This is a genomic window from Synechococcus sp. CS-603, from assembly GCF_977929215.1.
Map to the genome: position 1 here is coordinate 1,157,706 of NZ_OZ376778.1, position 111,954 is coordinate 1,269,659.

Annotated in this window: 106 protein-coding genes, 3 tRNA genes, 3 rRNA genes and 1 pseudogene (2 of these 113 running past the window's edge); 57 read left to right on the top strand and 56 right to left on the bottom strand. The window is 63.8% G+C overall.

Annotated elements, in window-relative coordinates; genetic code table 11:
* Window positions 1–1,021, bottom strand: partial view of a carboxyl-terminal processing protease CtpZ gene (gene ctpZ, locus ACXMDM_RS06100; RefSeq protein WP_071802166.1) — the 5' portion only. 158 nt of this gene lie to the left of the window's left edge; 1,021 of the gene's 1,179 nt are visible here — the first part of the coding sequence; the start codon lies at window positions 1,019–1,021; its stop codon lies off the left edge, out of view.
* A gap of 99 nt (window positions 1,022–1,120) precedes the next feature.
* On the opposite strand from ctpZ, the gene petB reads away from it, so the two are divergent.
* Together petB and petD are read left to right on the top strand one after the other, a co-directional pair.
* Window positions 1,121–1,795, top strand: coding sequence for a cytochrome b6 (gene petB, locus ACXMDM_RS06105; RefSeq protein WP_071801018.1), 675 nt, complete (start codon window positions 1,121–1,123; stop codon window positions 1,793–1,795).
* A 74-nt stretch (window positions 1,796–1,869) separates the two neighbouring features.
* Window positions 1,870–2,352: a cytochrome b6-f complex subunit IV gene (gene petD / locus ACXMDM_RS06110; RefSeq protein WP_071801019.1), complete on the top strand. Its 483-nt coding sequence runs from the start codon at window positions 1,870–1,872 to the stop codon at window positions 2,350–2,352.
* Between the two features lie 110 nt (window positions 2,353–2,462).
* Here petD and ACXMDM_RS06115 read toward each other — a convergent pair whose 3' ends face one another.
* The gene (locus ACXMDM_RS06115) at window positions 2,463–3,923 is read right to left on the bottom strand and encodes a glycoside hydrolase 100 family protein (protein WP_071801020.1); all 1,461 of its coding nucleotides are present in this window, start codon (window positions 3,921–3,923) and stop codon (window positions 2,463–2,465) included.
* 716 nt (window positions 3,924–4,639) lie between these two features.
* Here ACXMDM_RS06115 and ACXMDM_RS06120 point away from each other — a divergent pair.
* The 7 genes from ACXMDM_RS06120 (at window position 4,640) to ACXMDM_RS06150 (ending at window position 11,813) form a co-directional block, all read left to right on the top strand.
* A 16S ribosomal RNA gene (locus tag ACXMDM_RS06120) occupies window positions 4,640–6,125 on the top strand.
* A 206-nt stretch (window positions 6,126–6,331) separates the two neighbouring features.
* Window positions 6,332–6,405, top strand: a tRNA-Ile gene (locus ACXMDM_RS06125).
* A 9-nt stretch (window positions 6,406–6,414) separates the two neighbouring features.
* Window positions 6,415–6,487: transfer RNA gene (locus ACXMDM_RS06130), tRNA-Ala, on the top strand.
* Window positions 6,488–7,049: 562 nt separating this feature from the next.
* Window positions 7,050–9,937 (top strand): 23S ribosomal RNA (locus tag ACXMDM_RS06135).
* Window positions 9,938–10,074: 137 nt separating this feature from the next.
* A 5S ribosomal RNA gene (gene rrf, locus ACXMDM_RS06140) occupies window positions 10,075–10,191 on the top strand.
* The 16S, 23S and 5S rRNA genes sit together here with 2 tRNA genes alongside, the layout of an rRNA operon.
* A 483-nt stretch (window positions 10,192–10,674) precedes the next feature.
* On the top strand, window positions 10,675–11,556 hold the full coding sequence (locus ACXMDM_RS06145; protein ID WP_255448134.1) for a YihY/virulence factor BrkB family protein: 882 nt from the start codon (window positions 10,675–10,677) through the stop codon (window positions 11,554–11,556).
* A gap of 41 nt (window positions 11,557–11,597) precedes the next feature.
* Entirely contained in the window at window positions 11,598–11,813 is a 216-nt protein-coding gene (locus tag ACXMDM_RS06150; RefSeq protein ID WP_233830607.1) for a glypican, read from the top strand.
* Window positions 11,814–12,373: 560 nt separating this feature from the next.
* Here ACXMDM_RS06150 and ACXMDM_RS06155 read toward each other — a convergent pair.
* The 8 genes from ACXMDM_RS06155 to ACXMDM_RS06190 all read right to left on the bottom strand — a co-directional run bounded on the left by ACXMDM_RS06155 (window position 12,374) and on the right by ACXMDM_RS06190 (window position 18,500).
* Entirely contained in the window at window positions 12,374–12,763 is a 390-nt protein-coding gene (locus ACXMDM_RS06155) for a DUF2834 domain-containing protein (protein ID WP_071801023.1), read from the bottom strand.
* Window positions 12,760–13,065: an exodeoxyribonuclease VII small subunit gene (gene xseB / locus ACXMDM_RS06160; protein ID WP_083544499.1), complete on the bottom strand. Its 306-nt coding sequence runs from the start codon at window positions 13,063–13,065 to the stop codon at window positions 12,760–12,762. The genes ACXMDM_RS06155 and xseB overlap by 4 nt, the downstream gene beginning before the upstream one ends.
* A 142-nt stretch (window positions 13,066–13,207) precedes the next feature.
* A complete protein-coding gene (xseA, locus tag ACXMDM_RS06165) occupies window positions 13,208–14,389 on the bottom strand; it encodes an exodeoxyribonuclease VII large subunit (RefSeq protein ID WP_071801024.1) in 1,182 nt (393 codons plus the stop codon).
* A complete protein-coding gene (locus ACXMDM_RS06170) occupies window positions 14,379–14,555 on the bottom strand; it encodes a hypothetical protein (RefSeq protein WP_162922866.1) in 177 nt (58 codons plus the stop codon). The genes xseA and ACXMDM_RS06170 overlap by 11 nt, the downstream gene beginning before the upstream one ends.
* A 74-nt stretch (window positions 14,556–14,629) precedes the next feature.
* Window positions 14,630–14,779: a CAB/ELIP/HLIP family chlorophyll-binding protein gene (locus ACXMDM_RS06175; RefSeq protein ID WP_071801025.1), complete on the bottom strand. Its 150-nt coding sequence runs from the start codon at window positions 14,777–14,779 to the stop codon at window positions 14,630–14,632.
* Between the two features lie 133 nt (window positions 14,780–14,912).
* Window positions 14,913–17,522: an ATP-dependent helicase HrpB gene (gene hrpB, locus ACXMDM_RS06180; protein WP_233830610.1), complete on the bottom strand. Its 2,610-nt coding sequence runs from the start codon at window positions 17,520–17,522 to the stop codon at window positions 14,913–14,915.
* Window positions 17,523–17,729: 207 nt separating this feature from the next.
* Window positions 17,730–18,113 (bottom strand): DUF8663 family protein, encoded by a 384-nt coding sequence (locus tag ACXMDM_RS06185; protein WP_071801026.1) that lies wholly within the window; start codon window positions 18,111–18,113, stop codon window positions 17,730–17,732.
* A gap of 102 nt (window positions 18,114–18,215) precedes the next feature.
* Complete coding sequence (locus ACXMDM_RS06190) at window positions 18,216–18,500, bottom strand: DUF2973 domain-containing protein (RefSeq protein WP_233830613.1); 285 nt, start codon at window positions 18,498–18,500, stop codon at window positions 18,216–18,218.
* A gap of 366 nt (window positions 18,501–18,866) precedes the next feature.
* Here ACXMDM_RS06190 and ACXMDM_RS06195 point away from each other — a divergent pair, with 366 nt between their 5' ends.
* Entirely contained in the window at window positions 18,867–20,009 is a 1,143-nt protein-coding gene (locus ACXMDM_RS06195; protein ID WP_370454135.1) for a trypsin-like peptidase domain-containing protein, read from the top strand.
* A gap of 476 nt (window positions 20,010–20,485) precedes the next feature.
* On the opposite strand, the gene ACXMDM_RS06200 is transcribed toward ACXMDM_RS06195, so the two are convergent.
* The 4 genes from ACXMDM_RS06200 to ACXMDM_RS06215 form a co-directional block, all read right to left on the bottom strand.
* Window positions 20,486–20,662 carry a DUF8642 family protein gene (locus ACXMDM_RS06200; RefSeq protein ID WP_162922867.1) on the bottom strand — a complete coding sequence of 59 codons (177 nt, stop codon included), beginning with the start codon at window positions 20,660–20,662 and terminating at the stop codon, window positions 20,486–20,488.
* A gap of 108 nt (window positions 20,663–20,770) precedes the next feature.
* Window positions 20,771–22,495 carry a ribosomal protection-like ABC-F family protein gene (gene abc-f / locus ACXMDM_RS06205; RefSeq protein ID WP_071801029.1) on the bottom strand — a complete coding sequence of 575 codons (1,725 nt, stop codon included), beginning with the start codon at window positions 22,493–22,495 and terminating at the stop codon, window positions 20,771–20,773.
* A gap of 320 nt (window positions 22,496–22,815) precedes the next feature.
* Window positions 22,816–23,046, bottom strand: a complete 231-nt coding sequence (locus ACXMDM_RS06210) for a DUF8665 family protein (protein WP_071801031.1) — start codon at window positions 23,044–23,046, stop codon at window positions 22,816–22,818.
* Window positions 23,047–23,185: 139 nt separating this feature from the next.
* Window positions 23,186–23,719 (bottom strand): DUF8682 family protein, encoded by a 534-nt coding sequence (locus ACXMDM_RS06215; protein WP_370454131.1) that lies wholly within the window; start codon window positions 23,717–23,719, stop codon window positions 23,186–23,188.
* Window positions 23,720–23,835: 116 nt separating this feature from the next.
* Here ACXMDM_RS06215 and ACXMDM_RS06220 point away from each other — a divergent pair, with 116 nt between their 5' ends.
* Window positions 23,836–24,174: a ribbon-helix-helix domain-containing protein gene (locus ACXMDM_RS06220; protein ID WP_071802171.1), complete on the top strand. Its 339-nt coding sequence runs from the start codon at window positions 23,836–23,838 to the stop codon at window positions 24,172–24,174.
* Here the strand turns inward: ACXMDM_RS06220 and ACXMDM_RS06225 are convergent.
* The 7 genes from ACXMDM_RS06225 to ACXMDM_RS06255 all read right to left on the bottom strand — a co-directional run bounded on the left by ACXMDM_RS06225 (window position 24,111) and on the right by ACXMDM_RS06255 (window position 33,023).
* Window positions 24,111–25,313: an anhydro-N-acetylmuramic acid kinase gene (locus ACXMDM_RS06225; protein ID WP_083544650.1), complete on the bottom strand. Its 1,203-nt coding sequence runs from the start codon at window positions 25,311–25,313 to the stop codon at window positions 24,111–24,113. The genes ACXMDM_RS06220 and ACXMDM_RS06225 overlap by 64 nt on opposite strands.
* Before the next feature lie 23 nt (window positions 25,314–25,336).
* Window positions 25,337–26,041, bottom strand: a complete 705-nt coding sequence (locus ACXMDM_RS06230; protein WP_071801033.1) for a potassium channel family protein — start codon at window positions 26,039–26,041, stop codon at window positions 25,337–25,339.
* Between the two features lie 96 nt (window positions 26,042–26,137).
* A complete protein-coding gene (locus tag ACXMDM_RS06235; RefSeq protein WP_071801034.1) occupies window positions 26,138–26,773 on the bottom strand; it encodes a peroxiredoxin in 636 nt (211 codons plus the stop codon).
* A 98-nt stretch (window positions 26,774–26,871) separates the two neighbouring features.
* Window positions 26,872–28,611, bottom strand: coding sequence for an SLC13 family permease (locus ACXMDM_RS06240; protein ID WP_233831316.1), 1,740 nt, complete (start codon window positions 28,609–28,611; stop codon window positions 26,872–26,874).
* Between the two features lie 868 nt (window positions 28,612–29,479).
* Complete coding sequence (hflX, locus tag ACXMDM_RS06245) at window positions 29,480–31,129, bottom strand: GTPase HflX (RefSeq protein WP_071801036.1); 1,650 nt, start codon at window positions 31,127–31,129, stop codon at window positions 29,480–29,482.
* Entirely contained in the window at window positions 31,126–31,779 is a 654-nt protein-coding gene (locus ACXMDM_RS06250; RefSeq protein WP_499570279.1) for an HAD-IA family hydrolase, read from the bottom strand. The genes hflX and ACXMDM_RS06250 overlap by 4 nt, the downstream gene beginning before the upstream one ends.
* A gap of 8 nt (window positions 31,780–31,787) precedes the next feature.
* Complete coding sequence (locus ACXMDM_RS06255; protein WP_071801037.1) at window positions 31,788–33,023, bottom strand: NAD(P)/FAD-dependent oxidoreductase; 1,236 nt, start codon at window positions 33,021–33,023, stop codon at window positions 31,788–31,790.
* 78 nt (window positions 33,024–33,101) lie between these two features.
* Here ACXMDM_RS06255 and ACXMDM_RS06260 point away from each other — a divergent pair, with 78 nt between their 5' ends.
* Both ACXMDM_RS06260 and ACXMDM_RS06265 read left to right on the top strand, forming a co-directional pair.
* Window positions 33,102–33,884 carry a phosphoadenylyl-sulfate reductase gene (locus ACXMDM_RS06260; protein ID WP_071802173.1) on the top strand — a complete coding sequence of 261 codons (783 nt, stop codon included), beginning with the start codon at window positions 33,102–33,104 and terminating at the stop codon, window positions 33,882–33,884.
* Window position 33,885: 1 nt separating this feature from the next.
* Window positions 33,886–34,632 (top strand): type III pantothenate kinase, encoded by a 747-nt coding sequence (locus tag ACXMDM_RS06265; RefSeq protein ID WP_071801038.1) that lies wholly within the window; start codon window positions 33,886–33,888, stop codon window positions 34,630–34,632.
* Here the strand turns inward: ACXMDM_RS06265 and bcp are convergent.
* On the bottom strand, window positions 34,610–35,077 hold the full coding sequence (gene bcp / locus ACXMDM_RS06270; RefSeq protein WP_071801039.1) for a thioredoxin-dependent thiol peroxidase: 468 nt from the start codon (window positions 35,075–35,077) through the stop codon (window positions 34,610–34,612). The two genes, ACXMDM_RS06265 and bcp, sit on opposite strands and share 23 nt — an antisense overlap.
* Before the next feature lie 63 nt (window positions 35,078–35,140).
* Between bcp and ACXMDM_RS06275 the strand changes: the two genes are divergently transcribed.
* On the top strand, window positions 35,141–35,647 hold the full coding sequence (locus ACXMDM_RS06275) for a hypothetical protein (protein WP_071801040.1): 507 nt from the start codon (window positions 35,141–35,143) through the stop codon (window positions 35,645–35,647).
* Window positions 35,648–35,762: 115 nt separating this feature from the next.
* On the top strand, window positions 35,763–36,443 hold the full coding sequence (locus tag ACXMDM_RS06280; protein ID WP_370454132.1) for an alpha/beta hydrolase: 681 nt from the start codon (window positions 35,763–35,765) through the stop codon (window positions 36,441–36,443).
* Window positions 36,444–36,479: 36 nt separating this feature from the next.
* Here the strand turns inward: ACXMDM_RS06280 and ACXMDM_RS06285 are convergent, their stop codons facing one another.
* A complete protein-coding gene (locus ACXMDM_RS06285; RefSeq protein WP_071801042.1) occupies window positions 36,480–38,747 on the bottom strand; it encodes an AAA family ATPase in 2,268 nt (755 codons plus the stop codon).
* Window positions 38,748–38,870: 123 nt separating this feature from the next.
* Between ACXMDM_RS06285 and ACXMDM_RS06290 the strand changes: the two genes are divergently transcribed.
* From ACXMDM_RS06290 to ACXMDM_RS06310, 5 genes are all read left to right on the top strand, one after another.
* Window positions 38,871–39,974: an efflux RND transporter periplasmic adaptor subunit gene (locus tag ACXMDM_RS06290; RefSeq protein WP_233830619.1), complete on the top strand. Its 1,104-nt coding sequence runs from the start codon at window positions 38,871–38,873 to the stop codon at window positions 39,972–39,974.
* A 12-nt stretch (window positions 39,975–39,986) separates the two neighbouring features.
* Window positions 39,987–43,400, top strand: a complete 3,414-nt coding sequence (locus ACXMDM_RS06295; RefSeq protein ID WP_145536912.1) for an efflux RND transporter permease subunit — start codon at window positions 39,987–39,989, stop codon at window positions 43,398–43,400.
* Window positions 43,401–43,437: 37 nt separating this feature from the next.
* Window positions 43,438–43,683 carry a hypothetical protein gene (locus ACXMDM_RS06300; protein ID WP_499570286.1) on the top strand — a complete coding sequence of 82 codons (246 nt, stop codon included), beginning with the start codon at window positions 43,438–43,440 and terminating at the stop codon, window positions 43,681–43,683.
* Between the two features lie 246 nt (window positions 43,684–43,929).
* Window positions 43,930–45,081 carry an efflux RND transporter periplasmic adaptor subunit gene (locus ACXMDM_RS06305; RefSeq protein ID WP_311134192.1) on the top strand — a complete coding sequence of 384 codons (1,152 nt, stop codon included), beginning with the start codon at window positions 43,930–43,932 and terminating at the stop codon, window positions 45,079–45,081.
* 6 nt (window positions 45,082–45,087) lie between these two features.
* Window positions 45,088–48,354, top strand: coding sequence for an efflux RND transporter permease subunit (locus ACXMDM_RS06310; RefSeq protein WP_071801045.1), 3,267 nt, complete (start codon window positions 45,088–45,090; stop codon window positions 48,352–48,354).
* Here ACXMDM_RS06310 and ACXMDM_RS06315 read toward each other — a convergent pair whose 3' ends face one another.
* Window positions 48,355–50,040, bottom strand: coding sequence for an alpha-D-glucose phosphate-specific phosphoglucomutase (locus tag ACXMDM_RS06315; RefSeq protein WP_071801046.1), 1,686 nt, complete (start codon window positions 50,038–50,040; stop codon window positions 48,355–48,357). It lies immediately after the preceding gene.
* A gap of 187 nt (window positions 50,041–50,227) precedes the next feature.
* Here ACXMDM_RS06315 and ACXMDM_RS06320 point away from each other — a divergent pair, with 187 nt between their 5' ends.
* Together ACXMDM_RS06320 and ACXMDM_RS06325 are read left to right on the top strand one after the other, a co-directional pair.
* Window positions 50,228–50,473, top strand: coding sequence for a hypothetical protein (locus ACXMDM_RS06320; RefSeq protein WP_120352779.1), 246 nt, complete (start codon window positions 50,228–50,230; stop codon window positions 50,471–50,473).
* Window positions 50,474–50,507: 34 nt separating this feature from the next.
* On the top strand, window positions 50,508–50,750 hold the full coding sequence (locus tag ACXMDM_RS06325; RefSeq protein WP_071801048.1) for a hypothetical protein: 243 nt from the start codon (window positions 50,508–50,510) through the stop codon (window positions 50,748–50,750).
* Here ACXMDM_RS06325 and ACXMDM_RS06330 read toward each other — a convergent pair.
* The 7 genes from ACXMDM_RS06330 to ACXMDM_RS06360 all read right to left on the bottom strand — a co-directional run bounded on the left by ACXMDM_RS06330 (window position 50,731) and on the right by ACXMDM_RS06360 (window position 56,979).
* Window positions 50,731–51,192 carry a hypothetical protein gene (locus ACXMDM_RS06330; RefSeq protein WP_120352780.1) on the bottom strand — a complete coding sequence of 154 codons (462 nt, stop codon included), beginning with the start codon at window positions 51,190–51,192 and terminating at the stop codon, window positions 50,731–50,733. The two genes, ACXMDM_RS06325 and ACXMDM_RS06330, sit on opposite strands and share 20 nt — an antisense overlap.
* Before the next feature lie 37 nt (window positions 51,193–51,229).
* On the bottom strand, window positions 51,230–52,432 hold the full coding sequence (locus tag ACXMDM_RS06335; protein WP_205526861.1) for an FAD-dependent monooxygenase: 1,203 nt from the start codon (window positions 52,430–52,432) through the stop codon (window positions 51,230–51,232).
* Window positions 52,433–52,460: 28 nt separating this feature from the next.
* On the bottom strand, window positions 52,461–53,957 hold the full coding sequence (locus ACXMDM_RS06340; RefSeq protein WP_370454133.1) for a phospholipase D-like domain-containing protein: 1,497 nt from the start codon (window positions 53,955–53,957) through the stop codon (window positions 52,461–52,463).
* A gap of 54 nt (window positions 53,958–54,011) precedes the next feature.
* A complete protein-coding gene (locus ACXMDM_RS06345) occupies window positions 54,012–54,194 on the bottom strand; it encodes a DUF8677 family protein (protein WP_071801049.1) in 183 nt (60 codons plus the stop codon).
* A gap of 1 nt (window position 54,195) precedes the next feature.
* Entirely contained in the window at window positions 54,196–55,305 is a 1,110-nt protein-coding gene (locus ACXMDM_RS06350) for a DUF4912 domain-containing protein (protein ID WP_259722757.1), read from the bottom strand.
* A gap of 205 nt (window positions 55,306–55,510) precedes the next feature.
* Window positions 55,511–56,272 carry a phycobilisome rod-core linker polypeptide gene (locus tag ACXMDM_RS06355; RefSeq protein ID WP_071801051.1) on the bottom strand — a complete coding sequence of 254 codons (762 nt, stop codon included), beginning with the start codon at window positions 56,270–56,272 and terminating at the stop codon, window positions 55,511–55,513.
* Between the two features lie 95 nt (window positions 56,273–56,367).
* Window positions 56,368–56,979, bottom strand: a complete 612-nt coding sequence (locus tag ACXMDM_RS06360) for a phycobiliprotein lyase (RefSeq protein WP_071801052.1) — start codon at window positions 56,977–56,979, stop codon at window positions 56,368–56,370.
* 53 nt (window positions 56,980–57,032) lie between these two features.
* On the opposite strand from ACXMDM_RS06360, the gene ACXMDM_RS06365 reads away from it, so the two are divergent.
* Window positions 57,033–57,935 (top strand): EamA family transporter, encoded by a 903-nt coding sequence (locus ACXMDM_RS06365; protein ID WP_071801053.1) that lies wholly within the window; start codon window positions 57,033–57,035, stop codon window positions 57,933–57,935.
* Here ACXMDM_RS06365 and ACXMDM_RS06370 read toward each other — a convergent pair.
* Both ACXMDM_RS06370 and sufR read right to left on the bottom strand, forming a co-directional pair.
* The gene (locus tag ACXMDM_RS06370) at window positions 57,892–58,284 is read right to left on the bottom strand and encodes an NDH complex assembly factor CRR9 (RefSeq protein WP_071801054.1); all 393 of its coding nucleotides are present in this window, start codon (window positions 58,282–58,284) and stop codon (window positions 57,892–57,894) included. The two genes, ACXMDM_RS06365 and ACXMDM_RS06370, sit on opposite strands and share 44 nt — an antisense overlap.
* A 35-nt stretch (window positions 58,285–58,319) precedes the next feature.
* On the bottom strand, window positions 58,320–58,988 hold the full coding sequence (sufR, locus tag ACXMDM_RS06375) for an iron-sulfur cluster biosynthesis transcriptional regulator SufR (RefSeq protein WP_071801055.1): 669 nt from the start codon (window positions 58,986–58,988) through the stop codon (window positions 58,320–58,322).
* 366 nt (window positions 58,989–59,354) lie between these two features.
* Between sufR and ACXMDM_RS06380 the strand changes: the two genes are divergently transcribed.
* The 6 genes from ACXMDM_RS06380 (at window position 59,355) to ACXMDM_RS06405 (ending at window position 65,137) form a co-directional block, all read left to right on the top strand.
* On the top strand, window positions 59,355–59,726 hold the full coding sequence (locus ACXMDM_RS06380) for a ferredoxin-thioredoxin reductase catalytic domain-containing protein (protein ID WP_071802179.1): 372 nt from the start codon (window positions 59,355–59,357) through the stop codon (window positions 59,724–59,726).
* 5 nt (window positions 59,727–59,731) lie between these two features.
* The gene (gene sufB / locus ACXMDM_RS06385) at window positions 59,732–61,174 is read left to right on the top strand and encodes a Fe-S cluster assembly protein SufB (RefSeq protein WP_071801056.1); all 1,443 of its coding nucleotides are present in this window, start codon (window positions 59,732–59,734) and stop codon (window positions 61,172–61,174) included.
* Between the two features lie 91 nt (window positions 61,175–61,265).
* Entirely contained in the window at window positions 61,266–62,054 is a 789-nt protein-coding gene (gene sufC / locus ACXMDM_RS06390; RefSeq protein WP_259722758.1) for a Fe-S cluster assembly ATPase SufC, read from the top strand.
* On the top strand, window positions 62,054–63,364 hold the full coding sequence (sufD, locus tag ACXMDM_RS06395) for a Fe-S cluster assembly protein SufD (protein WP_083544501.1): 1,311 nt from the start codon (window positions 62,054–62,056) through the stop codon (window positions 63,362–63,364). The genes sufC and sufD overlap by 1 nt, the downstream gene beginning before the upstream one ends.
* A 6-nt stretch (window positions 63,365–63,370) precedes the next feature.
* Complete coding sequence (locus ACXMDM_RS06400) at window positions 63,371–64,726, top strand: SufS family cysteine desulfurase (protein ID WP_083544502.1); 1,356 nt, start codon at window positions 63,371–63,373, stop codon at window positions 64,724–64,726.
* A gap of 15 nt (window positions 64,727–64,741) precedes the next feature.
* Window positions 64,742–65,137 (top strand): L,D-transpeptidase, encoded by a 396-nt coding sequence (locus ACXMDM_RS06405; protein ID WP_071801058.1) that lies wholly within the window; start codon window positions 64,742–64,744, stop codon window positions 65,135–65,137.
* Window positions 65,138–65,142: 5 nt separating this feature from the next.
* On the opposite strand, the gene ACXMDM_RS06410 is transcribed toward ACXMDM_RS06405, so the two are convergent.
* Window positions 65,143–65,550, bottom strand: a complete 408-nt coding sequence (locus ACXMDM_RS06410; RefSeq protein ID WP_071801059.1) for a hypothetical protein — start codon at window positions 65,548–65,550, stop codon at window positions 65,143–65,145.
* Window positions 65,551–65,654: 104 nt separating this feature from the next.
* Here ACXMDM_RS06410 and ACXMDM_RS06415 point away from each other — a divergent pair, with 104 nt between their 5' ends.
* The 6 genes from ACXMDM_RS06415 (at window position 65,655) to ACXMDM_RS06440 (ending at window position 70,483) form a co-directional block, all read left to right on the top strand.
* Window positions 65,655–65,750 carry a hypothetical protein gene (locus tag ACXMDM_RS06415; RefSeq protein WP_499570294.1) on the top strand — a complete coding sequence of 32 codons (96 nt, stop codon included), beginning with the start codon at window positions 65,655–65,657 and terminating at the stop codon, window positions 65,748–65,750.
* 247 nt (window positions 65,751–65,997) lie between these two features.
* Window positions 65,998–66,213: a type II toxin-antitoxin system HicB family antitoxin gene (locus ACXMDM_RS06420; RefSeq protein ID WP_071801060.1), complete on the top strand. Its 216-nt coding sequence runs from the start codon at window positions 65,998–66,000 to the stop codon at window positions 66,211–66,213.
* 45 nt (window positions 66,214–66,258) lie between these two features.
* The gene (locus tag ACXMDM_RS06425; protein WP_071802182.1) at window positions 66,259–66,378 is read left to right on the top strand and encodes a type II toxin-antitoxin system HicA family toxin; all 120 of its coding nucleotides are present in this window, start codon (window positions 66,259–66,261) and stop codon (window positions 66,376–66,378) included.
* A gap of 413 nt (window positions 66,379–66,791) precedes the next feature.
* Complete coding sequence (locus ACXMDM_RS06430) at window positions 66,792–67,079, top strand: TehB family protein (RefSeq protein ID WP_071801061.1); 288 nt, start codon at window positions 66,792–66,794, stop codon at window positions 67,077–67,079.
* Window positions 67,080–67,177: 98 nt separating this feature from the next.
* A complete protein-coding gene (gene mtnA, locus ACXMDM_RS06435; RefSeq protein WP_071801062.1) occupies window positions 67,178–68,323 on the top strand; it encodes an S-methyl-5-thioribose-1-phosphate isomerase in 1,146 nt (381 codons plus the stop codon).
* A 30-nt stretch (window positions 68,324–68,353) separates the two neighbouring features.
* Window positions 68,354–70,483: a bifunctional aldolase/short-chain dehydrogenase gene (locus ACXMDM_RS06440; protein ID WP_071801063.1), complete on the top strand. Its 2,130-nt coding sequence runs from the start codon at window positions 68,354–68,356 to the stop codon at window positions 70,481–70,483.
* Window positions 70,484–70,505: 22 nt separating this feature from the next.
* Here ACXMDM_RS06440 and ACXMDM_RS06445 read toward each other — a convergent pair whose 3' ends face one another.
* Together ACXMDM_RS06445 and ACXMDM_RS06450 are read right to left on the bottom strand one after the other, a co-directional pair.
* Entirely contained in the window at window positions 70,506–71,924 is a 1,419-nt protein-coding gene (locus ACXMDM_RS06445) for a sodium/glutamate symporter (RefSeq protein ID WP_071801064.1), read from the bottom strand.
* Window positions 71,921–73,867, bottom strand: a complete 1,947-nt coding sequence (locus ACXMDM_RS06450) for a S9 family peptidase (protein ID WP_233830625.1) — start codon at window positions 73,865–73,867, stop codon at window positions 71,921–71,923. The genes ACXMDM_RS06445 and ACXMDM_RS06450 overlap by 4 nt, the downstream gene beginning before the upstream one ends.
* Before the next feature lie 54 nt (window positions 73,868–73,921).
* Between ACXMDM_RS06450 and def the strand changes: the two genes are divergently transcribed.
* The 4 genes from def to rpsU all read left to right on the top strand — a co-directional run bounded on the left by def (window position 73,922) and on the right by rpsU (window position 75,777).
* Window positions 73,922–74,527 carry a peptide deformylase gene (def, locus tag ACXMDM_RS06455; protein WP_145536921.1) on the top strand — a complete coding sequence of 202 codons (606 nt, stop codon included), beginning with the start codon at window positions 73,922–73,924 and terminating at the stop codon, window positions 74,525–74,527.
* A gap of 10 nt (window positions 74,528–74,537) precedes the next feature.
* Entirely contained in the window at window positions 74,538–74,726 is a 189-nt protein-coding gene (locus ACXMDM_RS06460) for a hypothetical protein (protein WP_071801066.1), read from the top strand.
* Between the two features lie 70 nt (window positions 74,727–74,796).
* Complete coding sequence (locus ACXMDM_RS06465; RefSeq protein ID WP_071802184.1) at window positions 74,797–75,546, top strand: DUF3747 domain-containing protein; 750 nt, start codon at window positions 74,797–74,799, stop codon at window positions 75,544–75,546.
* 60 nt (window positions 75,547–75,606) lie between these two features.
* The gene (rpsU, locus tag ACXMDM_RS06470) at window positions 75,607–75,777 is read left to right on the top strand and encodes a 30S ribosomal protein S21 (RefSeq protein ID WP_010304532.1); all 171 of its coding nucleotides are present in this window, start codon (window positions 75,607–75,609) and stop codon (window positions 75,775–75,777) included.
* A 230-nt stretch (window positions 75,778–76,007) separates the two neighbouring features.
* Here rpsU and ACXMDM_RS06475 read toward each other — a convergent pair whose 3' ends face one another.
* Complete coding sequence (locus tag ACXMDM_RS06475) at window positions 76,008–77,564, bottom strand: YifB family Mg chelatase-like AAA ATPase (RefSeq protein ID WP_071801067.1); 1,557 nt, start codon at window positions 77,562–77,564, stop codon at window positions 76,008–76,010.
* Window positions 77,565–77,629: 65 nt separating this feature from the next.
* On the opposite strand from ACXMDM_RS06475, the gene ACXMDM_RS06480 reads away from it, so the two are divergent.
* Genes ACXMDM_RS06480 through ACXMDM_RS06490 form a run of 3 tightly spaced genes read left to right on the top strand, consistent with a single transcriptional unit; the run spans window position 77,630 to window position 80,261 of the window.
* Window positions 77,630–78,004 (top strand): histidine triad nucleotide-binding protein, encoded by a 375-nt coding sequence (locus ACXMDM_RS06480; protein ID WP_071801068.1) that lies wholly within the window; start codon window positions 77,630–77,632, stop codon window positions 78,002–78,004.
* A gap of 58 nt (window positions 78,005–78,062) precedes the next feature.
* Window positions 78,063–80,048 (top strand): ABC transporter ATP-binding protein/permease, encoded by a 1,986-nt coding sequence (locus ACXMDM_RS06485; RefSeq protein WP_071801069.1) that lies wholly within the window; start codon window positions 78,063–78,065, stop codon window positions 80,046–80,048.
* A 3-nt stretch (window positions 80,049–80,051) separates the two neighbouring features.
* A complete protein-coding gene (locus ACXMDM_RS06490) occupies window positions 80,052–80,261 on the top strand; it encodes a CAB/ELIP/HLIP family chlorophyll-binding protein (RefSeq protein WP_083544504.1) in 210 nt (69 codons plus the stop codon).
* A 21-nt stretch (window positions 80,262–80,282) separates the two neighbouring features.
* On the opposite strand, the gene ACXMDM_RS06495 is transcribed toward ACXMDM_RS06490, so the two are convergent.
* Both ACXMDM_RS06495 and psbX read right to left on the bottom strand, forming a co-directional pair.
* Window positions 80,283–81,239: a Ycf66 family protein gene (locus tag ACXMDM_RS06495; protein ID WP_071801070.1), complete on the bottom strand. Its 957-nt coding sequence runs from the start codon at window positions 81,237–81,239 to the stop codon at window positions 80,283–80,285.
* A gap of 108 nt (window positions 81,240–81,347) precedes the next feature.
* Window positions 81,348–81,470, bottom strand: a complete 123-nt coding sequence (psbX, locus tag ACXMDM_RS06500; RefSeq protein ID WP_071801071.1) for a photosystem II reaction center X protein — start codon at window positions 81,468–81,470, stop codon at window positions 81,348–81,350.
* A 77-nt stretch (window positions 81,471–81,547) separates the two neighbouring features.
* Here psbX and ACXMDM_RS06505 point away from each other — a divergent pair, with 77 nt between their 5' ends.
* Complete coding sequence (locus ACXMDM_RS06505; RefSeq protein WP_071801072.1) at window positions 81,548–81,874, top strand: YggT family protein; 327 nt, start codon at window positions 81,548–81,550, stop codon at window positions 81,872–81,874.
* Window positions 81,875–81,898: 24 nt separating this feature from the next.
* Here the strand turns inward: ACXMDM_RS06505 and accC are convergent, their stop codons facing one another.
* The gene (gene accC / locus ACXMDM_RS06510) at window positions 81,899–83,248 is read right to left on the bottom strand and encodes an acetyl-CoA carboxylase biotin carboxylase subunit (RefSeq protein WP_071801073.1); all 1,350 of its coding nucleotides are present in this window, start codon (window positions 83,246–83,248) and stop codon (window positions 81,899–81,901) included.
* A gap of 120 nt (window positions 83,249–83,368) precedes the next feature.
* Between accC and ACXMDM_RS06515 the strand changes: the two genes are divergently transcribed.
* From ACXMDM_RS06515 to msrB, 3 genes are all read left to right on the top strand, one after another.
* Window positions 83,369–83,450: transfer RNA gene (locus ACXMDM_RS06515), tRNA-Leu, on the top strand.
* A gap of 159 nt (window positions 83,451–83,609) precedes the next feature.
* The gene (locus ACXMDM_RS06520) at window positions 83,610–84,821 is read left to right on the top strand and encodes a glycosyltransferase family protein (protein WP_233830629.1); all 1,212 of its coding nucleotides are present in this window, start codon (window positions 83,610–83,612) and stop codon (window positions 84,819–84,821) included.
* Between the two features lie 31 nt (window positions 84,822–84,852).
* On the top strand, window positions 84,853–85,272 hold the full coding sequence (msrB, locus tag ACXMDM_RS06525; protein WP_071801074.1) for a peptide-methionine (R)-S-oxide reductase MsrB: 420 nt from the start codon (window positions 84,853–84,855) through the stop codon (window positions 85,270–85,272).
* Window positions 85,273–85,903: 631 nt separating this feature from the next.
* Here msrB and ACXMDM_RS06530 read toward each other — a convergent pair.
* A pseudogene (locus tag ACXMDM_RS06530) lies at window positions 85,904–86,716 on the bottom strand (PRC-barrel domain-containing protein); the annotation flags it as partial.
* A 62-nt stretch (window positions 86,717–86,778) separates the two neighbouring features.
* A complete protein-coding gene (gene smc / locus ACXMDM_RS06535) occupies window positions 86,779–90,408 on the bottom strand; it encodes a chromosome segregation protein SMC (protein ID WP_071801075.1) in 3,630 nt (1,209 codons plus the stop codon).
* A 97-nt stretch (window positions 90,409–90,505) separates the two neighbouring features.
* Between smc and ACXMDM_RS06540 the strand changes: the two genes are divergently transcribed.
* Both ACXMDM_RS06540 and ACXMDM_RS06545 read left to right on the top strand, forming a co-directional pair.
* Window positions 90,506–90,922: an ElaB/YgaM/YqjD family protein gene (locus tag ACXMDM_RS06540; RefSeq protein ID WP_071801076.1), complete on the top strand. Its 417-nt coding sequence runs from the start codon at window positions 90,506–90,508 to the stop codon at window positions 90,920–90,922.
* Window positions 90,919–91,332 (top strand): phage holin family protein, encoded by a 414-nt coding sequence (locus ACXMDM_RS06545; RefSeq protein ID WP_071801077.1) that lies wholly within the window; start codon window positions 90,919–90,921, stop codon window positions 91,330–91,332. The genes ACXMDM_RS06540 and ACXMDM_RS06545 overlap by 4 nt, the downstream gene beginning before the upstream one ends.
* Window positions 91,333–91,367: 35 nt before the next feature.
* On the opposite strand, the gene ACXMDM_RS06550 is transcribed toward ACXMDM_RS06545, so the two are convergent.
* From ACXMDM_RS06550 to ACXMDM_RS06560, 3 genes are all read right to left on the bottom strand, one after another.
* On the bottom strand, window positions 91,368–92,519 hold the full coding sequence (locus ACXMDM_RS06550) for a THUMP domain-containing class I SAM-dependent RNA methyltransferase (protein WP_071801078.1): 1,152 nt from the start codon (window positions 92,517–92,519) through the stop codon (window positions 91,368–91,370).
* Between the two features lie 421 nt (window positions 92,520–92,940).
* Window positions 92,941–93,354 (bottom strand): hypothetical protein, encoded by a 414-nt coding sequence (locus ACXMDM_RS06555; protein WP_071801079.1) that lies wholly within the window; start codon window positions 93,352–93,354, stop codon window positions 92,941–92,943.
* 178 nt (window positions 93,355–93,532) lie between these two features.
* Window positions 93,533–93,781: a hypothetical protein gene (locus tag ACXMDM_RS06560; protein WP_071801080.1), complete on the bottom strand. Its 249-nt coding sequence runs from the start codon at window positions 93,779–93,781 to the stop codon at window positions 93,533–93,535.
* A gap of 142 nt (window positions 93,782–93,923) precedes the next feature.
* Here ACXMDM_RS06560 and ACXMDM_RS06565 point away from each other — a divergent pair, with 142 nt between their 5' ends.
* A complete protein-coding gene (locus ACXMDM_RS06565; RefSeq protein WP_071802187.1) occupies window positions 93,924–94,541 on the top strand; it encodes a Coq4 family protein in 618 nt (205 codons plus the stop codon).
* Here ACXMDM_RS06565 and ACXMDM_RS06570 read toward each other — a convergent pair.
* Window positions 94,531–94,998 (bottom strand): hypothetical protein, encoded by a 468-nt coding sequence (locus ACXMDM_RS06570; protein WP_071801081.1) that lies wholly within the window; start codon window positions 94,996–94,998, stop codon window positions 94,531–94,533. The two genes, ACXMDM_RS06565 and ACXMDM_RS06570, sit on opposite strands and share 11 nt — an antisense overlap.
* Window positions 94,999–95,135: 137 nt before the next feature.
* Here ACXMDM_RS06570 and ACXMDM_RS06575 point away from each other — a divergent pair, with 137 nt between their 5' ends.
* The 4 genes from ACXMDM_RS06575 to ACXMDM_RS06590 all read left to right on the top strand — a co-directional run bounded on the left by ACXMDM_RS06575 (window position 95,136) and on the right by ACXMDM_RS06590 (window position 100,238).
* Window positions 95,136–96,131: a DnaJ C-terminal domain-containing protein gene (locus ACXMDM_RS06575; RefSeq protein ID WP_071801082.1), complete on the top strand. Its 996-nt coding sequence runs from the start codon at window positions 95,136–95,138 to the stop codon at window positions 96,129–96,131.
* A gap of 200 nt (window positions 96,132–96,331) precedes the next feature.
* The gene (gene hemB, locus ACXMDM_RS06580) at window positions 96,332–97,333 is read left to right on the top strand and encodes a porphobilinogen synthase (protein WP_071801083.1); all 1,002 of its coding nucleotides are present in this window, start codon (window positions 96,332–96,334) and stop codon (window positions 97,331–97,333) included.
* Between the two features lie 65 nt (window positions 97,334–97,398).
* Window positions 97,399–97,830, top strand: a complete 432-nt coding sequence (locus ACXMDM_RS06585; protein WP_071802188.1) for a VOC family protein — start codon at window positions 97,399–97,401, stop codon at window positions 97,828–97,830.
* A complete protein-coding gene (locus tag ACXMDM_RS06590; RefSeq protein ID WP_259722759.1) occupies window positions 97,827–100,238 on the top strand; it encodes an endonuclease MutS2 in 2,412 nt (803 codons plus the stop codon). The genes ACXMDM_RS06585 and ACXMDM_RS06590 overlap by 4 nt, the downstream gene beginning before the upstream one ends.
* On the opposite strand, the gene ACXMDM_RS06595 is transcribed toward ACXMDM_RS06590, so the two are convergent.
* The gene (locus ACXMDM_RS06595; protein ID WP_071801087.1) at window positions 100,235–101,491 is read right to left on the bottom strand and encodes an ABC transporter ATP-binding protein; all 1,257 of its coding nucleotides are present in this window, start codon (window positions 101,489–101,491) and stop codon (window positions 100,235–100,237) included. The genes ACXMDM_RS06590 and ACXMDM_RS06595 overlap by 4 nt on opposite strands.
* Before the next feature lie 66 nt (window positions 101,492–101,557).
* On the opposite strand from ACXMDM_RS06595, the gene cgtA reads away from it, so the two are divergent.
* The gene (cgtA, locus tag ACXMDM_RS06600) at window positions 101,558–102,562 is read left to right on the top strand and encodes an Obg family GTPase CgtA (RefSeq protein ID WP_071801089.1); all 1,005 of its coding nucleotides are present in this window, start codon (window positions 101,558–101,560) and stop codon (window positions 102,560–102,562) included.
* Here the strand turns inward: cgtA and ACXMDM_RS06605 are convergent.
* From ACXMDM_RS06605 to ACXMDM_RS06620, 4 genes are all read right to left on the bottom strand, one after another.
* Window positions 102,550–102,768, bottom strand: a complete 219-nt coding sequence (locus ACXMDM_RS06605; protein ID WP_071802189.1) for a Calvin cycle protein CP12 — start codon at window positions 102,766–102,768, stop codon at window positions 102,550–102,552. The two genes, cgtA and ACXMDM_RS06605, sit on opposite strands and share 13 nt — an antisense overlap.
* A 90-nt stretch (window positions 102,769–102,858) precedes the next feature.
* On the bottom strand, window positions 102,859–104,841 hold the full coding sequence (locus ACXMDM_RS06610) for an ABC-F family ATP-binding cassette domain-containing protein (protein WP_071801091.1): 1,983 nt from the start codon (window positions 104,839–104,841) through the stop codon (window positions 102,859–102,861).
* Window positions 104,838–105,521, bottom strand: coding sequence for a DUF2301 domain-containing membrane protein (locus ACXMDM_RS06615; RefSeq protein ID WP_071801093.1), 684 nt, complete (start codon window positions 105,519–105,521; stop codon window positions 104,838–104,840). The genes ACXMDM_RS06610 and ACXMDM_RS06615 overlap by 4 nt, the downstream gene beginning before the upstream one ends.
* Window positions 105,518–106,489 carry a glutathione S-transferase C-terminal domain-containing protein gene (locus ACXMDM_RS06620; RefSeq protein WP_071801094.1) on the bottom strand — a complete coding sequence of 324 codons (972 nt, stop codon included), beginning with the start codon at window positions 106,487–106,489 and terminating at the stop codon, window positions 105,518–105,520. The genes ACXMDM_RS06615 and ACXMDM_RS06620 overlap by 4 nt, the downstream gene beginning before the upstream one ends.
* 101 nt (window positions 106,490–106,590) lie before the next feature.
* Between ACXMDM_RS06620 and ACXMDM_RS06625 the strand changes: the two genes are divergently transcribed.
* A complete protein-coding gene (locus ACXMDM_RS06625) occupies window positions 106,591–107,538 on the top strand; it encodes an aspartoacylase (RefSeq protein WP_071802190.1) in 948 nt (315 codons plus the stop codon).
* On the opposite strand, the gene ACXMDM_RS06630 is transcribed toward ACXMDM_RS06625, so the two are convergent.
* Genes ACXMDM_RS06630 through ACXMDM_RS06640 form a run of 3 tightly spaced genes read right to left on the bottom strand, consistent with a single transcriptional unit; the run spans window position 107,528 to window position 108,476 of the window.
* Complete coding sequence (locus ACXMDM_RS06630; RefSeq protein WP_071801095.1) at window positions 107,528–107,914, bottom strand: hypothetical protein; 387 nt, start codon at window positions 107,912–107,914, stop codon at window positions 107,528–107,530. The two genes, ACXMDM_RS06625 and ACXMDM_RS06630, sit on opposite strands and share 11 nt — an antisense overlap.
* Window positions 107,915–107,964: 50 nt before the next feature.
* On the bottom strand, window positions 107,965–108,294 hold the full coding sequence (locus tag ACXMDM_RS06635) for a hypothetical protein (RefSeq protein ID WP_071801096.1): 330 nt from the start codon (window positions 108,292–108,294) through the stop codon (window positions 107,965–107,967).
* A gap of 44 nt (window positions 108,295–108,338) precedes the next feature.
* Window positions 108,339–108,476 carry a YWSERL motif small protein gene (locus ACXMDM_RS06640; protein WP_499570309.1) on the bottom strand — a complete coding sequence of 46 codons (138 nt, stop codon included), beginning with the start codon at window positions 108,474–108,476 and terminating at the stop codon, window positions 108,339–108,341.
* 333 nt (window positions 108,477–108,809) lie between these two features.
* Between ACXMDM_RS06640 and psbA the strand changes: the two genes are divergently transcribed.
* Window positions 108,810–109,889 (top strand): photosystem II q(b) protein, encoded by a 1,080-nt coding sequence (psbA, locus tag ACXMDM_RS06645; protein ID WP_071800883.1) that lies wholly within the window; start codon window positions 108,810–108,812, stop codon window positions 109,887–109,889.
* 161 nt (window positions 109,890–110,050) lie between these two features.
* On the top strand, window positions 110,051–110,722 hold the full coding sequence (locus ACXMDM_RS06650; protein WP_071801097.1) for a class I SAM-dependent methyltransferase: 672 nt from the start codon (window positions 110,051–110,053) through the stop codon (window positions 110,720–110,722).
* 14 nt (window positions 110,723–110,736) lie between these two features.
* Here the strand turns inward: ACXMDM_RS06650 and ACXMDM_RS06655 are convergent, their stop codons facing one another.
* The gene (locus ACXMDM_RS06655; protein WP_311134223.1) at window positions 110,737–111,306 is read right to left on the bottom strand and encodes a phosphate-starvation-inducible PsiE family protein; all 570 of its coding nucleotides are present in this window, start codon (window positions 111,304–111,306) and stop codon (window positions 110,737–110,739) included.
* Between the two features lie 247 nt (window positions 111,307–111,553).
* On the bottom strand, window positions 111,554–111,954 hold the 3' portion of the coding sequence (locus tag ACXMDM_RS06660; RefSeq protein WP_071801100.1) for a DUF1643 domain-containing protein. Its footprint extends 106 nt past the window's final position; only the last 401 of its 507 coding nucleotides appear in the window; its start codon lies off the right edge, out of view; it ends in the stop codon at window positions 111,554–111,556.

A 111,954-nucleotide genomic window follows, 5' to 3' on the forward strand; every position in this document is an offset into this window, starting at 1 on the left:
GCGCCACGGTAACGGCAAGCCCGCTGCCGTCACCCAGGCCGATCAAGGTCTGGATCAGACCTTTGCCGAAGGTACGGCTGCCCAGCAACAGGGAGCGGCCATCGTCTTGAAGGGCCCCAGCCAGGATCTCGCTGGCGCTGGCGGTTCCGCCATTCACCAGGGTGACCATCGGTCCGGCGAACCACAGGCCCGGGGAGGTGCGGATCTGTTCCCTGAGCCCCTGGCGATCCATGGTTTCCACCACCGGCTCCCCGTCGAGCAAGCCATCGGCCACGGCCAGCCCCGACTCGACCAGCCCACCGGAATCGTTGCGTAGATCCAGGATCAGCCCTTCGATTCCAGCGGCGGACCAGCGCGTCAATGCTTCTTTGACCTGCCCTGGCACCGGTTCACTGAACTGGTTGATGCGTAGGTAGCCAAGGCGGTGGCCCTGCCACTCCAGTTCCCGACTGCGCACCGGTTGCAGGTCCAGCTCACGGCGCTCCAGCACCAAAGCCTGCTGGCTGCCCTCTGGAGTGAGCAGTAGAAGTTCCACTTTGGTTCCGGCGGCCCCGCGCAGCCGGCCGGCTGTGGCCTCGAGCCCCAGGGCAGCTGCTGACTGCCCTTCGACCTCAAGGATCTGGCTGCCCGTCACGATGCCCGCCAGCGCGGCCGGCGACCCTTCTATTGGTGTGATTGCCAGGATCCTCTCCCCGTCTGGGCTGAGGCCGAGCTGGAGGCCAATGCCGCTGAGGCTGCCTTCGGTGCTGGAGCGCAGCACCTGGTAATCGACCGGCCGCAACAGCCGGGTGTAGGGATCGCCAAGCGGCGCGAGCATGGAGGCGATGGCGTCGTAGGCGGCGGCACTGGTCTCGATCGGTTGCTCCAGTGCTTTCTGCCGCAGTTGGCGCCAGCGAATCGCCTCGAAGCGATCGGGGTCCACGTAGCTCTGATTGACCAGCCTCCAGGCTTCCACCACCAGTTGCTGGGTGTCGCTCAGGGCGAGGGCTGGGCCCGCTGGAACCCAGATGGCCACGGCCATGAGCAGGGCCAGAGCCCGTGGCAACCAACCTCGCCGCAGGATCACGGGCGTCGCACGCGCATCGGTAGACTCTGCCAACCCACCGCCTCCATCCATTGCATGGCGAATTCGTCTCCTGCCGGCCAATCTTCTCCGGTTTATGACTGGTTCGAGGAACGCCTGGAGCTCCAGGCGATCGCAGACGATATCTCGTCCAAGTATGTGCCGCCCCACGTCAATATCTTTTATTGTCTTGGCGGCATCACGTTGGTTTGTTTCCTGATCCAGTTCTCCACTGGATTTGCGATGACATTTTACTACAAGCCCACCGTCGCCGAGGCCTACACCTCCGTTCAGTATTTGATGACGGACGTGAGTTTCGGTTGGTTGATCCGTTCGGTTCACCGTTGGAGCGCCAGCATGATGGTGCTGATGCTGATCCTGCACGTGTTTCGCGTGTATCTCACCGGCGGCTTCAAGCGTCCCCGTGAGCTCACCTGGATCACCGGTGTGGTTATGGCTGTGATCACGGTGGCTTTCGGAGTCACTGGTTATTCACTTCCTTGGGATCAGGTCGGTTACTGGGCCGTCAAGATCGTCTCGGGAGTTCCAGCTGCCGTTCCAGTGGTTGGCGATTTCATGGTGGAGTTGCTTCGCGGCGGTGAAAGTGTTGGTCAGTCCACCCTCACGCGCTTCTACAGCCTTCACACCTTTGTGATGCCCTGGCTCTTGGCCGTGTTCATGCTTCTGCACTTCCTGATGATCCGCAAGCAGGGTATTTCAGGTCCGTTGTGATTCCATTCGCTTCTGGTCTGACCCATTAGCCTCTGCTTCAACCGTCGTCCCCTTCCACCGCCCTGGGTTCTGTCATGCACATTCTCAAGAAGCCCGACCTCAGCGACCCCAGCCTGCGCGCCAAGCTCGCCAAGGGCATGGGGCACAACTACTACGGGGAGCCAGCCTGGCCGAACGACCTCCTCTATATCTTCCCTGTCGTGATCCTCGGCACGATCGCCTGTGTGGTCGGTCTGGCCGTTCTGGATCCCGCCATGCTGGGTGATCAGGCCGATCCCTTTGCCACCCCGTTGGAGATTCTCCCCGAGTGGTACCTCTACCCGGTATTCCAGATCCTGCGGGTGGTTCCCAACAAGTTGCTTGGCATCGCCCTGCAAACAATGGTTCCTCTTGGCTTGATGTTGATCCCCTTCATTGAGAGCTTCAACAAGTTCCAGAATCCGTTCCGCCGCCCCGTGGCCATGGCCGCTTTCCTGTTTGGAACGGTCTTCACGATCTATCTCGGCATCGGTGCTGCCATGCCGATCGACAAATCGCTGACCCTGGGCCTGTTCTGAGACCGGGTGGCCTGATCAACTCGGACCAACCATTGGCCCTGATCAAAACTGCGGCGGTAGCCGCAGTTTTTTTTTGTGTGTCACTCAAGCGCTCGTCTGCTCACCCAGCCTCAGCTGAGGTCAGGGGGAGCATCAATGTTGAGGGCCGTCACGTCCTGGGGCTTGACCCGCAGCAGGTGATGCAACAGCAGGAAGCCAACAATCGTCCAGGTCTGGTAGGTGCGCGACTGTTGGCCCACCCAGGTGCCGGTGGGGCCATCAAAGTACTCGGCCCATTGCTGCCTGGGCAATTGGTTCAGGTGTGACCAGTAACACTCTTCCAGCATGGCCTTGGTCTGCCCCATCAGCAGGACGTCGGCCTCGGGGTAGAGCTGTTCATGCAGAAGGATCGCGCTGCCGTAGAACCAGAGCAGACTGGGCCAGTGGCCCCCGTTGTGGTAACTCCACGGCCAGTTCTTGGGGTCGGAGCCGGTCTTGTTCGCCCAATCCGCAGCATCCATGGGGGGATGACAGATCCGCATCGGCATCTGGGCCATCAATTCAGAGCGGTTGTGACTGACCAACCGGAACAGGGCCCTCTGCTGGGGGGAGGTCAGCAGGCCGAACAGGCAGGCGAGTGAATTGCCCAGGCTGTAGAAGCGGAAATCGGGTCGTCCGGTGCGCATATTGCCGATCAGGTAGCCACCCCGGTTCTCCAGCCAGTCCTGCAGCCAATCCGGGATCACCTGGGGTTGAACGTTGAACTCGTTTTGGTGCTGCTGATCGCCGTACTGCTCGGTGGGCCTGCGCCGCAGTACCTGCATGGTCTTGCTGGTGACCCAGTAGTGCTTGAGCAGGAAGGAGCGCAGGTTGTGGATCCACTGGCGCGTCAGGCCCAGCCGTTGCTCAAGCAGCCGGCTTCTGTTGTTCTTCTGCCCCAGTTCCATCAGCTGGCAACAGCTCTTGAGGCAGCCGTAGAGCAGCACCTCCACTTCCAGCGGCGCTCCCCAGACATCCATCGGCCGATCAATCATGAAGGCGCAGTCGGGCACGAAGAGCACAGGTGTGCCTTCAAAGCTTGGATGCAGCACCAGATCAAGCAGCAGCTGAACACCTCGCTGCACCTTCTGGCTGGCCGCGAAGTCCCAGTCCTTGCTGCGTCGCACGTAGAGCCAGCAGAGGATGGGCCACCAGAGACTGGCATCCACAGAGGTGATCCTGCCGATCGACCGCTGGCCGTAGTCAGCAATCAGGCTGCCGTCCTGTTCGGTGAAACTGGTGGGGAACACCCCACGGGTCTGGTAGGTGCTGCTCTGCAGATCCAGGCAGACGCTGAGAAAGTGACGAACGATGTCAAAGCGTCTTTGCAGGATCAGATACACCATCACCGGAACGTTGTCCCGCAGGAAAACTTCGCCGTAGTTGAGGGCGATGCTGCTGCGTGGATGCTCCAGTGCCGCCACCGATCCCACCAACTGGCCTTGCACCGTCACAAGGGTGCGTTCGAACTGTTGGCGGGCCTTGTTGACGACGGCCTCTTCCTTGGAGCTTGGCCTGACCCGGAGGCGTTCCTGGCTGAAGTTGATCGGCAACCTGAGCTCCCCTGACGCCTGGTTTGAAACGCCTCAATCCTAGGAAGGGCAGGCCTGGTGACCACCAATGGAGTGGCAGAGAAAAGGCTTGGCAGAACCTGTGCTACATTTTTGGACTGCGCAGGAGCCGCGAGGCGAGTGCTGCAGAACCGAACAGAGGAGAAGGCGCAAGCCAACGATGCTGTAGGTTTCAAAAGCGGTTGAGAGACCGCCGAGTCGTGAGCCTGAGAGGGCGGAGCGACGCACCTGGACAAAAGAAAAGTTTAGGAACCGACGCTTTTGCTGCGTTGAGGTCTTGGCTTGTGAGCGTGAGTGAGCGAAGCGAAAGCGACGTGAATTTACGGTTAGCAGGCTGGGGTTTTAACGAACGAGCAGCAAAGGTGTGAGGTCCCGTCAAAAAGAAACAAGCAGCTTGTTTGTTGGGATGTTGCCAGTAGCGCTTTCACGGGTGTTGCAGGCGATGAAAAGTTCCAATAGAGAAGACTGCGACCGGATCTGAGTGATTTGGAAAGTCATTGATGCGCTGGTTGTTGCTGCAAGGTGATGACGAAGTGGTTGATGCACTCTCGAACCCTTCTTGCGAGAAGGAGGCCCTGGGTAAAGCGATTATCGTAAGGTAAGGCGATTTGTTCAGTGGCGGCACTGGTTGCGATTGGTGAGATTAGTTTAAGACGAAAGTTTTAGGTTAGTTGAGCTGGTTTACAGGACGAGTGACTACAACGGAGAGTTTGATCCTGGCTCAGGATGAACGCTGGCGGCGTGCTTAACACATGCAAGTCGAACGGGCCTTCGGGCTAGTGGCGGACGGGTGAGTAACGCGTGAGAATCTGCCCTCAGGAGGGGGATAACAGCTGGAAACGGCTGCTAATACCCCATATGCCGAGAGGTGAAACGAATTTCGCCTGAGGATGAGCTCGCGTCTGATTAGCTTGTTGGTGAGGTAATGGCTCACCAAGGCATCGATCAGTAGCTGGTCTGAGAGGATGATCAGCCACACTGGGACTGAGACACGGCCCAGACTCCTACGGGAGGCAGCAGTGGGGAATTTTCCGCAATGGGCGCAAGCCTGACGGAGCAACGCCGCGTGAGGGACGAAGGCCTCTGGGCTGTAAACCTCTTTTCTCAAGGAAGAAGACATGACGGTACTTGAGGAATAAGCCACGGCTAATTCCGTGCCAGCAGCCGCGGTAATACGGGAGTGGCAAGCGTTATCCGGAATTATTGGGCGTAAAGCGTCCGCAGGCGGCCCAGAAAGTCTGTTGTTAAAAAGTGGAGCTCAACTCCATCCAGGCAATGGAAACTACTGGGCTAGAGTGTGGTAGGGGCAGAGGGAATTCCCGGTGTAGCGGTGAAATGCGTAGATATCGGGAAGAACACCAGTGGCGAAGGCGCTCTGCTGGGCCATAACTGACGCTCATGGACGAAAGCTAGGGGAGCGAAAGGGATTAGATACCCCTGTAGTCCTAGCCGTAAACGATGAACACTAGGTGTCGGGAGAATTATCCCTCTCGGTGTCGTAGCCAACGCGTTAAGTGTTCCGCCTGGGGAGTACGCACGCAAGTGTGAAACTCAAAGGAATTGACGGGGGCCCGCACAAGCGGTGGAGTATGTGGTTTAATTCGATGCAACGCGAAGAACCTTACCAGGGCTTGACATCCTGCGAACCCCTGAGAGATCGGGGGGTGCCTTCGGGAACGCAGTGACAGGTGGTGCATGGCTGTCGTCAGCTCGTGTCGTGAGATGTTGGGTTAAGTCCCGCAACGAGCGCAACCCACGTCTTTAGTTGCCAGCATTTAGTTGGGCACTCTAGAGAGACCGCCGGTGATAAACCGGAGGAAGGTGTGGATGACGTCAAGTCATCATGCCCCTTACGTCCTGGGCTACACACGTACTACAATGCTACGGACAAAGGGCAGCGAACTCGCGAGAGCTAGCAAATCCCATAAACCGTGGCTCAGTTCAGATCGTAGGCTGCAACTCGCCTACGTGAAGGAGGAATCGCTAGTAATCGCAGGTCAGCATACTGCGGTGAATACGTTCCCGGGCCTTGTACACACCGCCCGTCACACCATGGAAGTTGGCCATGCCCGAAGTCGTTACTCCAACCCGTAAGGGAGGAGGACGCCGAAGGTGGGGCTGATGACTGGGGTGAAGTCGTAACAAGGTAGCCGTACCGGAAGGTGCGGCTGGATCACCTCCTAACAGGGAGACAAAACTGACTTTGATGTCTGACCCAATTTGTGGTGAGGCCAAAGTCCTGTCATCTCGATGGATAATCGGTACCTCGATGACTTAGGTGGCATGAGCTGTGATGGTAGCCAGCAATGGTAATCATGATGTTTTCGTGTTGCTCTAAGTTTATTCTGTTCCTAAACTTTGTCTAGGTCACACCCCACAAGGGTTCCCCTGGGCCATTAGCTCAGGTGGTTAGAGCGCACCCCTGATAAGGGTGAGGTCCCTGGTTCAAGTCCAGGATGGCCCATTCGTGTTTGGGGGTTTAGCTCAGTTGGTAGAGCGCCTGCTTTGCAAGCAGGATGTCAGCGGTTCGAGTCCGCTAACCTCCACTGACCAAACCTTCCTTTAGCGAAAGCAACAGGAGAAACTTTGATGGTGAGACTAGATTTTTTTGCTGTGAATGGATTTCAGCTTCCTTTCATTTGATTAGATTAGAGTCATTCTATTGGATTTATTTTTTTGAATAGATTCTACTAGAGTTATTTTAACATTTTAATCCATTGAAAAGACGCTGGACTCTTGCTCTGTTGGCTGTAAGGCTGATGGAGTGGTGGTCAGCAGAACCTTGACAACTGCATAGGTAAGTCTGAATATTAAGCATCTCATAGATGCTCAATTCCAGATCCAGTGATAGCTCCATTGGCTTGATCGCTTGCTTTGGTGAGCGGCGAGCGGATGGCGTTGTTGCTGAGGAGGAATTGAGAGATTCTAAAGTAAGAGCCGAGACTCTGCATGGTTCCTGGTTGTTGCCGAAACAACTGGGTTTGATCTTGTTTTTACCTCTGAAGTCTTTAATCTTTTAATCCTTGTGGTTGAAAGGTTGCAGAGCTGATGATGGTAAAACCAGGAGAATCTGCGTACAACCGCAGCAATGCTGTGTGGAGAAACATTGGTCAAGCTACAAAGGGCTCACGGTGGATACCTTGGCACACAGAGGCGATGAAGGACGTAGTTACCTGCGATAAGTCTCGGGGAGCTGGAAACACGCTTTGATCCGGGAATTTCCGAATGGGGCAACCCCTAGAACGGCCAGCTGAATCCATAGGCTGGCTCGAGCCAACCCAGCGAACTGAAACATCTTAGTAGCTGGAGGAAAGGAAAGTAAAAACGACTCCCTGAGTAGCGGCGAGCGAACGGGGACGAGCCTAAACCGATGGTTTCGACCATCGGGGTTGTGGGACAGCAATGTGGACCAGGGACGTTAGAGGAAGCGTTTGAATGGCGCGCCAGAGAGGGTGAAAGCCCCGTACTCGAAAACGAAACTGGCCTAGCTGTATCCCGAGTAGCACGGAGCACGTGAAATTCCGTGTGAATCCGCGAGGACCACCTCGTAAGGCTAAGTACTCCTGTGTGACCGATAGCGCAACAGTACCGCGAGGGAAAGGTGAAAAGAACCCCGGGAGGGGAGTGAAATAGAACATGAAACCGTGAGCTTACAAGCAATGGGAGTCCTACTCATAGGATGACCGTGTGCCTGTTGAAGAATGAGCCGGCGACTTATAGGCACTGGCAGGTTAAACCGGAAATGGTGGAGCCATAGCGAAAGCGAGTCTGAATAGGGCGATCGTCAGTGTTTATAGACCCGAACCCGGGTGATCTAACCATGGCCAGGATGAAGCTTGGGTGATACCAAGTGGAGGTCCGAACCGACTGGTGTTGAAAAACCAGCGGATGAGCTGTGGTTAGGGGTGAAATGCCAATCGAACCCGGAGCTAGCTGGTTCTCCCCGAAATACGTTGAGGCGTAGCGTTTAGTGCTATAGCAGGGGGGTAAAGCCACCGTTTCGGTGCGGGCTGCGAGAGCGGTACCAAATCGATACGAACTCTGAATACCCTGTGTGAAACTAGGCAGTCAGACTGTGGGGGATAAGCTCCATGGTCGAAAGGGAAACAGCCCAGACCGCCAGCTAAGGTCCCTAAATCAATGCTGAGTGATAAAGGAGGTGGGATTGCCCAGACAACCAGGAGGTTTGCCCAGAAGCAGCCATCCTCAAAGGAGTGCGTAATAGCTCACTGGTCGAGCGATCCTGCGCCGAAAATGAACGGGGCTAAGCATTGTACCGAAGCTGCGGATTTAATTGTTCTTAGGAACATTCAAATGGTAGGGGAGCGTTCCATGTGGGGTGAAGCGTTAGCGTAAGCGGGCGTGGACTGCATGGAAGTGAGAATGTCGGCTTGAGTAGCGAAAACATGGGTGAGAATCCCATGCCCCGAAACCCTAAGGGTTCCTCCGGCAGGCTCGTCCGCGGAGGGTTAGTCAGGACCTAAGGCGAGGCCGAAAGGCGTAGTCGATGGACAACAGGTCAACATTCCTGTACCTGTCATGTTTTGGGAAGGGGGACGGAGAAGGCTAGCCCAGCCAGATGTTGGTTACTGGTTCAAGCGTTCGAGGCGTTGAGGAGCGGAGAAAACGCTCTGAGCTGAGGCGTGAGTACGAGCTGCTACGGCAGCGAAGTGGGTGATGTCAAGCTTCCAAGAAAAGCCCTATACCCGTTAAGGCATGATGGCCTGTACCCGAAACCGACACAGGTGGGGTGGTAGAGAATACCGAGGGGCGCGAGATAACTCTCTCTAAGGAACTCGGCAAAATGGCCCCGTAACTTCGGGAGAAGGGGTGCCACCGCAAGGTGGTCGCAGTGAAGAGGCCCAGGCGACTGTTTACCAAAAACACAGGTCTCCGCTAAGTCGCAAGACGATGTATGGGGGCTGACGCCTGCCCAGTGCCGGAAGGTTAAGGAAGCTGGTCAGCGAAAGCGAAGCTAGCGACTGAAGCCCCGGTGAACGGCGGCCGTAACTATAACGGTCCTAAGGTAGCGAAATTCCTTGTCGGGTAAGTTCCGACCCGCACGAAAGGCGTAACGATCTGGGCGCTGTCTCGGAGAGAGGCTCGGCGAAATAGAATTGTCTGTGAAGATGCGGACTACGTGCACCCGGACAGAAAGACCCTATGAAGCTTTACTGTAGCTTGGTATTGTGCCCGGGCTCTGAATGCGCAGGATAGGTGGGAGGCTTTGATCCATGGCTTGCGGGTCATGGTGAGCCAACGGTGAGATACCACTCTTTCAGAGCTAGGGTTCTAACAGCCACCCGTTATCCGGGGGCTGGACAGTATCAGGTGGGCAGTTTGACTGGGGCGGTCGCCTCCTAAAAGGTAACGGAGGCGCGCAAAGGTTTGCTCAGGCTGGTTGGAAATCAGCCGACGAGTGTAAAAGCAGAAGCAAGCTTGACTGTGAGACCAACAAGTCGAACAGGGACGAAAGTCGGCTTTAGTGATCCGACGGTTCTGAGTGGAAGGGCCGTCGCTCAACGGATAAAAGTTACTCTAGGGATAACAGGCTGATCTCCCCCAAGAGTTCACATCGACGGGGAGGTTTGGCACCTCGATGTCGGCTCATCGCAACCTGGGGCTGAAGTCGGTCCCAAGGGTTGGGCTGTTCGCCCATTAAAGCGGTACGCGAGCTGGGTTCAGAACGTCGTGAGACAGTTCGGTCCATATCCGGTGCATGCGTAAGAACATTGAGAGGAGTTCTCCCTAGTACGAGAGGACCGGGAGGAACGCACCTCTGGTGTACCAGTTATCGTGCCAACGGTAAACGCTGGGTAGCCATGTGCGGAGAGGATAACCGCTGAAAGCATCTAAGTGGGAAGCCCACCTCAAGATGAGTGTTCTCATGGCTTAAGCCAGTAAGGTCACGGGAAGAACACCCGTTGATAGGCTCTACGTGGAAGCGCAGCAATGCGTGAAGCGGAGGAGTACTAATAGACCGAGGGCTTGACCAACACTTCGCTCTTGCTGCAGATAGCATGAGCTGTTTGATATTCAGAAGGATTCTGCCAACGGCCTGAAAGGGTGTGTTGATGGGATTCTACTTACCTAGGCAGTTCTCAGGGTTCACCTTGGGGGCAAGAGATTATTTCCTGGTGTTCATGGCACTGTGGACCCACTCCGATCCATCTCGAACTCGGTTGTGAAACGCAGTAGCGGCGACGATAGTTGGAGGGAAGCTTCCTGCAAAAATAGCTCGATGCCAGGATAAAACTCTTGTCCATCCATTTTTGGTTGAGCGCGGCTAGATCTAGCGGCTAGACCAAGACGAAAAGGCCACCGCAAGGTGGCTTTTTTTGTGGTTTGAAATCAAACAATTTAAGCTTGTAACATCGCTAAATTCGCAATCTCCGCTCTGTTCGGGGTCTAAGAATTATCCACGGCAATTGGTGACTCGACACGTTCATCGTGCGCGTAGGGCCCATGAAGTTCCGGCCTTTGCCTCCAGGGCGTTCTCGCTGTTGGTCAGAGATGGCTGGCACAGCGGCTGGGCTGTCGGTGGCGGGCTGGGTTGGCCGATTGATACGCTGGATCTTCTGTTGGGGGGCTGATTGGCATTGATTCTGATCCCAGGTTGCTTACAGTGGTTGAGTACTTCTCAAGATAAGAAATTTACCGGGTTTCCAGACAGATTCGTCAATGGCTGCGTACCGCCTGGCTGGCCTACCGCCTGTGGGATCGACATGGTTGCATTGACCTCAGTGCAGCTTTTGCCTATCACACTCTCCAATCAATCTTTCCTGCCCTGCTGATTGCCCTGGCATTGGCTAGCCGAATCCTGGGACGGGATGAAGGACTGATGGATCAGATCGAAGTCTTTGCTAGTCAGCTGCTACCTGCGACGGCATCACCGTTAATCGAGACAACGATGCGGAAGCTCTACAGCCAGAGAGGCGGAGCTGGCGCTATCGGCGTCATTGCTTTGCTCATCACTTCGACGAATACCTATCTCACGCTGCAGAGAGGTGCCGATCGGCTTTGGGGTTGGAGGCTCTCGGGCTCAGATCGGATGAGCGGAACTTCGTTTCCTTTCCTTGCCGCCATTCGACGTTTCATCACCTCAAGGCTCAAGGCTCTGGCTCTGGTGGGTGTGGCAGCCCTTTTGCTTGTTGTCGACCAGCTCACCAGCCACCTGCAAGTGATCAGCGCCCAAACCTGGGAAGATCTCTTCAATCAACCTCTGCCTTGGCCATTTCAGATCTCGATCCCGATTTCTGATTTTGCCGGTCTTGTGCTCTCGGCATGGGTCTCTTCGTTGGTGGCACTTGCCTTGTTGTTGATCATCCCCTCGCGCATCCACCCGATTCGATCACTGGTTCCAGGTGCCCTTTTGATTGGCCTGGCTTACACCCTGCTCAATGTGCTGGTAGGCCAAAGTCTTGTTTCTCTTGGTGCCAGGTTTCAGGCCTATGGGGTGGTCAGTGGCGTCCTTGTTTTGACGCTCTGGGTCTGGTTGGTGGGGTTGATCCTCTATTTCGGGATGGCTCTCAGTGTGGTGGTCGCCCGTCGGATGCGGGGGGGCGATCCACACCTGAGCTCACGTCATCAAGCTTCCTTGCAGGGGCGAAGATAGTAGTCTCCGCATCCACGTCAATGGCCCGAGCAGGTCTTAGCTTGCGTCCCCTTCCTGCCAGCTTGGCCCTGCTCTGCGCAGGTGTCGGCGCCATGGTGGTGGTTGGATTCCTGACCGTTGCCCTGTTGCCGCTTTTGATGGGTGCCGGCCTGCTGCTTGCCTTGCTGGTTGGAGCTGTGGTTTTTGGTTGGGCTGGTATCGAGGGCTTGGCAGCCTTTGAGCGCTGGATTGAAAATGACCCTCGCTTTCAGCGTTGATGGGCCGTTCCATCCCCTGGTTCTGGATCGGTCTTGTTGCACTGGTGCTCCTTGCTCCAGGCCCGCTGGGACGCTTACTGCTTAATTTTCTTGGCGGACTCACCCTGCTGGTTCTTCTGTTGCCTGTCCTTCTTGCTGGAGTGGGCTGGATTGCCTGGCGGATACTGCGCAGCCGAATCAGGGTTTGTGCAGCCTGCGGTACTGCCACCCTCGCCTCTGGCCAATGTCCAGCCTGTGGGGCCTCATTGGTTTCGCCATCCGCTTCGGGAGATGGCAGTGTCACTTGGGAACCGTTTGCTTCGTCTCCACAACCCTCTGGCGTTGCTCAGATGCTGTTTCGATTTGGAGTGGCCTCTAATCGGGATGACCAGGCTTCTGAATTTGCAACAACTTCCGATCCCTCCTCAGAGATTGACGCTGGCAACGCCACGATTGATATTCCCTCAAGGCCGGTTAACGACGACTAGGCGATCACTCGCAAAATCCTCCTATTAATTTAGCCTCGCCTGGTAACAAACCTGAAGATTGGCTGATGCGTTCAACACAGCTTGGTATTGGACCTAACTCTCCCATTCTTCGGGTTGGATCCCTATTAATTTGAGCTCGGCTAGACGGCGTTCCCTCATCCACAGGAACAGGGGAGCTCCGCAGGCAAAGGCTATCGTGACGCTGCAGATCAAGGGCAGCCACAGCCCCCTGATCTTGAGCCTGCGGCCTTCGACCACCATCCAGATCGTGATAGCCGTGGCCCCGACGAACAGATCCCTGGAGAGTGATTGGGCCGCTGGATTGGCATTGGCCAGCGACACAAATGAGGCGAGATCAAAGTTGTTGCCGCTTGTGCGAATGAAGGCGATGTTCGCCATCCAGGGAAGGATCGCTCCAGCTATCGCCAGGGCTAGATACAGCCACTGCACAACATTGTCGAACGGACTCGTGGATTTGCTCAAGGCTCTTGCTCCAGGTCAGTGATATTCAATTGCATGATCTCCTGCTCCACTCGCCCAAGAATCTGTTCACAGCGCTCGGCGTAGGCCTGTGCCCGCCTATAGAGCTCAGCCATGGTTTCCACTTCCAGTTCATCGGATTGAAGCTGGCTCAAGGCCAGCTCAAGGGCGGTACGAGCCTGGTTGTAGGTCAGTTCCTTGACCTCGGCTTTCCAGCTTTCAACTGTCAGGCTGCCCGTGCCCTGCGCGGAATCCTTGCTGGGGGCCGTGGCGTTTTTTGATACTTGCTTCTTGGCTGGAGGCATGGCTGGTAGGCAGGACTGAAAAGCTGAGCTTGTTGACTGGCTTAGAAGCTGAGACAGAAGTCAGGTTTAGGACGTAGTGGCGGAAGACTGGTGCTCAAGTCGAAGGCTGATCAAGATGAAGGCTGATCGAGGTAAGGGCTGCTCAGGGCGAAAGACTGGCAACAACTTCGGTGATGCGGCTTTCGGCATGGCCATCCGCCCAGTGCAGCTCCACCATGCTGCCGGAGCTCACCTGGTGGACCGATCGCACCAGCTGCCCAGACGGTGTTCGCACCAGGCAAAACCCCCGTTCCAGCAAACGCTGAGGGGAGAGGGCCAAAAGCAAGCGGAGGTCATGGGCCAGCTGTTGGCGTTGACGTTGGAGCAGTAGCTGTGGATGGCATTGGTATAGCCGTTCGCGGATAGAGGTGGTCTGCTGCTGCTCGATGCGTAGCCGCCAGGCGAGCTGGCGGCTGAGCTGTTGCCGGATTGCCGTGAGCTCCTGCTGGGCATGACCCCGATCCGGCAGCAGGGCCACCAAGGCGGCGGTCGGGGTGGCGGCCCTGTAGTCAGCGACCAGGTCCGCAATTGTGGTGTCATCTTCATGGCCCAGGCCGGTGACCACCGGGACAGGGCAGAGAGCCAGCGCCTGGGCCAGAACTTCGCCATCAAAGACGGCCAGATCCTCCCGGCTGCCCCCTCCCCTGGCGAGCACCAAGGCTTCAATGCCAAGTGCTTCGGCTCGCTGGCCAACGGCCAGCACAGCGCGGCAAATCTCCGCTTCGACGGGGCCTTGAACGGGTATCGGCAGCAGGTAGATCTTGGCCGCAGGCCAACGCTCGTCCGCCGTTCGCAGCATGTCGGCGAGGGCGGAGCTTGGAACGCTGGTGAGCAGACCGATCGCGGTGGGTTGGGCCGGTAGAGGGCGTTTACGCCGAGCATCGAACAGTCCCGTTGGCTCCAGCAGCTGCCGCACGCGTTCAAAACGAAGCAGCACGCCGCTGAGACTGGGGCGGATGTCGAGGATCTGGACGCACAGGGAGGCGCGACTGCTCCAGAAATTGAGCTTGCCGACCACCGTGACGCCATCGCCGTCTTCAGGCTTGAAACTGAGCCTTGGCAATACCGAGGCCCACACCACCCCGCTCACGGAGGCGAGCTCGTCGGTCAAGGTCAACCAGAGATGGCCCTTCTTGAGCTGGGCGCGAGAAACCGTGGCCTCTAGCAGGAAGCGAGGAGCAAAGCCCCGCTCGAGCAGCTTGCCGATCGCTTCGTTGAGTTCCGAAACATTGAAGCGGGGCAACCCGCCGGCAACAGCGTTGTCGAAGGGGCGCTCAGTGTTCAAGGCGGCCGTAGCAGAATCCCCAGTAGCAGCTCAGGGAGCCGGCACTGATCGCCACGACTTGGCCGATCCAGTGGTCCAATCGGATCAGGCCCACGGCGCAGATCACCATGGCCGTACTGAGGAGGCGAGATCCATCCCGGCGATTCTTGACGAAAAAAGGAGCCAAGGGTTCCGCACGGCTTGGTTTGCCTGCAGTCTTGCCGATGCCGCCTCGGCTTGCCGACGTCCGCGGCGCTGTCCTCAGCCCAGACCGATCTGGGAGAGGATGCCTTTGCCGGTGAGTAATTCGGTCGCCACTCCGATGACGAAGCCAAGCATGGCCAGTCGGCCATTCCAGGTTTCAGCGAAGTTGACAAAGCCGATGCGCGGCGCTGGGGTGCTGTTTGTCATGGCCTAAAACGTTGCAAAACTGATTTGACTATATCGAATAGTGACGACAGCTTGACAGGTGCAAGAGAAATTCTTTGTTTTCTCAATGCTGCTATTTGCTCCGTCCCTGGGCAGGCAGCCCCTTCTGGATCGCTCAATCCTGAGGCTGTGTTAGCCCCTTTGCTCGGCCCTCGGCGGCCGTTGTACGGCGTTGGCTCAGGGCCGTGGCTGTGGCGTGAAGTGGGTCCTCGGGCCATGGATGTTTCGGATAGCGACCCCGCAGGTCGGCCCGTACCTGCCGGTAACTGCCTTGCCAGAAGCCAGCGAGGTCACGGGTGATCTGGATCGGCCTGCCTGCCGGTGAGAGCAGGTGGAGAGTCACCGCCAACCGTCCCTCCAGAACGGTTGGGGTGAGCGTTGAGCCGAACAGCTCCTGCAGCTTCACGGCCAGAACCGCTTCGCCGTTGCCATAGGCCAGTTCCACCGAGCGACCGGATGGCACGACCAGCTGGCTTGGCAGCAGGCGGTCGAGCTCCTGGCGCCTCTGCCAGGTTTGCCAGCTCCAGAGGGCTTCAGGCAGATTGATTCCGCTCAGATCACTCAGGCTTCGGCATCCTGCTGGCAGCTGCTCGGCCAGCCAGTCAGACAGCGTTGCCAGCAAGGCGGTGTCCGAGCGATCCGGCCAGCTGTCGCCGAGATGGTGGCGGGCTAGGCAGAGCCGCTCCTGAAGCTGGCGGCTGCTTTTGGTCCAGGGCAGGGCGGAAAGCCCCTGCTCGCGCAGCCCCTCCAGCAGCGCGGCCTGGACCTGCTCGATCGGTACGTCGGGCCAGGGCTGCCGGTCCAGCACCAGGGCATCAAGGCGGCGCTCGCGCATGGCTTGAACCCGCTGGGCCTGGCGATCCCAACGCACCACGGCAAGCCGCTGACCTTCCGTGGCAGCGGTGGCCTCCAGCGCCGCGAGGCTCAATGGCAGGGCCAGGAGAATCCGTGCATCCTTGCCGGCCTGATCGACAGCGGCGATGGCCATGGCTTCAGCACCTGCCAGCGGATCCTGGGGGTGGACTCTGGCGCCACAACCATTGCGCATCAGAAAACGTCCACCCCGCTCCGGCCTGGCCAGGGCAACCCGATCGGGGTAGGCCCAAGCGATCAGCTGGGCGGCGCACTCGGCCGTGGGCCTGCGCTCACGGGCCTGAGGCGGTCGATCGGACTGGTCTGTCTGTGGTTCGAGCGGCAGCGGCTGCTCACGGGCTTGATCACGGGCTTGCTGCTCAAGCTGACGCCGCAGCAACTGCCGTTGCTGGCGCTGCGGATTGGCTCCCTTGTGCCGCAACCAATCGAGCCTGAGCAGGAGATCACAGCCCAGTTCCGGCAACGACAGGGGGTCGCGGCCGTCGAGCAGGGCCGCCAGTTCACAGGCCAGGGGAAGTTCGCCAACCTGGCGGGCCTTCAGCAGCATGTGCGCCAGCCTGGGATGGAGGCCAAGCCGGGCCATGGCTTTGCCATGGTGGCTGATCCTGCCGTTGCGCTCGAGGCCACCCAGCTGTTGCAGCAACGCCTGGCCGTTCTCCAGTGCGGCCCGAGGGGGAGGCTCCAGCCATGGCAGCTGTTCCCCGAGCCCAGCACCCCAGAGGGCCAGCTGGAGCACAACGGGAAGCGGATCGGCCTCCTGCAGCCCTGGTGGATCGAAGGCCCGTCGTCGTTGCTGCTCCGCCGCCGACCAGAGCCTGATGCAGCGGCCAGGCTCCAGCCTTCCGGCCCTTCCCTGTCGCTGGGTGGCTGAGGCCTGACTCGCTGCAGTGGTGACCAGCGCGTCCATGCCAGTGCGTGGATTGAAGCAATTGCGCCGGGTCAGTCCGCTGTCAATGACCAGCCGCACCCCCGCGATGGTCAAGGAGCTCTCGGCAATCGAACTCGCCAACACCACCTTCCCGCCCTGGTGTCTTGCCGGGCGGATCGCTGCGGCCTGGTCGGCCAGTGAAAGGATGCCATGCAGTGGGACGACTTCGAGATCTTCCCCCCAGGATCTGGAGCGAATGGCGCCAAGGGCTTCGCGGATCTCCCTCTGCCCGGGCAGGAAGACCAGAACGGTGTCTTCGATCCCCCGTTGATCGAGCCAGTGGTGCTCGAGGGCACGCAGCAGCTGCTCGGGCAGGGATTCCCGCTCCCGTGGCGGTTGATAGTGCAAGTCGACCGGATGGCTGGCCCCTTGGCTGCGGATCAGCTCAGCCTCCGGCAGCTGGCAGGCCAGGGGGGCCAGATCGAGCGTGGCCGACATCAGCAGCAACCGGAGCTCAGGGGCGAGCAGGGGACGCGCTTCGCGCAGCAGCACGAGGGCGAGTTCCGCTTCGCTTCGGCGTTCGTGAAATTCGTCGAAGATCACACAGGCCACGCCGGCCAGAGCGGGATCGGCCTGCAGACGCCTGAGAAACAGCCCGTCGGTGATCACTTCGATCCGGGTGGTGGCGGAACAACAGTGCTCAAGCCGCACCCTGTAGCCAACCCGGTTTCCAACCGCTTCGTTCAGCCCTGCAGCCAGGCGTTGGGCGGCGGCTTTGGAAGCCAGCCGCCTGGGCTGCAGCAGCAGGATCTTGCCGCTTGTCCCCTGACTCTCGAACTGCTCCAGCAAAGCAAGGGGAACCCTTGTTGTTTTGCCGGCTCCCGGTGGAGCCTGCAGCAGCAAGGTTCCACCGGAGGTGAGCTGCCTGAGAACATCAGGAAGGACTTCATCAATCGGCAGCGAGGCGCCGATGGAGGGGGTCAAGAAAAGGAGATCAGCTGACCAGCTCGAGCACCAAGGCCAGCATGACGGTGCTGATCAGCCCGAGGGAAGCCAGCAGCCTGACCAGAGGCCCTATCGACAGGCCCAGGGAGGACATAAAGAAAAACGGAAGACATTGAATGCCATCGTTTTAGCGGCCTCCCCGAGGGCAGACGGTGCGATCGGCCACGCTTTTTCTTGAGGTTTTGATCAGCGCACATGCCGCGCTCCATCGACGGGGTGGTAGTCCTCGCCGGTGGTTTCCTCGTAGACAATCGCTGGCAGTCCCGTTTCGAACATCGTCTGCAGGGCCTCCTTGAGGTAGGGATTCCAGCCCCCAGTGGTGACCTTGCCGTGGCGCACCGTCCAGTCCCAGGTTCCCTGCAGATCCCTGGGGATGCGGCCTTCGCGATCACGGCGGGCCACCAGATCCTGGGATTCCACGAGACCCACCAGGATCGGGTCTTTGCCGTAGGCGGGCGTGATGCTCAGCTCCAGCCTGACGGGGTCGTCCTTGGTTAAGTGGAGCCTGAAGCGGGGGGGCAACTTAAGGCTGCGCAGCACGGCTGCCACGATTCGGGTTCTCTGGTCCAACGTTTGGCCTCCGCCTGGAATCTGGTCTGCCCCATGGTTGTACCAGTTAGCGCGACCTGATCAGGCCATGAACCAGCTGGATCGGCACTGGCTGGAGCCCATTCAGTTGGTATCCGGGGGCACGGCAGAGCCCTCACTCTCACTGCTGAAACGCACGGTCATCAGGTCATCACGGATGAGTTGGCCGTCGCTGCCGATCAGTTCCGGGTGAATCGTCAAGCGTCCGGTGCGGTCGGCGTCTTGGGGACTTGGGCTTGGGAGGTTGTTGCTGCCGGTGCCATCACCCTGGCGAGGAACGGACGTGAAGCCCCGCGCCATCACCTGAAAGGCCTGGACGAGCAACAGCAGGAAGCAGGCTCCGTAAAGCAGGGGAAAAATCTGGTCCATGGGCGACACCATTCAGGGAGAAACAAATCAGGCCGACTCAATCAGGCCGGAGCTATTGGGCTGGCTGTGGCCTCTGCTGCCATCATTGCCTGGATGAGGCGCTTTGGGCGAGCCTCCAGGCCCACAGGCTGCTGCAGGCCGCTCCAAAAGCCAAAAAGAGGAGCAAAAGCGAGCTGGTATCCATGTCGATTAATAAATCTTCTTAAAGATTAGGCCCAAAGCCGCTGCAGCGTGGCAGGCCCTGTCAGGTGAGTGCTTCGGCTTGGCCGCGCACTTCGTCACATCTTCTGCGCCCTTTGTTCTCCCTTGGTTACGGCGTCTGCCGTTACGGTCGAGACAGTTGTTAGCTGTTCTCTATCAGTGGATCTGCGAAACATCCCGCGCCACGCCCTGCTGCCAGTGCTGCCCCTGGCCCTGGTGATCGCTTCCCCTGCCCTGATTCAGAGAGCCGACACGGCCCAGGCCCAGCAGGCCCCACGCAGCTCTGGGCTCTCCCGCCAGTCGTTCGTTACCGAGGCCGTCAACCGGGCGGGCCCTGCGGTGGTGACGATCGACACAGAACGGACGGTCACCAGCACCGGGCGCTCAAGGTTTCCCTCCCGGCTGATGGCAGACCCCCTGTTTCGGCAATTTTTTGGAGCGCCTCAGGCCCAACAACGCCCCAGCCAACGCACCGAGCGGGGCCTGGGCAGCGGTGTGATCTTTCAGGCCGACGGTCTGGTTCTCACCAATGCCCACGTCGTTGAGAAGAGCGACCGCGTTTTTGTGGGCCTCAAAGATGGACGTCGGGTGGAGGGCAAGGTGGTGGGCCTCGATTCGTTGACGGATCTGGCCTTGGTTCGCCTGATGGAGCCTGGACCCTGGCCGGTGGCCACCCTGGGCAATTCCGACGCCCTTCAAGTCGGGGATTGGGCGATTGCTGTCGGCAACCCGTTTGGGCTCGACAACACCGTGACGATGGGAATCATTAGCAACCTGAGTCGCAATGTCAGCCAGCTGGGGATCACCGACAAGCGTCTTGATCTGATTCAGACCGATGCGGCGATCAATCCAGGCAATTCCGGTGGGCCCCTGCTCAATGCCGATGGAGAGGTGGTGGGGATTAACACGCTGGTGCGCTCAGGCCCGGGAGCCGGGCTTGGCTTCGCAATCCCGATCAACCGTGCCCGCAGCATTGCCACCCAACTGCTGGCGACCGGATCGGTCAGCCACCCGATGATCGGCGTTGGCCTTGATCAGGCTCCTTCTGACCAGGGGCGTGGGGGCGGGCAGGGCGCGCTGGTTCGTTCCGTCCTGCCCGGCAGTCCCGCCTCACAAGCGGGTCTGAGACCAGGAGACGTGATCGTCTCCGCAGCGGGAACCCGGGTACCGGGGCCGGCTGAAATGATTTCGGCAGTGGAAAAAAATGGCGTCGGTAAGCCGATGGCCATCGGTATCCTGCGGGGTGGGTCCAGCCTGCAATTGCAAGTGATCCCAACTGAGATTGCCAGGTCCAACGAAGGCCGCTGAGGGAGATTCGGCGGCCTTAACTGGCTTCAACCGTCTTCAGAGAATGTCGGTTGCGCCGAAGGGAGGCTGGCTTTGCGGCTGAGTGGCTGGGCCCTCATCAGCGGGGGATGGTTGTTCGGACTGTCTCTTTGCTACGGCTGCGGCCAATCCCGGCGGAGTCCCCAGTTGTTGGCGCATCATCCACTCGGTGGCTGCCCGCTGGGACTGCCAGGCGTGCAGGAGCTGCTTCGCCAGACCACGCAGGGACTGGGCATCGCCTGTGGAATCGATGGCGCGTGTCATGCGCTCCAATTCAAACTTTTGACCCAGGCTGAGGGCGAGCGGTTCGGACATTCCAGGCATCGCGGTGGGGCTTTGAATCCACCTTAATGCTACGAAGTGTTTCGAGTGCTCTCGTAGCAACCGGCACACAGGTAAGGAATTCCTGTCAGGATGCCGCCACTTCGGCGGTGGTCCGGACCGCTTGGCTCTGGGTTTCAGTTGTTCGTCCGCAGCTCCTCCACGCAGGCGGTGATGCAGGTGCCGTCATCAAGGGAGCAGGTGGTGATGCATTCGAAGTAGGTCTCAACGGAATCCCACGCCTGATCGGCAGGAGCGGCAGGGGCAGGATTGAGATCGGCAGAGCCAGAGGAAGAACCGATGGGGGTGTTCATGGGAGGGATGCCCTAGTGGATTCCGTCAGGCTATGAACACCATTGGTGAAACACCAGAGAATTGAATATTTCTATTCACCGCTTGATGAAGTTATTTGTGCAAGCGCTTCAGCCCTTTGACTTGCTTCTGGCGGCGCGGGCTTTCTGCTTCTCGCGGTTGGCGCTCTTTTTGGCCTCCTGCAGCGAGGCGGTGGCGGCCGCCAGGCTCAGTTCCGCCTCTTCGGCCTTCTTGGCCTGGTAATAGGCGTAATCGCCGCGGTAGAGCACCAGCTCGCCGTCGCGGATCTCGACGATCCGGTTGGCCACCCGCGAGATGAAGTAACGGTCGTGGGAGACCAGCAGGGCCGCCCCTTCGTACTCACGCAGGGCGTCTTCGAGCATCTGTTTGGCAGGGATGTCGAGGTGGTTGGTGGGCTCATCGAGCACCAGCAGATTGCAGGGAGAGAGAAGCATCAGGGCCAGGGCGAGCCGTGCTTTCTCGCCACCGCTGAGTTTCCCTACCTCCTTGAACACCGCGTCGTTGCTGAAACAGAAACTGCCCAGCAGGGAGCGCACCTGGGTCTGGGTCCAATCCGGCACGGCCTCGAACAGGGTGTCGATCACCGTTTTGCCCAGATCCAGGGCCTCGGCCTGGTTCTGCTCGAAATAGCCGGCCACCACGTTGTGCTCCCCCAGTTGGGAGGTGCCCTCGTCGGGCTGCTCCAGCCCCATGATCAGGCGCAGCAGGGTGGATTTGCCTGCCCCATTGGGTCCCACGAAAGCGATGCGATCGCCCCGCTCCACTTCCAGGCCGGCGCCGAGAAACAGGATCGACTCGCCGTAGGCGTGGCTGAGGTTCTCGATCAGGGCTACCTGGCGCCCGGAGCGGGGGGCATCGGGAAAGCGGAACTTGGGGCCGGAGAGGCTCTCCACCGGGGCCTCGATCCGGTCCACTTTCTCCAGCAGTTTCTCGCGGCTCTTGGCCTGGGTGCTGCGGGTGGCACTGGCCCGGAATCGGTCGATGTAGGCCTGCTGGCTGGCCAGCTCCTTCTGCTGCCGGTCAAAGGCCGACTGGCTGGCCTCCCGCTCCAGCTGTTTCTGCTCCAGGTGCTGGCTGTAGTTGCCCAGATAGGTGCGGGCGATGCCGCGCTCGGTGGCCACGATCTGGTTGCAGACCCGATCGAGAAAGGTGCGGTCGTGGCTGACGACCACCAGGGGCACATCCCGCTCCACCAGGTAACCTTCCAGCCACTGGATGGTTTCCACATCCAGGTGGTTGGTGGGCTCATCAAGCAGCAGCAGGTCAGGGTCCTGCAACAGGATCTTGCCCAGGGCGATGCGCATCTGCCAGCCGCCTGAATAGTCGCCCACCGGCAGATCAGCCCCGCCGGGGGTGAAGCCGATCGTGGGCAGCAGTTTGTCGATGCGGGCTTCGAGTTCGTAGCCATGCAAAGACTCAAAGCGGCTGTGCAGCTTGCCGAGCTCCTCAATCAGCTCGTTGAGATGCTCTGGATCGCTGGCAGCCTGCTCACTGGCCATGGCGTGCTCCACCTGGTGCTGGCGGATCAGCACGTCGGCCGCTTCGCCGAAGGCCTGGAACAGTTCTTCGCGCACCGTTCGCGTCAGATCCACGTCGAACTCCTGCTTCAGGTAGGCGATGCGCGGATCGCCCTGGCGCACCACCTGGCCGCTGCTGGGCTCCTCCAACCCGGCGATCAAGCGCAGCTGGGTGGATTTCCCGGCTCCATTCACACCCACCAAGCCGATGCGGTCGCCCGGCTTCACCTCCCAGGTGACATCCCGCAGCACCTCGCCAGTGGGATAAAGCTTTGATACACGTTCCAGACGAAGCACAGGAAGGGGACTATCTGGGGATCTTTGCTTCCATCATCCCTGCCCGCTGATCCTTCGTCAGCCGCTTGGGCGATCACTCCCTTCACTCAGACTGGAATTCATTCGGCGCGGCTGCCCATGCTGGTCAAACGTCTGGAGCAATTGGCTGCCTTGGTGGTGGCCGCAGGGTTGGCGCTGGTCAGTTACTGGCTGTTTTTCAGTTGGGCCCAGGGAGATCGGGCTCCACGGCCGCAGCCTCGGCTGACTCCGCCAGCCTCGGCTCCATCTCCAGCCTCTGGTTCTTCTTCTGGACCTTCCTCAGCAAGCCCGACGGCGAGGCCCTAGAGCCCGCCTCTGGCCTTGATCAGCCATTGCTTGGTGTCGTCATCGAGGGAGGCGAGATGCTCCTTGACAGCAGCTTCTGAAACGGGCAAATCCCAGTCTTGGCCAAGGGCGAGGATCGTGTTGATGGTTCCCTTGGGATCTTGAAGAGCCTGCCTGAACAGGGTTTTCGTGAGCTCCTCATCGGCTCTGATCCGTTCGTAGAGGCGAGCGGCATTGGTTTCGGTCATGGAATGGCTCTGGGGCGGCCACGCTGAACGCTGGCCAGACCCTATGGGTGGGTGCCCTGTTTTCACCAAGTTCCGAGCCGGTTGTTGGATTTTGGCAACATGCCACGGCCTGATGCCACGGCCTGATGTCCTGGCCTACTCAGGCGGCGCAGGGTGGTTCGACCTCGAGATGGGCAACGGCGGAGGTGTCTTCCACTTCCATGCTGCGGGCATCAAGGCAAAGCACCTTGCGCAGTTGAGCGTAATTAGCGGCCAGGGGCTGGTGTCCTTCCTGGTTGGCGGCGTATTCGGCCCGCTGCAGGATGTGGTGGAGATGGGTGAGCAGGTAGGTGCTGATCACCGCTGAAACCTGCACATCGCTCTGTCCGGCGACCCTCTGTTCGGCGCTGCGCTGGCCCGAGCCCCTCTGGCCGCTGGCCTTGGCCGTGGAGTTGTTGGCCTTGCTGGTGGCGCCACGAGCTGCTGATCTGACAGCCGCTGACCTGCCCCGTGCCGGCTTGGTGGCCGCTGGATTGCTTGTGTCCAGATTCGTGCTTGCGGCCGCCCTAGCGGGCTGGCCTGACGACGCGGAGCCAGCGGCCTTGTTCACTGCTGCGGTACCCATGCTTTGGAGCCCGGCTCGCTCTGGGTTGCCGAGGGCCTGGCGTGCGGACTGGGTGGAGGCCTTGCTCATGGCGGGACTCATCAAGGTGCCTATGGCAGGTAGGCAGATGGGCTCAAGCATAGTGCTGGATAGTATCCCTGGGGATCTCTGTACACTCAGTGGTACTTCGTCTGATCCCTGAGGCCTTGGCCACCCGTCAGACCTCTACGAGCGGCCGGCCCAAGTCCCCTCGGGTCCAGGTGGTGCTTCCGGAAGATTTATGTGAGCGCCTCAATGCGGCCGCAGACAGTGAATCCCGCACGGTCAGCAACATGGCCAAAGTGCTGATCCAGCAGGGTCTCGATCGCCTCGATCAGGCCCGCCAGACCCAGGCTGGCGTTGGGGCTCTGGCCAAGGAAAAGGCGGTTGATTCAGCCATGCCCGCCGAGCGCTTCCGCACGGTGCTCGAGCAACAGGAGCTTCAGACGCCGAGACGATTGCGCGGTTTGCCGAAACGTGTGCGTCTGTACCGCCCCAGCCGTTGAGCGGCTCCCGGGTGAGCGCAGACCCCGAGAACTGCTGCCTGCTCCGCTCCGGTCACGGAAGGCAGGGATCCGTGGTGTTCCTGCTGATGCCACCAGGCCAGCAGGGCGAAAGCAAGAGCTTCCCGGTCTGTTTCGCCGATGCCCAGATCGGCCAGTGGCCGCACCCAGAGGCCCCGGCAACGGTGGCGAAGCTGGTTGATCAAGGTGCCATTTCTGGCCCCACCCCCGGCCACGACCAATTCGAGCGGCCCGGGGCCTGGGCTGCGCGCCAGGTCAGCGGCCACCACTGCGGCGCTGAAAGCGGTCAGCGTTGCCAGGGCGTCGGACTGGGCCTGGTGATTGTCCAAGGTGCCGCAGGCGCCGGCGAGAGTGGCCAGCCGCTGGTTCAGGTCGTCTTCGCCGAACACTTCTCGCCCGGTTGATTTTGGTGGCGGAGTCTGGAAATAGGACTCGGCCAGCCAGCGCCGAATCACGTCTTCATGGACGCGGCCCTGGGCGGCCCAGCGGCCATCGGCATCAAAGCGTTGCTTGCCCTGGCTGAAACGATTCACCGCCAGGTCGATCAAGGTATTGGCCGGGCCGCAGTCCCAGCCGAGCACGTCACTGAACCGCTCCGGTCCCGTCGCTGGAGGCAGCAGGGTCAGGTTGGCGATGCCGCCGAGGTTGAGCAGGGCACGCCAGCCGCCGATCGCTGGCAGTAGGGCGGCATCGGCGGCCGGCACGAGCGGTGCCCCATGGCCACCGAGGGCGAGGTCGTGGCTGCGCAGATCAAAGACCACCGGGCGCTGCAGCAATTCAGCCAGCAAGGGAGCCTGGAGCAGCTGCCAGCTACACCCCCGCCGCAAGCCATCAGGTGGGCGATGCCAGAGGGTCTGACCGTGACAGCCCACCAGGCTGGCGAGGCCGTCCGGGTCGCAAAGGCGGGCGCAGTCAGCCTGGACTTCGGTCACGGCTTCAGCCAGGTTCAGCACCGTGGCCGCCGTGGCTGCCTGGCCCTGGCCGATGGAGATCAGTTGCTGCTGAAGCGCTTCTGGATAAGGAAGGAACTGGCTCTTGAGCAGGCGCCAGCGGGGGCGGGCTCTGGGGCCGGCGAACGACACCAGAACGGCGTCAACACCATCGGCGCTGGTGCCGCTCATCAAGCCCAGAACCGTGGTTGGCTTCACGTCTGGGGCAACCCTTCAAGAGCCTTGATGGTTCCCATCACCACCAGCAGGTCACCCTCGCTGAGCACATGGGACGCGGGTGGATTCACCGACAGATTGTTCACAGGCCCGGCTGCCAGGAGGTTCACTTCGTAGTTCTTGCGCAGGTTCAGATCGCGCAGGGATTGGCCGATGAACGACTGGGGAACCTTGATCTCTTCGATGCTGTTGCGATCGTCAAGGCGGAGGCGATCCAGCAGGTTGGGGCGCATCAGCTGGCGACCCAGCTCCTCGCCCTGCATCCGCGAGGGAAACACCACCTTGTCGGCGCCGACGCGGCGCAGCATTTTTTCGTGAAGGTCGGTGGTGGCCCGGGCGATCACCTGTCTCACCCGGCTGCCGTCGCTGTCCTTGACGATCAAAGTGGCGGTGATGCTGGCTTCGATCGGTTCACTGATGCCGATCACCACGGTGTCGAGTTCAAGCACTCCGGCGGCCCGCAGGGCCTCCTCTTCCGTGCAGTCGAGCACCCGGCCTTCGATGGCCGGGTCCACCTGGCGGAGTTCATCGATGGCGCGCTGGCTCCTGTCGACAACCAGCACATCGGCCCCACAGCGAACCAGTTCCTTACTGACGGCCCGGCCAAAACGGCCGGCTCCGATCACCGCAAAGCTGTTCGGTTGGCTTGAGGAAATCCCCTGCCATTGCCACCAGTTGGTCATCGAGCGTCGGAGAGGCAGGCGTCATTCTGAAACCTGCCCGATCCCGGCGGCATGGTGAGGGCGTCCAAGCCAACCGAAACCTGCCGAAGGGGAGGCTCAGCGATTGGGCTGGGGTGTGGTGCGCAGGTAGGGCTTGATCTCCGTGACTCCCTTAGGGAATTTCACCCGGGCATCGTCGGTGGAAATCGAAGGCACCACAACGCAGTCTTCGCCGTCCTTCCAGTTCACCGGCGTGGCCACCTGGTGGTGGTCGGTGAGCTGGAGGGAATCGATCACCCGCAGAATCTCATCAAAGTTCCGGCCGGTGCTGGCGGGATAGGTGATCTGCAGCCGCAGTTTCTTGTTCGGATCGATGATGAACACCGAACGCACGGTCAGATTGTTGAGGGCCTTGGGATGGATCATCCCGTACAGCTCGCTCACCGATTTATCGGCATCGGCCAGGATCGGGTAATCGACGCTGGTGCTCTGGGTTTCGTTGATGTCGCCGATCCAGCCCTTGTGGCTTTCGGCGGAATCAACGCTCAGGGCGATGGTTTTGACGTTGCGCTTCTCCCACTCCGGGCGCAGCCGCGAGACTTCGCCCAGCTCGGTGGTGCAGACCGGGGTGTAGTCGGCGGGGTGCGAAAACAGCACGACCCAGCTCTCTCCGGCGTAGTCGTAGAGGTTGATCGGGCCCTGTTGCGAATCCTGGGTGAAATCGGGAACGGTGTCACCGAGCTGAAGGGCCATGGAACAAAGAAGAATCAGCTTCCTATGCTGCCACAACCGCTACAGCCCATTCTGGTGCGTGGTTCGGCGTTGAAAGCAGGGCTGCCTACAAGCCTGTCTCAAAGGTTGAACTGCCGGCAGATCAGCCAGGGCACCAGGACGGTCATCAACAGGGTCAGCGGGAATCCGTAGCGGGCCACATCAAGGAAGCGATAGCGACCTGGACCGAAAACCATCAAGTTGGTCTGGTAGCCCACGGGGCTGAGAAAGCTCTGGCTGGCACCGAACAGCACGGCGAAGATGAAGGCCATCGGTGGCATCCCGAAGCCGATGGCCACCTTGGCCGCTATCGGGATCACCATCGCAATGGTGGCGGCATTGCTCATCACCTCCGTCAGCAGGGTGGTGAACAGGAAAATGGCAGCCAGGGCCCAGTAGGCCGGCAAGTTGCGCAGGCCATCAAGCAGCGTATTGGCCACGGCTTCGGCCAGTCCGGTCTTCTCGAGGGCGACGCTGAAGCTGCTCAGGGATCCCAGCAGCAGAATCACATCAAGCCGGATGGATCGCAGCATTTCACCGGTGCGCAGGCAGCCGGTGGCCACCATCGCCACGGTGCCCAGCAGCACCGACGCCACCAGAGGCAGCACCTTGAAGCTGGGCAGGAGGATCACCAGCACCGCGATGAGGATCGCCACCCCTTTGCGGCTCACGGTGGGCAGATCGTCCTCGATCTGCTCGAGAACGATCAGGTCATTGGTGCCCTGCAGGCCTCGGATGGCGTCTTGGGGGCCTTGCAGTAGCAGCACGTCGCCTTCCCTCAGGGTGGCCTTGCCAAGCCGCTCGCGCAGAACCACATTGCCGCGACGCAGTGCCAGAACGGTGGCGTTGTAGCGCTGGCGGAAGCGCAGTTCTCGCAGGCTCTGGCCCGCCAGGGTCGAACCTGCGGGTAGCAGAACCTCCACCATCCTCAGATGGCTCAGCTCCTGGGGAGCCAAGACGTCGTCTGCGGCTTCAGGAACGGGAGCCAGAACGATGGTGCGCTCCTGTTGCAGCCGAAGCAGGTCGGCGCGGGTGCAACGCAGCACCAGGCGATCGCCTTCCATCAAGCTGCGGTCGGCCAGCGGTGGGGTGTGACGCTCCTCCTGGCGATGGAGTTCGAGCACGTCGACGTCGAAGCGACGCTGCAGGCGGGTGCGATGCAACGACTTGCCCACCAGCTCCGAGCCCGGGGGGATCAGTACTTCGGTGAGATAGCCGCTGAAGCTGCCCACCAGGTCGTTGTTATTGGCGCCGCGATCCGGCAGGAAGCGGTCGGAGAGCAGCACCATGGTGAGGCTGCCCGCCAGCCAGACGCCAATGCCGATCGGCGTGAATGTGAACAGATCGAAGCTGCCGTAGCCGAGTTTGCTGCTCACTTCGCTGGCCAGCAGGTTCACTGAGCTGCCGATCAGGGTGAGTGTTCCCCCCAGAACCGTGGCAAACGAGAGCGGCAGCAGCACCTTCGAGGGAGAGATGCCGCGGCGATGGCACCAGCCCTCGATCACCGGCAGCAGGGAGGCCACGATCGGTGTGTTGGGCACGAAGGCTGAAACCGGCGCCACCAGAGTGGTGAGCAGCAGAATCATGCGCTTGGGGCTGCGGACCGCATCGGAGCCGATCAGCCCTCGGAGCTGATCGAGGCCACCGGAGCGAAACAGGCCGGCAGAGATCGCGAACAGACCCAGCACCGTGAGCAGGGCCGGACTGCCGAAACCCTCCAGAGCTTCTCCAGGCTGGAGCACGCCCGTGGCCATCAGCAAGCCGACGACCAGCAGACCGGTGACTTCCGGGGCCAGCCATCCGCTGATGAACAAGACCATGGAGCCCACCAACACCACCAATGTGATCAAGGCGTCAGGCGCCAAGGCGGTTTGGAGGAAGGCGTTCAATGAGCTGAACGTTATGGATGATTGAATCTACTGTTGAGCCTTGGAACCCAGTCTTCAGTGTCGGGATCCTGATCAAATCCCAAGGACTTGATATAAGTTTGATTGCAGCTAGAGGCTGGGTAAATGCACCGAACGGTGATCGCCGTTTGGTGCATTTGCCTTCGTGATTGCCGATGAAGTTCAGGCAGTATCTGATCGTCTGCTGGCATGGTTGCGTCGCTGGCTTGACGTTCGTTCAGGCCAGAAGCGTTGCGCAGGTTCAGGAACAGGATTCTCCCCTGAGACTGGCTAAATTGGTTGGTTGTTGCGCTCTTGCTATGGCCGCGACGTTGGTTCGGCCATGGGTTGGTTCGGCTATGGGCCAACGGGGGCATCGGCTTGAGGCAAGGCCACTTGGCGATGGAGAGGGCTCTCAAGGTCTTAATGCGATGAGTCGGGTCTGCCCGGCAAGGCTCGCTGCACTCACTGAAAACAATTTCAATCTCATAAGTTGTGAGCGAGATGCATCGCTACGGCGAATCCTGCTCCAGCCGTGCCGATGGAGCAGTGGGGGTGGTTGTGTATGTTTTGATATGCAACCTTGGCTGCTTGCTGGCACCATTTCTCCATTCGGCACGGTAGTGGCCTGCTGGAGGAGGATAATCCAGTTCTCAAGAACAATTCTCAAGAACAATGCTGGAGACAAGCGGATAGTCCGCAATTTTTGATCTCCAGAATCAATGCCGAAGAGTGAGGTGTCATCGAACTGGCCGGGCCATCGCCATCCTTGATTTCTGGCTTCGAATCTGGAGCGATCAGATCAATCCTTCTGCTGAGCCGGAGGCAGCAGCCACTCCCGCAGGCGGTGCAATCCCAGTCCGGCGGTGGCGGAAACGAAAAGAACATTCGGGCTGATCGCCTCGGCGCGTTCCAGTTCGATGGCCGGGCAGCGATCGATCTGATTGCCGATCACCTGGCGGGGGGCCTGGCTGCCAAGCGAATCGAGGATCGCGTGGACGGTGCGCAGTTGTTCGGACCAGGCGGGATCGGAGAGATCCACCACGATCAGCAAGCCATCGGCCTCCAGGGTTTCCTCCAAGGTGGAGCGGAAGGCTTCCAGCAGCGGTGGGGGGAGCTCCCGGATGAACCCCACCGTGTCGGTGAGCAGTAGCCGTTGGCTGGTGCCGCCTGGCTGATGGGAGTCCAGCCGTCGCGTGGTGGGATCGAGGGTGGCGAAGAGCTTGTTCTCGGCCAGAACCCCTTCCCCTCCCTCGGGCGTGGTGAGGACATTGAGAAGGGAGCTCTTGCCGGCGTTGGTGTAACCCACCAGGGCCAGCCGGCGCACACCAGCTCGCCCCTGGCGCAGGCGTGCGCGGTGGTCACCCAGCCGCCTGACCTCCGCCTGCAGCCGATCGATGCGGCTGGCGATGACGCGGCGGTCCTTCTCCAGTTGGGTTTCGCCAGGTCCCCGGGTGCCGATTCCTCCCCCCTGACGTGACAGGCTCTGGCCGCGGCCACTCAGCCTCGGCAGTCGGTAGCGCAATTGGGCCAGTTCCACCTGCAGGCGCCCGGCGCTGCTGGCGGCCCGCTGGGCAAAGATGTCGAGGATCAGTTCGCTGCGGTCGCTCACCGGCAGATCCAGCAGGCGCTCGAGGTGTCGGGTCTGGAAGGGGCTGAGTTCCCGATCGGTGACTACCAGGCTGGCCTCCAGCCGCCGGGCTTCCAGGGCGGCCTCCCGCAGCTTTCCATCGCCCCAGATGGTCTGGGCTCCCGCTGGGTGACGTTTCTGCCGGACCAGTCCCACCGGCAGGCCGCCGGCACTGCGCACCAGTCCCTCCAGCTCGGCGATCTCCCGTTGACTGGCCTCGCTGTCCTGCCCGACCAAGGCCAGCAGCAGGACCCTCTCCGGCCCTGGCTTCTGCTCACCCTTGATGGCCTCCGCCCCATTGTTGGCAAGGGTCGCTGGCGTGGCCATGGGGTCACTCAGCTCGCTGAGATCTCCTTCCAGCTGCACCTGCCAGGGCTGGCCCTCCTGGTGGCTGGGTCGGTAGCAGCAGGCCGGCCAATGGCCACCGGCGGCGGCTTGCTGGGGGAAGCGCAGCCAGTGGATGGGTCTGAGGTCGAGACCCACCAACGCCTCACTCCCCAGGGGCTCCAAGCCAGGCCCCCGCCCCACGCAGCTGATCAGTCGCCAGGCCTGACCATGGCGCCGCTCCGAGCCGGGCAGCCGATCGAGCAAGCGTCCGGATTGCTCCAGGGGGCCGACCCAGAGCAGCCGGCAGAGCCCACGCCCATCCACCACTAGACTGAGCGGCAGATCCAGTTCCCGCGATTCGGCGGCGAGGCGTTGCAGGCAGAGCAGATCGGCCCCACCGGCTTCCGGATGGCGGCGCTGGGATAGCCGCTCCAGCCGCCGCTTCTGGGCCGGACGCAGGCCACTGACCCGACCGAGCAGAACGGCCTGTTTCAAGGCCGGAGGATCCGTAGGCAGATCACACCGGCGGCCATGGCGGCCTGCTCGTCTTCGGGGCTGTCGCCCACGTGCCAGACCTCGCTGGGCTGGAGGCCGATGGCCTCGATGGCGAGCTGCAAGGGAATCGGGCTGGGCTTGGCCGCACCGGCCGCACTCGAGACGATCACCGTTTCGAGGAGGCCATCGAGTTCGAGCCCCGCCAGGATCGCGCCGAGCCGTTGGTCAAAATTGCTGACCACCGCCAGACGCAGCCCAGCCTCATGCCAGCGCCGCAGAGGCTCGATCACATCGGGGTAGATCTGCCAGAGGCCGGCATCGGCGAACCGATCGAACAGCTCCCGTTCCAGGTTGGGCGTGCTCGAGCACGCACCGCTGGCGCTGAACACCTCGGCAATCCGCTCCCCCCACCACCGACGTTCTGCCTCAAGCAAGGCTTCTCCGGCCAGGCCAGGGAAGGCCAGGGGGGGGGCCTGGGGGTAAACGGCCGCGAAGGCCCGATCGATCGCCTCGGCTTCCGCCGCGATCCCGTGGTCAGCCGCCAGCTCCGCGTAGGTGTTGCCAACGGATCGACGCAGGCCGATCAAGGTCCCCATGGCATCGAGCAACAGGCCACGGGGCTTGGCCAGAGCGAGGGGCGATGGGATCACAACTCGTGTCAAGAACGGGAGGCCTGGCCGAACAGGGGGCGACCCAGGTCGCTGAGCCAGCCCGCTGCCACACGCAGCTGGTGGGAGCGGCCCGGCAGACGTGACAGGTAGGTGAGTTGGCGGATGCGGTAGGCGGCGGACCCGGCCAGGGTCAAGCCCAGGCCGGTGAGGCTGGCCTCGCCAACACCAAGGCTGATCATCTCGCCGAGATCGCGCCAGAGAAAGGGCTCAAGCGGCTCAGCCGCGATCGATCGCAGCAGGTTGCCTGCCAGCTGATCCGCTTGCTGGAAGGCCACCTGGGCGGTGCCCGGCAGGACTTCCCCATCGGCATCCTCCACGTGGGCCAGGTCCCCGCTCACGAACACACCCGGGTGATCCCGCAGCTGCAGCTCTGGCGTGCAGAGCAGGCGGCCGCCGCCATCGATGGCCGCCGCCGGATGGATGGACGGACTGTTGGCGGTCACCCCCGCCGTCCAGATCACCCCATCGACGGCCAGTCTTTCCTCGCTGCTGCTGCCATCGGCTGCCGCTGGCAGACCCAGCTGGATGTGGTCGGCTTCCACGGCCAGGACCCTGGTAGAGGTGCGCAGCCGCACGTCCCGGCGCAGCAGGGCCGTGCGGGCCTGCTCACGGTTGAAGGATCGGGCCTTGGGCAGCAGCTCGGGGCCCTGCTCGATCAACTCCAGCAAGGCCGCTCCCTGCAGCAAATCAGCCAGCTTGCAGGCCAGTTCAACGCCGCTGGGGCCAGCGCCAACCACCGCCAGGCGCTGCAGAGGCCGCTGCCGGCCGCGAAGCTCCTGCACCAGGCCCTGTAGGTGCTCGACATCGGCCAGGGTGCGAAAGCCGATGGCGTGGTTCTCCACCCCAGGCACGCCGAAGCTGGTCGGACGGCTGCCGGTGGCGATCACCAGCTTCGAGAACTCCAGCTCCCGGCCCTGCTCGGTGCGCAGGGAGGAGGCGTGAGTATCAATCGCGCTCACCCGATCCCGCAACCAGGCCACGCCGTGGCCAGCCAGAAGGGTGTCATAGCGAGGAGCCACTTCCCAGGAGCGCAGTTCGCCTGAGAGCAGTTCGTAGAGGAGCGGCAGGAAGACGAACCGATCGTTCGGCTCGATCAGCAGGATCGGCGGGTGGTGGCGTCGTTCGGCCAGGGCCAGGGCTGTGTACAACCCAGCGAAGCCGCCACCGGCAATGACGACCGCTCCAGTAGCTCCCGCTTGCTGCTCTGGGCTGGGCTCCGTCATGCTGGCCAGACCGCGTCGTCAGGAAAGGATGGTGAACCCTAACCAGCGTCGTTGGAGGAAACGCAGAGGATGGAGGCCATGAGCAGCTTGATGGCTTCGCGGCCTCCCACCGATCGTGACGGCCCTCTGCTGAATGCCGCTGCCGCCACGGCCCTGCTCCAACCCCTCGATCCGATGGCCCGCCTCCGTTGGGGTTTGCAGACCTTCGGTGATTCCTTTGCTCTGACCACCAGCTTCGGCATTCAGTCGGCGGTCCTGCTGCACATGGTCAGCCGAATCAGTGCCGCCATCCCGGTGATCTGGGTGGACACCGGCTACTTGCCGGCGGAAACCTACCGCTATGCCGAAACCCTTTGCCAGCTGCTCAAGCTCAACCTTCAAGTGGCGCAGCCGGAGCAAAGCTCGGCTCGCATGGAGGCGCTGCATGGACGGCTCTGGGAGACCGGCCGACTCGAAGACATGGATCTCTACCTGCGGATGCGCAAGGTGGAGCCGCTGGATCGGATGTTTGAGCAGCTTCAGGTGCACGGCTGGGCCAGTGGGGTGAGGGGCAACCAGACTGACCATCGCCGCGCGATGCGCCCGTTGGACAGCGTGCGCGGCCGCTGGTCGCTGCGTCCCTTGCTGAGCTGGACCAGTCGAGACGTTTTTTATTACATGCAGGATCAGGCGCTCCCCCATCACCCCCTGTTCGAGCAGGGCTACTCCACGGTCGGTGACTGGCATTCCAGCGGCCCGGATGCTGGCAGCGATCCAGGCGAAGACGGCCAGCGCGAAGATGGCCAACGCGGCAGCCGTTTTGCAGGGCTCAGGCAGGAATGTGGCATCCACCTGCCTGGCGTGATGGGCGAGGGCATCTGAGATGGGCGTGCCGGGGCCTGCCCCACCGGCTCGCTGGCTGTTGATCGGCAACAGCCGCTGGCACTGGGCAGAGGCGGCAGCAAGCGCCACCTCCGGCTTGCGCTGCTGGCACAGCCAGGCACCGGCCAGCCTCAAGCCAAAGGAGGGCGAGCGGCTGCGCTGCTGGGCCTGTGTGGGACAGCCCGCACCCCAGCTCCAGTTACCGCTAGGGCGCCGCTTTCACCAGGCCGGCGTGCCGCTGGTCTCGATGCCGCCCTGGCTCGGCGTTGACCGGGCCTTGGCTGGATGGCAGGCCTGGCGCCGGCAGCGTGAGGGGGCGGGAGGTGCTGTGCTTGTGGCCGATGCCGGAACCTGCCTGAGCCTGACCCGGGTGGACAGCCAGGGAGGCTTCGCCGGAGGGAGATTGATGGCTGGAGTCCAACTCCAGCTGACGGCGATGGCAAGGGGGACGGCCCAGCTGCCGGCGCTCGCCTGGGCGGCACCGACGGGGGGATTGGAACCGGGCTTCGACCCCTGGCCTGCCGCCACGGCGGAGGCGATGAGCGCCGGCTGTCTCTGGGGTCTGGCGGCAGCGATCGCTCAGGCGCTGGAGGCGGCCAGGTCTGAAGGGCCGCACACGCTCTGGCTGACAGGGGGCGATGGGCCGAGCTTGGCCCCCTTACTCAAAGAGCTTGGCCTGGACTTTGAGTGGGCACCTGAGCTCTGCCTGGAAGGCCTTGTGGCGCTCAGCCCAGATTCAGATCCGTGAGGATCTGCTCAGCCATTTCCTCAGCTTTGACCTTGAGATAGACGAGCTCAAGCTTCCCTTCCGGGTCCACCACGAAGGTGTGGCGCATCATGCCCATGTATTCCCGGCCCATGAACTTCTTCAGTCCATAGCTCCCATAGGCGCTGGCCACCGGGCAGGGCTCGGGGTCACAGAGCAGGGTGAACGGCAGGGTGTACTTGGCGATGAATTTTTCGTGGCTGGCGGCGCCGTCCTTGCTGATCCCCAGCACCTTGATCCCAAGCTGTTCGTAGCGCGCCCACTGATCACGGAAGCCGCACGCCTCCTTGGTGCACCCAGGGGTGTCGTCCTTTGGGTAGAAGTAGATCACCACCCGCTGCCCCCGCAGCGAGGAAAGGCTGAGCGGTTCGCTGTTCTGGTCCATGAGGGTGAAGTCGGGAGCGGCATCGCCAATGCTCAAGGCCATGGAAAACGAAACGGTTTGTCGCGCGAGACTAGGGGCTAAGGTCTCAAACCTTCGGGATTCCTGATGGTCATTGCCGCCCGTGTGGGTCTGTTCGCTGTGCTGGGCCTGATCGGAGCAGCCGGATTGCTGGATCTGCCGCTGACACGTCCCATGACCAGCCGTGGCCGCGTGGACACAGGCGAATTCCTGGTGGAACTCAACGCGCAAGAGGCGTTGATGGATCAACGTCAGAGAGCAGCCGTACTGCTTGATCGCTTCGTAGGCGCTGAAATCACCCGTTATTTCTGGGGCGGATTCAGCGGCTACCTCGATGTGCTGGGAATTGAGAAGCCCGAGGATATGGAAGCAACCGTGACCCTCGAAGACCAGTCTGTCCAGCTCCTGCTTGGAGCCCAGGGCGGCTCCGAAACCTACGTGGCCAGGGTCGAGGCGATCGACGGTGTGCCCCGTGGCGTGGTCTGCAGGGGGGAGGGAACCCCTGGGGCTTTCCCGCTGCGAAGCTCGCGTCTGACCTGTCCCCAGGGCTGGGCGCCGCTCCCCAACATGCGACCCGCCAGTACCCCCGGCTGATCCTGATCAGTTAAATCTGTTTGTGATCTGTCAATTTATCAGGACCAAACAGCTGAGATGTTGGCAAATGCAACTCAGAAGGCTAGGTTAAAAGGTGATTCTGGCTTTTTCTGCCGTGCTTAAGCGTCTTACTGCCACCCTGCTGATGGGTGCTGCTCTCTCGACGGCGGCGCTGCCCGCTTCCGCCGCCGTCGATAACGACCTTCCCGTCCGCTGGAACACCGGTGGCGCTGTGTGGTCAACCAGCCTTGATTCCTTCGTTACCTTCATCGAGAGCGGCGAAGTCACCGACCGTGGCCTCGGTGATGGCCTGTCCCGCTCTGGCTGGACGTCCGAGGAGGTCCGCGCTGGTCTTTCCAAGACCTACAGCGTTGATGTGGTCGGCGTGACTCGCTTCCTCTACTCCGATGACGGCGTCAAGTTCCTCAAGGATCAGAGCCGGAGCTACTTCCCGTACTGGAGCATGAGCACCTATGCGGTGCAAGCCCTGCGCAGCGCCATCATCGCCGATTCTGTCGATGGTGAGCTCTCCTCCGCCGGCATCATGGCCGCCCTGCCCACCGATTTCCGCCTCGCCGACACCTGCGGCACCTACGACGGCAAGCAGAACATCTGCGCCGAAGGCAAATGCGAAGGCGAAGCCCAGTGCACCTCGCTGCTGTCCTGGTATGTCTTCCTGCCCGCCTGCATCCAGGCCAACCAGATGACTGACCCTGTGGCTCAAGTCAGGATGACCCCGGCTCCGGCTCCTGCCCCCATGCCCTTCACCCCCGCGCCCATCCGCGGCCTCTGGTGATCGAGGCACGGCCTTTCTGGCCGATTCCGATTGTGCTCAGCCCCGGGATTCCGGGGCTTTTTTGATGGTCGCCTGCGCCCCCTTACCACGTTGGGCTGTCAGCAGCGTGTGAGCAAGGCGCTGCGGCAGTTGGGCCTGCAGGGCTGCTGTGAAACCGGCACGAATCTCTGAGATGGCGGTCTCTGAGATGTGCTGGCGCAAGGCCTGGCCATGGCTGCTTGCCGCCCCGAACCAGCGTTCCAGCAGGGATTCACTGAGGCGGATCTGCAGGGATTCCTGCCAACAATCGTTATTGAGGCTCCAGCCTGACCCCTCCAGCAGGGCGCCGATCGCCTCTGGCGTCAACGAGGCCTCCGCCAGCCAGTGCCGCTCCAGGGGCAGGCAGGTTTCAAGCCTTTGGCGTAGCGAACGTGCGGGGGAGCCCTTACCCTCCCCCGCAAGCCAAGCCAGCAGAGCTTCGGCTGGCCCGATCAGCGGCGCGCTGAACAGCAGGCGGATCTCAGCCTTCTCAGCGCTCAGGGCCGTGATGGTCTGGACCCAGCGGCGAAGTGAATCCGGCGGCGCGCCCTGAAAGGGTTGCCGCGCCGCCACCCACTCGAAGCGTTGGCCCGGCTCCAGCAAGGCAGCGAGTTGTTCAGGTTGATCGGGCGCTATCTCCAGAAGCTGCGGTTGGCGAAGCGGTTCGAGCATCTGCACCTGGCCCTCCAGCCGCTGCCGCTCCGAGGCCTCGGCCACGGTGATCACCAGGCCCCCTTCAGGGGTGGCGCCGAGGGGGGCGAGGGCCCAGAGCAGGGAACGGGCTTCCAGCACCAGAACCCTGTCGTGGCGTTGCCAGCTGGCCCCCTGCCAGAACCGCTGCCGGAGACGATCGAGACGCTCCCCTTCAGCGACGGCCTGGCGTTGCAGCCAGCGCCGCAGCAGGGGGTCGGCCTCGCTGCTGCTGACGATCTCGATCTGCTCGGCGCTGCTTTCGGCTTCTGCGGCCAGTTGGGCGGCGCGCCGTAGCCGCAGCCTGGCCCCGATGGCCCCTTCCCAGCCCAGGGAGCCGGGCTGCCAGAACACTTGCCCTTGCAAGGGCGCCGGCAGGTAGGTCTGGGCGACCCAGTGCTCGCTGTAGGCATGGGGGTAGCGGTAGCCCTGGCCATCACCGAAGGCCTGGCCATCGCGATTGGCGTCGCGCAGGTGGGAGGGAACGGCCTGCTTGCTGGCGGCACGAACAGTTTGGATGGCATCGAAAAAGCCCAGCACGCTGTTGCTTTTCTCGGCACCAGCGAGATAGAGGGCCGCCTGGGCGAGGGGGTAGAGCCCCTCCGGCAGCCCCACCCGCTCGAAGGCCGCGGCACAGGCTTCGACCACCACGATCGCCTGGGGATCGGCCAGGCCCACGTCTTCTCCTGCTGCGATCAACATCCGGCGAAAAATGAAGCGTGGATTCTCACCGGCCTCCACCATCCGGGCCAGCCAGAACAGGGCCGCGTCGCTGTCGGAGCCCCTCAGCGACTTGATGAAGGCGCTGATCGTGTCGAAGTGGGCATCCCCCTGCTTGTCGTAGAGAACCGCGCGCTGCTGGATCGACTCCTCGGCGATGCTCAGATCGATGCGGATCAGCCCGTCGGCGCCTGGTTCGGTGGTCTCAACCGCCAACTCCAGGGCATTGAGCAGGCTGCGGGCATCGCCACTGGCCACATCCAGCAGGTGGGCGGCGGCGGCTGGCTCCAGGGCCACCGGACGATCGCCGTACCCCCGCTCCGGATCAGCCAGGGCCCTCTCCAGCAACTGCCCCAGTTCATCCGCCTCCAGGGGCTGCAGCCGGAACAGGCGCGAGCGACTCACCAACGCCTTGTTCACCTCGAAGCAGGGGTTTTCGGTGGTGGCGCCGATCAGGGTGACCGTGCCGTTCTCCACCCAGGGCAGCAGGGCGTCCTGCTGGGCGCTGTTGAAGCGATGCACCTCGTCGATGAACAGAAAGCTGCGCAGGCCATGGCGACCGAGCCGCTCGCGCGCGGCCTCCACCTCGGCCCGCAACTCCTTGACGCCGGCCAGCACCGCATTGAGGCTGGCGAAGTGGGCGCGGGTGCTGCCGGCGATGATCCGGGCCAATGTGGTTTTGCCCACTCCGGGCGGCCCGTGCAGGATCAGATTGCCCACCCGGTCGGCGGCGATGGCGCGGCGCAACAGCCTGCCGGGGCCGAGGATTGCGTCCTGGCCCACGAACTCCTCGATTGTGCGTGGTCGCATCCGATCGGCCAGGGGCGCGATCGCCTGCAAGCGGCGCTGCGCTTCGAACGCGAACAGATCGCTCACAACGGTTTGGTCCGTCTGGATCGCGGCAAGGTCAGGTCGATGGGTGACAATCCTGCTAGTCGTACTCGTCGCAACAGATCGTTGCCCGAGTCAAGCAGAATCTGCCCAACTTTCTCCGACCGCGTGATTCATTCCCGTCGTTCCATCTCCTCGGGAACCAGCGCTGTCCTGGCAGCCGGGCTGTTGGCGCTCAGCGGCTGCGCCAGTCCGCCGCCGGAGGCGGTGCGCCAGGTGGAGGTGTCCACCCAGCCGGTGGCGCTGGGCCGCTTCAGCAACGACGTCGACACGATCAGCACCCTTGAAGCGATCGAGGAGGTGCAGCTGGCGGCCCAGGCCCCAGGCCGGATTGAGCGCCTGCTGGTCCGTCAGGGTGATCAGGTCCAGCAGGGGCAGTTGCTGCTGGTGCTCGATCAGGCCCAGGTGCGTGCCGATGTGGCGAGCTTGATCGCTGAGCGCGACAAGGACAAGCTCAACTACGAGCGCTTTGAATTCCTCGCCAGCCAAGGGGCTGCCAGCGCCCTGCAGCGCGACGAGTTGAAGGCCCAATATCTGCAGTCACGGGAAGCCGTGGCGGCCCGCGAGGCCGACCTGGCCTTCAGCAACCTGCGCGCCCCGATCAGCGGCGTGATCAGCGACCTCCAGGTGAAACAGGGCGATGTGATCGCCGCCGGCGCGGCCTTCACCAAGGTGGTGCGCAACGACCGACTGATGGCCCGCATCGATGTGCCCGGTATTTTTACCAATCGGGTCCGCCCCGGCCTGCCGGTGCTGTTGCAGGAACCTCAGGGAGGCACGGCGGTGGCTACCGGGGTGGTCAGCTCGGTGGATCCGGCCGTCACCCCAGGGACCCAGACCTTGTTGCTCAAGGCAGAGTTTCCTAACCCAACGGGCGCCCTGCGCACCGGCCTGAGGCTGCGCACCCGGCTGGTGCTGGCCGCCGGCGAGCTGCCTTCGGTGCCGTTCGCTGCTGTCACCCAGTCGTCGGGACAGAGCTTCGTGTTCTCCGTCGGCAGTTTGCAGGATCTTGAGCGCAACCCAGGCAAGGTGAATCTTGAGCCCCTGCGCGCCTTACCGGCCGGCTCCAAGTTCGCCTTGCAGATTCCAGTACAGCTCGGCGATCTGCAGAACAACCGCTATCCGGTGCTTCAAGGGGTTGGCCTCAGCGATCCGGTAATCACCACCAACCTGCTCACCCTCCGCCACGGCACGCCCGTGACGGTGAAATAGGGAGCCGCCCGGATGTCTGCTTCCGATAATTTCATCACCCGGCCGGTGCTGACCACCGTCTGCAGCCTGCTGATCGTGATCGGTGGCCTGATCGCGATCCCCCTGCTGCCGATCGAGAACCTGCCCGACATCGCCCCCCCGACGGTGACGGTGAACTCCCGTTACAACGGCGCCGACGCGGTGTCGGTGGAGGAAGGTGTCACCAATGTGCTGGAGCAGCAGATCAACGGGGTGGAGAACATGGACTTCATCACCTCCTCCAGCGCCGCCGATGGCAGCAGCGCGATCACCGTGTCGTTCGCTAGCGGCACCGACGGGGACATCAACCAGGTGAACGTGCAGAACCGGGTGGCACTGGCCCAGCCCCAGTTGCCCGAGGAGGTGCGCCAATCCGGGGTGGTGGTCAACAAGGCCTCCAACTCGATTCTGCTGGTGTACAACTTCGGCAGCGACGATGCCAATAATCCATTCAGCACGGAATTCATCAGTGGCCTGCTCGATCAGAACCTCACGGATCGGATCAAACGGGTCAAGGGTGTGGGCAACACTGCCTATGTCGGCAACCGCCAACTCGCCTTCCGGCTCTGGCTCGATCCCGATCGTCTGGCGGCCAACCAGCTGACCTCCTCCGATGTGGTGAACGCCCTGCGCAGCCAGAGCCGCCTGGTGCCAGCTGGTCAGGTGGGGGGAGAGCCCGCTCCTGAGGGTCAGCAGTTCACCTTCACGGTGCAGCTTCAGGGTCGGTTGCGCAGCACGACGGAATTTACCGATCTGGTCCTGCGCACCGGTGAAGACGGCGGCCTGGTGCGCCTCAGGGATGTGGGCCGGGTGGAGCTGGGCGCCGAGACCTACGACGCCAACGCCACCGATCTCCAGGGCGTTCCCTCCGTCGGCCTACTGGTCTACCAGTTGAGCGGCAGCAATGCCCTCGAGGTGTCGCGGGGCGTGGAGGAGGTGCTCGACGAGTTCAGCCGCAGCATGCCGCCCGGCATGAAGGTCGAGAAGATCTACGACACCACGGACTTCATCAATGCCTCCATCCAGGGGGTGACCAGTTCCCTGCGCGATGCCGTGGTGCTGGTGGTGCTGATCCTGTTTCTGTTCCTGCAGAACTGGAAGGCCACCCTGGTGCCTGGCATCGCCATCCCCGTGGCCCTGGTGGGCACCTTCCTGTTCGTGAAGGCGGCCGGCTTCTCCCTAAACCAGCTCACCCTGTTCGGTCTGGTGCTGGCGACAGGCCTGGTGGTGGATGACGCGATCACCGTGATCGAAGACACCTCCACCAAGAAGGCCCAGGGGATGACCGCCCTGGAGGCCGCCATGAGCACCATGAACGAATTGTTCGGGGCGGTGATCGCCACATCGCTGGTGCTGTTTGCCGTGTTCCTGCCGGTGCTCTTCTTTCCCGGCGCCACCGGCACGATCTACCAGCAGTTCGCCGCCACGATCATCTTCTCGGTGGCCATTTCCACCTTCAACGCCCTCACCTTCTCGCCGATGCTCTCGGCCCTGTTGCTCGCGCGTGAAAGCGAACCACCGAGCCGGCGCACCTATGCCATCGCGGGCACCACGATCGGCTTCGTCTATGGCCTGCTGGTTAGTGGTGGCGGTGCCCTTGTGGTGCTCGGGGTGCTGGTGGCGGGCCTGCTGCTCGGCTACCTGCTGGGCCTGATCACCCGTCTGCCCCTGCGGCTGCCCGTCACCGTGGCAGCGGCGGTGCTGGGGCTGGTGCTCGGCGGGGTGTCCAGTCCGCTAGCGGTGGGGATCTTCAGCCTGATCGGTCTGCTGCTGGGGGCTTTCCTGGGGCCGATTTTCAGCGGCTTCAACCGCTTCTATGCCTCCGGGGAAGGTTGGTATCAGCGCAGCCTGGCCTGGGTGCTCGCCCACCGGCTGCTGATCATGGGCGTGTTGGTGGGGGGAATCGTTCTCACGGGGGTGGCCTTTACATCGATCCCTTCGGGCTTCGTGCCCATCGAGGACCAGGGCTACGCGATCGGCTTTGTGCAGGCTCCCGACGGCGGCTCCGAGCAGAACACCCGCAAGATCAATGCCCAGGTGGCTGAGATCATCCGCACCGAACCGGAGATCTCCACCTCCGTGATCATCAGTGGCTTCAGCCTCGATGGCAACGCCCCCAACCGTGGCCTGTTCTTCTTTGGGACCAAGAACTGGGATGAGCGCCCTAATCCCGATCAGTTCATGGAGAAGATCGTGGAGCGGCTGAACCGCAAGCTCTCGGTGATCAACGGGGCCCGGATCTTCGTGGTGGAACCGCCGGCGATCCCCGGTTACGGAACCTCCGGGGGCTTCGAGTTCCAGATGCTGGATCAGAGCTCCGGTGCCCTGAGCCTGCCTGAGTTCTTCGCCAATACCAACCAGCTGATCGCCAAGGCGATCCCCACCGGAGTGTTCAGCCGCGTCTTCACCCAGTTCACGCCCGAGTCCCCCCAGCTGAAGGTGGAGGTCAACCGGGAGCAACTGGCCGCCCTCGATGTCGACTTCGGCCAGGCGATGCAGACCTTCAGCTTCTACTTCGGTGGTGCCTACATCAACGACACCTTCCAGGAGGGCAAGATCCGTCGGGTCTACGTGCAGTCGGATGCGGCCTTCCGGGCCACGCCCCAGCAACTGAAGTCCCTGTTCGTGAGCAACCGCAGCGGCGAACCTGTGCCGCTGTCAGAGGTGTTCACGGTGGAACCCACCACCGGCCCGGCGGTGATTCCCCATTTCAACCTGTTCCGCTCGATCAAGATCGACGGGTCAGCGGCGCCGGGCCGCAGCTCCGGTGAAGCGATCAAGGGCATGATCGACACCTTCAACCAGCTCGACACCAACGGCCTCGGCTTCGACTGGACCGGCTTGTCGCGTGAAGAGGTGAAGGCCGGCGCCCTGGCGGTGGTGATCTTCGCGTTCGGCATCCTGGTGGTGTACTTGGTGCTCGCCGCCCAGTACGAGAGCTACATCGACCCCTTGATCATCCTGATGACAGTCCCCACCGCGATGCTCGGGGCTCTGGCTTTCCTGGCGCTGCGCGGCGAGGTGCTCAACATCTACGCCCAGGTGGGCCTGGTGATGCTGATCGGCCTGGCCGCTAAGAACGGGATCCTGATCGTCGATCTGGCCAACCAGCGCATGGCCGAGGGGGCCACCCCCTATCAGGCAGCCAAGGAGGCGGCTGAATCGCGGCTGCGGCCGATCCTGATGACAGCCATCTCTTCCCTGTTCGGCTTCCTGCCCCTGGTGCTCGCCAGCGGGGCGGGTGCCCGCAGCCAGGCGTCCCTGGGCACCGTGGTGTTCGGCGGTCTGATGGTGGCCACCGTGCTATCCCTTTTTGTGGTGCCGGTGTTCTACGTGGTGGTCAAACAGCTGGGGTCGTCCGGCAAGGACCAGGCACCTCCCCCGGTCGTGGCCTCGCCCTCCCCCTGATGGCTCCCCCCCCATACCCCTCAACGGCCGCCGCATCGTGCTGACGGGCCTTGTCGGGGCCCTCCTTGGCCTGTTGGTTAGTGTCTTCCTGCAGTCGATTGTGGCCAACACCCCTGTCACGGTCAGCTCCTATGCCCAGTTCTGGTTCCGGTTGCTGCTGGGAGCCTTCGCCTGCCTGGCCGCGATGGCGATCGAAACCGTGCGCCAGCTTCAGGTCAGCAATCCGGATCCTGCCTATCACCAATCCCCTGGCCGTTGGGGCCGCCCCCGCAATCGCCCCTGAGGGGTGAGCACCTGGTTGGAGCGAGTTTTGCCCGTCCATCTGTGGCTAACACCCACTGGCCGCCAAAGTGATCACAGCTAGTCTGAAGGCCGTGTTGAGGTCAGGGCTTTGCGGTCTTGGTTCGATGGTTTCACTACGTTCCCTTCGGATCCCCAGACGGCACGACCTTTGATTGATCCTCCCCATCAGTGGAACCGTTCTGATCGCCAAGTCAAAGGCCACGAGGCCCCGATCAGGCTCGCTTTCTTGCCCCTCCAACGCTGCGCCCCCCTGGCACTGCTCCCTCTGCTGATGGTAGTGGGCTGCGGCACTCAGGCCACAGCCCCACCCTTGCTCTCGGTCCAGTCTGCCCAGCTCGGAGAGCAAATGTTCACCCCCAGCATCCGCGTGGTGAGCAAGCTTGAGTCGGTGACGGATGTGGTGCTCAAGCCCGAAACGGATGGTCGCGTGGTGCGGATCCTTGCCCAGCAGGGTCAGCGCGTAGAGCAGAACCAACCCGTTCTTGTCCTCGACAACGTGCAGCCGACGGCCCAGCTGGACGCCAGCCGTGCCGAGGCGCGCAAAGATCAGATCAATGCAGAGCGTTACATCTTTTTGAATGATCAGGGAGCTGTTTCCACCAAGGAGAGGGATTTCTATATCACCCAGGCGCTTGAATCCAGGGATCAGGCAAAAGCGGACGCCGCCACCTTGGATTACACCGTCGTCAGGGCGCCGATTGCCGGTGTGCTTGGTGATCTCAGCAGTGTCAAACTCGGTGACTTTGTGCAGAAGGGTCAGGCCATCACCGGTGTGGTTGAGAACGGCTCCCTCTGGAGTCAGATGGATGTGCCAGCCACCCAACAGGGGAAAGTCAAGATTGGTCAGAAGGTCTTGCTGACCTCCCAGGGCTCGCCAGCGGTGACAGGCGAGGGTCGGGTGGTGTTCATCTCGCCCTTTTTCAGTCGGACGGGCAGCTCCGCTTCACCGAATTCTCTGCTGGTGAAGGCGGAGTTCGCCAATCCGACCGGCCAGCTCAAGAGTGGCCTAGTGGTGAAAAATGAAATCATCACCAGCCAGAGTCAACAGCTGGCTGTTCCGGTCCAAGCGGTGACGATGCAGGCCTCCCAGCCCTTCGTTTATCGGATCGTGCCCCTGTCGGAGATCCTGCCAAAGATCAAAGCATCGCAGCAGGTTCCTGAGGCTCAGAAAGAAAAACTCACGAAGTTGGCGGCCGAGAACCCAAGCCAGCCCACCGTGATCCAGGTGGCTGTGACGCTTGGCCCCCTTCAGGGAAATTCCTATCCCCTGATCAGTGGCCTGCCCAGCGGAGCTCGCGTGGTGGTGAGTAATACCGCGCTTCTGCGCAGCGGCATGCCTGTGAAGGAGATGCCGTTGGGCAGCAAGGTGGAGAGCTGAACAGGGATGTCACTCTCCGATAATTTCATCAAGCGGCCCGTTCTAACAACGGTCTGCAGCATTTTGATCGTATTGATGGGGCTGATCAGTATTCCTGCCCTCTCCATTGAAAATCTTCCGAACATCTCGCCGCCGTTAATTCAGGTGGTCGCCAACTATGGCGGAGCGAACTCCCTGGTCACCGAGCAATCGGTGACGAACCCGATTGAACAGCAGATCAGTGGAGTGCCGGGAGCCTCGTATATCTCCTCATTCAGCACGATGCAGGGGAATAGCACGATCAATGTTTATTTCGACGAAGGAACTGATATCAACATTGACCAAGTCAATGTTCAGAACCGGGTTTCTCTGGCCATGCCCCAGTTGCCCCAGCAGGTCCAGGCCACGGGTGTGTCCGTCAAGCAATCCACCCCTTCCATCCTGTTGGCTTACCAGGTGGGCTCCAGCGATGGCCAGTTTGATGCTCCCTATCTCAATGGCCTGATCTACGCCAGCCTTTACTACCAATTGGGGCGGGTGCCCGGTGTGGCCAATGTGAATCTGCTTGGCGGGAGTAATCCCGCCTTCTGGCTGTTCATCGATGCCAACAAGGTCACCGCCAATGGCCTCACGGCCAACGATGTGGTGAGTGCGGTGCAGAGCCAGAACACGGTCGCCATTGGTGGCCTCGTGGGTGGACCACCGGCCGGCGGCGACCAGGCCTATGCCTATCCGTTGTTGGTGAAGAACAACGGAAACCTCGTTTCAATTGAAGAACTCAATGATCTGATCATTGGACGCACGATGGCCGGTAATTTGCTGCGCCTCCGCGACGTCGGCAGTGCGACCTACGGCTTCAACACCTTCAGCCAGACAGCCGTCGATAAGCTTGGCCGCCCTGCCATCACAGTGGCCATCTTCCAGACCCCAGAGAGCAATGCCCTTGATGTTTCCGAGGGGGTGGTGAAGGTGATCAATGAATTTGCTGCCAATGTGCCGCCTGGTGTCACAGTTGAGCAGATTTATAACATTGGGCAGTTCATCGAATCTGCTGTGGAAGGGGTGGTGGATGCCCTTGGCCTGGCGATCCTGCTGGTGCTGCTGATTCTTTTCCTGTTCCTTCAAGATTGGCGCGCCACGGTGGTGCCGAGCCTGGCCATTCCGATCTCGTTGATTGGCACCTTTGCCTTTGTGAATGTCTTTGGCTTCTCGATCAACCAGCTCACCCTGTTGGGGGTTGTTCTAGCCACAGGCCTGGTCGTTGATGACGCCATCGTGGTGATTGAGGCGGTGTCGATCAACCTGGAGAAAGGGATGAAGCCTCGCCAGGCGGCAACAGCCGCGATGGGCGAGCTGATTGGTGCACTGGTAGCCACCGCCCTGGTGTTGATGGCTGTGTTTGTGCCGGTGGCCTTCTACCCCGGTGGGATCGGCATCATCTACAAACAATTTGCCCTCACGATCGCCTTCTCGATCGCGATCTCCGCTTTCAATGCGCTCACCTTCTCGCCCATGCTCTCTGGATTAATCCTGCGCGGTGGTAAGCCCCAGCCTCCGAAGGGTCCGATCTGGATGGCGCTCGGGGTGATCGTCGGCCTTGCCTTTGGTCGCTTCAATGGGGTGGGGGGCTGGACTTACATCCTCGGCGTGGTGGTTGGGGTGATCGCCGGAGCCAACCTGCTCAGAATCTTCCGTGTCTTCAATCGCTTCTTTGACCGCCTTCAGGCCAGTTACGCCAATCTCATTTCCGGCTTGATCCTTAGGCGCAAACTGATCCTCATGGGCCTTGTTGCTGGGATTGTGCTGACGGTGCTGGCCTTCGCCAACATGCCCACGGCCTTCATCCCAAACGAGGACCAGGGCTATGGCGTTGGCTTCTTCCAGTTGCAGAACGGTGCTTCCCTCAGCCAAACGGAAGCCACCTCGCTTGAAATTTCCAAGCTGATCAATGAGGAGGAGGACATCACCCAGGCCTCCATCATCAGTGGCTATGGGTTCAATGGATCAAGCCCTGATCAAGGCGTATTTTTCTTTGGCCTCAAACCCCTGGAGGAGCGCGGTGCCGCCGATCAATCGGCAGAGGCCATTGTGAAAAGGCTGAACGAGAAAATGGCCACGATCAGCAGTGGTTTCGTGCGTGCTGGCTTGCCACCAGCCATTCCTGGTTTCTCCTCCCAAGGTGGATTCTATTTTCAGTTCAATGACCTCAGCAATGGTGGCTTCAGCTTCGTGGAGTTGGCTGACCAAGCCGCCAAGCTGGAGGCGGCCTCCAATGCCACCGGTGATTTCACCTCGGTTTACACCCAGTTCATCCCCAGTGCCCCGGCCTTCATGCTGAGCATGGATCGTGATGTGATGGGTGCCCTGGACATCGACTTTGCCACTGCGATGGACACCATCGGCATCCTGGCTGGCAGCAACTTTGCAAGCCTGACCTATGAAGATGGGCAGGTTCGCAACATCTATGTTCAGGCCGAAGCCTCCAACCGCAGCACGATTCAAGATGTGGAGGGGTACTACGTTCGCTCCAACGACGGCAAGCTCGTTCCTGTTTCTGAATTTGCAGAGGTTTCACTCTCGAGTGCGCCGCCAGTGATCAGCCACTACAACTTGTACCGAACGGTTCTGGTGCAGGGATCTGAGGCTATCGGCAAGAGCTCCGGTACGGCGCTCGCGTCGATTCAACAGGTGTTCGACTCGCTCAACTTCAACAACATCGGCTATGCCTTTACGGGCCTGGCTGCTCTGCAGCTTTCGGCGGGTTCGGCCAGTGTGCTGGTGTTTGGTTTCGGCATCCTGGTGGTTTATCTGGTGCTCTCAGCCCAATACGAGAGCTACGTCACCCCGGTGATCATCCTGATGACCGTGCCGCTGGCGATGCTTGGGGCGCTGGCCTTTCTGGCCATGCGCTCGATCGATCTCAACATCTATGCCCAGGTTGGCCTGGTCACCTTGATCGGCCTGGCCGCCAAGAACGGCATCCTGATTGTGGAGGTGGCGGAGCAACATCTCAAAGCCGGCATGACGGCAAGCCAGGCTGCGATTGCTTCGGCTGAATCCCGCCTTCGCCCCATCCTGATGACCGCCATCGCGGCACTGGCCGGCTTCTTCCCGCTGGTGGTGGCCCATTCAGCAGGCGCCCAGAGTCAGCAATCGCTGGGCACGGTGATCTTCGGTGGCCTGCTGGTGGCCACAGTGCTTTCGCTTGGTGTGGTGCCCCCCTTCTACGTGGCGATCAAGGAGTTGGAAGAGCGACTCTTCTCTGGCTCAGCGGGCCGCACGGAGCCGGGCTGATCAGGTGATCACTGTGGGCTGGTCCATACCGGTACGGCTGCGGATCTCGGCGAGCTGGTCGGCGGCGCTGATCAGATCAGCGAGTGCTTGCTGGGGATCCTGATCGAGGTTGCCGCCGGCGCCCACGTAGCGCTCCAGGTAGAGGCGCAGGGTGGCTCCCTGGGTGCCGGTGCCGGAGAGGCGGAACACCACCCGGCTGCCGTCTTCGAGCAGCAGGCGCAGGCCCTGGCCGCTGGTGAGCGAGCCATCCACCGGATCGGTATAACTGAAGTCGTCGGCGGTGGTGATGTTGCGGCCGGCGAAGCTGGCCCCCACCAGGGAGGGCAGCATTCCCTTCAGGCGGTCGTAGAGGCCCTGGGCCTTGTCGCTGGCGATGGCTTCGTAGTCATGGCGTGAGTAGTAGTGGCGGCCGAAGCGGTTCCAATGCTCGGCCATCAGCTCAGCCACCGAACAGCGGCGCACCGCCAGGATCTGCAGCCAGAACAGCACGGCCCAGAGGCCATCTTTTTCGCGGATATGGTCGCTGCCGGTGCCGAAGCTCTCCTCGCCGCAGAGGCTGATGCGGCCGGCATCAAGCAGGTTGCCGAAGAACTTCCAGCCCGTGGGGGTGACATAACAAGGAATGCCCAGCTCCTTGGCCACCACATCCACAGCGGCGCTCGTGGGCATCGAGCGCGCCACCCCCGCCAGGCCGCCGGAATAGCCCGGCGCCAGATGGGCATTGGCGGTGAGTACTGCCAGGCTGTCGCTGGGGTTCACGAAACAACGCTGGCCAAGAACCATGTTGCGATCGCCATCGCCGTCGCAGGCGGCCCCGAAGCGGTAGGCGTCGCCATGGAGCAACAGCTCGGCCAGTTCATGGGCATAGGTGAGGTTGGGATCGGGGTGACCACCGCCAAAATCTTCCAGGGGCGTGCCGTTACGCACCGTGCCGGCGGCTGCTCCCAGCAGCCCCTCCAGCAGGCGGCTGGCGTAAGGACCGGTGACGGCATGCATCGCATCGAAGGCGATTGGGAAGTCGCCTCGAAGCAGTTCTGCGATCGCGCCGAAATCGAACAGGCCCTGCAGCAGGGTGATGTAGTCGTCGACCCCGTCGATCACGTCGATGGACAGGTTTCCCAGGATGTAGTTCCCTGGCGCCTCCAGCGAAGGCGTTTGGGCGTCAATGATTCGGTAGCCCTTCAGTTGGGTGGTGGCGCTGTAAATGGCATCGGTGATCGATTCGGGCGCCGGCCCTCCGTTGGCCGCGTTCACCTTGACGCCGAAATCACCCTCGGGTCCGCCGGGGTTGTGGCTGGCCGAGAGGATGATTCCGCCGATGGCCTGGTGCTTGCGGATCAGGTGCGAGGCAGCGGGAGTGGAGAGGATGCCGCCGGTGGTGATGATCAAGCGGCTGATGCCGTGAGCTGCGGCCATGCGCGTGATCACGTCGATGGCGTGGCGGTTGCCGTAACGGCCGTCGCCGCCGAGGATCAAGGTGCCGCCAACCACTCCAGGTAACACCTGGAAGATCGCCTCGATGAAGCTTTCGAGGTAATGGGGTTGTTGGAAGTCGCGGCTGCTTTTGCGCAGGCCTGAAGTTCCGGGCTTCTGATCGCTGAAGGGCACGGCCAAGGGAACCTGGCGAATATCCAAAGCGTTGCCCGCCGCTGCAGCAGCGGTGGACTGGGAGGCACTGCTGGTCATACGGGCCGAAATCGATTTCAAAGGCTAACCCTGGTGGTTGCATGGCCAGGGCCGACTAAATAGACTCGGTGTTCTCGAACCTGCAGAGGCTGGAGCGTTGCGTTCATCTCTCCCATCGCTCGTCTGGCGGTCGCTCCTCCCTGGCGTCCTCTTTGTCGCCACGGCGGCATCGGCTGGGCCTGCACCCTTGGCTGAATCCGTCAAAACCACCCGGGCGGCAGCTGTGGCCATCCTGGCTAAATCGGGCAATGAACATTGCCTGCGCGGCAAGCTCACCAATGCCCTGCTTGGCCTGTCATCGAGCTGCGAGGCGGAAGGCCAGCGCTCGGCCCTGTGCAGCTTCAGCGATCGGGTGGTCGTCACCACGGGATGGAGCGTCACCTTCATGGAGAACACCGCCAAAGAGCTCCTGGCCCTCACCAGTGGCCCCTGAAACAAGTTTTTACCGTCGTCCACTCAGATTGGCCATGGAGATTGAGCATTCCGGCTCCAAACCACTAACGCCTGAGCAGCAGGCCATCGTCGCTCAATACAAGGAGAGGGTTGCGCGCAAGGCCGCCCAAGGAGGGCTCACCGCCTCAGATGTGACCCAACTGGTCAAGGAATTGCGGGACCATCCCGAGTTCAGCCTCGAACTGCTTCAGGCCGTTCGAGAGGAGGCCAAACGGCTGCTCCCTCCTGGCGGGCGCATCAATTTCGACTGGGACTGACTCCGAACCCCGAGGCGCCACCACTACCCAGGCCGCTTGGTCCGGGCCCCTGAGGAGTTGGCGCGGCGGGTTTGGGATCACTGCGCGCCTGACAACGGCTGAATAGCCGTTCCCCTGCCTGGTCGATGGCATCACGGCGTTGGAAGCTGTTTTCAGGCCCGGTCTGGGCTTTTTGGAGCACGTCCCAGACGCTGTCCTTGCAGAACGACGACAGCAACGGGTGATCCATCAGCGGATCGGCCAGAGCCCTGGCACGGCTGCACTCGGCCGCTGTGTTCTCACGGGCGCAGCCGAAGGTGGCCAGTTGCACCTGGCGCAACTCGCTGTTGGTGGGGTAGGTGGGGCGCTGGCGGGCTGTTGCCGAAGCGGTCCCGCCGAGAGCGACGACCAGGCTTGTGCCAGCGGCAACCAGGGCGGGAGCGAGAAGGCGGATCCTGGCCATCAACCTGAACGCACGGAAGCTCCATCATCGCCGAGCTTCAGACGATCAGTTGAACGGGGCTAGAGCCCAGGCGCAACGGTTGCTGCCGACCCACCCAGGAGCGTTTCAAGCTCGGGCCGATCCATGGGCTCAGCCAGGCGATTGTCTGCCGAACCAGCCCCGAGCGGCGGAGCAGATCGCCCTGCCTGGCCTCATTCCGCTGCAGCGCCTGGGCCTGGCGGATCTCCGCTTCCCGCTCCGCCTGAATGGACTCCAGGGCCGCATCAATCGCGGCCGGCTCCGCTCCTTCCCGCCAGACCGGCACCAGCCAATTGGCCGCCACGATCGCGTCACGCAAGGCCATGTTGATGCCTTGGGCGCGAATCGGACTCATCGGATGGGCCGCGTCGCCCAGCAGCAGCAAGCCTGGCCGATGCCAGTGCGGGGCGCTGCCCACCCGCACCGAAAGCCGTTGCGGAAGTGAGAGCGCGCCGGCCTGGGCAAGGAAGTGGTTCGCCAGCCAGGCTGGAGAGAGCGCGGCAAAGGCTTCGGCCCATTCGCGGCCGCTGCGTTCGATCCGCTCACCGGCCGCGATCAGCCAGCCGAGCTGGAGCTCGCCGTCCTTGGCGCCATGGAACACGCTGAAGCCGCCGCTGGCTCCGAGCTGGACAATGAACAGGTTGTCGGCCACGAAGCGCGGGTGGGCCGGTAGCCGAAACCAGAGGATGTCGATCGGGCTCCGCTCCTGATCGAGGCGCAGGCCTGCTTTGGTGCGCAATCGGGAGGCCCTGCCATCGGCGGCGATCACCAGGCTGGCGGCTTGCACCTCCCCGCCCGCCAGGCGCACTCCGCGTACCCGGTCTGCATCGATCACCAGACCCTCGGCGGTCTGGCCAGGTCGCCAGCGGAAGCCGGCACAGGCCCTGGCCCTGGAGATCAACGCTTCGAGCAGGGCTGTCTGGGGCACCAGCAAGCAGGGCCGCTGGGCCCCCATCGGCTCATCGACACGGAACAAGTCGCGGCCATTGACTCGAAAGCCCCAGCCACTCAGCGGGCGGCTGGGCAGGGAGGCCAGCAAGGCGGGCGAAGCGATCTGATCGAGGGCATCGAGCCCGCAGGGCATCAGGCCCTCGCCACGGAACACCCGCTCCAGGTCATTCACGGCGTCAAGCAGGGTGACCGGCAGGCCACGCTCTGCCAGCACCAAAGCCAGGGAAGCGCCGGCAGGGCCAGCGCCAACGATCACCACAGGATCTGTCACCACAGGATCTGTCAAAACACCCTCACCTTCAAGCCACCCCCGAGGGAACGGCCCCCATCAAGTGGCTGCCACGGGGCGATGCGGCAGCACGCTCGGTTCCGCTGCCGCAGGTTCGGTGCCTGCGCTCCAGCTTCCGCTGCATCCGCGCGGTGATCCCAAGCTCGGCGCCCTGCCACATCCGGTCCATTTCCCTGGTGAAGTGGGCCGCCAAAACCGGGGAGTGAACGACCAGCAGCGCTTCATCGTTGGCGTGGGCCGCCGCCGGACTCCAGTTGAACGAGCCGGTGATCACCGTCTTGCCATCGATCACGGCGAATTTGTGGTGCATCTTGTCGCCGCGGGCCAGTTTTGGTGTTCCCACCCCCTGCAGCGGTCGTGTCCATGGGGTGTTGTCAGTTTCGATCTTGCAGCGATGGTCGGGCAGGGCGACGCCGAGCAGGTCGAGCACCTCCGAGAAAGAGCGGCTGGCGAATCCCGGATCGGCCAGCAGACGGATCGCCATCCCCTGGTGATTGAGAAGGGCCAGCTGGTCGGCCAGACCCTGGGCCGAGAACACGAACAGGGCCATGTCCACGTGGCTGGTGGCCTGGGCCAGGCGTTGCTCCAGAAAAGCCAGGCCGTTCTCTGGATCGCGGCGGCGGTGGGGGGAAAACAGGACCTCCACCGCGGTGTTGCCCACCGATGCGGATTGCACGCCTCCTTGCTCCTTGCTGATGCCGAATCGGCTATCAGCCTCGCCTCCGGGGCCGTCCCCCCACATCCGCTGGAATTCGGCGTCGAACAACGCCGCCAGCGCAGGGCTGTCGATCCGCAGCAGGTGATTCACGTTGCCGCGGGTGCGGCTGGCTCCGGCATCACCGTGGGTGCCGGAAGCGGTGAAGTTGGCTGATCCGGTGACCAGCCAGCGGCCATCGGCGATCAGAAACTTGTGGTGCATCAGGCCGCTGCCGGCACTGCCATCGGCTGTGTCGTCGATCAGGGGGATCCCGCCCCGCTGCAGGATGGCCACCGCATCACCTTGTTCCAGTTCGGCGCTGCTGAGGGCACCGTCGCGATCGCGATCGGCCAGGGCCATCAGCCCGGAATGGCGCAAGCGCTGATGGGGGCTCAGATCGTGGAGGTGCTGATGGCTCCAGGGAACGCTGTAGGTGTTTTCAAGCACGACCTTCACCGCGATGCCGGCCCGATGTCTGGCGACGAGAGCCTCGGCCACCCGGGGCAAGGCAAGATCTTGAACGGCGACCAGGATTTCCCGATCGGCCCGCTGAATCGTCTCCAGCAGCAAGCTTTCGAGGTCATCACCGTTGCGGGAGCGTCCATCGATCGGGCTTGTGTAATGCCGATCGCTGCGGTGATTGAAGGCCACCTCGATTCCGGCGGGCAGCGGCAGGTCAGCCGGACCCTGACCGACGATCCGGGCGGTGGCACCACAGCCCCCCAGAGCCAGGGCCAGGGCCAACAGACCGGGCCCTGGCAGCCAGGATGCGGAGAATCGACTGGGGGTCCACCAAGAGGAACGCTTCAACGCTGCTGAACGACAGGCTCTCCTCAAGGTTCCCCGTTGATTGAGCCTTGGACCTCAGCTGTGATGCTCGCCGGGCATTTCGGCGGTGCGGAGCATCAGCACGAACCACACACAGCTGGCCGCGACGGTAAGGCCAACACCTGCTCCGACACTGACCCGCACCATCAAAATCGGAACCAGAATCGGCAGAATCAGGGCCCCTGCCAGTGGGGTGAAGGCGACGAATGTGCGGTTCAACTCAGAACCACTCGGCGATGGCCTGGCTGGAGGGGTTGCTGTTGTCCTCCGGAGTGGATCGACCGAACTGCAGGGTGATGCTGCGCTTCTGCTCACCGTCGGCGGCGATGGCCTCGATCGGATAGAGCTGCTGGCCGTCGCGGAACGGCACCTGGATGCGGAAGGTGCCTTCGGGGGAGAGGGGCACATCCTCATTGCCGATCGAAAGCTTGGCGGAGGGATCGGTCGAGCCGTAAACAATCAGTTCGGCGTCGGCCACCAGCCAGAAGGAGCGTTGGCGGGAGGCCACACCACCGGCCCCCGATTCGTTCCGCCCACTGGCCCATACACCGATTCCTGAATCGCTCAGGCCATGGCGAGGGGACGGGCCGTAGAGATCCCCGCGCTCATGGAAGGCTTCAGAGCCCCGTCCGAAACGTGGGCCGGCCTTGCTGCTGCTGCCGGTGGAGGAGGGCAGGGTGGCTTTCTTGTAGAGCCGCTCATGCAGATCGCTGTAGGCCGTTTCGACAGGGGCGGAGAAGGGGGTGGTGCTGCTGCTGGTGGGAGATTCCAGCGAGAAAGGAACGAACTGATCAAGGATCTGCTCGCTGGGATGCAGGGCGGGAACCCGGGCCGATGCGGAGAAGCCCAGCGAAATCCAGCCCCCACCCACCTTGCGATAGCCCATCTCAACGCGGTAATCCCGATCACTCATCGGAACAGGGAGGTACCACTCGGTGGCATGGCTGTCGACAGGCACCTCCTGCAGGGTGTGGGTGTGGGTGGCGCCGCCGGAAAGGCCGGTGACGTCGGCGACCCGCAGACAAAGCTGGCTGGCTCCTGAGGACAGCGCCTGGCGACGATCACCGTCGGCGATCTCCCAGAATACGTAGGCCCACTGGGGATCCCTGGGCAGGAACACCACCTTGGTCTGGGCACCGGGTCGGGGTGCGGGGGAGAAGTCTGCTTCCAGTTCGGCCAGGCTGGCAGAGACTGCAGAACCCTCGGAAGCCTCAGGAGGGTCGCCGGTCTGCATGGCGCTGATCTCCTCTGTGAGCTCGTTTTTAGGCTTACGACTGTATTGACCGACACCAAGGCCACTGGCGACCTGGCGAAGTTGCCTCAGGGTCATTCTCGCCAGCGATGTCAGGGCCTGAGTCACTGTCGCTAGTTCTCTGACTTCCTCCTCACTCTGCTGGAGAAGGTCGGTGCAAAACCGCCGGAGGCATGGTGCGTCAGCAACCACTGACGCCTAGGCCGGTGTGCCAGGACACAAAAAACGGCGGTGATGAACCGCCGTGAAGCCAGTGATGAACTGGCTCAAGGAGCAATGAGCGTCAGCGCCCGATGCTGCGGTAGGGGACCTTGGAGAGGTAATCCATGCCGGCATTGCCGGAGGCCGCCGCGCCGGTGCGCAGGGCCGGCAGGCTGCGAACCCAGGGCAGGTAATCCTCGGGGAAGCCACCACGGCGTTGCTTGGCCCGTGCGGGCAGGCTGCGGACCGTTCCTGTGTAGATGACCTGGGGGAAGCCCAGGACTCCACGGTGGTACGCGTCGTAGCGCGGCGTGGTGATATTGAAGGGGGTTTCGCCCACCTCGCGGGACCCGACCACACGGTTGCGGTGGTAGGGAACCGTGTCGTAGCCAAAGTTCTCGAGGTATTCCTGGCTGCTCAGGATCTGGTCGACGGCGCCGGCGACGCCCTTGGTCATGATCACGGCGGACCAGGCGATCTCCTCGGCTTTGCCGTACACCTGCCGGCCCAGCAGCTTCTCAACCAGGTGGCGGGCCACCCTGTAGTTGCTGTTGAGGTTGTAAAAACTGCGCGTGAAGGTGTCGGATAGGCAGAGGGCCCGGATGAAGTCACGCACGGTGATCTGGCCGTCACGCAGCTGCGACTCCAGGATCGTGTCGCGATCCACCTTGAAGGCGTGGAAGAAGATCTGGCGGTAGGCCGTCTCGATCACGAAGTTCTGGGCTTCCCGGTCGATGGCTTTGTCGATCGAGACCGTTTTGGGGTCTTCGTCGGAGCCGATGCGCAAGGACTTGACCCGCGAGTTCTGGGTCGTCGGTGCGTAGGTCAGAAGCGGGATAGCCACACGTGCGTCGTCAACCGTCGCTGCCGATCGTAGAAGGGGGCCTCGGGCAACCTCGCGGCGCCAGGCCAGGGCTCACAGTCCGTAACGTTCGCGGCTCACCAGCCAAAGGCCGACAGGGGGCTGGCCGCCAAGTCTGGGAGCGCGCGGTCGCTGACCTCTGCAGCGGGGGATGGCTCTGTGCTGCAGCGGCTTTCGACGCAGAACGAGGCCGTGTTCGAGAGGCCTTCGACGGTGCTGGTGCGCAGCCTCACGTCGGGGGAGGGGAACCAGAACCGCTCAAGCGAACTCATGGTCTCGTAGGCGGTGGTGAGCAGCAGGCCATCGCGGTCGTCCATGCGGAAGTGCCCAGCTACCGGTGAGGATTCGGCGTAGCCGCGATCCCGTAGCAACAGACCTTCCCGGCCCCGTGCATCGGTTGGGATCAGGCCGAACACCGATTCGCCCTGGTGGTCTTCGCCGGCTTTGTCCCAGGCCATCGATCCACTCCAGCGCACCTGGCAGCCCCCCACCAGCTGATCGGGCTCCTGGCCATGCAGGGTGGCGATCGCCAGCAGCCGTGGATCATCGGCGGCTACCTCCACTACCTCGATCAGCGAGCCTCCAGCTTCGGCGCGGCGATGCAAGAGGTGATGGCTGGTGCGCTGGGAGCGCCAGCGCCCGCAGCTGAGCCTGAAAAAACTGATGGCATCGGCAATCGAAACGCTCACGGGCTGGTGACGGCTTTAGCGATGATCGCAACTTCTTCGCCCCTCCCGTTCAGGTGCCCACCTCGGGAGTCCTGGCAGCCCTGGCTGCAGCCTTTTGCTGGACGCTCGCCAGCAGCCTCTGGCGGCGCCTGCCCACCTCCTTGAGCGCCGCCCAGCTGAACCTGGTTAAAAACCTGCTGGCCCTGGCGCTGCAATTGCCGCTCGTGCTCTTCGGGGGCTGGCGGGTGCTGCCCGGGGCTTTCGCCCTGCTGCTGGCCAGCGGGGTGGTTGGCATTGCCGTGGGTGACAGCCTCTACTTCGCGGCCCTGCGCCGGCTGGGAACGCGCCGCACCCTCACGATTGAGGCCGCTGGACCAGCGATCACGGCGTTGGCTGGTGTTGTTTTTCTTGCCGAGCTGCCCACCCAGGCCCAGTGGCTGGGCCTGACCCTGATCTCCCTGGCCGTGGTGGTGGTGGCCGTTCAGCAACCACCCCGCTGCGGCGCTCTGCCATCGCCTCCCGGTACCCAGCGAATGGGTTTGCTGCTGGCCTTAGCGGCCCTGCTCTGCGGCAGCGGTGGTGCCCTGCTCTCCCGCGCTGCGCTGCTGGCCTCTGATCTGACCCCACTGCAATCGGCCACCGTGCGCCTGGCGGCAGCGGCGGTGGTGTTGTTGCCGTTGTTTCGCCACCTGCCGGCTCCAAGGGCTCGGCCGCGGCTGGCCCGATCACGCTGGCCGCTGGTGCTGGTGGCCACATTGCTGGGCACCAGCGCCGGCATTGTTCTTCAGCAAGCCGCCTTGCAGGCCTTACCGGGCGGCTTGGCGGTGGCGCTGCTCGCAACGGCACCGGTGATGGCCTTGCCCCTGGCGCGGCTGGAAGGCGACAGACCCGGTCGGGCCGGTTGGTTGGCTGCCCTGCTGGCCCTCGCTGGCGTCAGTTTGGTGGTGGGGCTGGCAGGCCCGCTGCTGGCGGGCTGACGCGGGCGCGGGCCTGGGCATCGGCCCATTGGCAGAGGTCGCTCAGCTCCAGCCCCAGCGGAGCGAGACCCAGCGGTGCGGCGATCTGCTCAAGCTGGAAGGCGGCGCTCTGCAATTGATCCAGAAAGGCCTGCGCAAAGGCTGGATCGTTGTAGAGGGAATCCTGGCTGGCCAGCCAGGATTCCAGTTGCTGTTGGGCTGGAACCGGCCCCTGGCGCTGGCCGGCGATGGCCTGAAGGCAGCGCAAGCTGTGGGCCAGCAGACGCAGGTGGTGGCGCTCCAGGGAGGGCAGCAGGCTGGCCTCCAATTGCAGGAGATCGTCGCTGCTGAGCGGCCCGATCTCAGCCATTGATCTCAGCCATTGCTGGTTGTGTCATCTCAGCGTCAATCCTGATGGACGGGTTCGCTGGCCCTGCCGCCCTTCGGGGTGAGACGGAAGCCGCAGGAGTGCCCTCCCTCCAGGCGCCAGTGCACCCGCTCGATGCTGCAATCAGGGAAGGTGTGGCGGATCTGCTGCAATTCCTGGTCGCAGATCTGGGGGAACTGCTCGGCAAGGCGGCCCACGGAGCAGCGGTATTCACTCATGCACCAGGAGAGGCCGTCGCCATCGGCGCTGAACTCAGACATGTAGCCCTCTTGGCGGCGCAGTTCCACCAGCCGCTCCAGGCGTTCGGTCAAGCTGCCCTCACCGATTTCCTGGCGGTCACAGGACCCCTTGGTCATCGCCTGCTGTCGCAGCAGGTTCTTCACCATTTCGGGCGGCAGGCTGGCGGCCATCGAATGCAGCAGTCCGAGGGCGAACTGTTCGCCTCCGTCGGGGAACTGGTCGCGTCCGGCCGTGGTGAGCCGCCACTGGTTGGTTGGCCGCCCCGGGCCTTCCGAGCTGGCGCTGGCTTCCACCAGACCTTCCTCTTCAAGGCTGCGCAGGTGACGACGCATGACCTGGACAGAGACCTCAAGGAGTTCGGATAACTCAGCGGCCGTTGCAGCTTTCTGACGCAAGAGCAGGGTGAGCGCCGCCTCACGGGTCGGGGCCTGGGTAGAAGTGCTCATCAGAGGAAGTCGGTCGGTCTGGCGAGACACGAACCTTCTGTTCACCCTGCCACGCCTGCGTTGAAGCTGTGGGCTGCTGTGGTCAGCCCCCCATCACCAGCCCATCTGCCTTAAGGTATCCATTAAGGAAACGCAAAAGTTTCGCAATTCAAATCCTGAAGGTTGCGTTGGCCAGAAGCTTCTCCTCGCCCACTCCCGAGCAGCCGTCTAGGCAGCTCGTGGGCCGTTCTCTGTCCCGTACCTCCTTACATTTGATTCTCTAGCCAGCTCGCCGTTCGAGCCTCGGTTCTGCGATCGTCCCAAGACCGCACCCTGCCCTCGCCCTAGCCCTTGATGGCTCCGGTTTCACCCCTGACCACCGAATCCATGTCTGAAGCCCCTTCCGCCGCAGCGGTTCCATCCACCGAAAATCTGGAGGTAATCCGGAAGTTTGCCGAAACCTACGCCCAGCGCACGGGCACCTACTTCTGCAGCGATCCAGGGGTGACGGCGGTGGTGCTTGAGGGTCTGGCCCGCCACAAACAGGAGCTTGGCGGGGCCCTTTGCCCTTGCCGGCATTACGAAGACAAAGAGGCCGAAGTTTCCCAGGCCTTCTGGAACTGTCCTTGCGTGCCCATGCGTGAGCGCAAGGAATGCCATTGCCTGCTTTTTCTTACAGAAGACAACCCTTTCCGGGGCGAAGATCAGGCCATCACGCTTGAAGAGATCCGCTCCCACACTGCCGCTCCCACCGCCTGAGCCCCATGAGCACCGCATCCACCGTCAGTGACTTGGTCAGCCAGCCGTACAAGTACGGCTTTGTCAGTGATATCGAAACAGAAAAGATCGACAAGGGCCTGTCTGAGGATGTGGTTCGTCTGATCTCTGCCAAGAAGAATGAGCCAGCCTTCTTGCTGGAATTCCGTCTGCGGGCCTTCCGCCAGTGGTTGAAGATGGAGGAGCCGGATTGGTCAACGGTGAGTCATCCGGTGATCGATTATCAGAGCATTATTTATTACGCCTCGCCCAAGCAACGCGACAAGAAGGCAAGCCTCGATGAGGTGGACCCGAAGCTGCTCGAAACCTTCGACAAGCTTGGTATTCCGCTGAGCGAGCAAAAGCGACTCAGCAACGTGGCTGTCGATGCTGTTTTTGACAGTGTTTCGATTGCCACCACCTACCGCGAAAAACTGGCGGAGCACGGAGTGGTGTTCTGCTCCATCAGTGAGGCCGTCAAAGACCATCCTGAGTTGATTGAGCGCTACCTCGGTTCGGTGGTGCCCGCCAATGACAACTATTTCACGGCCCTGAATTCTGCCGTGTTCAGCGATGGTTCCTTTGTGTTCATCCCCAAAGGTGTGGAGTGCCCGATGGAACTCTCTACCTACTTCCGGATCAACTCCGAGGACACGGGCCAATTTGAGCGCACCTTGATCGTCGCTGAGGAAGGGGCTTCTGTCAGCTATTTGGAGGGCTGCACAGCTCCCATGTTTGACACCAACCAACTCCACGCCGCCGTTGTGGAGTTGGTGACCTTGGACGACGCCACGATTAAATATTCTACCGTTCAAAATTGGTATGCTGGTGATGAGAACGGCAAAGGCGGCATCTACAACTTTGTGACCAAGCGGGGTCAATGCCGTGGCGACCGCAGCAAGATCAGCTGGACCCAGGTGGAAACCGGGTCGGCCATCACCTGGAAGTACCCCAGCTGTGTGCTGCTCGGAGCTGATTCCGTTGGTGAGTTCTATTCCGTGGCGCTCACCAACAACCGTCAGCAGGCTGACACCGGCACCAAGATGATCCATGTCGGCCCGCGCAGCCGTTCGACGATTGTGAGCAAGGGGATCAGCGCCGGCCATTCCTCCAACAGCTACCGCGGGCTTGTGCAGATCGGGCCCAAGGCGGTGGGTGCGAAGAACTACAGCCAGTGCGATTCGATGCTGATCGGCGATCAGGCCGCCGCCAACACGTACCCCTACATCCGCTCCCAGCAGCCGGACGCGTCGGTGGAGCACGAAGCGAGCACCTGTCGCATCTCTGCCGACCAGCTCTTTTACCTGCAGAGCCGGGGAATCGGCTTTGAGGCGGCGGTGTCGATGATGGTGAGTGGCTTCTGCCGCGATGTGTTCAACCAGTTGCCGATGGAATTTGCCGCCGAAGCCGACAAGCTGCTCGCCCTCAAACTCGAAGGTTCCGTCGGCTGAACGGCCTCACTGGGTTCTCCCGCTTTGATCCCTTTCTTTTCTGTTGCCGCCCAAGCGGTGGCCTTTCTCGCTCTTCCTTCCCCGTTTCCCCGTGATCAGTCCCGACGCCGACCTGCTGCTTGAGATCGTTGATCTCCATGCCCGCGTGGAGGACCAACCCATCCTCAAGGGCGTGAACCTGACGATCAGGGCAGGAGAGATCCACGCCGTGATGGGACGCAACGGCAGCGGCAAAAGCACCCTCTCCAAGGTGCTGGCCGGTCACCCCTCTTACACGGTTACCGCTGGCTCGGTTCGCTACCGGGGCCAGGATCTGCTGGAGCTCGACCCCGAGAAACGGGCCCGGATCGGTCTGTTCCTTGGTTTCCAGTATCCCGTTGAGATTCCTGGCGTCAGCAATCTCGAATTTCTGCGGGTGGCCACCAATGCCCGCCGCAGCGAGCTGGCCAAAGAAGACCTTGACCCGTTCGCCTTTGAAGATCTGGTCCGTGAGCGGCTGGAAGTGGTGCAGATGAACCCCTCGTTCCTGGAGCGCAGCGTCAACGAAGGCTTCTCCGGCGGCGAGAAGAAGCGCAATGAGATTCTGCAGATGGCTCTGCTGGAGCCGGTGGTGGCGATTCTCGATGAAACCGATTCCGGCCTCGACATCGATGCCCTGCGGATCGTGGCCGGTGGCGTCAACCAGCTCGCCACCGCCGATAACGCCACCTTGCTGATCACGCACTACCAGCGGCTGCTTGATGTGATCACCCCTGATTACGTCCATGTGATGGCGGCGGGCCGGATCCTGCGCACCGGTGGCAAGGAGCTGGCCCTGGAACTCGAAGAACGCGGTTATGACTGGGTGGACCAGGAGCTGGCCGTCCTGGAGGTGGCTTGATGGTGTCCGCCAGCACGTCCACGACGAGCAGCGCCCAGCCGATGGCTGCCAATGCCTGGATCACCGAATTTCTGGAGCGACTGCCGGCTCCGAGCGGTGACCTTGAAGCCGTTCAGTGGCGCGGCCGTGAGGCCCTGGCCCGTCAACCGCTGCCCTCGCGGCGCAACGAAGACTGGCGCTTCACTGATCTCGGGTCCCTCAAAGCCCTCGATCCGGCGCTGCTGGCCCAGGTTGAGGCAACCGAGGGGACCGACCCTGCGGCCATTCCCATTGCCGATTCTGCTGATGCCTTGCCAGCTCCGGCTGCCGGCACCATGCGGCTGCGGCTCGACGGCCGCCATGACCCCCTGGCCGGCCAGACCCTGCCAGCCGGGCTGACCAGGCTCAGCGGCGAAGAGCTTCAGCAGGCCCTCGGCCACACACTTGCCCGCTGCGGCTGCGAGCAGCACTGGCCCGTGGAGTTCAACCAGGCCAGCGCTAGCCACTGCCTGGCCTTGCGGGTCAGCGGCAGCGTCGCTGAAACCCTTGAACTCGTGGCGACGGCCAGTGGGGAGTCGGCGCTCTTGCCGATCCGCGTGCTGTTGCTGCTCGAGGAGAAGGCCAGCTTGAAGGTGTTGCAAGTGCAGCTCGGTTCAGGCTCCAGCCTGAGCAGCCTGGTGGTGGAGATGCATCTGGGCCGCGAGGCCGAAGTGCAGCATGGCCTGCTTGCCTTCGGTGAAGGGGAAGCCTGTCTCCTCGCTCACCTGGCGGTGGAGCAAGAAATCGAGAGCCGCTTCCATTCCGTGGTGGCCAGCCGTGGTTGGGCCCTGGCGCGCTTCGAACCGCGGATCACCCAGGTGGAAGGGGCAGCCCACACTGACCTGAAGGCGATTCAGGTGGCGCAAGACCATCAACTGGTTGACGGGCACAGCCGGGTGGAGTTTCTCGGGCCGGACGGCTCGCTTGAGCAACTGCACAAGGCGATCGTCGACGGCCATGGGCATAGCGTGTTTGATGGCGCTGTGAGCGTCCCTCGCCGGGCCCAGCGCACCAATGCCAACCAGATGAGCCGCAACCTGCTGCTCTCTGATCAGGCCCGCATCGACACCAAGCCGGAACTGGAGATCGTGGCCGATGACGTGCGTTGTACCCACGGCGCCACGGTGAGCCGCCTCCAGCATGACCAACTGTTCTATCTCCAGAGCCGGGGGATCGATGCCGCCACGGCCTCGCGTCTGCTCAAGCGTGGCTTCTGCCAGGAGGTGCTCGTTGATCTCCCCGCCGCTGCTGCCTCTTGGCAGCCCCTGCAGCGCCTTTTGGCGGAGGTTTGAGCAGCGATGACAGCCTCACTGCACAGCCAGCTTTCCCCGTTGCGGGATTCCAAACCAGCGGCCAGTGAGCCTGCCCTGGCGGCCCCAGAACCTGCCCAGCCCAGTCAGGAGCCGGTGGCCCAGAACCTGGCGGAACAGACCCGGCCCGATTTCCCTTTGTTGTCTCAGCAGGCCTGCCTGGGCCAGGGGCTGATTTATCTGGATTACGCCGCCACCAGCCAGAAGCCCCAGCAGGTGCTCGATGCCCTGCAGACCTATTACAGCCGCGACAACGCCAACGTTCACCGCGGCGCCCACCAGCTCAGCGCCCGCGCCACCGACGCCTTTGAGGGGGCCCGCGAGAAAGTGGCCACCTTCATCGGTGCGGCCACCCCGCGCGAAATTGTGTTCACCCGCAACGCCAGCGAGGCGATCAACCTGGTGGCCCGCAGTTGGGGCGATGAGAACATCCGGCCCGGCGATGAGATTCTGCTGACGGTGATGGAGCACCACAGCAATCTGGTGCCCTGGCAGTTGCTGGCTGCACGTACCGGTGCGGTGCTGCGCCATGCCGGCCTCACCGAAACCGGAGAGCTCGACCTCGAAGACTTCAAGCAAAAACTCAGCAACCGAACCAGGCTGGTGAGCGTTGTTCAGATCAGCAACACCCTGGGTTGCCTCAATCCGATCGAGGCGATCGCCAAGCTCAGCCACGACGCCGGCGCCCTGCTGCTGGTGGATGCCTGCCAAAGCCTGCCGCATCTGCCGGTGAACGTGACGGCCCTGGGGGCTGATTTCTTGGTGGGCTCCTCCCACAAGCTCTGCGGACCCACCGGCATGGGCTTCCTCTGGGGGCGGGAGGCGCTGCTCGAGGCGATGCCGCCGTTCCTGGGTGGGGGTGAAATGATCCAAGACGTTTACCTCGAGAGCAGCAGCTGGGCCGACTTGCCCCATAAGTTCGAAGCGGGCACCCCGGCGATCGGTGAGGCCGTGGGTATGGGAGCGGCCCTGGACTACCTCAACGCCATCGGCCTCGATCGCATCCACCGCTGGGAGCAGACACTCACCGGCCGGCTGTTCGAGCGCTTGCAGGCGATTGAGGGGCTGAAGATTCTCGGCCCCACCCCCGAGCAACAACCGGATCGCGGGGCCCTGGCCGCTTTCAGCGTGGAGGGTCTGCATGCCAACGACCTCTCGGCCTTGCTTGATGCCAGCGGCATCTGCATCCGCAGTGGCCACCACTGCACCCAGCCACTTCACCGCCACTACGGCCTGGCTTCATCGGCCCGGGCCAGCCTTAGCTTCACCACCACCTTCGAGGAGATCGACCGTTTCGCCGACGAACTCGAAAGCAGCGTGGCTTTTTTGAAGGAACACGGCTGAGCTGGGGCGCGATCGATGCTGGAGCTGGTGACGGCGCTGCTGATTGATCTCTCTGAGCAGAAGCTTTACGCCTACGACGATCAGCAGCGCTTGCTCTATGCCGCCCTCGTGTCGACTGGGCTGCCCGCCACGCCAACCCCGACAGGACGGTTTCAGATCGGCAGCAAGTACAGCGAAACAACGCTGGTGGGCCCCGATTACCGCATCCCCGCCGTACCGAACGTGATGTGTCTGGTGGGTGGCGGCCTCATCCCTGATCAGCTCTGCTTTCATCCGGCCCCCTGGCAGGAGAATGCCGGGCAGTGTTTTGGCGTGGACCGCAGCCACGGCTGCATCCGCACCACGAGCGCCACGGCCCGCTGGTTGTTTCTGCGCACGGCTGTGGGCACGCCGGTGGAGATTCGCCCCTGAATCGTTTAGCGTTGTGGCGGGCAGCGCTTGCGGACGAACGGCTTGTTCTGGTCTGGCCAGCCGGCATAGGTGACATCGCTCAGGCTGGATTGGTCGGGGGAGAGGAGGAACCGACGCAGACCCAGCCAGGTCTGCCCTTCCCCGGCCATGGCGGTGATCAGGGCCAGCTCCGAGGTCCCGCTGGTGACCACCGCGACGGTGGGGCCGCCACTTTCGAAGAAACTGAGCGTGCCGGCCTGCAGTAGCAGGCGCGTTTCCATGTTGAACGGAGAGTCGCAGGGGTAGCGGCTGTCCTGCCATTCGCCGCGGAAGCGTTCGGGGATGACAGGCTGCAGCTCGGCGGCGCTCGCATTGGAGCCAGTGCAGGCGGCAACGGCTACCAGGCCCAACAACAGAAGGGGGTTTCGGCGCATCGTTTTTGGCCTATCCCTCAACGTACCGGGGTGCGAGGTGCGCAGCACGGGGGCCATTCACTTATCTATTAGAGCGGGGCAATGACATCCGTGCGATTCAGGAATTGCTGGGCTATCAGGATCTGAGCACCACCGTGATCTACACCCATGTGCTTAACCGTGGACCCCTGGGCGCGAACAGCCCCGCAGACTTTGTGTAGCAAAACAAACATGTGCTTCTCTGACCAAGGAACGACGGGCGGGCAGTGCTTGCGGATCCTGAGGATCTCGAATTCGACTGGGTTCTGACGAAGAAGTAACCGCGCAATCAGCAGGGTTCACGGAAGCAGCGGTACCAAGCAGGCTGGTTCTCAGAACCGTCCAATGACAAGTTTGACAGACCGGTAAGTGGAGCCCCTTTACCACTCCGCGGCGAAGCAGCTAGAGTAATTTGAGGAGGTGTCTTCAATGTCTAGACAGTTTGACGTAGTAGTCGAAAAAGATTCAGAAGGGTTTTTCGTAGCGACCGTCCCTGCCCTACCAGGTTGCCATACGCAATCTAAATCGCTAGATCAATTAATTGAGCGAATCAAGGAAGCCATTGAGCTTTGCATTGAGGTTGCTGGCACGGATCCTGAGTTACTTGATTTTGTAGGAGTACAGAGAGTGACAGTAGAAGTGTGACGAGATATTCTGCGGTTTTCAGGCAAAATCCACATCGCAGCCTTGATGAGAATTGGTTTTGAAGAAATCAGGGTCAGAGGTAGCCACCGTTTCCTTAAGCACCCGGACGGAAGAACAACAGTTGTTCCGGTACATTCCAATGAAACTCTGGGGCCTGGTCTCTAGGCAAGCATCCTTCGTGATATCAAGCTCTCACGAATTGGATTGCAAGACCTTCTATGACGAACTCAACGGCTGTCCAACATCAAGATCCAGCGGCCTGGTCCAAAGGTGCCTTATGGATGCATTGGACTTCTCCCCGCCGCTAATCTTGAGCATTTGGCTAAGAAAGCAGAAAAATCTTTATAGATAAAAGCCTCGCTCCGACGGCTATGCAGAAGTGATCTAGGTTGATGAGCTGGTACGCTTAGCGAAAATTGATGTTGCTGGCTTGAGACAACTATTTGGATGAGGCAGCCAGAAGTTGTGCGAATAGATTGGCGCTAAATCAGTTGCGCCAATGCGCCTCATCCGTTGAGCTTATTGTTGACGCCGCCGCCGAGAAATACCTGCGGCAGCTTGAAACTGGAGCTTAACCCATGAAGAAAATGCCAGAAAATCTTGTCTCTTATAGCCGAACATCAGAATTTTCTGAAGACACGGTGCCACAGGGGTTGTTGCGTGGGCACCAAACCAAAGAAGGGGTTTGGGCGAAAATCGTGGTTCTTGAGGGGGAGTTGCTCTATCGGATGCTGGAGCCCGAAGTTGAGGAGGTGATGCTTTCCCCAGGCACGCCGGGAGTTGTAGAGCCTGCATGGCTGCATGAAGTGAAGCCAAAGGGGCAAGTGCGCTTCTTTGTTGAGTTTTTCCACGCAGAAGCCCCGTAACCAGTTGAGACCAAACGCTGTCGCCGTGATCTTCGCCATGTCGGCGATGGCAGCCGGTTTGGCAGCATGAGCCAGCTTTTGGGCGCAGGCAGGATCCGATGAACATCGACGGCAAGTCCTGGCGCACAATCTGGTTGGAGCAGGGCGGTCGCTCGGTGGGCGTGATCGATCAGACCCAGTTGCCCCACCGCTTCAGCACGCGCTCACTCACCACCCTTGATCAGGCCGCCGAGGCGATCGCCACGATGGTGGTGCGCGGTGCGCCCTTGATCGGCGTCACCGGCGCCTATGGCCTGATGCTGGCCCTGCAGGCGGATCCTTGCGATGCCTCCCTGGCTGCCGCGTTTGAGCAGCTCAACGCCACCCGCCCCACGGCCATCAACCTGCGCTGGGCGTTGGAGCGTGTGCGCGATCGGGTGGCACCGCTGCCACCGGCCGAGCGGGCTGCCGCGGCGGCGGCAGAGGCCGCTGCCATTGCCGAAGAAGATGTGCTGATGTGCGAGGCGATCGGCGACCACGGGCTTGCGTTGTTCCGCTCGATCGCAGCTGCCCGCCCGAGTGAGCGGCATCACGAACCGCTCAACGTTCTCACCCACTGCAACGCCGGTTGGCTCGCCACCGTTGATTGGGGCACGGCCCTCGCCCCCATCTACAAGGCCCACCGCGCTGGCCTGTCCATCCATGTCTGGGTGGATGAAACCCGCCCCCGCAACCAGGGTGCCAGCCTCACGGCCTTCGAGCTCGGCCGCGAGGGCGTTCCCCACACCGTGATCGTCGACAACGCCGGTGGCCACCTGATGCAGCACGGACTGGTGGATGCGGTGATCGTCGGCACCGATCGCACCACCCGCACGGGCGACGTCTGCAACAAGATCGGTACCTATCTCAAAGCCCTCGCCGCCTTCGACAACGGCGTCCCCTTCTACGTGGCCCTGCCGGCTTCCACGATCGACTGGACCCTTGCCGATGGTGTGGCGGAAATTCCGATTGAGGCCCGCTCCCCTGACGAGGTGACCTGCATTTCAGGCCTGTCTCAACCGAACGCAGCTGATTCCTCTGCGGATGTTCTCAGCTGCGTGCAACTCACCCCCGCCGGCACCATTGGCTTCAATCCTGCCTTTGATGTCACCCCGGCCCGGCTGGTCACTGGATTGATCACCGAGCGGGGCGTGGCTGAGGCGAGTGAGGCGGGCTTGCGCGCCTTATACGCAAGGGAATCAGCAGGAGCGGCTGGCGCCCCGTAGCCTCGCCCTCACTCCCGCAGCTCCCGGCCGATGCCGACGCAACACCGCTGGTCGGCTGCCGCTGCCCGCCGCGCGATTGATCATTACGGCGCCGAGGGGATCAGCGAAGAGCTCGCCCTGCGCACCTATTCGGCCCGGTTGCTGGGTGCCGATCCCGACCTCGTGCTCCATGGCGGTGGCAACACGTCGGTGAAAACGAGTGTTTGCGGGTTGCTGGGCGAAACAATCCCGGTGCTGCGGGTCAAGGGCAGCGGCTGGGATCTGGCCACGATTGAACCTCCTGGCCATCCGGCGGTGCGGCTTGAGCCCCTCCAGCAGCTTCGGGGCCTCGATGCCCTCTCCGACGAGGCGATGGTGGCGGCCCAGCGCCAGAACCTGATCGATCCGAAGGCTCCCAACCCATCAGTGGAGGCCCTGTTGCATGCCTTTTTGCCGCACACCTTCATCGACCACACCCACGCGATCGCCCTGCTGGCCCTGGCCGATCAACCGAATGCGGCGGAACTCTGCCAGGAGGTCTATGGCGATCGAGTGGCCTTGGTTCCCTATGTGATGCCCGGTTTCGCCCTGGCCAAGGCCGCCGCCGAGGCCTATGAAGCGGCCGCGGCCGGTGGTGCCGAGATCGAAGGCCTGGTGTTGCTCCAGCACGGCCTGTTTTCGTTTGGCGCCACCGCGGAGCAGAGCTACGACCGCATGATCAGGCTGGTGCAGGCCGCCGAAGAGCTCCTCAGCCAGGCGGAGCGGCGCATCCTGCCGGCGGCCGTGCCGTCGCGCCCCACGCCTGCGTCGGCGTTGCTTCCGGTGTTGCGTGGTTTGCTGCACCGGGCCGCCGGGCCCGAGGCGGCACCCGGCCGCTGGCTGCTGGATTGCCGCAGCTCCGCCCCTGCCCTGGAGCTGGTCAACGACCAGCGCCTCAGCCGCTGGGCCAGCTGCGGTGTGGCCACCCCCGACCATGTGATCCGCACCAAGGCCGGCCCCCTGGTGCTGCCGGCCGCGCCGCCTGCCCCAAACCCAGTCGCCAGCCTCGATAGCGATGGCCCAGATACCGGTTCAGATTCTCCAAGCCTGGCGGCCTGGAGCCTGGCGGCCGCTGAGGCGCTGGAGGTCTACATCCAGGCCTACCGGGCCTACTTCGAGCGGCAGGACCAGCGGCTCGGGGGAGGTCGCACCCGGCTGGATTCCCTTCCCCGGCTGATCGCCATTCCCGGTCTGGGCCTGGTTGGGATCGGCCGCAGCAGCGCTGAGGCGGCGGTGGCGGCCGACATCGGTGAGGTCTGGGCCCGAACCCTGCTAGCCGCCGAAGCCCTGGGCCGCTTCGCGCCGGTGGGCGAAGACGACACCTTTGAGATGGAGTACTGGAGCCTGGAGCAGGCCAAGCTCGGCAAGGGATCAGAGCCCGCCCTGGCCCGGCAGGTGGTAGTGGTGACGGGCGGCGGTGGCGCGATCGGTGCGGCCACGGCCCGGGCGTTCGCGGCCCAGGGCGCTGAGCTGGCCGTGCTCGATCGCGATGGCCCTGCGGCGCTGGCGGTGGCGGCCAGCTGCGGCCCGCGCGCCCTCGGCCTGGCCTGCGACCTCACCGATCCCGATCAGGTGAACGCCGCGCTCGCCTCCATCTGCGCCCGCTTCGGTGGCCTCGACGTTGTGGTCTCCAATGCCGGCGCCGCCTGGACCGGCGCCATCGCCGAGCTGGCCGCGGCCGAGCTGCGGGCCAGTTTCGAGCTCAATTTCTTTGCCCATCAAACCGTTGCCCAAGCGGCGGTGGCCATCTTTCGCGCCCAGGGCTTCGGCGGCCAGCTGCTGTTCAACGTGAGCAAGCAGGCGCTCAACCCTGGCGCCAATTTCGGTGCCTACGGCATCGCCAAAGCGGCCCTGCTGGCCCTGATGCGCCAGTACGCCCTGGAGGGCGGCGGCGAGGGCATCCGTGCCAACGCGATCAACGCCGATCGGATTCGCTCCGGCCTCCTCGACGACGCCATGATCCAGGCCCGCGCCACGGCCCGGGGGGTGAGCACCGCGACCTACATGGCCGGCAACCTGCTGGGCCAGGAGGTGGCCGCCAGCGACGTGGCCGAGGCCTTCGTTGCCCTGGCCGCCTTGGCGCGCACCACCGGTGCCGTGCTGACGGTGGATGGGGGCAACGTGGCGGCGATGGTGCGCTGAAAGCTCTGGCTAAAGGCCCGGCTCAGCCAAAAGCACGCCGCAGCCAAAGGCCGAGGCCGATCCAGAGCGACACCAGGGCCAGGCAGAGGCCGGTCCAGGCCTGAAGGCCCCAGCCGTCCACCACCAGCGGCGCCACCACCGTGATCACGCCGCCGGCGAGCAGGGGCTGCAGCAGCAACTGTTTGATCGAGAAGGCCGTCACAGCCTCGCTGCGGTCGTCGGGGTCGGCCATGCGCAGCAGCAGCAGCCCACTCGCCGCCACGCCCGTGGCCTGGCCGAATTCGAGGATGCCCCGCTCGAACCAATCGGGCGGCAGGATCCGCGGCGCCAGCAGCAGCAGCACGGCCAGGTTCCAGAGCAGTCCGGCCAGGGCCAGCAGGCTCAGCGGTAGCCAGTCCGCCAGCAGCAGGCCCAGCTCCAGGCAGGCCGTGGCCGCGGTGATCAGCAGATCCGCCGAGACCGTGGCGGTCTGGCTCTGGAACGGGGTGGAAACCCAGCGGGTCTGGCCGCTGGTCTCCAGGACCAGCCGCACCAGCAGCGAACCCACCAGCGCCAGCGGGAACACCGGCAGGGCATCGATCACCAGGGCAAAGACGCCCCCGCTCTTGTCGGCTCCCCATTGCAGGCCATGCAGCAGCAACCAGCCCAGCACCACCGCCGCACCGGCCAGGGCCAGATTCACCGCCCCATCGGCCCCCTGTTGCCAGAAGGCCGGCACCTCCACCGTTCCTTCCTCCAGTGGGGCATCGATGGGGATCGCCTCAAGCGGCGGCGTTTCTTCAACCACCAACTCCAGCGCAACTTGCAGGGGCAGGGCGTCGCCAAAGGTGAGCCAGCGACGCTCCCGGGCCAGCACCACGATCAGGCCGCCCACCACGGTGGAGGACAGCAGCCCCAGCGTGGCCATCGCCAGGCCGAGGGCCTGCGCCCCTTCCAGCCCCAAACGCTCGTAGGTGGGGCCCATGGCGGCAGCCGAGCCATGGCCGCCTTCGTAGGCCACCTCGATCAACAAAGCCAGCATCGGGCTCATCCCCAGCAGGGGCTGCAGCACCAGCAGCACGAGCAGGCCGCCAACCAGGTACTGGCCGAAGGCCATGGTCAGCGACAGCAGCACCTGGCCGGAGAGCGGTCGCCACAGCCCCCCGAGCCTGGGCAACGGTTTGCTCAGCAGCAGGGTGGCGAACACCAGGGTGAGCAAGGGCAGGGGCAACTGGCCCCAGAGCTCGATCACCTCAGGGGGAAGCAGGGGCAGCGGGCCGTTGGGCGCCACGATCAAGCCCAGCGCACCGGCGAGCAGGGCCTCCGGCAGACCCCAGCGCTTCATGCCCAGCTGGCTGCCGATCAGGCGCCCGATGATCAGCAGGATCACCAGGTCGACTGTGCTGATCAGCAACCAGCCGAATCCGCTGGCTGGCCCCAGCCAGGCTGCAGGAACGCTCACAGGGCGAAGTGGCGGCGAAAGAACGCCTCCGTGGCCTCCAGAACCTCCACCTGCACCGGCCCGCTGCGGAAGCCATGGCCTTCCTCGCTGAAGCGATGCACCTCCACCGGCACGCCGTTGTTGCTCAGTGCCAGGGCCATCTTCTCGGTCTGAGCCGGTGGCACCACGGTGTCCTGAAGACCCTGGAAAAAGATCACGGGGCAGTGAATCGCATCGGCATGCAGCAGGGGTGAGCGCTGCTCATAGAGCGCCTTCGCCTCCGGCCACGGACCGACCAGCCCATCGAGGTAGTGGGCCTCGAAGCGGTGGGTGTCTTGAGCCAGGGCGGCCAGATCGGCCACGCCATAGCGGCAGGCGCCGGCGCTGAAGGTTTCGGTGAAACAAAGCGCCGCCAGCACGGTGAAGCCGCCGGCACTGCCCCCCTCAATCGCCACCCGCGCGGCGCTGGCCTTGCCGGCGGCCACCACGCTGCCGGCGGCGGCGGCGCAGTCGGCCACATCGACCACGCCCCACTGACCGTCGAGCCGCCGGCGGTAGGCCCGCCCGAAGCCGGTGGAGCCGCCGTAGTTGACGTCCAACACACCCCAGCCACGGCTGGTCCAGAACTGTGTCAGCAGATTCAACCCGGTGCGGGCCATGGCTGTCGGTCCACTGTGGCCCTTCACCAACAGGGGTGAATTGGGATTGGGGCCAGCAATCGGTGGGTAGTACCAGGCGTGGGTGGGCTGGCCGCCGTGGCCGGCGAACCAGAGCGGCTGCGGCTGGCTGATCTGCGCTGGCGTCAGAACTGGGGGGGCGCTGTCGCCGCTGGTGATGGCGGCCGGCCGGTGGCTCCAGCGCCGGCTGGCCAGGTCGAGCTCCAGCAGGCCCGCGCCGCTGCTGGGGCCACTGGCGACGGCCACCAGCCGGCCGTTCTCGGCCCAGAGTCCGGCCAGGTCATCGAAGGGCAGCTCGATCGGCTGCCAGGTTCCGCCCGCCGGCGCGATTCCAGCGTCAGGCAGCTTGATCTCCCCCAGCCGCCACTGTCCGGCGAAGCAGGCGGCCGCGACGAGCTTGTGGCCATCCCAGGCGGTGGTGCGCATCCCGGCCACCCACTGGGGCATGGCGAATTCCGCCTCCATCGGCAGCAGCGGCTGCCAGGGCAGGGGCGCTGCGGGCTCCCGGGCCGGCTTCAGTTGCTCGGCGCCGGCGAGCCGTTCGAGGTTCCACCAGCCGCTGCGGTCGTTGGCCACCACCAAGTCGCCATTGGGCAGCCACAGCGGCTGGAACAGCGAGCAGACCCCGGATCTGGAAGCGGTACCGGCGATCGGATGAACCTGCTCCAGGCTTCCTTCGCTTGCCAAGGTTGCCCACCAGAGCTGGTTGGATTCCCAGGGCATGAACGGCTGCTGCCACTCCAGCCAGGCCAGATGGCTGCCCGATGGGCTGAGCACCGGGGAAGAGCAGAAGTCGGCGGCTGGATGCAACACCAGCGGCTCGCCGCCAGCCAGCGGCACCGCCACAAGCCGGTCGCGACCGGCGGCTTCCATCACGCCGATCCAGCGGCCGCGGCGCTCGTCGATCAGGCCATCGCCGAAGCTCCGCTCCGCCGCGGCAGTAAGCCTTCGTGGCTGTGGCGCTTCAGAACGCTTTCCCCCGGGCCGCTCCAGGCACCAGAGGCAGCCGTCGCCGTCTTGGCTGAACACCACCAGGCTGGATCCCACCGCGTAAGCACCACCGCCGAAGCCATGGACGCGGCTGCGCAGGTTCCAGTCCCCGGGGGTGAGCTCGATGGCCGGCTCCGCTGGACTGCGGCGCCACAGCAAGGTGCACCGCCCCCGCTCCTGGGGCCTTTGCTCCAGCCAGAACAGCTCGCCCTGGTGCAGCTGGGGCTCGATCACCGCGGGGCTGCGCCCCACCACCGCTGTTGCCGCCAGCGGCCCATCGATCAGCGGTCTGCCCAATGTTCTACCGCTGCCATGGGCTCCTAGAATCAACCCATCGTTTCAGGTGATGCCTTGGCCAGTAGCTTCGCCAAAATGGCCCGCCAGGCGGAGCAGACCAGCCGTGGCGTCCAGGTACCCAAGCAGGTGCTCGACTCTCCCCCTCTGACCATCCGCACCCTCGGTGACCAGACCCTGCGGCAGCCGGCCAAGAGGATCAGCAAAGTCGACGACTCGGTGCGGGAACTGGCTCGCAACATGCTGCGCAGCATGTACAGCGCCCATGGCATCGGCCTGGCCGCTCCCCAGGTGGGAGTTCATAAGCAGTTGCTGGTGATCGATCTCGATCCGGAAAACCAAGCCACGCCGCCGTTGGTGTTGATCAATCCGGAGATCGGCTCGTCGAGCGCCTCGCTTGAAACCTATGAGGAAGGTTGTTTGAGCATTCCCGGGGTGTATCTCTCGGTGGTGCGCCCCAGCGCCGTTGAGGTCAGTTTCCGTGACGAACAGGGCCGTCCGCGCCGGATCAAGGCCGATGGCTTGCTTGGCCGTTGCATTCAGCACGAGATGGACCATCTCACCGGTGTTCTCTTCGTGGACCGGGTCACCGATGAGCTCAGCTTGAACGAGGAACTTCAGGAGCATGGCTTCCTTCGCGACGCTGTCCATTCCTTCCGCTGAGACTGCTGCGATGTCGATGAAACCCCTTGCCGGAGTTTTTCTGGCCCTGGCCTGCCTGCTCGGGATCGCGGCCACCGGGTCTGTGTTCGAGCTCTCTTACGGCGATCCTGACCTGGGCGTCACCACAACCCGGCTGATCCTTGGTGCGGCTCTGCCTGGCACGGTGATCAGCCTGCTGGTCGCAATTCGTCTTAATTAATCGTCCAGGCCCCCTGGCGGCTCCTGAGCGCACTTCTACGATCGGGCCCTCCTTGCTGCTCTGCGCCTCGATGCGATTGGCCCACATCACGCTCCGTCTCGCAGGCCTGGCCTTGTTGGCCTCGGCTTTCCCCATGGCCACTCCGATGGCGAGCCGCGCCCAGGCCCTGTTTGCTGCCCGCGACGTCGAGCAGGAGCGCTTCGTCCTGGTGGCGGCACCGATTGGCGATGGCAGCCGCTCCCAGCTCAACATCTATGAGCAGATCAACGACCGGCGCCCCTGCTTCGCCAGTTCTGGGGACAGTCCGGCCAGAGTGGAGCCGCTGCTGGGAAGCTTCGATTTCAGCGGCATCTGCAGCCGCTATCTCGATGCCAACGGCTATTCACTGCGCATCGGCGAGACTGATCTCGGCACGGTGTACCGGATCAGCGTGGTGCGCAGCGGTGACGACAACGTGTTGCTGGCGTCCCCGACCCGGAACAATCCAGGGCCCAACATGATCGTCGCCCGCACCAATGGCCAGGCTCCAGGTTTTCTGCTGTTCAACCCTGAGCCGGGCTGGAAGCTGATGCGGCGCCACTTCGGCAATCGCGCCCTCGGCCACCTTTACCTCTACCGCGAGACCTGGCCAGGCGATGAGAATGTCCAGACTGAGACCGAAGTTCCGCCCACCACAGAGTTAGCTCCCGGGGCCGCTGCAGGGCCAGATGGAAGCAAAGCTCTGACGACTCCCCCGGCAGTTCCACCTTCAACCGTGCCATCCCCAGCTGTGCCATCGACACTCCCAGTAGGAGCTCCGGTGGCCCCGGCAGCTCCCTGAATCAGGGTCAGGCGGCGGTGGTTGCTACATTGACCAATCTCAAGCCCCTCTGCGTGGTTCATGACCCAGGTCACCGTCGGCGAAAACGAAGGAATTGAATCGGCCCTGCGCCGCTTCAAGCGTCAGGTGTCCAAGGCGGGCATCTTTGCCGACCTCAAGCGCCTGCGCCATCACGAGACCCCCGTTGAGAAGTACAAGCGCAAGGCCCAGCAGCGCCGTCGTCGTCGCTGAGCCTTGCCGGTGGCTCGGGGCACTGATCAAGAACAGATCAGGTACAAACCTGGTACGCCTCCTCAGACGTTCTACCGAGACTGGGAGAACCTCTTGAGGCTCGCTTTTGATGGCTGTTTTTAATCGCTTCATGCGCTGGATTGGCGAGGCTGTGACCCACGCTCGCTGCGCTTCGTCCCAGGGACAGGTGCTGTTTGGCTTGGATCAGATTGGCTTCCAAAATCCGTCTGTCATGGGTCGCTCGCTTGCCACTGGTCAAACGAGCGGTAGGTGAGGGCTTCGGCCAAATGGGCTGGATCCACGGCCTCAGCGTTGTCCAGATCAGCAATCGTGCGCGCGACTCGCAGCAGCCGCTCGGCGGCCCGGGCGCTGAGCCGCCGCTGCCTGATCGCTTGGCGCCAGAGCTCCATTCCCTCGGTGGAGATCCGGCTGTGCTGTTGCAGGTCGGCACTGCTTAGGGCGCTGTTGGCGCAGCCGCCGGGGTTGCGCTCCACCATCCGCTGCCGGGCCTCGGCCACCAGGAGCGCCACCGTGGCGGTTCCTGGCCTGCTGATCGGGGCGGTTGTCGGGGCGGTTGGACTTAGGCTGGCGGGACCCAGCAGGTCGTCTGCTTCCAGGCGTCGCATCACCACCTGCAGGTCGATCCGATCGAGCAGGGGCCCAGACAGCCTTGACCAGTAACGCTGCCTGAGGGCTTCGCCGCAACGGCAGGCCCGCTGCGGGTCGCCGAACCAGCCGCAGGGGCAGGGATTGGTGGCGGCCACAAGGGCCACACGGCAGGGGAAACGGCTGCGCTCGCGGCTGCGGCTGATCCACACCTCGCCCTCCTCCAGGGGCTGGCGCAGCTGGTCAAGCACCTCCCGGCGAAATTCCGTGAGTTCATCGAGGAACAGCACGCCGTGGTGCGCCAGTGACAGTTCACCGGGCCGGGGAATCGACCCGCCGCCGATCAGGGCTGCTCCCGTGCAGCTGTGGTGGGGCGAGCGGAACGGCCGTTGCGCCACCAGGGCCGTGTGGGGCCGCAGCAGCCCCCCCACCGAATACACCTGGGTCAGCTCCAGGGCTTCCGCGCGCGGAAGGGGTGGCAGCAGGCCAGCAAGACGCCTTGCCAGCATCGTCTTGCCGCTTCCGGGCGGGCCCACCAGCAGCAGGTGGTGGTTCCCTGCCGCCGCGATTTCCAGGGCCCGGCGTCCGTGCTCCTGCCCCCTGACATCGGCGAGCTCAGGCGGCGGCAGAGCCTTGATGGCTGGCGGCGACGGGCAACAACTGGCCTGGCGCGGGTCCGCCAGCAACGCCTCCACCTGATCAAGCCGCTCGGCCGGCCAGACCGTCAGACCCTCGACCAGCAGCGCTTCGGACCCATTGGCAGCGGGCACCACAAGGGCCCGGGCGCCGCTGCGCCGTGCCGCCAGGGCCAGGGCGATCACCCCGCGCACCGGCCGCAGGCTGCCGTCAAGGCCCAGTTCGCCGGCACTCCAGACCCCATCGAGGCGCTCCGGCGCCAGCTGGCCACTGGCCAGCAGCAGGCCGAGCGCGATCGGCAGGTCGAAGGCCGGCCCTTCCTTGCGCAGCTCCGCTGGCGCCAGGCTGACGATCACCCGGGTCAGGGGCACCCGGAAGCCGCTGTTGCGCAAGGCGGCCCTGACCCGCTCGCGGCATTCCCGGCCGGGGGTATCGGCCAGCCCCACCACCTGAAGCCCCGGCAGACCTGGGGCGATGTCCACTTCCACGGTCACCTCGGCGGCTTCCAATCCGCGCAGGGAGGCGCTGCTGCAGCGTGCCAACATCGAGCCAACAGCCAGGGGGCCTTCACCGGTTCCCCCCCTGTCCCATCTCCCGCCAGACCGGCGCCATGGCTTTCCCTGACCCGGCTCCCTCTGATCAGGCCGTAAACAGCACGATTTTTGGACGCATCCTGCGCGGGGAGATTCCGTGCGATCAGGTCTATGCCGACGATCGCTGCCTGGCCTTCCGGGATGTGAACCCCCAGGCCCCGGTTCATGTACTGGTGATCCCACGCCAAGCGCTGGTGAATCTGGCCGACGCGGCGGAGGCCGACGAGGCCCTGCTCGGCCACCTGCTGCTGGTCGCCGCCAAGGTGGCCCGCCAGGAGGATCTGATCGGCTGGCGCACCGTGATCAATTCCGGCGCCGAGGCCGGCCAGACCGTGTTCCACCTGCATGTGCACGTGATCGGTGGCCGCCCCCTGAGCTGGCCGCCCGGTTGAGTCCTGCGCTCGCCGCCTGGCTCGCCAGCGGCGACAATGGCGTCAGACGGATCGGTTCATGGGTGTTCTGAGGGGACTGCGCGACCAGCTCGGCAAGCTGCAGCGCCTGGCCCAGCCTTACTTCCTCCCCTTGGAGGAGAGCAGTTCGTGGCAGTTTTTGCTGCTGGTGCTGGCGCTGCTGACCGTTGTGGTGGGCGTCACCCTGCTGCTGCTCACCGGTGTGGTGGCGGCCAGCGGCAGCCTGATTCCGGGTCTGCGCGACCGCTTCTTGCCGGGCGTTCCTGAACGGATCGCCACGATCTGGTCGGGGCCGATCGGAGCGGTGATCATGGTGCTGTTTGGCGCCGGTCTGCTGGCGTTTGGCAGCCAACGGGCGAAGCTGCGCCAGGGGCGCTGGCTGCCCTGGCTGTTGATGGGGGTGATCGCCCTGCTGATCCTGGTGATCAATGGCATCAACGTGGGGATCAGCTTCATTGCCCGCAATGTCGATAACGCCTTGGTGGCTTACGACAGCGAAGGTTTCTGGAAGATCGTGGCGATCTATGCCTTCTGCCTGCTGCTGGCCTTGCCGATCCGGGCGATTCAGAGTTATCTAATCCCCAAACTGGGCCTGCTCTGGAGGGAATGGCTGAGTAGCCGGTTGTTGGGCCGCTATCTCACCAACCGCGCCTATTACATCCTCAATCCAAACGACGAATCCCACGAGGAAATCGACAACCCAGACCAGCGAATTTCCCAGGACGTCGCCAGCTTCACCGGCACCAGCTTGAGCGTGACGGTGGAGATCATTGCCGCGTTGCTCACCTTTGTGAGCTTTGTGATCGTGCTCTGGAGCATCAGCCGAAATCTGGCGCTCCTTCTGCTCGTTTACTCGGTGGTCGGCACCACCTTGATTGTTTTCGCCAGTCGCAAACTGGTGTCGCTGAACTACAAGCAACTCAAGCTGGAGGCTGATTTCCGCTACGGACTGGTTCACATCCGTAACAACGCCGAGTCGATCGCCTTTTACCGGGGCGAGCAACAGGAAGGCAGCGAGGCTGGCCGCCGGCTCAATGGGGCGATCGTCAACTACGACCGCCTGATCATCTGGGAAGCGATGATCCAGGTGATCCAGCGTTCCTACGACTACTTCTCCCGCTTTTTGCCATGGCTGGTGATCGCTCCGATCTATTTCGCTCGGGAGGTTGATTTCGGCGTGTTCGGCCAGGCCAGCATTGCCTTCAGCCAGGTGCTCTTCTCTGTCAGCTATATCGTCAACAACATCGATCGCCTCGCGGCCTTCTCCGCCAGCATCAGCCGCCTGGAGGGTTTCCAGGTCACGGTGGATGAAATCAATGCACAGGCCCAAACCGGAAGCGGCGATGCCGCCGGCGTGGCCGTCGATGACAATCCGACCATCGAAGTGATCCATGCTGATCTGGTGCCGCCGCGCAGCAATCGCTGCTTGATCCACGACATCAGCTTGGAGGTGGCGGCCCATCAGCGCCTGTTGGTGGTAGGCCCCAGCGGCTGCGGGAAAACGTCCTTCCTGCGCCTGATCAGTGGACTCTGGCCCGCAGCAGCCGGCGAGATTCGTCGGCCGCCGATCGCCGAACTGTTGTTCATCCCCCAGAAGCCCTATCTCATCCTCGGCAGCCTGCGCGAACAGCTCTGCTACCCACAGGATCCTGGGCGTTTCAGTGATTCCCACCTCCGCAGTGTGCTCGAGGAGGTCTGCCTGCCCGACCTGGTGCGGCGCTATCCCGATCTCGACATCAACCAGGATTGGCAGCGCATCCTCTCGCTGGGTGAGCAGCAGCGGTTGGCTTTCGCCCGCCTGTTGCTCAATTCACCGCGCTTCGTGGTGCTCGACGAGGCCACCAGCGCACTGGATGTCACCACCGAAAAGCACCTCTACTCCTTGCTCACCGAGCGGGAGATCGCCTTTGTAAGTGTGGGTCACCGCCCCACACTCGCTGCCTTCCACGACACCGTTCTCGAGCTCGATGGCAACGGTGGCTGGCGGCAGATCCCTGCTGCCGACTATGACTTCACCAACGCCTAAACCATGATGCCCCCGAGTCCAAGCAGCAAGACCAGCCCCAGCAGCCAGACCAACGCCTCGAGTGCCACGACCCACGAGGTGCCGGCCTTCGGCTGGAGTGCCTACGCCGAGCGGGTCAATGGCCGCTTCGCCATGCTCGGCTTCGCCTCAGTGCTGCTGATCGAGACCCTTAGTCACGACACTTTCCTGCACTGGGCCGGATTGGTGCCCTAGGAACTCTTCATCGGATCCGGCTCAGTCGTCAAAGCGGGAGCTGTTGTCGCGGGAGGAACGCGCTGCTGCTGGGTCTGGGACCGGCGGTGCTGAACGGCCAGGAGCTGAGGATCGTCCTGCGGACGACGGGCTCATCGGTTTGTAGTCAGCGTCCGTGACGCTGCCGCTTCTGCTGGCTCCACCACGGATCGGAGTGCCCTGGGGAACACCTGGCGAGGCGGGCATGGCAGAGCCCGAAGGAGCAGCACCGGGGCCTCTGCGGCTGGAGCGGGGCATGGATTCGCTGCTGGCCACCGGACGGCTCCCGCGCCGAATCTCGCTGGGCGCCTCACGGTCGCGGCGCCTCTCGCCAAAGCTGGGCTTGGAGTTGGCCGCAGAGGCGGAGTCCCTGAAGCGGGACGCTCTGGGCGATGGGGGGTAGGGATCGGGTCTGCCACCCGCAGCAGGGGCAGGCTCGGCGTTCCAATCTTCGTCGTTGCGGGAGCGGCGGCTGGCGGCCCGCTCGGGAATAGCCGTGCGCTCGGGAGAACGGCTGGGCCTATAAAACTCGTCGTCGTCGGGAGGAACGGTTTCGCGGGAGCGGATGCGCCTCCGCAGGGGTTGGGGCTCATCGAGGCGATCGGGACCGCCGGCCCACTCGCTGCCACCCATCCGGTCGCGCTCCGGCAGCGGCTCGTCGTCGTCGAAATAGGAGGAGCGGCGCGCTTGCTCGGTGGTGACACCGCGAAGACGCACGCTCTCGTAGGCAAAGAAAACCGTGGTGCCCGCCAGCAGAAACTGCCCGAACTGCAGGATTGGATCGAGGCGCCACCCTTGAAAGAACAGGATGCCGCCGCAGAGCAGACCAACGGCGGCGAAGAAGACGTCGTAGTCGCGGGCGAGGGCTGGCCTGAAGCTCCTCATGAAATAGAGAAAAGCCCCACCGACGGCCAACACGATGCCGACGATGCTGGCCCAATTCAGGCTGGCATTAACCACGTCTGGAAATCCTCAGTCAGAACCCATGATCACGTTCTCAGTCAAGAGAACCCGTGGTCATAGCTTAGTGACCTGGCAGCCAACCGCCGCAACCCTGGCCAACCGGGTTCAGAGCTTGCGGTCGACCTGGTCGGTCTGGCTGATCAGCACCAGGGCCAGGGTGACGGGAACCACCACGATCACGGCTCCCCAACCAAGGCTGCTGAGGAAATTGGCGAGAGAGGGAGTCATGGTTCTGGAACACCTCGGAAGATCCTAGGCATGGGTGATCCGCTTCCTACGATGCTTTCTCCCATGCTTAGGGCTTCGTGACGGCCGCCCCCGTTCTTTTGCACGTTTTACCAGTCCTGAACCTGGTGCTGGGCGTGGGGCTGGCGGTCTGGACCCTGCTGTTCCTGTTTCGGATCGTGCTCACCTGGTATCCCCAGATCAACCTGGAGACGGGCCCCATGCGCTTCATTGGTGGTCCCACCGAGCCGCTGTTGGCGGTCACCCGTCGCATTGTGCAACCGATCGGTGGCGTCGACGTGACCCCGGTGATCTGGGTGGGCCTGATCAGCCTGTTCAGGGAGCTGCTGGTGGGTCAGCAAGGGGTGCTCAACCAACTGGCCCTGCGGGCCCAGGCGCTCGCCTGAGGCCTGGTTGGTGGAACCCTGCCCCTACGCGTTGAGCATGTCCTGCTCGACAAATTTGGTGTGCACATCGCCCCTCTGGAACTCCGGTCGCTCCAGCAGCGCGAGATGGAATTCGACCGTGGTGGGGATGCCGGTGATGGCGCATTCGGTCAGGGCCCGCCGCATCCGTTTCAGGGCCGCGTCACGGTCGAGCCCCCAGACGATCAACTTGCCGATCAGGGAGTCGTAGAAGGGCGGGATTTCGTAGCCGGTGTAGACGTGGCTGTCGACGCGGACCCCCGGTCCGCCGGGAGGGAGCCAACCGGTGATCTGCCCGGGCACCGGCCGGAAATTGTGCTGGGGATCCTCGGCGTTGATGCGGCATTCGATCGCGTGGCCCCAGAGCCGGATGTCCTCCTGGCGCAGGCTGAGCGGTTCGCCGCCGGCAATGCGCAGTTGCTCGGCGATCAGGTCCACACCCGTCACCATTTCGGTGACCGGATGCTCCACCTGGATGCGGGTGTTCATCTCCATGAAGAAGAAGTTGCCGCTGCGGTCGAGCAGGAATTCCACCGTGCCCGCCCCCTCGTAGGAGATGCTGCGGGCTGCGGCAATGGCGGCCTCACCCATGCGGCGGCGCAGGTCAGGATCCAGGGCCGGGCTGGGGGATTCTTCCAGCAACTTCTGGTGGCGGCGCTGAATCGAGCAGTCGCGTTCGCCGAGGTGAATCACATGGCCGTGACGGTCGGCCAGCACCTGAATCTCGATGTGGCGGGGCCTGTCGATGAATTTCTCGATGTAGAGCCCCGGATTGCCAAAGGCTGCTTCCGCCTCGCCCTGGGCTGCCCTGAACAAAGAGTCGAGCTGGTCTGGGCCTGGCACCAGGCGCATGCCACGGCCGCCACCGCCGGCCGTGGCCTTGATCATCACTGGGTAGCCCATGGCCTCAGCCAGTGCGGCGGCATGGGCTGGATCCTTGAGCAGGCCGTCACTACCGGTGATCGTCGGCACCCCGACCCGTTGCATGGTGGTCTTGGCGGTCGCCTTGTCGCCCATGGCGCGGATCGCTTCGGCAGACGGGCCCACGAAGGTGAGGCCGTGGGCGATGCAGATCTCGGCGAAGCGATCGTTTTCAGCCAGGAAGCCGTAGCCGGGATGGATGGCATCGGCGCCGCGGGAAATCGCCGCCGCGATGATGTTGGGAATGTTGAGGTAGCTCTTGCTGCTTGGGGCTTCGCCGATGCAGACCGCTTCATCGGCCAGCTGGACATGCAACGCGTTGCGATCGACCGTGCTGTACACGGCCACCGTGGCGATTTCGAGCTCACGACAAGTGCGCAGGATGCGCAGGGCGATTTCGCCGCGGTTGGCGATCAGCAGCTTGCCGATGGGCATCCGGGGGGAATCTTTGCCGCTGCGGACTGTATCAGTGAAGACTCAGCTGGACCCTTCCGGGGGCGGTGCCGCCGATCGGTATATTGACCAGCCGGAGGGAGCTTTGCTTCTGATGGCCACGCGGATGTGGTGGAATTGGTAGACACGCACGTTTGAGGGGCGTGTGGCTTCGGCCTTGCGAGTTCAAGTCTCGCCATCCGCATTTTTCTTTAAGCACCTGCTCACGCACCGTTTGACCAGGCCGCTGTCTGTTGCTAGTCAGCCATCGGTTGTTGGTCAGTCGTCCGTTGTTGGGCCGCCATCTGATTGGAGGCAGCCAGCCGACGCCGCGATCGTGCTGGTCTGCAACGGCCCTGGTGAATTGAGCACGTGGGTTCGGCCCCTGGCCGAAAAGCTCCACCAACTGCAGCCGTTGCGGCCGCTGGTGCCTGGGGCCTCTGTTGGGCTGCAACTGGTGCTGGTGCCCTGCCCGAATGCCACGGGAGCGGAGCAGCAGGTGGCTGAAGGCTTTGGTTTGTTTGAGCGCACCTTGCCGGCGCGGCGGTTCTGGCGCCTGCTCTGGAATCCACGCCGCTACGGCCCCTGGCCGGCCCGCGGGGTGGTGGTGTTTTTGGGCGGCGATCAGTTCTGGACCGTGCTGCTCTCGGCCCGGCTGGGCTATCGCCACCTCACCTACGCCGAGTGGGTGGCCCGCTGGCCGCGCTGGAACGATCGGATCGCCGCGATGGGGGCGGAGGCCGCTTCGCGCCTGGCTCCGCGTTGGCGGCCGCGTTGCCAGGTGGTGGGTGACCTGATGGCCGATCTTTCCGCCGCAGCCCAGGCTGAAGCCTCGCTGGAGCCTGGCGATTGGGTGGCCCTGTTGCCGGGCTCGAAGCGGGCCAAGCTGCTGGTGGGCGTCCCGTTTCTGCTCGATACCGCCGACCGGCTGGCGGCCTTGCGCCCCGGCTGCCAGTTCCTGCTTCCGGTGGCACCCACCACCTCGGTGGTCGAGCTGCTTCGCTACGGCGGGCCGACCAATCCGATCCAGGCCCATTACGGCAGCGGCGAGCCCCGGTTGGCGTCCCCAGGACCCGACCGGCGCCGCTGGATCGAAACCCCCGCCGGCACCCGCATCCTGCTGATCGAGCAGCAACCGGCCCACGCCGCCCTCAGCCAGTGCGCCCTGGCCCTGACCACGGTGGGAGCGAACACGGCCGAACTCGGTGCCCTGGCCGTGCCGATGATCGTGTTGGTGCCCACCCAGCATCTGCAGGTGATGCAGGCCTGGGATGGCTGGCTCGGTCTGATCGCGCGCTTGCCGTTGCTGCGCTGGCTGATCGGGGTGGCACTGACGGCCTGGCGGATGCGGACCAGTGGTTTCCTGGCCTGGCCGAACATTGCGGCGGGTCGTGCCGTGGTGCCCGAGCGGGTCGGGGCAATCACCCCAGAGCAGATTGCCAGCGAAGCCGCCGACTGGCTGGGCCATCCCGAGCGGCTGAGCGGCCAGCGTGAGGATCTGCGCAGCCTGCGGGGTCAACCCGGCGCCGTGGCGGCCCTGGCGGCGATGGTGCAGGAGCTGCTGCCTTCGGCTTAGTTTGTGATTCTCCCCGTCTGACGCTCTTTCGATGGCCAGCCCTGAATCTCCCAGCGACCAGGACTGGCGCACCCGGCTGACCCCCGAGCAATTCGAGGTGGCCCGCCGCGGCGGCACCGAGCGGGCCTTCACCGGCCTCTACTGGAACAACAAGCAGGCCGGTCAGTACCAGTGCGTCTGCTGCGGCGCTGAGCTGTTCAGTTCTGGGGCGAAGTTCGAATCGGGCACGGGCTGGCCCAGCTTTTTTGCCGGTGTCGATGCAGCGGCGATCACCACGATCGAAGACCACAGCCACGGCATGGTTCGCACCGAAATCCGCTGTGCGCGCTGCGAAGCCCACCTGGGCCACCTCTTCCACGACGGGCCTGCCCCGAGCGGCCTGCGTTACTGCGTCAATTCCGCATCGCTGAACTTCAAGCCGGACCAGGGTTCAGAAGCACCTCTGGCCTGATGGAGCCGCTTCTGGTGGTGGCTGTCCTCGCTCACCAGGGATCGTCGTAGCCCGAGGGCTCCGGGCGCCGGCCTTGCCCCTGCGGGCTTTCGCCGTCTGAGTCGGGCTCAACGGATGGAGCCGGTTCGGCGTAGGGCTCCGGTTCGACATCCAGGGGTTCCTGACGATCCAGGGACGGACGGCGCGGAAGCGGCCGCTGGGACGCCCTGGGAGTGAGCGGCCTGGCGGCGTTGGCCCGGGACGGCAGCGGTGAATCGAAGCGATCGGGATCGAGCCCGGCCGGCCGGAGATCGTCAAGGCTGCCGGTATCGATGTCGTCGTTGAAGCGGCGGCCTTCAAAGCGCCTTTCATCGGAAGCTCTTTCGATTGGAGCCCGATCGAGGGGACGGCGATCGCCAAGACTCTGATCGCCAAGGCCCCGATCCAAAGGCCCCCTATCCAAAGGGGCCTGATCCAAAGGGGCCTGATCCAAGGTTTCCCGATCGGAAAAAGTCCGCTCTGGGTAAGCCCGCTCCGGATAGCCGCGCTCGCTGGGACGTTGCTCCACGTAGCCCCTCGGCTCGTTGGCAGCGGTCTCGTCCCCGTCCCAGCCGCGTGAGGCTCGCTCGCCACCGGGCGGGGCGTAGGGGTCGTCGTCCTCGTCGAGGTAACGGCGTTGGCGCAGTGGTTCCTGTCGTTGCCGCTCCAGCTCGACGTACTCGAGCTCCTCCTCGCGGGTGGCCGCCACGGCCCGGCTTGTGGCGGGCTGGATGCGGCGCTGTTCTTGGGCTGTGGGCTGGCCGGAGGCCAACTGGTTCTCGACTGGCACCGCCGACTGGCGGTAGCGGTCGCGCTCCTCCTGCTCCCAGCTGGAGCCACCGATGCCGAGTTTCTCAAGCAGTCCGCTGCCCAGTTGCTTGAGTTTGTCTTCGGCACCTTCGTAAACAATGATCCGGTCGGGGCCGCTGCTGACGATTTCCTCCACCGTCAGCTCCCAGGTGCTCAACACCCCTTCACCCAGCAGCGGCACCCCGAGGGCGCCGAGCACCAGGGTGGTGAGATCGCCGGTTTCGATGTCAAAGCTGAAGCCCAGCACCCGGCCGAGCTGCTCTCCTGATTCCGAGACCACCTGGCTGTTGATGACCTTGCTGTAGCGCTCGGGATTGAAGCTCTGGGTGAGTGAATCGGCCGAATCCACCAGGATCACGTCGCCCACCTGGCGGATCCGGTCCAGGGGCATCCAGCGCGGCAGTCCGGGCAGAAAACGGGTAAGCGGGTTGTCGCGCAGGCCAAGGGCCATCACTTCGCGCCGGTCGATGTCGACGATCACTTCGCCGACAACCCCCAGCCGGCGGCCGGTGTCACGGGTGATCACCTGGGTGCCCATCAGCTCGGATCGCAGCCAGAGCCTGTCACCAGACAGGCCCTGGGGAGGATCAGCGGAAGGGGGGATGGAGGAGGTCAATGGCCTGGATCCCTGTGGGGTGAAGGCGAAGAGAGGGCAGTCGAGTCATTGTGACCCACGGCTCAGGCGGCGACGGGCAGGCCAACCACCTGGGTGTGGGCGCCGCGGGCCTGGGTGACGCCGATCGTGCGGGTCGCGGCGGCGATCATCGGCCTTCGGTGGCTGACCACCAGGAACTGGGCCTCGCCGGCCTGGCTGGCGATCAGGGCGGCCAGGCGCTCCACGTTCACGCCGTCGAGAAAGCTGTCCACTTCGTCGAGGGCATAAAAGGGAGACGGGCGGAAGCGCTGCAGGGCGAACAGGAAGCTGAGGGCCGTCAACGACTTTTCCCCGCCCGACATCGAGGCCAGCCGCCGCACCTCCTTCCCCTTGGGATGGGCCACCAGGGTGAGGCCGCCTTCGAGGGGCTGCTCGGGATTTTCCAGTTGCAGGTGGCCCTCGCCTTCAGAAAGGCCGGCGAAGATCTCGCGGAAATGGCCATCCACGGCCTGGAAGGCTTCCAGGAAGGCCTCCTGGCGCAAGGTGGCCACGGTTTCGATCCGCAGCAGCAGCTCTTCGCGCTCCTTGCTGAGGATGTCGAGGCGGCCGCGAAGTTCGTCGAGGCGGATCTCCAGCTGCTCGAGTTCTTCAAGGGCGAGCATGTTGACCGGTTCAAGCGCTTCCATGCGTTCCTGCAGGCGACGGAGGTCTTGCTCCAGGGCCTCCAGGCCCGCCTGGCGTACGGGCTCGGGAACAACCGGCAACGGATCGGGCAGCTCCCGGCCCAGGGCTTCGAGCCGGAGCCGCAGGCCTCGGTCTTGTTCGGCCAGGGCGAGCAGCTCCTCCCCCAGCCGCTCCAGATCCCATTGCTGCTGCTGCAGGGCCAGGCGCTGGGCGGCGAGCTGGGCCTCGGCCGCATCGCGGGCGCGGCGCCGTTCGCCGAAGCGTTCCTGCAGCTCCTGCTGCTGGGCCTCCAGGGCGCGGCGTCGCTCCTGTTCCTGTTGGTGTTGCTGGCGCCACTGGCCGTGCGCTTCGCCCAGCGCCGCCACGGCCTGCAGCAGCCGCTGCTCCTCGCTGGCGAGGGCCTCCAGTTGTTGGGCCAACCGCTCCCTGGCCAGGGAGCGCTCGCGCCGGCCTGCCAGCAAGGTGTCGCGCTGCAGGCGGGTTTCGCTGAGCAGCCGGTCGGCTGCTTCAAGGTCGTGCTGCAGTCCCTTCCAGCGGTCGCTGTCTGCCGACGCCTGGGCCCCGGCCGCCTCGGCCTCGAGCGCTGCGAGCTCGCTGTTCAAGGGGGTCAGCAGCTCGGCGGTGGCCTGCCGGCGTGTCTGGTCGGCCCCCAGGGCCGTTTGGGTCTGGTTGAGCCGTTCCTGGAGCTGGAGCTGGCGCTGCAGCTGGGGGCCAAGGGCCCGCTGGGCCGCCCCCAGTTCGGCGCTGAGGGCGGCCTGGCGCTGCTGGTGCTCCTGCAAAACGGGCCGCAGCTGCTCGAGTTGCCGCCCCAGCTCGTTCTCACGCCGCCGGCAGGCCACCAGGCTCTCGCCAAGTTCGAGCAGCCGTCGCCGCAGCGGTTCGGCCTCGTCGTGGTCGGAGCTGCGCCCGAAGCTGAGCTGGCCGCTGCGCTGCTGCAGGCTGCCGCCGGTCATCGCGCCGCTGCGCTCCAGCAGTTCGCCATCGAGGGTGACGGCGCGGCAGCGGCCCAGTTCGCGTCGGGCGCTGGCCAGGTCTTCAAAGACCAGGGTGTCCGCGAAGACGTAGCGGAACACGTCGGCGTAGATGGGCTCAAAGCGGATCAGCTCCAGCGCGCGGCCCACCAGTCCGCCACTCCCACCAGCGGCTGTGCCGCCCCGGCCCCGCTCCAGGGCCGCTCCAGCCGTGCCGCTTTTGCCGCCGCTGGAGCTGCCGCTGCCGCGGATCTTGTTGAGCGGCAGGAAGGTGAGCCGGCCGGCCCGGCGGGCCTTGAGCAGTTCAATCGCCTGGGCGGCGATCCGGTCGTCATCGACCACCACCTGGCCGAGCCGGCCGCCGGCGGCCACCTCAAGGGCCAGCCGCAGCCGCTCCTCCACTTCCCCCAGCTGGGCCACCGGTCCGTGCAGGCCACCCAGGCCCGACTCCAGCAGCACCCGCAAGGCGCCGGTGCCGCGGCTTTCCTGCAGGGTTTCGCGGCGGCTTTCGATCCGGGCGATCTCCCGCTCCAGGCCCACCTGTTCCTGCTCCAACCGGGTGCGGGTGCGTTGCTGCAGGGCCAGGGCTTCGGCGAGGTCCTGGGCTTGCCGCTGCTCCTGCTCAAGCTCCTGCTTGAGGCCTGCCGCCTCCGACTCCAACGCCAGCAGCTGTTGTTGGTCCTGCTGATCGCTTGTGCCCCCTGCGCCCAGTTCGGCGCCCAGTTCCTGGAGTCTTTGCTGCTGCTGGCGCAGGCGTTCGTCGAGTTGCTGCTGCTCAGCGAGCAGCGGGCCGATGCGGGCCTGCAGGGCCTGACGCTGCTGGCCGCGCTGTTGTTCCGCTTCGAGCCAGCTGCCGGAGCGGTCGGCCATCTCGCCGAGGCGGCGGCGGGAGAGCTCCACGGCCGCTTCGGCGCTGGAGCAGGCCTGCTCGGCTTGCTCCAGCTTGGCTCCGTCATCGCTGGCGTCGTTCTGCTGCTGGCCCCGGCGCAGCTCGCCCTGTTGGACAACAAGGGCCCGGCGCTGCAGCTGCAGTTGCTCGCCGTCGTGCTGATGGCGCTCGGCCTGGCGCGTTAACTCGCGGCCGCTGGCCTCGAGCCCGGCCAGTTCCGCCTGGACTGCCAGCAGGCTGTCTTCCCCCAGGGCCTTCACTTCGGCCTGCAGCGCTTCGACGGCTTTGGCCGCCAGCTCCAAGGCCAGCTGGGCCGCGGCGACGGCCGAGCAATCCACCTCTTGCTGAAGTCCGAGGGCTTGTTGGCGGCTGGTCAGGGCGGCAAGCTGCTGGCCGGCCTGCTCGTAGCCGAGCACCTGGAGCTGGAGGCGCCCGTCCTGGTGGCGCTGACGCAGCTCCTGGTAGGTGCGTGCCTTGGCGCAGTCGCGCTCCAGTTTCTGGCGGCTGGCGAGCAGTTCCTGCTCAACGATGTGGCAGCGCTCCTGGCGATCTTGAACTTCATCGAGCTTGGAGCGGGTCTGCTCGATGCGGGAATCGAACAGGGCGACACCGGCGAGTTCGTCGATCAGGCCGCGACGATCACGGGACCCCATCGAGACGATGCGGGTCACATCCCCCTGCATCACCACGTTGCTGCCCTCGGGATCCACGCGCAGGCGGCGCAGCTGGCCCTGCACCTGCTGCAGGTTGCAAGCCACTCCGTCGGCGCTGTAGCTGCTGCTGTAGGTGCCACCTGGGGCGAGCCGAAGGCGCCTGGTGACACTCCATTCCTGCTGGCCGGCCTGGATCCAGGGCCCTTCGGCTGGAACATCAAGACCTTCTTCGGCCGGGTCGGGATGCCAGTCGGCGAGATCGAAGCGCACGGTGACCTGCGTTTCGGACGCCTTGCCCTGCCGCACCATGGCGCTGTTGATCAGGTCCGGCAGCCTCTCGGCCCGCATGCCACGGCTGTTGGCCAGGCCAAGGCAGAACAGAACGGCATCGAGAATGTTGCTTTTCCCTGACCCATTCGGCCCGGTCACCACAGTGAAGGACGGCTCCAGCTGGATCGCCAGCGACCCACCGAACGACTTGAAGTGGGTGAGCTCGACCTGATTGATGTGAACCAACAGGCTCGTGCGCCGAGCAGGCTCAATTTAGCCGAACTGTGCAATTGCTCAACCCCCTCCCTAACCTGGAAACAGAGAGAAGTTCATCAACCACGCCATGGAACCGGAAACGACAGCCATCAACCACGACAGCTTTCGGGAGCGGTTCGAAACCCTGATTCCCACGATCCAGCGCGAGTGGCCCCAGGTGGCACGCGAAACCCTCGAGGCCACCCGCGGCAGCTTCGACGACGTTGTCTCGTTGATTTCCGATCAGACCGGCCGCACCGCCAGCGGTGTGCAGCATCAGCTCAACGAGTTCCTGGAGGTGGCCACGGCCCAGACCCGCCAGCTGGCCGATCGGATCGGTCCCCTGGAGGATCAGCTCGAGCAGCTCCTCGACGATCTCAATACCAGCCTGCGGCCCCGCATCGAGAAGCCGGTGCGTGAGCGTCCCCTGCTGGCCGTTGGCGTCGCTGCCGGCGTCGGCATGATCATCGGCATGCTGCTCACCTCCGGGCGGCGCTCGGCATGACGCCGGAGCGCCAGAACCGGGGCGGGTCTTCAGCTCCGTCGGGAAGTGCCGGCCGGGTTGCGGCAGGCCGGGTCACCGCCCTGGTGACCTCGGTGATGGATCTGCACGTGCGCATCGCCCTGCAGGAAGCCGACAGCGAAAAGCGACGCCTGATCAGTGGCGGCATCCTGCTCGGCGGTGGCCTCACGTTTCTAGTGCTCGCCACGGTGCTGGGTCAGCTGGCTTTGGTGCTCTGGTTGCACCAGGGAGTGGGCTGGGCCTGGATCCAGGCGGTGCTGGCCGTGGTGGCCGGTGATCTCGTGATCGCCGGGCTGATGCTGCGCATCGGCGGCCAACTGCTCAAAGGCCCTTACCTGCCCCAGACCACCGCGGGCCTCAGCCGCACCACCAGGGCGATCTTCGGGCGCTGAAGCCTGATCAGCTCAAGGGTGCCAGCTGCAGGCGCTCAGCGGATGTCGTACTTCAACCAGCGGCAATCGATGCCACCGTTGCTCACCGGAATCCGGCGGCTCGCCTTCATCCGCAGGGCGCCGGTGAGTTCGGGGTTGCCGCTCAGCAGCCACAGGGTCCAGCCCGAGCAGCGTTCTTTAGCCATGGCACCGAGGCCGGCATAGAGGGCTTCGAGATCCTCACCGGCACCGAGCCGCTCGCCGTAGGGGGGATTGCAGACGATCAACCCCGGTTGGGCTGGCGGCCTGAAATTGAGGCAGTCGCCCGGTTGCAGATCCAGCCAGGGGGCCACCCCGGCCGCTTCGGCGTTGCTGCGGGCCTGCTCCAGCACGGCAGGATCGCGCTCCATCCCCAGCACCGGCGCCAAGGGCTCTCCGCCGGGGAGGCTGCCTGCGGCAAGAGCCTGGGCCGCCGCCGTTTCCTGCCGCCAGCTGGCCCCATCGAAATCCAGCCAGTGCCGCAGGGCCAGTACGCGGCCCAGGCCCGGGGCACGCCCCAGGGCCGCGCAGGCGGCCTCGATCAACAAGGTGCCGGAGCCGCAGAGCGGATCGGCCAGGGGCACGCGGCCATCCCAGCCGGTGAAGCCGATCAGGCCGGCGGCCAGGTTTTCCTTCAGCGGCGCCAGGCCAACGGCGGCCCGCCAGCCGCGGCGATGCAGGCTGCCGGCCGAGCCATCGAGGCTGAGCACCGCCTCGCCGGCTGCGCTGAGGTGCAGGTGCAGGCAGAGATCGGGATGGGCCAGGTCGATTGAGGAACGCTCACCCCAGCGCTCCCGTTGCAGGTCGACCAGCGCATTTTTGACCTGCAGCGCCGTGAAGTGGCTGTGGCTGAGCCCCGGGGCGGTGCCACTCACCTCCACCCGAAAGCTGCGTTGCGGCGGTAGCCACTGGTCCCAGTCGACGGCACGCTGCACGCCGGCATAGAGCTGCTCGGGGCCATGGCAGGGGAAGCGGGCCAGCTCCCTCAGCAGCCGGAATGGCAATCGGGCCTGCAGGTGGATGCGGTAGAGCCCGGCGCTGTCGCAGCGGAAGGCGACGGCGCGGCGCAACGGCCGCACCTCCTCAGCGCCCAGGCCGGCCAGTTCGGCTGCTGCCAGCTGCTCAAGACCGGGAGGAAGGGCGGCGATGCAGGCAAGCGGGGCGTGCATGGAGGCTCGGGGGCGACGCTCAGCCGCTGTTCGTTGTTGCCCACCTTGGAGGTTGGCAACACCCTGCCGCGCCAGCTGCCACAATGAAGGGGTCCGTCCTCGGGCGGACTAGGTGACTCACACCGGTGCTTCGGACAGCGGTTCGATTCCGCTCAGCTCCACTTTCCACCTTCGGGCGGATCTTTCAGGGGGCTGCAATGGTTTCGACGGGGTAATAGGAGGGTGACTGAAGCCTGCTCGGTAAGAGCAAATCCGTAACAGCGAACAACATCGTTGCTTTCTCCCGTCAGCCCGCCCCTGTGGCCGCCTGACTCCTTAGGGAGATGGGGTAAGTCAGCCTTATCACCCAAATGACTCACGGGGGCTGGAAGGCCCCCATTTTATTGGTTGGGACTGGGGCCTCCTCAAGCCAACGCATCCCTCAAAGCGCTTCGTAGCGCACGTTGAGGTTGAGCCTGCCTGGACCCACTGCCGTGGCCTGCAGCACCAGCACGGCTGTTTTGCCGCTCGGGGTGCCATCCACGCTGGTGCCAGCCGGTGGATCGAAGACCAGATTCAAGCCCCACGCACCCGAAACGGTGTTGATCGTGCGCTCTTTGTAGCCCTGGCTGCTCAACGAAGTGCGCAGCTTGGCGAGCAGGTCATCGGGCGTGCCGCCCAGCTGGCCGTTGAGGCTCACCTGCCCGACCGCATTGGCAGCGAACAGGCTGGGCAGGGCGCTTGGGACCGGCAGCTTTAGGTTTTTAAGCAGGGAGGCGGCCGGGGCGGCAAAGGCTGCGGTGGCGGCGAGAACCAACGCGGCGGTGGCTGTGAACAGGGTGCGCAGAACGGTCAAATGGGAAGGGGCGGTGGGGCCTCAACCTAAGGCTGTTGGTTAGAAGCTTTGCTGTTCCGTTGGATTAGGCCGTTTGGAGGGAATACCGGTGGACTGGCTGTGATCTGCCCGCACCACCTGGCCATCGAAGTGAGATCCATCGATACCGACTACTAAGTGCACCACCTCAGGCAATCCCTCAAAACTTCCGCAACTCCCGCCGCTGGTCCCCCTGGGTTCCCTTCTGCCCATAGAACAAATACACCCCCAAGCCCAGACCCAGAAGCAGCACCGCCAGCACAGGCCACGGATTGCGGTTGCCCAAATTGCGGTTGCCCAGATTTTGGCCGGTCAGTTTGCGGGTGCTCAGCCTGGAGCTTGTGCGCTCGGGAAGGGCCCGTTGACGGCCGAGGGACAGGCGAAGGAAGGGGCGGCGGCGGCGAGCCATCAGCTTGGGCAGGGGGCTTCATGTTGCCTGGTGGCGCTTGGTTTCAGCCCTGGTCAGAACGTCGGTGGGTCATTGAGGATCGCTGCAACCCCTGAGATCCCCCAAGTTGTTCAACATCAAACAACGGTTGCAGTCGCTGCGCATGGTGGCCAGCCTCGCCGCTTTTCTCAAAAACCCTGGCGAGCTCAACAGTGTCTTTGGAGTGCTCCGCAGCCTGCATGGCAGCCCCCTGTCCACCCAGATGCAGCGTCACCTGCTGGCCAAACCCCGCATGGCGGCCCTGGTGGAAACGAACTGGCGACCGGACCCGATCGATCTGGCCCGGCTGGCGGCCCTGCCCGAGGGCAGCCTCGGCCGCCGCTATGCCGACCAGTTGCAGAGGCAGGGACTGACGCCCGAAAGCCTGATCGACCCCAGCCCAATCACCTCACCGGCCCAGTACATCACCCATCGCCTGCGCGAAACCCACGACATCGTCCATGTGCTCACCGGCTTTGGCACCGATGGCCCCGGTGAACTGGGGCTGCAGGCCTTCAACCTGGCCCAGGTGCGCTCCCCCTTGGCGGTGCTGCTGATCTTTGGTGGCCTGCTCAGCAGCCTGCAGAACGACGAACCACTTGAACCCCTGCTGCGGGCCCTGGCCCGGGGTTTTGAACTCGGCCTCGGAGCGCCCTGCCTGATCGCTTACAAGCTCGAAGAGGGCTGGGAGCGGCCATTGAGTTCCTGGCGTCAGGAGCTGGAGCTGCCAGTCAAGGCGTAACGCCGTTGAAGCCACTCCAGACCTTGAGTTCCTCGATCGTCAGCACCCCTTCCTTCGTTTCGCCATCCAGCACCCAGGTGGGGTAGGCCTTCACCGCGGCGGCCAGGCAGCGCTTACGACCGGCCTCGTCCCGGGCGCATTCCACATAGGGCAGGCGTTCGCCGGCTTCGGTGCCGAACAGATTCTTCTGAAAAAAACAGTGGGGGCACCACCAGGCTCCGTAGAACACCGCCCCACGCTCCACCAGGTGATCCACCAGGGCGAGCTGTTCGGCCGTTGATGGGGTCAGTGCCTTGCCCAGGCCGGAGGCCGCTCCCGGCGCAGCTGTTTGGGCCGCGATCGCGGCGCCGCCCTGGCCGACTGAACCGGAACCGCCCAGCCAAGCCAGCCCTGTGGCGAGCAGTCCGAGGGCCGCCACCCGTGCCAATCGGGGACTGCGGCATGGGGCGCTGGCCATCGAGCTGAAGGGCTAGGAACGTTCGAGGTTAGGCAGCCGTACGGGCTTCCGCCCTGCGGCGTCCCCCCAAACAGCCGCGCAGACTGGGAAACTGGACATCTGCGACCTGCACCTGGAGTTTCGATGGGCCTGCCTCGATGAGCGCCAATGGCTTCCGCGACTACTTCAAGGTTCTCGGTGTGGAGCGGGGTGCCGACGCCGAGGCGATCAAGCGTTCGTTTCGCAAGCTGGCCCGTCAGTTTCATCCGGATGTGAATCCCGATGACGCCGGCGCTGAAGCCAAGTTCAAAGAGATCAGCGAGGCCTACGAAGTGCTCTCAGATCCGGAGAAGCGACGCAAATACGAGCAGTTCGGCCAGTACTGGAGCCAGATGGGTGGCGGTTCTGGCGGCGGCGGCGCCCCCGGCTTCGATGTCGATTTCGGGCGTTACGGCAACTTCGACGATTTCATCAACGACCTGCTCGGCCGCTTCGGTGGTCAAGCGGGCAGTGCCGGCTTCTCAGGTGCGCCCGGCGGCTTCGGCTTCTCCGGCGGCTTTCCCGGAGGAGGGATCCCCTCTGGCTTCGGTGGGCCCGCGGGACGCACATCCGCGGCCAACCTGGATGCCGAAGCCACGATCAACCTCAGCTTCGCCGAGGCCTTCAACGGCTGTGAGCGTGCTCTGGCGGTGAATGAGGAGCGGGTGCAGGTGCGGGTACCTGCGGGGGTGAAAAACGGCAGCCGCCTGCGGCTCAAGGCCAAGGGCAACCTCCAGCCCGGCACCGGCCGCCGTGGTGATCTCTACCTCAATCTGCGGCTGGAAGACCATCCGATCTGGAAGCTCGATGGCGACCAGTTGCGCGCCGAGCTGCCGCTGAGCCTTGATGAGCTCGCCCTCGGCGGCGAGGTGCGCGTCGCCACCCCTGATGGCGAGGCCACCGTCCAGGTGCCAGCGGGGGTGGCCCTCGGCCGCAGCTTGCGCCTCAAGGGCAAAGGCTGGCCCCTCAAAGACGGCCGCGGCGATCTCCTGCTCAGCCTCAGTCTGAAGCTGCCGGAACGGTTCAGCGAGGCCGAGCGCGACCTGCTCGACCAACTGCGCCAAGCCCGCAGCCTTGACCCACGGGCTGAGTGGATGAAGGCCGCCAAGCTCTGAGCTGGCTGTGGGCTGGATTTCAGCTGCGATGATCATCATCGAGATGAATTCATCTTGTTGTTTATCTTTTGCTCCAGCTTTGGCTCCAGTTTTTGCTGAATGGAAACCAGCCAATGATGCTCTGGTTGATCATGACGAATGCCGGAAGATCTGAACAATCCTGATCGAGCTTTACAGTGGCTGATCCCTAACTTGCTGGCATGGAGCTCATCAACCGCCCGCGTCGATTGCGCCGCACGCCGGCCCTGCGGGCCATGGTGCGTGAGTTTCAGCTCAGCCCAGCTGACTTCATCTACCCGCTGTTTGTTCACGAAGGCACCAGCAACGATCCGATCGGCGCGATGCCCGGCGCCTGCCGTTGGAGCCTTGATGGGCTGGTGGAGGAGGTGGGCCGGGCCTGGGATCTCGGCATCCGCTGCGTGGTGCTCTTCCCGAAGGTGGCCGATGGCCTCAAAAGCGAGGACGGTGCTGAGTGTTTCAACGAAGGCGGCCTGATCCCCCGGGCGATTCGCCGGCTCAAGCTGGAGCACCCGGCGATGGCGGTCATGACCGACGTGGCCCTCGACCCCTACTCCTGCGACGGCCATGACGGCATCGTCAATGCCGAAGGGATCGTGCTTAACGACGAAACCGTCTCCCAGCTCTGCCGTCAGGCGGTGGCCCAGGCCCGCGCCGGCGCCGATCTGATCGGCCCCAGCGACATGATGGATGGCCGGGTCGGAGCGATCCGCGAAGCGCTCGATGAGGAGGGTTTCGAGCAGGTGGGCATCATCAGCTACACGGCTAAATACGCCTCCGCCTATTACGGCCCCTTCCGCGAAGCACTCGATTCAGCGCCTCGCCCCACCAGCTCCAAGCCGATCCCCACCGACAAATCCACCTACCAGATGGACCCGGCCAACGGCCGCGAAGCCCTGATCGAAGCCCTGCTCGATGAGCAGGAGGGTTCCGACATTCTGATGGTCAAGCCAGGCCTGGCCTACCTCGACATCATCCATCGACTGCGCCAGGAAACGGAGCTGCCGATCGCCGCCTACAACGTCAGCGGCGAATACGCGATGGTGAAGGCGGCGGCCGAGCGCGGCTGGATCGATGAGCGAGCGATCGTGCTCGAAACCCTGCTCTGCTTCAAGCGGGCTGGGGCCGATCTCATCCTCACGTACCACGCCTGTGATGCCGCGGCCTGGTTGCGCGACGGCTGAGGGCCTGTTTCCCGCCCGGGAGGGCAGCCCCGCCGACCAGAATGGAGGCACTCAAACAAAAACCGATGGCGGTGCAGCGACTGGGCCACGTGGCCCTGCGGGTGGAGGACATGCCCCGCGCCACGGCCTTCTATCAGGCCCTCGGGCTCCAGGTCACCTGGGAAGCCGACGACTGGACCTACCTCCAATCCCCCGAAAGCGGCGATGGCGTCGCCCTGCTCGCCAAGACCTACACCGCAGCCGGACCCCATTTCGCCTTTCACTTCTCAGACCGCGCTGAGGTCGAGCTGATTCACGATCGGCTGCAGGCCACCGGCCACAGCGTCGGCCCGGTGCATGACCACCGCGATGGCACGGCTTCGTTCTACTTGCAGGATCCAGAAGGCAACTGGCTGGAGATGCTCTACGAGCCCCCCACCGGGATCGTCTCCAACCAACCTGCCTTCAACCAGATTGCTACTAACCAGGCTGGTGTGGCGATTCAGGGGCCGGCTTGAGCGGAATCGAGGCCGAAACCCTGGCCTTGCTGGAGTGGCCGCGGCTGGCTGAGCATCTGGCCAGCTTCGCCAGCACGGTTGCCGGTCGCCAGCGTTGCCGGGCCCTGCCGCTGGCCGCGGACTGCGCCGCCAGCAAGCGGCGCCTGCTGGAAACCACCGAACTGCTCGGCCTCGATGGCCTCATCGAAGGCGGACTGAGTTTTCAGGGGGCCTGTGATCTGGCGGCCACCCTGCTGCATTGCAGCAAAGGCGGCACCGCCTCGGCGGAGGCGTTATTGGCGGTGGCCACCACCCTGGCGGCGGGGCGCCGCCTGCGGCGCCAGATCGAAGACCCCCAGCTGCGGCCGGCCTGCACGGATCTCGTCCAGGAGTTGCGCAGCCAGCCAGAGCTGGAGCAGCGCCTGCGCTTCTGCCTGGAAGAGGGCGGCCGGGTGGCGGATCGGGCCTGCCCTGCGCTCGCCGGGTTGCGCCAACAGCTGGCCGCCGGCCGCCTGCTACGGCGCGAGCGGCTGCAGGAGTTGCTGCGGCGCTTGGCGCCGCTGCTGCAAGACACAGTCATCTCCGAGCGCAACGGCCGGCCGGTGCTGGCGGTGAAAGCGGGGGCGGCGTCCCAGCTCAGCGGTCTGGTGCATGACACCTCGGCTTCTGGCAGCACGGTGTTCATCGAACCCCAGGCGGTGATCGCCCTGGGCAATCGCCTGCGCGAGTGGGAAGGCCAGGAGCGGCAGGCCGAGCAACGGGTGCTGGCCGAACTCAGTGGCTTAGTGGCGCTGCAGGCCGAGGCGCTGGGGCCCTTTCAGGAGGCCTTGGTCCAGCTGGATTTCGGCCTGGCCCGGGCGCGCTACGGGCTGGAGCTCGGCGCCGTGCGGCCCGAGCTCTCCGCTGATCCCGCCTCCCCCTGGCTGCTGCACGGGCTGCGCCACCCCCTTCTGCTCTGGCAGCAGCGCCATGCCGGCGGCCAGGCGGTGGTGCCGGTGAGTGTCACCGCCGCAGCGGCCCTGCGGGTGGTGGCGATCACCGGACCGAACACCGGCGGCAAAACCGTGACCCTCAAGAGCGTCGGCCTGGCGGCCCTGATGGCCCGGGCCGGTCTGTTCCTTCCCTGCGCCGGTACGCCACGGCTGCCCTGGTGCTCCCTGGTGCTCGCCGACATCGGCGATGAACAATCCCTGCAGCAGAACCTCTCCACCTTCAGTGGCCATGTGCGCCGCATCGCCCGCATCCTGGCCGCCCTGCCAGAGCCTGCCCTGCCGCAGCCAGCAGCAGGCGCCAGCCTGGTGCTGCTCGATGAGGTGGGCGCAGGCACCGATCCGGGCGAGGGCGCGGCGCTGGCGATCGCCCTGTTGCGCCATCTGGCCGATCGGGCCCGGCTGACGCTGGCCACCACCCACTTCGGTGAGCTCAAGGCGCTGAAATACGGCGATCCCCGCTTCGAGAACGCCTCGGTGGGCTTTGATCTCGAGACTCTCTCGCCCACCTACCAGCTGCAATGGGGCATCCCCGGCCGCAGCAATGCCCTGGCGATCGCCGCGCGCCTGGGGCTCTCCGGCGACGTGATTGCGTCTGCCACCGACCTGCTCGCGCCCCGCGGCGATGGTGAGGTCAACCAGGTGATCCGCGGCCTGGAGGATCAGCGGCGCCGGCAGCAGGAGGCCGCCGAGGATGCCGCCGCCCTGCTGGCCCGCACCGAGCTGTTGCATGAGGAGTTGCTGCAGCGCTGGCAGCAGCAACAGGAGCAGTCAGCCGAGCTGCAGGAGCAGCGCCGCCAGGCGCTGGAGCTCTCGATCCGCTCGGGCCAAAAAGAGGTGCGACGGCTGATCCACCGCCTGCGCCAGGGCCAGGCCGATGGCGAGAGCGCCAGGCAGGCCGGCCAGCGGCTCAAGCGGCTGGAGCAACAGCACCGGCCCCAGCCCCAGCGCCGCGAGCCCAACGGTTGGCGGCCGGTGCTGGGAGAACGCATCCGTCTGCTCTCGCTCGGCAAGGCGGCGGAGGTGCTGGCGATCAGCCCCGGTGGGGCCGAACTCACGGTGCGCTGCGGCGTGCTGCGCCTGACTGTGGAGCTCAGCGCCATCGAGAGCCTCAGTGGCGAGAAGCCGGCCCCAGTGGAATCCGCGGCGCCGAAGGTGCAGATCCAGATGCCCGCCAGCCATCGCCGCTCCGGGCCGGAGGTGCGCACCGAGCGCAACACCGTTGATGTGCGCGGCCTGCGGGTCCATGAAGCGGAGGCCGCCGTGGAGGAAACGCTGCGTGGTGCCCGGGGCCCTGTCTGGGTGATCCATGGCATCGGCACCGGCAAGCTCAAGCGGGGGCTGCGCCAATGGCTGGACACCCTGCCCTGGGTCGAGCGGGTCAGCGACGCTGAAAAGGGCGATGGTGGACCCGGCTGCAGCGTGGTCTGGGTGGCCTAGGCCCTGAGATTGGGCAGTTCCGGTTCCGCCGCCGCCTCGGCCAGGCCCCTGGCCTCCGCCGGCAGGGGCAAGGCTTCCCCGGATGCATCGAAGAAGCGCCAGCCCGCCTGGTCGATTTCCAGATGGACCGTCTGGCCAGGGCTCATCTGCTGGGAGGGGTCGCCGCGCACCTGCACCAGGTGTCCACCATCCAGCAGGCGGCAGCTGATCAGCGCTTCGTTGCCGAGGGCTTCAACGTGGCAGACCTCGGCTTGGATGTTGCGGTTGGCAGCGGGGGCGATTTTGAGATTTTCTGGCCGCAGGCCGCCGGTGATTGCCCCTTCGTAGGCGCCGCTGGTGTAGTGGATCAGGGCCTGGCCGCTGGGCCCCTCCACCAGAAAGCGCCTGGAGCCCAGCTGCACCTGGTCGCCACCCACCGCCAGCACCGGCAGCAGGTTCATCGGCGGGCTGCCGATGAACTGGGCCACGAACAGATTCGACGGCCACTTGTAGAGCTGCATCGGCGTGCCGAGCTGTTGGAGCCGTCCGGCGTTGAGCACGGCGATGCGGTGGCCCATCGTCATCGCCTCCACCTGGTCGTGGGTGACGTAGAGGGTGGTGGTGCCGAGCTGGCGCTGCAGGTCAACGATCTGGGCCCGGGTGCCGGTGCGCAGCTTGGCGTCGAGGTTGCTGAGGGGTTCATCCATCAGAAACACCGAGGGCTGGCGGGCGATCGCCCGACCCAGCGCCACCCGTTGCTTCTGGCCGCCGGAGAGCTCCTTCGGCAGTCGATCGAGCAGGGGTGTGAGCCCGAGTTGTTCGGCCACCGTGGCGATCCGCCGGCTGATGGCCTCCTCCCGGGGCGAGGGAATCCTCAGGCCACGGGGCAGGGGCTGGCTGAGGCGATGCAGGCTGTCCTGGAGCAGTTGCGGCAGGCTGAGGGGACGGCTGCGCCGCAGGCCGAAGCCGATGTTGCCGGCCACGCTGAGGTGGGGATAGAGGGCGTAGCTCTGGAACACCATCGCCACGTTCCGCTGGGCCGGGCGCAGCCCCGTGACCGCCCGATCCCCCACCAGCACCTCGCCGCTGCTGGGGGTTTCCAATCCGGCCAGGATCCGCAGCAGGGTGCTCTTGCCGCAGCCCGACGGACCCACCAGGACGAGAAATTCGCCGTCGTGAATGGTCAGATCCAGCTGGCGGAGCACTTCCACCGGCGCACCTCCCCGCCGGGCTGGAAAGGTCTTACTGACCTGCTCGAAGCGAACCTCTGCCAAGACCGGTCCTCAGACGCAGCGATCCTAGGGTTGGCTCTTCACCTGCCCCGCTCTTCAGGGTCTCCTTTGCAGTTCATTGATCAAGCCCGCGTCGCCGTCCAGGGCGGCCGGGGCGGCGACGGCATCGTGGCCTTCCGACGTGAAAAATATGTGCCGGCCGGTGGGCCCTCCGGCGGCGATGGCGGCCATGGCGGGGCCATCTGGCTGGAGGCCGACCCCAACCTGCAGACCCTGCTTGATTTCAAGTACAAACGCCTGTTTGCTGCTCCAGAGGGGCGTCGCGGCGGACCCAACCGCAGCTCCGGTGCCGGTGGCGGTGATCTGGTGGTGCGGGTGCCCTGTGGAACCGAGGTGCGTGATCAGGTCAGCCTGGCGCTGATCGGTGATCTCGTGGAGCCGGGCGAACGCCTGCGGGTGGCGGCGGGAGGGCGCGGCGGGCTCGGCAATGCCCACTACCTCAGCAACCGCAACCGCGCTCCTGAGAAATTCACCGAGGGCAAAGACGGCGAAGAGCGCCTGATCCAGCTGGAACTCAAGCTGCTGGCTGAGGTGGGCATCATCGGCCTGCCCAACGCCGGCAAAAGCACCTTGATCAGCGTGCTTTCAGCAGCGAAACCGAAAATTGCCGACTACCCCTTCACCACCCTGGTGCCCAATCTCGGCGTCGTGCGCAGGCCAAGTGGAGATGGCACCGTGTTCGCCGACATCCCCGGCCTGATCGCCGGTGCTGCGCTGGGTGCCGGACTCGGCCACGATTTTCTGCGCCACATCGAGCGAACCAGGCTGCTCGTGCACCTGGTGGATGCCGGCAGCCCTGATGTGGTGGCCGATCTGGCGGTGGTGGAAGAGGAGCTGCTCGCCTATGGCCATGGCCTCAAGGACAGGCCCCGGCTGCTGGCCCTCAACAAGATCGAACTGCTCGACAGCGAGGCACTGGATGAAGCATCTGCACGGCTGGCAGAGCGCTGGGGAAGCGAGGTGCTCAAGATCTCAGCGGTGACCCGCTCCGGCCTTGACGGCCTGTTGGCCGCCATCTGGGAGCAGCTGGGGATCGCGGATCAGTCGTCGTAGACGCGGCACTCGGGGGCTTCCGGGTTGAGGTCGCAATAAACCTCTAGGGAATTGGGATCGTGGTCGTCTTCAGGGTGGTGGGTCTTGTACTCCTGCAGCGACTTGAGCTCGTCCTCGAGGTGGCCGAGCTTGGCTTGGTCGCCAACGGTCTTGGCGGCTTCGATTTCGGTCTGATCCTTACGGATGTGCTCGTCGATGGTGTTCATGGGTACGGTCGGTTTCGACAACCAGATCATGTCGGCTTCACCCTACGGGGCGCCGCCAGCCCTTGAGCAAGCTTTGTGGGCTGGAGCTGATCAAGCCCGCAGGTCGCTGAGCTCAAGCCAGCGTTCCTCGGCGCGGTGAATGCGCTCCGCCAGGGCCGAGAGCTCCTGGGTGAGGCTGTCGAGCTGGCCGTAGTCGCGCTCAGCGCCCGCCAGTAGCTGTTGCTCCAGCTGGCTGCGCTGCGCTTCGAGCCGGGGCAGCTGGCCCTCCAGCTCGCTGAGTTCGCGGTTTTCGCTGAAACTGCGCCGCCGCTCGTCTTCCGCACCAGCCGCCTTGTTTCCATTGCCTGCGCCGAGGCTGTTGCCAGTGCCTTTACCGGGGGGCTTGCTGGGGGCGCCGCTGGCTGCCTTGGGGCTCGCGGCCGCCGGTTTGGAGGTCGCCTGCGCTGTGGCCGGGCCGGCCTGGGCGAGATAGGCGCTGTAGTTGCCCTCAAAGCGCTTGAGCAGGCCGTCCTCGAACCAGAACAGGCGGTCGATGGTGCGATCGAGGAAGTAACGGTCGTGGGAGACCACCACCACGCAGCCACGGAAATCCTCGAGAAAATCTTCGAGCACGGTCAACGTCTGCACATCCAGATCGTTGGTGGGCTCATCGAGCAGCAGCACGTTGGGGGCCTGGATCAGCAGCCGGCAGAGATAGAGCCGTCGCCGCTCGCCCCCCGAGAGCTTGCTGATCGGACTGTGCTGCTGGGCGGGCGGGAACAAAAAGCGCTCCAGCAGCTGGGATGCGCTGACCTGGACCCCGCCGAGATCGATCTGGCTGGCCGCCTCCTGGACGTACTCGATCACTTTGCGGTCCAGGCCACCGCCAGCGACCAGAGCCTCGGCCTGTTGGTCGAAGTAGGCCAGCTGCACGGTGCTACCAAGTTCGAGGCTGCCGCCTTCGGCCTGCCGCCGGCCGGCGATCAGATCGAGAAGGCTGGATTTGCCTGAGCCGTTCGGGCCGATGATCCCGACCCGGTCTTCGGGGCTGAAGTCGTAGCTGAACTCCCGCAGCAGACTGCGTCCCCCGCCCGGTACGGCGATCGACACGTTCTCGGCCGTGATCGCCCGCTTGCCGATCCGCCGGCTGGCGGTGCTGAGGCTGAGCTGGCCCTTGGCCTGGCGGGTGGGTGCCTCGCGCATCGCCTCGATCCGTTGGATCCGGGCTTTCTGCTTCGTGCTCCTGGCCTGGGGGCCGCGGCTGAGCCATTCCAGCTCCCGCCGCAGTGCTCCCTTGAACTTGGCGGCGGTGGCGGCTTCGGCGGCCTCCTCATCGGCCTTTGTCTGCAGGTAGGCGGCGTAGTTGCCGGCGTAGCTGCGCGCTTCGCCCCGATCCACCTCGACGATCCGGCGGGTGACCCGATCGAGGAAGTAGCGGTCGTGGGTGACCAGCACCAGGGCACCGCTCAAGCGCTCCAGCTGATCCTGCAGCCACTCGATGCACTGGGCATCGAGATGGTTGGTCGGTTCATCCAGCAGCAGCACATCCGGTTCCGCCACCAGGGCCGAGGCCAGGGCGAGCCGCTTACGAAATCCGCCGGAGAGATTGCCGACCTGTTGCTGCACGTCCTGGATGCCGAGCCGGTCGAGCACCTCCAGGCACTGCTGCTCCAGGTCCCAGGCCTGGCATTGGTCAAGGCGGCCCTGCAGGGTGCCCAGCTCGGCCAGCAGGGCCGTGTGACCCGGATCCTCGGCGCTTGGTTCCTCCGCCAGGGCCTCGCTGACGGCGGTGAACCGACGCAGCAGGTCAATCTTTTCGCCGCAGCCTTCGGTCACCTGCTCCAGCACGGTGCGGCTGGCTTCAAGATCCGGCTCCTGGCTCACCATCACCACCTTGAGCCGTGGCGAGGCCCGTCGTTCCCCTTCCCCGGGCGTCTCCTGGCCGGCCAGCAGCTTGAGCAGGGTCGACTTGCCAGCCCCGTTGGGGCCGATCAGGCCCAGCCGCTCTTTCTCACCCACATGCAGCGTGAGGTTCTCGAACAGGGTTTTGATGCCGAAGTCTTTGCCGACTCCCACCAGGCTGATCAAACTCACGCGTTCGAGGGTTGTCGTTGGTTCTCCAGGTAAGCAAAGACACTCTTGTCGCCCACATCGGCGGCGGCAGGCATCGGGAACTTGCGCAGGCAGAGCAGCAGCAGCAGCCCCGCCTGAACCGCCAGCAGGGTGAAGGCGGTGCTGGTATCGAACAGGCCGGTGAGCCGGCCCAGCAGGCTCACCGGCAGCAGCAGCGTCACCCCGACCGCTTCGGCCCGCTGGAAGCAGAAAAATTCCTTGAAGCCCACGCCGGCGAGGGCGGCGAAGAACGGTCCAACGGCCCAGATCCAGCGGGAATCAGCGGCCAATGTGGGCAGCATCTGGGCCGGTCCCACCCGCAGTGCTAGGGCCAGTCCGCCCAGGCAGCCCAGCAGCCAGAACAGTTGCAGGGCGCGATGCAGGGGACGCACATAGATGTGAATCCAGCGCAGCGCCAGGCCGAGGCCGAGCGCCATCACGAGCAGCCAGGGCCAGAGCACGGTGCCGCCGTGGCTCCACAGCCAGAGCAGGGAGGCCTGGCCAGCGGCGACAGCCAGCAGGGCGAGGCGATAGCCCAGCACCTCGCGCCGGTCGGTGTCGGTGATGGTGTAGAGCCCGTAGACCCCCTCAAACACCGGATCAGCCGGGCCTGTGGCCGGGCCTTCTGGCCCTCCTGGCTGCTCGCTGATGGTTTCGGTCATGGCCGGCGCTCCCCTGGAGATCCAGACACCAGTGTGGCCAGATCGGGGCCCGCCGGCACGATTCCCGAGGGCTGCAGCGGGAACAGGGCACCGAAGTAGTCGCGCCGCCAGGCCTCCGGGAAGCAGGTGGCCTCCACGCCCGGCAGACCATGGAAGCGCCGCCGCCAGTCCCACAGGGCCGGGAACTGCCAGAGCGGCTTGCGGCTGCAGCCGAACAGGGGGGCGTAGACCATCTCCATCCGGATCAGGGTGGGGAACAGCACCACATCGGCCAGGCTGAGTTGGGAGCCGCAGATCCAGGGCCCATCTGCTGAGAGGGTCGCCTCCAGCTCGCCGAGAACGCCAAACAGCTCGGCTTCAGCGCGGTCATAGGCCGCCTGGGTGCGGGCGAAGCCGCAGCGGTACACCCCATCGTTGACAGCCCCCTGCAGCCGCCCGCGCCAGCCCTCGATGGCCTCGGCCAGCCCGGCAGGTTCCAGATCTGGCACACGTTGGCCTGGAGCTGGCCAACGGTTGAGCAATTCGATCAGGCGGGCGCTTTCTCCGACCACAATGCGGCGCTCCCCCCGGTCATAGAGCACCGGCACGGTGGCGCGGGTTCCCGCAGGCGCTCCGCAGCGGCGGTAGAGATCAATCAAGGCTTCTGCGCCCTCGAAGGGGGTCACGAAGCGCCAGCGCCCGGCCTTCGGATCAGGCTCCACGACCAGCAGCTCAAGCGATCCCTGCAGCTGGCGCAGGGCCCAGACCAGCCAGGCCCGGTGCGCCCAGGGGCAGCTGCGCCCCACAATCAGCACGTGCTGACCAGGCTGGCCGGCGCTGGCCGGCAGCGGCGGAAGGGCCACAAAGGCACCGGCCGGGCGGCGGTAGTTGCCTTCGGCATCGGCTGGCCCCAGCCCACCCATTAATTGATGCCACTGCCACTGCCAGGCCTGTCTGACGGCGGCCACCACGGGGGGGGGGATGGCCATCTTCAGGCTCCAGAGGCTGAATCAACTCTGGATCGCCATGGGCCACACCTGTAAGGCTGGGCAAAAGGCTGGGCGACCAGCCTGCAGAGGAAGGCGTGCTGATGGCGGATGGGCGGGTGCTGGTGGTGGGCGGGACCCATGGCAACGAGCGCAATGCAGCCTGGCTGCTGGAGCACTGGCGCCAGGAGACCAGCTCCCTGCAGAGCCATGGTCTGGATGTCGATCTGGTGATCGGCAACCCGGCCGCCCTTGCCGCAGGAGTGCGTTATCTCGATCGTGATCTGAATCGCTCGTTCCAGCCTGCCCTGCTGGAGGATCCCGAGCAGCAGGAGCTGGAGATCCAGCGGGCCCGCCAGTTGCTCGCTGCCCACGGCCCGAGCGGCGTCAGAGCCTGCCCGGTTGTCCTCGATCTGCACAGCACCACCGCGGCGATGGGCAACTCTCTGGTGCTCTACGGCCGCCGCCCCGCCGACCTGGCCTTGGCGGCCGGTATCCAGGGCCTGCTCGGCCTGCCGATCTACCTGCACGAAGACGATGACTCCCAGCATGGATTCCTGATCGAGCGCTGGCCCTGCGGCCTGGTGATCGAGGTGGGGCCTGTGCCCCAGGGGGTGATCACCGCCACGATCTGTCGCCAGACCCAGCTGGCCGTCGAAGCGGCCCTGCAGGTGCTGGCCGACGCCCAGGCCGGGCGGCTGAAGCTGCCGGCCCGGCTGATCGTTCACCTCCACCGCGGCAGCCTGGATCTCCCCCGTCAGGCCGATGGCCAGCCCGGCGCTTGCCTGCATCCCCAGCGCCAGCACCGGGACTGGCAGCCTCTTCACCCCGGCGACCCCCTCTTCCTCACCCCAGACGGCATAACGCTCGGCCTGGAGGCCACGGCCGATTCACCGCTCTGGCCGGTGTTCATCAACGAGGCGGCCTACGGGGAGAAGGGCATTGCCCTCAGCCTCACCCAGCAACAACACTGGCCCACTCAGGCCAGCTGGTCAGAGGCGTTGACAGACCTCTGCGCCGGGTTGGCGATCACAGCGCTGACTACGGAGTGATGCGAACGGGGCCGTTATAGATCACCTCAAGCACCTCGCGGCCATCGGCGGAGATCAACAGTTCCGTTTCAAAGCTGGCGGGGAGTTCCAGCTGTTGCCAACCGGGCGCTCCTCCCAGAAAACGGAACAGGACACCCTCGTCATTGCTCTCGACAAGACAATCCCCGGCGCTGCGGTCGTACATGCAGGCATCCGGTCGATAGAGATTAAGGCCACCGTTGAGTGTCTCGGCCTTCATGCGCGCCAGGTTGGTCGCCCGTTGCAGGTTGAACGGAAAGTCAGCCTGGGCCTCGACCTGGGTGGTGGCGATGCTCAAGCTGGCAATCACGCCAATAATCAGGCCGAACCAGAGTCGGACGGCGGGCTTCAGGCTCATGGGGAGGGCCAAGGGTGCCCATCCATCAAAGCAAGGATCAGGGCAAGGATTCAGCCGCAGGCCCAGGTGCCTTGTTCCATGGTGCAGGGCAGATCGCTGCTGGTTCCGTCCGCCCAGTAGATGCGCAGGCGATCGTCGGCACTGCCCATGCGGAAGGTGAGCGACTTGACCACTCCGGCTGGAGGTTTGCCGGCTGGATCAGCCGGATTGCTGCGTGCCGGGCTGGCAAGCCGTTGCTCGACCTGCTGCAATCGCTGCTCCAGTTCTTCGATGCGCTTGGTCTCTTTCTCCGGAGCAGACCAGCAGCCGCCCAGAGCAAGGGCCATGGCCCCAAGGCCAACCATGGCCAGGGAGCGCTGGGACAGGAAACGCCACGACATCGCCAGGCTCAGACCAAAGAATCACTGCACTCCTAGCAGTGCCCTCAGGTGTTGGCCAGGCGTTCGCTCCAGTAGATGACAGCCCCCTCTAGCTCCAGCTGGTGGCGGCGACGGCGAGCTTCATGAACCGGAACGGTTTCGGAGGAACGGGATCCTTTCAAATCCCAACAGATCAACACCATAAAAACGCTGAGGAGGGTGATTCCAAAAAAAACCTTAAATAGCTTTTGCAGCTATGGGCCCTGTTCATCTGCATGACCACACCTCCGAGCCGTTGCTCAGGCGCCGTGGCAGGGCAGGTGTGGTTTAGGCGCCTGGCAAGGGAGGTGTTTTACATGGATTTCCACACCTAGCGCAAGATTCCGTTACAGTGCCTAAGGCAACGGCAGAGCTTCGGCCTGTTGCGGCAAGGCTTTTCCTCTTCGGAGTTCCTTCACAGACTTCCTTAGAGAAAACGTCCCGCCTGCCATTCGTCCTTATCCTCGCTCCTTTTTGGGGCATAACCTCCCGTTCCTATGACCACCACCGTTCAGCAGCGCTCCGGCGCTTCTGCCTGGAGTCAGTTCTGTGAGTGGGTCACCTCCACCAACAACCGCCTGTATGTCGGTTGGTTCGGTGTGCTGATGATCCCCACCCTGCTGGCTGCCACCATCTGCTTCATCGTGGCCTTCGTGGCCGCGCCCCCTGTCGACATCGACGGCATCCGCGAGCCTGTCGCCGGCTCCTTGATGTACGGCAACAACATCATCTCCGGTGCTGTTGTTCCTTCCAGCAACGCCATCGGCCTGCACTTCTACCCGATCTGGGAAGCCGCCAGCCTCGATGAGTGGCTGTACAACGGCGGTCCCTATCAGCTGGTGATCTTCCACTTCCTGATCGGCATCTTCTGCTACATGGGCCGCGAGTGGGAACTCTCCTACCGCCTCGGCATGCGCCCCTGGATCTGTGTCGCCTACAGCGCCCCTGTGGCGGCTGCCTCGGCTGTCTTCCTGATCTACCCCTTCGGTCAGGGTTCGTTCTCTGATGGCATGCCCCTCGGCATCTCCGGCACCTTCAACTTCATGTTGGTGTTCCAAGCCGAGCACAACATCCTGATGCACCCCTTCCACATGCTGGGTGTGGCTGGTGTCTTCGGCGGCTCCCTGTTCTCGGCCATGCACGGTTCACTCGTCACCAGCTCCTTGGTGCGTGAGACGACCGAAAGCGAGAGCCAGAACTACGGTTACAAGTTCGGCCAAGAGGAAGAGACCTACAACATCGTGGCGGCCCACGGCTACTTCGGTCGTCTGATCTTCCAGTACGCCTCTTTCAACAACAGCCGCAGCCTGCACTTCCTGCTCGCCACCTGGCCGGTTGTGGGCATCTGGTTCACCGCCCTTGGCGTGAGCACGATGGCCTTCAACCTCAACGGTTTCAACTTCAATCAGTCGATCCTCGATGGCCAAGGCCGCGTGATCAACACCTGGGCTGACGTGCTGAACCGTGCCGGTCTGGGCATGGAAGTGATGCACGAGCGCAACGCTCACAACTTCCCGCTTGACCTGGCCTCTGCAGAAGCCACCCCTGTGGCTTTGATCACGCCTTCCATCGGCTGATCGCAGCGGAGTCAACCCTGTTGGCTCCAGCCATGCCTTTCACCTCAAGCCCCCCTCACTGCGAGGGGGGCTTTTTTGTGGGTTGATGGGGTCCTGACGGCTGCCGCCCCCGCCTGTTGCAGGGCCAGAGTGCCAACAACGCTTTTGGATGAGCTGGGGAGATGGAGAGGATCTGCGAGCCGGAACTGATGGACGCGCCCCTGCAGGCCCAGGCCTATGCGCAAGCGGATTTTGCCAGCAGCGATCAGGCGCTGCTCGATGGCATCGCTGACCAATTCGGCGCTGATCTCGGTGATCACATCGTCGATCTCGGCTGCGGACCAGGCAACATCACCTTCCTCCTGGCCGATCGTTACCCAAACAGCCTGGTGCTCGGTATCGACGGGGCTGCCGCGATGCTGGAGATCGCCGAAGCCCGGAGACAGTCCAAGCCCCATTGGCATCAGGCCGTTCGCTTTCGGCAGGCAGTGTTGCCCTGCGCCGATCTTCAGGCTGGCTCTGCCAGCGCTGTGGTAAGCAACAGCCTGCTTCACCATCTCCACGATCCCCAGGTGCTCTGGCAGACCGTTCATCAACTTGGTTCAGCCGGTGCGGTCGTTGTCGTGCGCGATCTGCATCGCCCCGAAACGGTTGCCGATCTTGAGGCACTGGTGGCTGCACAAATGGTCGACGCACCGGTGGTGTTGCGTGCCGATTACGCCCATTCGCTGCGGGCTGCTTTTTGCTGCGAGGAGGTGGAAGAGCAGTTGCGGCTTGCCCGGCTTAATGGCCTGACGGTGGCCAGGGTGGGCGATCGCTACCTGGAGGTGAGTGGTCGATTGCCGCTGGCTTAACCGTCTCATCTGTTCTAGCCGTGGCGCTGTTGCCCGGCTTGTGCCTGCTCCTGGAATGGTTTGTGGCGAGCGGACATGTGGGCTTCTGGGTCCACGCCGGCAAAGGTGGTAGGCAACCAAACACGTACAACCATCAGCAGGGCCATGGAGGCCAGGAAGGCACAGACAGCGAGGATCTGTCGCCAATCGGTTTCCAGCACCCCGGTGACAATCACTTCGCGCAAAACCGAAACAATCGCGATCTCCACGGACACACCGATCGAAACGCGCTGCTCCTGCAGATAGATGATCAGCAGCCGGAACAGTTCAACCAGGATCAGGATGAACAGGATGTCGGAGGTGACCGCGTGGAACTTCAGGGTGGTAAACAACGACAGAAAGATGGCTCTGAGTTGCAGGGCCATCACGCAGAACAGACCCACGCACAACGACACCGCAATGAGGTCTTGAACCACTTCAAGAGCCTGGACGATCTGGACCCGACGGAAGGTCTGGTGCCAGGGCACGCCTTCTGACTGGCTGGATGGGGCTGCAGGCGACGGCTCTGTTCGGATGCGATGGCCGTTGGCGATCGCGTAGGCCATGGCTGGAGTTTTGGACTTGCTGGCCTGGTTGCCCGTTTTGGGCGGCAAATCAGAAACTCTCGCTGAGAGCTCAGCTGATTCGTGGCTGGTCTGCTCCGTGTCGTTGAACGCCCTGCGGTTGGATTCCGGGGGGCTTGTCTCCGTGTTGGCCATCAGTTCGGGTCTCTGCAGGATTGTGCTGAGGCAAGCCGGCTTGGCTGATCAGGCGTTGGGATCGAAGTTAATCCAAGTGGTTCTTATCGGTCAATTAAAAAATGATCAGTTCTGCTGATGTTGCTGATGGAGGAGGGCGGGTTGGGAGCGTTGGATCGCTGCTGCCACGATTTGGATCAGAACGCTCTCCAGGCAATAGGTCTGAGGTTTTTCGGCAGGTAAAAAGGGTGCATGGGTTGGGCGGTTTTGCCGAGGCGCAACACCTGCAGCGGCGGCAGAAAAGCCATCGCGGCGCGGTCGCCTGACAGTCGCGTCCGGCTTGCGTGCCCTGGCGGCCCCAGGCGGCAACAACCGTTGCTGAACTGGCGGCGCAGGCCCGCAGCCAGGCAGCGTTCTCAGGCCCCACCGGTTTCTCCGCCGCCAGCAGCGTGGCGGGATGGCGGGCCCGAAAGGCGAACAGGTTGGTCAGGCACAGGCCGCCATAACCCCAGTCCT

Bases quoted from the DNA above. Each gene is read 5' to 3' on its own strand.
- ACXMDM_RS06620 (WP_071801094.1), bottom strand. From the start codon at position 106,489: ATGGCCATCCCCCCCCCCGTGGTGGCCGCCGTCAGACAGGCCTGGCAG.
- psbA (WP_071800883.1), top strand. From the start codon at position 108,810: ATGACCACCACCGTTCAGCAGCGCTCCGGCGCTTCTGCCTGGAGTCAG.
- ACXMDM_RS06235 (WP_071801034.1), bottom strand. From the start codon at position 26,773: ATGGCCCTTCAGCTCGGTGACACCGTTCCCGATTTCACCCAGGATTCG.
- ACXMDM_RS06325 (WP_071801048.1), top strand. From the start codon at position 50,508: ATGGAGATTGAGCATTCCGGCTCCAAACCACTAACGCCTGAGCAGCAG.
- ACXMDM_RS06425 (WP_071802182.1), top strand. From the start codon at position 66,259: ATGAGAATTGGTTTTGAAGAAATCAGGGTCAGAGGTAGCCACCGTTTC.
- sufB (WP_071801056.1), top strand. From the start codon at position 59,732: ATGAGCACCGCATCCACCGTCAGTGACTTGGTCAGCCAGCCGTACAAG.
- ACXMDM_RS06460 (WP_071801066.1), top strand. From the start codon at position 74,538: ATGTCGATGAAACCCCTTGCCGGAGTTTTTCTGGCCCTGGCCTGCCTG.
- ACXMDM_RS06275 (WP_071801040.1), top strand. From the start codon at position 35,141: ATGGTCATTGCCGCCCGTGTGGGTCTGTTCGCTGTGCTGGGCCTGATC.
- ACXMDM_RS06175 (WP_071801025.1), bottom strand. From the start codon at position 14,779: ATGACAAACAGCACCCCAGCGCCGCGCATCGGCTTTGTCAACTTCGCT.
- ACXMDM_RS06210 (WP_071801031.1), bottom strand. From the start codon at position 23,046: ATGACCGAAACCAATGCCGCTCGCCTCTACGAACGGATCAGAGCCGAT.
- ACXMDM_RS06420 (WP_071801060.1), top strand. From the start codon at position 65,998: ATGTCTAGACAGTTTGACGTAGTAGTCGAAAAAGATTCAGAAGGGTTT.
- ACXMDM_RS06615 (WP_071801093.1), bottom strand. From the start codon at position 105,521: ATGACCGAAACCATCAGCGAGCAGCCAGGAGGGCCAGAAGGCCCGGCC.
- ACXMDM_RS06550 (WP_071801078.1), bottom strand. From the start codon at position 92,519: ATGCACGCCCCGCTTGCCTGCATCGCCGCCCTTCCTCCCGGTCTTGAG.
- ACXMDM_RS06350 (WP_259722757.1), bottom strand. From the start codon at position 55,305: ATGACCCTGAGGCAACTTCGCCAGGTCGCCAGTGGCCTTGGTGTCGGT.
- ACXMDM_RS06540 (WP_071801076.1), top strand. From the start codon at position 90,506: ATGGAACCGGAAACGACAGCCATCAACCACGACAGCTTTCGGGAGCGG.
- ACXMDM_RS06260 (WP_071802173.1), top strand. From the start codon at position 33,102: ATGAGCAGCTTGATGGCTTCGCGGCCTCCCACCGATCGTGACGGCCCT.
- ACXMDM_RS06265 (WP_071801038.1), top strand. From the start codon at position 33,886: ATGGGCGTGCCGGGGCCTGCCCCACCGGCTCGCTGGCTGTTGATCGGC.
- ACXMDM_RS06545 (WP_071801077.1), top strand. From the start codon at position 90,919: ATGACGCCGGAGCGCCAGAACCGGGGCGGGTCTTCAGCTCCGTCGGGA.
- ACXMDM_RS06310 (WP_071801045.1), top strand. From the start codon at position 45,088: ATGTCACTCTCCGATAATTTCATCAAGCGGCCCGTTCTAACAACGGTC.
- ACXMDM_RS06585 (WP_071802188.1), top strand. From the start codon at position 97,399: ATGGCGGTGCAGCGACTGGGCCACGTGGCCCTGCGGGTGGAGGACATG.
- mtnA (WP_071801062.1), top strand. From the start codon at position 67,178: ATGAACATCGACGGCAAGTCCTGGCGCACAATCTGGTTGGAGCAGGGC.
- ACXMDM_RS06575 (WP_071801082.1), top strand. From the start codon at position 95,136: ATGAGCGCCAATGGCTTCCGCGACTACTTCAAGGTTCTCGGTGTGGAG.
- ACXMDM_RS06565 (WP_071802187.1), top strand. From the start codon at position 93,924: ATGGTGGCCAGCCTCGCCGCTTTTCTCAAAAACCCTGGCGAGCTCAAC.
- bcp (WP_071801039.1), bottom strand. From the start codon at position 35,077: ATGGCCTTGAGCATTGGCGATGCCGCTCCCGACTTCACCCTCATGGAC.
- ACXMDM_RS06650 (WP_071801097.1), top strand. From the start codon at position 110,051: ATGGAGAGGATCTGCGAGCCGGAACTGATGGACGCGCCCCTGCAGGCC.
- petD (WP_071801019.1), top strand. From the start codon at position 1,870: ATGCACATTCTCAAGAAGCCCGACCTCAGCGACCCCAGCCTGCGCGCC.
- ACXMDM_RS06605 (WP_071802189.1), bottom strand. From the start codon at position 102,768: ATGAACACCATCGACGAGCACATCCGTAAGGATCAGACCGAAATCGAA.
- ACXMDM_RS06240 (WP_233831316.1), bottom strand. From the start codon at position 28,611: ATGGTCTTGTTCATCAGCGGATGGCTGGCCCCGGAAGTCACCGGTCTG.
- ACXMDM_RS06370 (WP_071801054.1), bottom strand. From the start codon at position 58,284: ATGGCTGAGATCGGGCCGCTCAGCAGCGACGATCTCCTGCAATTGGAG.
- ACXMDM_RS06475 (WP_071801067.1), bottom strand. From the start codon at position 77,564: ATGTTGGCACGCTGCAGCAGCGCCTCCCTGCGCGGATTGGAAGCCGCC.
- ACXMDM_RS06330 (WP_120352780.1), bottom strand. From the start codon at position 51,192: ATGGCCAGGATCCGCCTTCTCGCTCCCGCCCTGGTTGCCGCTGGCACA.
- ACXMDM_RS06570 (WP_071801081.1), bottom strand. From the start codon at position 94,998: ATGGCCAGCGCCCCATGCCGCAGTCCCCGATTGGCACGGGTGGCGGCC.
- petB (WP_071801018.1), top strand. From the start codon at position 1,121: ATGGCGAATTCGTCTCCTGCCGGCCAATCTTCTCCGGTTTATGACTGG.
- ACXMDM_RS06485 (WP_071801069.1), top strand. From the start codon at position 78,063: ATGGGTGTTCTGAGGGGACTGCGCGACCAGCTCGGCAAGCTGCAGCGC.
- ACXMDM_RS06215 (WP_370454131.1), bottom strand. From the start codon at position 23,719: ATGAGCAAGGCCTCCACCCAGTCCGCACGCCAGGCCCTCGGCAACCCA.
- ACXMDM_RS06655 (WP_311134223.1), bottom strand. From the start codon at position 111,306: ATGGCCTACGCGATCGCCAACGGCCATCGCATCCGAACAGAGCCGTCG.
- accC (WP_071801073.1), bottom strand. From the start codon at position 83,248: ATGCCCATCGGCAAGCTGCTGATCGCCAACCGCGGCGAAATCGCCCTG.
- ACXMDM_RS06480 (WP_071801068.1), top strand. From the start codon at position 77,630: ATGGCTTTCCCTGACCCGGCTCCCTCTGATCAGGCCGTAAACAGCACG.
- ACXMDM_RS06630 (WP_071801095.1), bottom strand. From the start codon at position 107,914: ATGAGCCTGAAGCCCGCCGTCCGACTCTGGTTCGGCCTGATTATTGGC.
- ACXMDM_RS06410 (WP_071801059.1), bottom strand. From the start codon at position 65,550: ATGCGCCGAAACCCCCTTCTGTTGTTGGGCCTGGTAGCCGTTGCCGCC.
- sufR (WP_071801055.1), bottom strand. From the start codon at position 58,988: ATGAGCACTTCTACCCAGGCCCCGACCCGTGAGGCGGCGCTCACCCTG.
- ACXMDM_RS06490 (WP_083544504.1), top strand. From the start codon at position 80,052: ATGATGCCCCCGAGTCCAAGCAGCAAGACCAGCCCCAGCAGCCAGACC.
- msrB (WP_071801074.1), top strand. From the start codon at position 84,853: ATGGCCAGCCCTGAATCTCCCAGCGACCAGGACTGGCGCACCCGGCTG.
- ACXMDM_RS06440 (WP_071801063.1), top strand. From the start codon at position 68,354: ATGCCGACGCAACACCGCTGGTCGGCTGCCGCTGCCCGCCGCGCGATT.
- ACXMDM_RS06400 (WP_083544502.1), top strand. From the start codon at position 63,371: ATGACAGCCTCACTGCACAGCCAGCTTTCCCCGTTGCGGGATTCCAAA.
- ACXMDM_RS06380 (WP_071802179.1), top strand. From the start codon at position 59,355: ATGTCTGAAGCCCCTTCCGCCGCAGCGGTTCCATCCACCGAAAATCTG.
- ACXMDM_RS06430 (WP_071801061.1), top strand. From the start codon at position 66,792: ATGAAGAAAATGCCAGAAAATCTTGTCTCTTATAGCCGAACATCAGAA.
- psbX (WP_071801071.1), bottom strand. From the start codon at position 81,470: ATGACTCCCTCTCTCGCCAATTTCCTCAGCAGCCTTGGTTGGGGAGCC.
- ACXMDM_RS06625 (WP_071802190.1), top strand. From the start codon at position 106,591: ATGGCGGATGGGCGGGTGCTGGTGGTGGGCGGGACCCATGGCAACGAG.
- ACXMDM_RS06230 (WP_071801033.1), bottom strand. From the start codon at position 26,041: ATGACCAACTGGTGGCAATGGCAGGGGATTTCCTCAAGCCAACCGAAC.
- ACXMDM_RS06640 (WP_499570309.1), bottom strand. From the start codon at position 108,476: ATGGTGTTGATCTGTTGGGATTTGAAAGGATCCCGTTCCTCCGAAACC.
- ACXMDM_RS06190 (WP_233830613.1), bottom strand. From the start codon at position 18,500: ATGGACCAGATTTTTCCCCTGCTTTACGGAGCCTGCTTCCTGCTGTTG.
- ACXMDM_RS06405 (WP_071801058.1), top strand. From the start codon at position 64,742: ATGCTGGAGCTGGTGACGGCGCTGCTGATTGATCTCTCTGAGCAGAAG.
- sufD (WP_083544501.1), top strand. From the start codon at position 62,054: ATGGTGTCCGCCAGCACGTCCACGACGAGCAGCGCCCAGCCGATGGCT.
- ACXMDM_RS06295 (WP_145536912.1), top strand. From the start codon at position 39,987: ATGTCTGCTTCCGATAATTTCATCACCCGGCCGGTGCTGACCACCGTC.
- ACXMDM_RS06200 (WP_162922867.1), bottom strand. From the start codon at position 20,662: ATGAACACCCCCATCGGTTCTTCCTCTGGCTCTGCCGATCTCAATCCT.
- ACXMDM_RS06315 (WP_071801046.1), bottom strand. From the start codon at position 50,040: ATGACCAGCAGTGCCTCCCAGTCCACCGCTGCTGCAGCGGCGGGCAAC.
- rpsU (WP_010304532.1), top strand. From the start codon at position 75,607: ATGACCCAGGTCACCGTCGGCGAAAACGAAGGAATTGAATCGGCCCTG.
- ACXMDM_RS06560 (WP_071801080.1), bottom strand. From the start codon at position 93,781: ATGGCTCGCCGCCGCCGCCCCTTCCTTCGCCTGTCCCTCGGCCGTCAA.
- ACXMDM_RS06225 (WP_083544650.1), bottom strand. From the start codon at position 25,313: ATGAGCGGCACCAGCGCCGATGGTGTTGACGCCGTTCTGGTGTCGTTC.
- hemB (WP_071801083.1), top strand. From the start codon at position 96,332: ATGGAGCTCATCAACCGCCCGCGTCGATTGCGCCGCACGCCGGCCCTG.
- xseB (WP_083544499.1), bottom strand. From the start codon at position 13,065: ATGCCTCCAGCCAAGAAGCAAGTATCAAAAAACGCCACGGCCCCCAGC.
- ACXMDM_RS06255 (WP_071801037.1), bottom strand. From the start codon at position 33,023: ATGACGGAGCCCAGCCCAGAGCAGCAAGCGGGAGCTACTGGAGCGGTC.
- ACXMDM_RS06635 (WP_071801096.1), bottom strand. From the start codon at position 108,294: ATGTCGTGGCGTTTCCTGTCCCAGCGCTCCCTGGCCATGGTTGGCCTT.
- ACXMDM_RS06465 (WP_071802184.1), top strand. From the start codon at position 74,797: ATGCGATTGGCCCACATCACGCTCCGTCTCGCAGGCCTGGCCTTGTTG.